The 112,107-nt window shown below is 72.4% G+C and carries 102 protein-coding genes, 2 tRNA genes, 5 pseudogenes and 1 riboswitch; of the genes and pseudogenes, 56 read left to right on the plus strand and 53 right to left on the minus strand.

Features of this window, described 5'->3' with window-relative positions:
• The coding region (locus tag ACFF45_RS03525; RefSeq protein ID WP_381341710.1) for a ThiF family adenylyltransferase at positions 1-589 on the minus strand (589 nt) is incomplete at its 3' end.
• Positions 590-831: 242 nt separating this feature from the next.
• Here ACFF45_RS03525 and ACFF45_RS03530 point away from each other — a divergent pair.
• The 4 genes from ACFF45_RS03530 (at position 832) to ACFF45_RS03545 (ending at position 4,733) form a co-directional block, all read left to right on the plus strand.
• Positions 832-1,428 (plus strand): M48 metallopeptidase family protein, encoded by a 597-nt coding sequence (locus ACFF45_RS03530; RefSeq protein ID WP_381341713.1) that lies wholly within the window; start codon positions 832-834, stop codon positions 1,426-1,428.
• 141 nt (positions 1,429-1,569) lie between these two features.
• Positions 1,570-3,267 carry a TerD family protein gene (locus ACFF45_RS03535; protein ID WP_381341716.1) on the plus strand — a complete coding sequence of 566 codons (1,698 nt, stop codon included), beginning with the start codon at positions 1,570-1,572 and terminating at the stop codon, positions 3,265-3,267.
• 13 nt (positions 3,268-3,280) lie between these two features.
• Entirely contained in the window at positions 3,281-3,961 is a 681-nt protein-coding gene (locus tag ACFF45_RS03540) for an AIM24 family protein (RefSeq protein WP_381341717.1), read from the plus strand.
• Between the two features lie 16 nt (positions 3,962-3,977).
• Entirely contained in the window at positions 3,978-4,733 is a 756-nt protein-coding gene (locus tag ACFF45_RS03545) for an AIM24 family protein (RefSeq protein ID WP_381341719.1), read from the plus strand.
• A gap of 97 nt (positions 4,734-4,830) precedes the next feature.
• Here ACFF45_RS03545 and ACFF45_RS03550 read toward each other — a convergent pair whose 3' ends face one another.
• Together ACFF45_RS03550 and ACFF45_RS03555 are read right to left on the minus strand one after the other, a co-directional pair.
• On the minus strand, positions 4,831-5,346 hold the full coding sequence (locus ACFF45_RS03550) for an NUDIX hydrolase (RefSeq protein WP_381341722.1): 516 nt from the start codon (positions 5,344-5,346) through the stop codon (positions 4,831-4,833).
• On the minus strand, positions 5,343-6,806 hold the full coding sequence (locus ACFF45_RS03555; RefSeq protein WP_381341725.1) for a zinc-dependent metalloprotease: 1,464 nt from the start codon (positions 6,804-6,806) through the stop codon (positions 5,343-5,345). The genes ACFF45_RS03550 and ACFF45_RS03555 overlap by 4 nt, the downstream gene beginning before the upstream one ends.
• Before the next feature lie 192 nt (positions 6,807-6,998).
• Between ACFF45_RS03555 and ACFF45_RS03560 the strand changes: the two genes are divergently transcribed.
• The 4 genes from ACFF45_RS03560 to ACFF45_RS03575 all read left to right on the plus strand — a co-directional run bounded on the left by ACFF45_RS03560 (position 6,999) and on the right by ACFF45_RS03575 (position 10,192).
• On the plus strand, positions 6,999-8,111 hold the full coding sequence (locus ACFF45_RS03560) for an SDR family oxidoreductase (RefSeq protein ID WP_381341728.1): 1,113 nt from the start codon (positions 6,999-7,001) through the stop codon (positions 8,109-8,111).
• Between the two features lie 145 nt (positions 8,112-8,256).
• Entirely contained in the window at positions 8,257-8,718 is a 462-nt protein-coding gene (locus ACFF45_RS03565; protein WP_381341729.1) for a molybdenum cofactor biosynthesis protein MoaE, read from the plus strand.
• A gap of 83 nt (positions 8,719-8,801) precedes the next feature.
• On the plus strand, positions 8,802-8,996 hold the full coding sequence (locus ACFF45_RS03570) for a hypothetical protein (protein ID WP_381342079.1): 195 nt from the start codon (positions 8,802-8,804) through the stop codon (positions 8,994-8,996).
• Positions 8,997-9,094: 98 nt separating this feature from the next.
• Positions 9,095-10,192 carry a YlbL family protein gene (locus ACFF45_RS03575; RefSeq protein ID WP_381341732.1) on the plus strand — a complete coding sequence of 366 codons (1,098 nt, stop codon included), beginning with the start codon at positions 9,095-9,097 and terminating at the stop codon, positions 10,190-10,192.
• Positions 10,193-10,442: 250 nt separating this feature from the next.
• Here ACFF45_RS03575 and ACFF45_RS03580 read toward each other — a convergent pair whose 3' ends face one another.
• Entirely contained in the window at positions 10,443-10,985 is a 543-nt protein-coding gene (locus ACFF45_RS03580) for a PPA1309 family protein (RefSeq protein WP_381341734.1), read from the minus strand.
• Between the two features lie 162 nt (positions 10,986-11,147).
• On the opposite strand from ACFF45_RS03580, the gene ACFF45_RS03585 reads away from it, so the two are divergent.
• The 4 genes from ACFF45_RS03585 to ACFF45_RS03600 all read left to right on the plus strand — a co-directional run bounded on the left by ACFF45_RS03585 (position 11,148) and on the right by ACFF45_RS03600 (position 16,690).
• Positions 11,148-14,126: a UPF0182 family membrane protein gene (locus tag ACFF45_RS03585; protein WP_381342051.1), complete on the plus strand. Its 2,979-nt coding sequence runs from the start codon at positions 11,148-11,150 to the stop codon at positions 14,124-14,126.
• Between the two features lie 44 nt (positions 14,127-14,170).
• Positions 14,171-14,244, plus strand: a tRNA-Met gene (locus tag ACFF45_RS03590).
• A gap of 224 nt (positions 14,245-14,468) precedes the next feature.
• Positions 14,469-16,313 carry a tetratricopeptide repeat protein gene (locus ACFF45_RS03595; protein ID WP_381341737.1) on the plus strand — a complete coding sequence of 615 codons (1,845 nt, stop codon included), beginning with the start codon at positions 14,469-14,471 and terminating at the stop codon, positions 16,311-16,313.
• Between the two features lie 303 nt (positions 16,314-16,616).
• A tRNA-Met gene (locus ACFF45_RS03600) sits at positions 16,617-16,690 on the plus strand.
• Between the two features lie 148 nt (positions 16,691-16,838).
• Here ACFF45_RS03600 and ACFF45_RS03605 read toward each other — a convergent pair.
• Positions 16,839-17,255, minus strand: a complete 417-nt coding sequence (locus tag ACFF45_RS03605; RefSeq protein WP_381341739.1) for a Fur family transcriptional regulator — start codon at positions 17,253-17,255, stop codon at positions 16,839-16,841.
• Positions 17,256-17,418: 163 nt separating this feature from the next.
• Between ACFF45_RS03605 and ACFF45_RS03610 the strand changes: the two genes are divergently transcribed.
• On the plus strand, positions 17,419-18,870 hold the full coding sequence (locus tag ACFF45_RS03610; protein ID WP_381341742.1) for a catalase: 1,452 nt from the start codon (positions 17,419-17,421) through the stop codon (positions 18,868-18,870).
• 445 nt (positions 18,871-19,315) lie between these two features.
• Here ACFF45_RS03610 and hisN read toward each other — a convergent pair whose 3' ends face one another.
• Entirely contained in the window at positions 19,316-20,116 is an 801-nt protein-coding gene (gene hisN / locus ACFF45_RS03615; protein WP_381341744.1) for a histidinol-phosphatase, read from the minus strand.
• Between the two features lie 511 nt (positions 20,117-20,627).
• Here hisN and ACFF45_RS03620 point away from each other — a divergent pair.
• Positions 20,628-21,239: a TetR/AcrR family transcriptional regulator gene (locus ACFF45_RS03620; protein WP_381341746.1), complete on the plus strand. Its 612-nt coding sequence runs from the start codon at positions 20,628-20,630 to the stop codon at positions 21,237-21,239.
• Positions 21,240-21,261: 22 nt separating this feature from the next.
• Here the strand turns inward: ACFF45_RS03620 and ACFF45_RS03625 are convergent, their stop codons facing one another.
• From ACFF45_RS03625 to ACFF45_RS03640, 4 genes are all read right to left on the minus strand, one after another.
• Positions 21,262-21,585, minus strand: coding sequence for a DMT family transporter (locus ACFF45_RS03625; RefSeq protein ID WP_381341749.1), 324 nt, complete (start codon positions 21,583-21,585; stop codon positions 21,262-21,264).
• Between the two features lie 149 nt (positions 21,586-21,734).
• A complete protein-coding gene (rsgA, locus tag ACFF45_RS03630; RefSeq protein ID WP_381341753.1) occupies positions 21,735-22,745 on the minus strand; it encodes a ribosome small subunit-dependent GTPase A in 1,011 nt (336 codons plus the stop codon).
• A gap of 10 nt (positions 22,746-22,755) precedes the next feature.
• Positions 22,756-24,072, minus strand: a complete 1,317-nt coding sequence (gene aroA / locus ACFF45_RS03635) for a 3-phosphoshikimate 1-carboxyvinyltransferase (protein WP_381341756.1) — start codon at positions 24,070-24,072, stop codon at positions 22,756-22,758.
• An 86-nt stretch (positions 24,073-24,158) separates the two neighbouring features.
• Positions 24,159-24,872 (minus strand): M50 family metallopeptidase, encoded by a 714-nt coding sequence (locus ACFF45_RS03640; RefSeq protein ID WP_381341759.1) that lies wholly within the window; start codon positions 24,870-24,872, stop codon positions 24,159-24,161.
• 101 nt (positions 24,873-24,973) lie between these two features.
• Here ACFF45_RS03640 and ACFF45_RS03645 point away from each other — a divergent pair, with 101 nt between their 5' ends.
• The 10 genes from ACFF45_RS03645 to ACFF45_RS03690 all read left to right on the plus strand — a co-directional run bounded on the left by ACFF45_RS03645 (position 24,974) and on the right by ACFF45_RS03690 (position 35,148).
• Positions 24,974-25,789, plus strand: coding sequence for an SOS response-associated peptidase (locus ACFF45_RS03645; protein ID WP_381341762.1), 816 nt, complete (start codon positions 24,974-24,976; stop codon positions 25,787-25,789).
• Between the two features lie 146 nt (positions 25,790-25,935).
• Positions 25,936-26,583, plus strand: coding sequence for an alpha/beta hydrolase family protein (locus ACFF45_RS03650; RefSeq protein WP_381341764.1), 648 nt, complete (start codon positions 25,936-25,938; stop codon positions 26,581-26,583).
• A gap of 256 nt (positions 26,584-26,839) precedes the next feature.
• Positions 26,840-27,523, plus strand: coding sequence for an RNA polymerase sigma factor SigR (gene sigR / locus ACFF45_RS03655; protein WP_381342054.1), 684 nt, complete (start codon positions 26,840-26,842; stop codon positions 27,521-27,523).
• Complete coding sequence (gene rsrA, locus ACFF45_RS03660; protein ID WP_381341766.1) at positions 27,520-27,822, plus strand: mycothiol system anti-sigma-R factor; 303 nt, start codon at positions 27,520-27,522, stop codon at positions 27,820-27,822. The genes sigR and rsrA overlap by 4 nt, the downstream gene beginning before the upstream one ends.
• Positions 27,823-27,979: 157 nt before the next feature.
• Entirely contained in the window at positions 27,980-29,284 is a 1,305-nt protein-coding gene (locus ACFF45_RS03665; RefSeq protein WP_381341768.1) for an HD-GYP domain-containing protein, read from the plus strand.
• On the plus strand, positions 29,281-30,519 hold the full coding sequence (locus ACFF45_RS03670; protein WP_381341770.1) for an HD-GYP domain-containing protein: 1,239 nt from the start codon (positions 29,281-29,283) through the stop codon (positions 30,517-30,519). The genes ACFF45_RS03665 and ACFF45_RS03670 overlap by 4 nt, the downstream gene beginning before the upstream one ends.
• A 105-nt stretch (positions 30,520-30,624) precedes the next feature.
• Positions 30,625-31,605: a tetratricopeptide repeat protein gene (locus ACFF45_RS03675; RefSeq protein ID WP_381341773.1), complete on the plus strand. Its 981-nt coding sequence runs from the start codon at positions 30,625-30,627 to the stop codon at positions 31,603-31,605.
• 140 nt (positions 31,606-31,745) lie between these two features.
• Positions 31,746-32,396 carry a peptide deformylase gene (def, locus tag ACFF45_RS03680; RefSeq protein ID WP_381341776.1) on the plus strand — a complete coding sequence of 217 codons (651 nt, stop codon included), beginning with the start codon at positions 31,746-31,748 and terminating at the stop codon, positions 32,394-32,396.
• A 290-nt stretch (positions 32,397-32,686) separates the two neighbouring features.
• Positions 32,687-33,772 carry an epi-isozizaene synthase gene (gene cyc1, locus ACFF45_RS03685; protein ID WP_381341778.1) on the plus strand — a complete coding sequence of 362 codons (1,086 nt, stop codon included), beginning with the start codon at positions 32,687-32,689 and terminating at the stop codon, positions 33,770-33,772.
• Complete coding sequence (locus tag ACFF45_RS03690; RefSeq protein WP_381341781.1) at positions 33,769-35,148, plus strand: bifunctional albaflavenone monooxygenase/terpene synthase; 1,380 nt, start codon at positions 33,769-33,771, stop codon at positions 35,146-35,148. The genes cyc1 and ACFF45_RS03690 overlap by 4 nt, the downstream gene beginning before the upstream one ends.
• Positions 35,149-35,163: 15 nt before the next feature.
• On the opposite strand, the gene ACFF45_RS03695 is transcribed toward ACFF45_RS03690, so the two are convergent.
• Entirely contained in the window at positions 35,164-36,126 is a 963-nt protein-coding gene (locus ACFF45_RS03695) for a helix-turn-helix domain-containing protein (RefSeq protein WP_381341783.1), read from the minus strand.
• 93 nt (positions 36,127-36,219) lie between these two features.
• Between ACFF45_RS03695 and ACFF45_RS03700 the strand changes: the two genes are divergently transcribed.
• The gene (locus tag ACFF45_RS03700; RefSeq protein WP_381341785.1) at positions 36,220-36,462 is read left to right on the plus strand and encodes a hypothetical protein; all 243 of its coding nucleotides are present in this window, start codon (positions 36,220-36,222) and stop codon (positions 36,460-36,462) included.
• On the opposite strand, the pseudogene ACFF45_RS03705 reads toward ACFF45_RS03700, so the two are convergent.
• From ACFF45_RS03705 to ACFF45_RS03720, 4 genes and pseudogenes are all read right to left on the minus strand, one after another.
• Positions 36,375-36,736: pseudogene (locus ACFF45_RS03705) on the minus strand (ribonucleotide-diphosphate reductase subunit beta); the annotation flags it as partial. The gene ACFF45_RS03700 and the pseudogene ACFF45_RS03705 overlap by 88 nt on opposite strands.
• 202 nt (positions 36,737-36,938) lie before the next feature.
• Complete coding sequence (gene mctP, locus ACFF45_RS03710; RefSeq protein ID WP_381341788.1) at positions 36,939-38,549, minus strand: monocarboxylate uptake permease MctP; 1,611 nt, start codon at positions 38,547-38,549, stop codon at positions 36,939-36,941.
• Positions 38,546-38,812, minus strand: a complete 267-nt coding sequence (locus ACFF45_RS03715) for a DUF3311 domain-containing protein (RefSeq protein WP_381341791.1) — start codon at positions 38,810-38,812, stop codon at positions 38,546-38,548. Before ACFF45_RS03715 ends, mctP begins: the two co-directional genes overlap by 4 nt.
• Before the next feature lie 331 nt (positions 38,813-39,143).
• Positions 39,144-39,908 (minus strand): GntR family transcriptional regulator, encoded by a 765-nt coding sequence (locus ACFF45_RS03720; protein WP_381341794.1) that lies wholly within the window; start codon positions 39,906-39,908, stop codon positions 39,144-39,146.
• Between the two features lie 394 nt (positions 39,909-40,302).
• Between ACFF45_RS03720 and ACFF45_RS03725 the strand changes: the two genes are divergently transcribed.
• The 5 genes from ACFF45_RS03725 (at position 40,303) to ACFF45_RS03745 (ending at position 45,667) form a co-directional block, all read left to right on the plus strand.
• Entirely contained in the window at positions 40,303-41,580 is a 1,278-nt protein-coding gene (locus tag ACFF45_RS03725; protein WP_381341797.1) for an extracellular solute-binding protein, read from the plus strand.
• Between the two features lie 83 nt (positions 41,581-41,663).
• Complete coding sequence (locus ACFF45_RS03730) at positions 41,664-42,650, plus strand: carbohydrate ABC transporter permease (protein ID WP_381341800.1); 987 nt, start codon at positions 41,664-41,666, stop codon at positions 42,648-42,650.
• Positions 42,647-43,477 carry a carbohydrate ABC transporter permease gene (locus tag ACFF45_RS03735; protein WP_381341803.1) on the plus strand — a complete coding sequence of 277 codons (831 nt, stop codon included), beginning with the start codon at positions 42,647-42,649 and terminating at the stop codon, positions 43,475-43,477. The genes ACFF45_RS03730 and ACFF45_RS03735 overlap by 4 nt, the downstream gene beginning before the upstream one ends.
• 8 nt (positions 43,478-43,485) lie before the next feature.
• Complete coding sequence (locus ACFF45_RS03740; protein WP_381341806.1) at positions 43,486-44,979, plus strand: glycoside hydrolase family 3 protein; 1,494 nt, start codon at positions 43,486-43,488, stop codon at positions 44,977-44,979.
• Between the two features lie 136 nt (positions 44,980-45,115).
• Positions 45,116-45,667, plus strand: a complete 552-nt coding sequence (locus tag ACFF45_RS03745) for a DoxX family protein (RefSeq protein WP_381341808.1) — start codon at positions 45,116-45,118, stop codon at positions 45,665-45,667.
• A 349-nt stretch (positions 45,668-46,016) separates the two neighbouring features.
• Here ACFF45_RS03745 and nagB read toward each other — a convergent pair whose 3' ends face one another.
• Entirely contained in the window at positions 46,017-46,802 is a 786-nt protein-coding gene (gene nagB, locus ACFF45_RS03750; protein WP_381341810.1) for a glucosamine-6-phosphate deaminase, read from the minus strand.
• 174 nt (positions 46,803-46,976) lie between these two features.
• Between nagB and ACFF45_RS03755 the strand changes: the two are divergent.
• Both ACFF45_RS03755 and ACFF45_RS03760 read left to right on the plus strand, forming a co-directional pair.
• A pseudogene (locus ACFF45_RS03755) lies at positions 46,977-47,755 on the plus strand (SIS domain-containing protein); the annotation flags it as partial.
• Between the two features lie 517 nt (positions 47,756-48,272).
• Complete coding sequence (locus tag ACFF45_RS03760; protein WP_381342057.1) at positions 48,273-49,739, plus strand: sensor histidine kinase; 1,467 nt, start codon at positions 48,273-48,275, stop codon at positions 49,737-49,739.
• A gap of 192 nt (positions 49,740-49,931) precedes the next feature.
• Here the strand turns inward: ACFF45_RS03760 and ACFF45_RS03765 are convergent, their stop codons facing one another.
• Together ACFF45_RS03765 and ACFF45_RS03770 are read right to left on the minus strand one after the other, a co-directional pair.
• Positions 49,932-50,189, minus strand: a complete 258-nt coding sequence (locus ACFF45_RS03765) for a WhiB family transcriptional regulator (RefSeq protein WP_003992873.1) — start codon at positions 50,187-50,189, stop codon at positions 49,932-49,934.
• 321 nt (positions 50,190-50,510) lie between these two features.
• Entirely contained in the window at positions 50,511-51,479 is a 969-nt protein-coding gene (locus ACFF45_RS03770) for a diacylglycerol/lipid kinase family protein (protein ID WP_381341813.1), read from the minus strand.
• A gap of 159 nt (positions 51,480-51,638) precedes the next feature.
• On the opposite strand from ACFF45_RS03770, the gene ACFF45_RS03775 reads away from it, so the two are divergent.
• Positions 51,639-52,091 (plus strand): hypothetical protein, encoded by a 453-nt coding sequence (locus tag ACFF45_RS03775; RefSeq protein ID WP_381341816.1) that lies wholly within the window; start codon positions 51,639-51,641, stop codon positions 52,089-52,091.
• A 126-nt stretch (positions 52,092-52,217) separates the two neighbouring features.
• Here ACFF45_RS03775 and ACFF45_RS03780 read toward each other — a convergent pair whose 3' ends face one another.
• From ACFF45_RS03780 to ACFF45_RS03790, 3 genes are all read right to left on the minus strand, one after another.
• Positions 52,218-53,441 carry an RNA polymerase sigma factor SigF gene (locus ACFF45_RS03780; RefSeq protein WP_381341818.1) on the minus strand — a complete coding sequence of 408 codons (1,224 nt, stop codon included), beginning with the start codon at positions 53,439-53,441 and terminating at the stop codon, positions 52,218-52,220.
• A gap of 17 nt (positions 53,442-53,458) precedes the next feature.
• Positions 53,459-53,872 carry an ATP-binding protein gene (locus tag ACFF45_RS03785; RefSeq protein WP_015657891.1) on the minus strand — a complete coding sequence of 138 codons (414 nt, stop codon included), beginning with the start codon at positions 53,870-53,872 and terminating at the stop codon, positions 53,459-53,461.
• 258 nt (positions 53,873-54,130) lie between these two features.
• Complete coding sequence (locus ACFF45_RS03790) at positions 54,131-54,391, minus strand: UBP-type zinc finger domain-containing protein (protein WP_381341821.1); 261 nt, start codon at positions 54,389-54,391, stop codon at positions 54,131-54,133.
• A gap of 61 nt (positions 54,392-54,452) precedes the next feature.
• Between ACFF45_RS03790 and ACFF45_RS03795 the strand changes: the two genes are divergently transcribed.
• Entirely contained in the window at positions 54,453-56,048 is a 1,596-nt protein-coding gene (locus ACFF45_RS03795; protein ID WP_381341824.1) for a Na+/H+ antiporter, read from the plus strand.
• Between the two features lie 10 nt (positions 56,049-56,058).
• Here the strand turns inward: ACFF45_RS03795 and ACFF45_RS03800 are convergent, their stop codons facing one another.
• Positions 56,059-56,961: a 1-aminocyclopropane-1-carboxylate deaminase/D-cysteine desulfhydrase gene (locus ACFF45_RS03800; protein WP_381341826.1), complete on the minus strand. Its 903-nt coding sequence runs from the start codon at positions 56,959-56,961 to the stop codon at positions 56,059-56,061.
• Positions 56,962-56,982: 21 nt separating this feature from the next.
• A complete protein-coding gene (locus ACFF45_RS03805; protein ID WP_381341829.1) occupies positions 56,983-57,573 on the minus strand; it encodes an N-acetylmuramoyl-L-alanine amidase in 591 nt (196 codons plus the stop codon).
• Between the two features lie 290 nt (positions 57,574-57,863).
• Here ACFF45_RS03805 and ACFF45_RS03810 point away from each other — a divergent pair, with 290 nt between their 5' ends.
• The 5 genes and pseudogenes from ACFF45_RS03810 (at position 57,864) to ACFF45_RS03830 (ending at position 61,850) form a co-directional block, all read left to right on the plus strand.
• Positions 57,864-59,270 carry a family 2B encapsulin nanocompartment shell protein gene (locus ACFF45_RS03810; RefSeq protein ID WP_381341831.1) on the plus strand — a complete coding sequence of 469 codons (1,407 nt, stop codon included), beginning with the start codon at positions 57,864-57,866 and terminating at the stop codon, positions 59,268-59,270.
• Between the two features lie 118 nt (positions 59,271-59,388).
• A complete protein-coding gene (locus ACFF45_RS03815; protein ID WP_381341833.1) occupies positions 59,389-60,537 on the plus strand; it encodes a family 2 encapsulin nanocompartment cargo protein polyprenyl transferase in 1,149 nt (382 codons plus the stop codon).
• Positions 60,538-60,723: 186 nt separating this feature from the next.
• Positions 60,724-61,139 (plus strand): annotated as a pseudogene (locus ACFF45_RS03820) (dihydrofolate reductase family protein); the annotation flags it as partial.
• Between the two features lie 29 nt (positions 61,140-61,168).
• Positions 61,169-61,456, plus strand: a complete 288-nt coding sequence (locus ACFF45_RS03825; RefSeq protein WP_381341836.1) for a hypothetical protein — start codon at positions 61,169-61,171, stop codon at positions 61,454-61,456.
• Between the two features lie 199 nt (positions 61,457-61,655).
• Positions 61,656-61,850 (plus strand): hypothetical protein, encoded by a 195-nt coding sequence (locus tag ACFF45_RS03830; protein WP_381341839.1) that lies wholly within the window; start codon positions 61,656-61,658, stop codon positions 61,848-61,850.
• On the opposite strand, the gene ACFF45_RS03835 is transcribed toward ACFF45_RS03830, so the two are convergent.
• Together ACFF45_RS03835 and sodN are read right to left on the minus strand one after the other, a co-directional pair.
• Positions 61,837-62,571: a VOC family protein gene (locus tag ACFF45_RS03835; RefSeq protein ID WP_381341841.1), complete on the minus strand. Its 735-nt coding sequence runs from the start codon at positions 62,569-62,571 to the stop codon at positions 61,837-61,839. The two genes, ACFF45_RS03830 and ACFF45_RS03835, sit on opposite strands and share 14 nt — an antisense overlap.
• A 182-nt stretch (positions 62,572-62,753) precedes the next feature.
• Positions 62,754-63,149, minus strand: coding sequence for a superoxide dismutase, Ni (sodN, locus tag ACFF45_RS03840; RefSeq protein WP_004983535.1), 396 nt, complete (start codon positions 63,147-63,149; stop codon positions 62,754-62,756).
• A 151-nt stretch (positions 63,150-63,300) separates the two neighbouring features.
• Between sodN and sodX the strand changes: the two genes are divergently transcribed.
• Positions 63,301-63,735, plus strand: a complete 435-nt coding sequence (sodX, locus tag ACFF45_RS03845) for a nickel-type superoxide dismutase maturation protease (RefSeq protein WP_381341844.1) — start codon at positions 63,301-63,303, stop codon at positions 63,733-63,735.
• Here sodX and ACFF45_RS03850 read toward each other — a convergent pair.
• Positions 63,639-64,268: a CGNR zinc finger domain-containing protein gene (locus tag ACFF45_RS03850; protein ID WP_381341846.1), complete on the minus strand. Its 630-nt coding sequence runs from the start codon at positions 64,266-64,268 to the stop codon at positions 63,639-63,641. The two genes, sodX and ACFF45_RS03850, sit on opposite strands and share 97 nt — an antisense overlap.
• A 100-nt stretch (positions 64,269-64,368) precedes the next feature.
• Here ACFF45_RS03850 and ACFF45_RS03855 point away from each other — a divergent pair, with 100 nt between their 5' ends.
• On the plus strand, positions 64,369-65,127 hold the full coding sequence (locus tag ACFF45_RS03855) for a class I SAM-dependent methyltransferase (RefSeq protein ID WP_381341849.1): 759 nt from the start codon (positions 64,369-64,371) through the stop codon (positions 65,125-65,127).
• Between the two features lie 58 nt (positions 65,128-65,185).
• Here ACFF45_RS03855 and ACFF45_RS03860 read toward each other — a convergent pair whose 3' ends face one another.
• From ACFF45_RS03860 to ACFF45_RS03870, 3 genes are all read right to left on the minus strand, one after another.
• Positions 65,186-65,938: an amino acid ABC transporter ATP-binding protein gene (locus ACFF45_RS03860; protein WP_381342060.1), complete on the minus strand. Its 753-nt coding sequence runs from the start codon at positions 65,936-65,938 to the stop codon at positions 65,186-65,188.
• Between the two features lie 227 nt (positions 65,939-66,165).
• Positions 66,166-67,107: an amino acid ABC transporter permease gene (locus ACFF45_RS03865; RefSeq protein ID WP_381341852.1), complete on the minus strand. Its 942-nt coding sequence runs from the start codon at positions 67,105-67,107 to the stop codon at positions 66,166-66,168.
• Between the two features lie 37 nt (positions 67,108-67,144).
• Positions 67,145-68,116 carry an ABC transporter substrate-binding protein gene (locus ACFF45_RS03870; protein ID WP_381341855.1) on the minus strand — a complete coding sequence of 324 codons (972 nt, stop codon included), beginning with the start codon at positions 68,114-68,116 and terminating at the stop codon, positions 67,145-67,147.
• Between the two features lie 551 nt (positions 68,117-68,667).
• Between ACFF45_RS03870 and ACFF45_RS03875 the strand changes: the two genes are divergently transcribed.
• Positions 68,668-69,891, plus strand: coding sequence for an NAD(P)-dependent malic enzyme (locus ACFF45_RS03875; RefSeq protein ID WP_381341858.1), 1,224 nt, complete (start codon positions 68,668-68,670; stop codon positions 69,889-69,891).
• Between the two features lie 207 nt (positions 69,892-70,098).
• Entirely contained in the window at positions 70,099-71,064 is a 966-nt protein-coding gene (locus tag ACFF45_RS03880; RefSeq protein ID WP_381341861.1) for a zinc-binding dehydrogenase, read from the plus strand.
• A gap of 94 nt (positions 71,065-71,158) precedes the next feature.
• Here the strand turns inward: ACFF45_RS03880 and ACFF45_RS03885 are convergent, their stop codons facing one another.
• From ACFF45_RS03885 to ACFF45_RS03915, 7 genes are all read right to left on the minus strand, one after another.
• On the minus strand, positions 71,159-72,202 hold the full coding sequence (locus tag ACFF45_RS03885; RefSeq protein ID WP_381341863.1) for a PadR family transcriptional regulator: 1,044 nt from the start codon (positions 72,200-72,202) through the stop codon (positions 71,159-71,161).
• 1 nt (position 72,203) lies between these two features.
• Positions 72,204-73,151, minus strand: a complete 948-nt coding sequence (locus ACFF45_RS03890) for a DUF4097 family beta strand repeat-containing protein (RefSeq protein WP_381341865.1) — start codon at positions 73,149-73,151, stop codon at positions 72,204-72,206.
• A gap of 394 nt (positions 73,152-73,545) precedes the next feature.
• Positions 73,546-73,725 (minus strand): DUF6104 family protein, encoded by a 180-nt coding sequence (locus ACFF45_RS03895; protein WP_003992906.1) that lies wholly within the window; start codon positions 73,723-73,725, stop codon positions 73,546-73,548.
• Between the two features lie 197 nt (positions 73,726-73,922).
• Positions 73,923-77,723: a multifunctional oxoglutarate decarboxylase/oxoglutarate dehydrogenase thiamine pyrophosphate-binding subunit/dihydrolipoyllysine-residue succinyltransferase subunit gene (locus ACFF45_RS03900; RefSeq protein WP_381341868.1), complete on the minus strand. Its 3,801-nt coding sequence runs from the start codon at positions 77,721-77,723 to the stop codon at positions 73,923-73,925.
• A gap of 281 nt (positions 77,724-78,004) precedes the next feature.
• Positions 78,005-79,114: a sensor histidine kinase gene (locus ACFF45_RS03905; RefSeq protein WP_381341871.1), complete on the minus strand. Its 1,110-nt coding sequence runs from the start codon at positions 79,112-79,114 to the stop codon at positions 78,005-78,007.
• On the minus strand, positions 79,111-79,851 hold the full coding sequence (locus ACFF45_RS03910; protein ID WP_381341873.1) for a response regulator transcription factor: 741 nt from the start codon (positions 79,849-79,851) through the stop codon (positions 79,111-79,113). The genes ACFF45_RS03905 and ACFF45_RS03910 overlap by 4 nt, the downstream gene beginning before the upstream one ends.
• A gap of 113 nt (positions 79,852-79,964) precedes the next feature.
• A complete protein-coding gene (locus ACFF45_RS03915) occupies positions 79,965-80,642 on the minus strand; it encodes a spermidine synthase family protein (protein ID WP_381341876.1) in 678 nt (225 codons plus the stop codon).
• Between the two features lie 321 nt (positions 80,643-80,963).
• Here ACFF45_RS03915 and lon point away from each other — a divergent pair, with 321 nt between their 5' ends.
• Positions 80,964-83,378 carry an endopeptidase La gene (gene lon, locus ACFF45_RS03920; protein ID WP_381341879.1) on the plus strand — a complete coding sequence of 805 codons (2,415 nt, stop codon included), beginning with the start codon at positions 80,964-80,966 and terminating at the stop codon, positions 83,376-83,378.
• 585 nt (positions 83,379-83,963) lie between these two features.
• Here lon and ACFF45_RS03925 read toward each other — a convergent pair.
• Together ACFF45_RS03925 and ACFF45_RS03930 are read right to left on the minus strand one after the other, a co-directional pair.
• Entirely contained in the window at positions 83,964-84,629 is a 666-nt protein-coding gene (locus ACFF45_RS03925) for a TetR-like C-terminal domain-containing protein (protein WP_381341881.1), read from the minus strand.
• A complete protein-coding gene (locus tag ACFF45_RS03930; protein ID WP_381341884.1) occupies positions 84,626-85,813 on the minus strand; it encodes an amidohydrolase family protein in 1,188 nt (395 codons plus the stop codon). Before ACFF45_RS03930 ends, ACFF45_RS03925 begins: the two co-directional genes overlap by 4 nt.
• 513 nt (positions 85,814-86,326) lie before the next feature.
• On the opposite strand from ACFF45_RS03930, the pseudogene ACFF45_RS03935 reads away from it, so the two are divergent.
• The 5 genes and pseudogenes from ACFF45_RS03935 to ACFF45_RS03955 form a co-directional block, all read left to right on the plus strand.
• Positions 86,327-86,443 (plus strand): annotated as a pseudogene (locus ACFF45_RS03935) (helix-turn-helix domain-containing protein); the annotation flags it as partial.
• Between the two features lie 180 nt (positions 86,444-86,623).
• Entirely contained in the window at positions 86,624-87,409 is a 786-nt protein-coding gene (locus tag ACFF45_RS03940; protein ID WP_381341887.1) for a hypothetical protein, read from the plus strand.
• A gap of 74 nt (positions 87,410-87,483) precedes the next feature.
• The gene (locus tag ACFF45_RS03945; protein WP_381341890.1) at positions 87,484-87,939 is read left to right on the plus strand and encodes a hypothetical protein; all 456 of its coding nucleotides are present in this window, start codon (positions 87,484-87,486) and stop codon (positions 87,937-87,939) included.
• A gap of 5 nt (positions 87,940-87,944) precedes the next feature.
• Positions 87,945-88,709 (plus strand): hypothetical protein, encoded by a 765-nt coding sequence (locus ACFF45_RS03950; RefSeq protein ID WP_381341891.1) that lies wholly within the window; start codon positions 87,945-87,947, stop codon positions 88,707-88,709.
• A 242-nt stretch (positions 88,710-88,951) separates the two neighbouring features.
• A complete protein-coding gene (locus tag ACFF45_RS03955) occupies positions 88,952-89,443 on the plus strand; it encodes a MarR family winged helix-turn-helix transcriptional regulator (protein WP_381342063.1) in 492 nt (163 codons plus the stop codon).
• 11 nt (positions 89,444-89,454) lie between these two features.
• On the opposite strand, the gene ACFF45_RS03960 is transcribed toward ACFF45_RS03955, so the two are convergent.
• Positions 89,455-90,243 (minus strand): hypothetical protein, encoded by a 789-nt coding sequence (locus ACFF45_RS03960; protein ID WP_381341893.1) that lies wholly within the window; start codon positions 90,241-90,243, stop codon positions 89,455-89,457.
• 375 nt (positions 90,244-90,618) lie between these two features.
• Here ACFF45_RS03960 and ACFF45_RS03965 point away from each other — a divergent pair, with 375 nt between their 5' ends.
• From ACFF45_RS03965 to ACFF45_RS03985, 5 genes are read left to right on the plus strand one after another with little or no spacing between them, the layout of a single operon-like run.
• A complete protein-coding gene (locus tag ACFF45_RS03965) occupies positions 90,619-93,660 on the plus strand; it encodes a sensor histidine kinase (protein ID WP_417801360.1) in 3,042 nt (1,013 codons plus the stop codon).
• Positions 93,657-94,160: a roadblock/LC7 domain-containing protein gene (locus ACFF45_RS03970; RefSeq protein WP_381341899.1), complete on the plus strand. Its 504-nt coding sequence runs from the start codon at positions 93,657-93,659 to the stop codon at positions 94,158-94,160. The genes ACFF45_RS03965 and ACFF45_RS03970 overlap by 4 nt, the downstream gene beginning before the upstream one ends.
• The gene (locus ACFF45_RS03975; RefSeq protein WP_381341901.1) at positions 94,157-94,576 is read left to right on the plus strand and encodes a DUF742 domain-containing protein; all 420 of its coding nucleotides are present in this window, start codon (positions 94,157-94,159) and stop codon (positions 94,574-94,576) included. The genes ACFF45_RS03970 and ACFF45_RS03975 overlap by 4 nt, the downstream gene beginning before the upstream one ends.
• Positions 94,557-95,195, plus strand: a complete 639-nt coding sequence (locus tag ACFF45_RS03980; protein WP_381341904.1) for a GTP-binding protein — start codon at positions 94,557-94,559, stop codon at positions 95,193-95,195. The genes ACFF45_RS03975 and ACFF45_RS03980 overlap by 20 nt, the downstream gene beginning before the upstream one ends.
• 15 nt (positions 95,196-95,210) lie before the next feature.
• Positions 95,211-96,458: a styrene monooxygenase/indole monooxygenase family protein gene (locus ACFF45_RS03985; RefSeq protein WP_381341907.1), complete on the plus strand. Its 1,248-nt coding sequence runs from the start codon at positions 95,211-95,213 to the stop codon at positions 96,456-96,458.
• 171 nt (positions 96,459-96,629) lie between these two features.
• Here ACFF45_RS03985 and ACFF45_RS03990 read toward each other — a convergent pair whose 3' ends face one another.
• The 9 genes and pseudogenes from ACFF45_RS03990 to ACFF45_RS04030 form a co-directional block, all read right to left on the minus strand.
• Positions 96,630-97,685, minus strand: a complete 1,056-nt coding sequence (locus tag ACFF45_RS03990) for a C40 family peptidase (RefSeq protein WP_381341910.1) — start codon at positions 97,683-97,685, stop codon at positions 96,630-96,632.
• A 105-nt stretch (positions 97,686-97,790) separates the two neighbouring features.
• Complete coding sequence (locus ACFF45_RS03995) at positions 97,791-98,087, minus strand: DUF8847 domain-containing protein (RefSeq protein WP_381342066.1); 297 nt, start codon at positions 98,085-98,087, stop codon at positions 97,791-97,793.
• A gap of 10 nt (positions 98,088-98,097) precedes the next feature.
• Entirely contained in the window at positions 98,098-98,754 is a 657-nt protein-coding gene (locus ACFF45_RS04000; protein ID WP_381341912.1) for a TetR/AcrR family transcriptional regulator, read from the minus strand.
• Positions 98,755-98,838: 84 nt separating this feature from the next.
• Positions 98,839-99,777, minus strand: a complete 939-nt coding sequence (locus ACFF45_RS04005; protein ID WP_381341915.1) for an AurF N-oxygenase family protein — start codon at positions 99,775-99,777, stop codon at positions 98,839-98,841.
• A 353-nt stretch (positions 99,778-100,130) separates the two neighbouring features.
• Complete coding sequence (locus ACFF45_RS04010) at positions 100,131-101,588, minus strand: peptidoglycan D,D-transpeptidase FtsI family protein (RefSeq protein ID WP_381341918.1); 1,458 nt, start codon at positions 101,586-101,588, stop codon at positions 100,131-100,133.
• A complete protein-coding gene (locus ACFF45_RS04015; protein WP_381341921.1) occupies positions 101,585-102,949 on the minus strand; it encodes an FtsW/RodA/SpoVE family cell cycle protein in 1,365 nt (454 codons plus the stop codon). The genes ACFF45_RS04010 and ACFF45_RS04015 overlap by 4 nt, the downstream gene beginning before the upstream one ends.
• 43 nt (positions 102,950-102,992) lie before the next feature.
• Positions 102,993-104,078 (minus strand): SH3 domain-containing protein, encoded by a 1,086-nt coding sequence (locus tag ACFF45_RS04020; protein ID WP_381341924.1) that lies wholly within the window; start codon positions 104,076-104,078, stop codon positions 102,993-102,995.
• A 98-nt stretch (positions 104,079-104,176) separates the two neighbouring features.
• Positions 104,177-104,617 (minus strand): annotated as a pseudogene (locus tag ACFF45_RS04025) (ATP-binding protein); the annotation flags it as partial.
• 70 nt (positions 104,618-104,687) lie between these two features.
• Complete coding sequence (locus tag ACFF45_RS04030) at positions 104,688-105,152, minus strand: protein-tyrosine phosphatase family protein (protein ID WP_381341927.1); 465 nt, start codon at positions 105,150-105,152, stop codon at positions 104,688-104,690.
• 152 nt (positions 105,153-105,304) lie between these two features.
• On the opposite strand from ACFF45_RS04030, the gene ACFF45_RS04035 reads away from it, so the two are divergent.
• Positions 105,305-106,111 (plus strand): nuclease-related domain-containing protein, encoded by an 807-nt coding sequence (locus tag ACFF45_RS04035; protein WP_381341929.1) that lies wholly within the window; start codon positions 105,305-105,307, stop codon positions 106,109-106,111.
• A gap of 70 nt (positions 106,112-106,181) precedes the next feature.
• On the opposite strand, the gene ligD is transcribed toward ACFF45_RS04035, so the two are convergent.
• Positions 106,182-107,063: a non-homologous end-joining DNA ligase gene (ligD, locus tag ACFF45_RS04040; RefSeq protein ID WP_381341932.1), complete on the minus strand. Its 882-nt coding sequence runs from the start codon at positions 107,061-107,063 to the stop codon at positions 106,182-106,184.
• Between the two features lie 71 nt (positions 107,064-107,134).
• Between ligD and ku the strand changes: the two genes are divergently transcribed.
• The gene (ku, locus tag ACFF45_RS04045) at positions 107,135-108,166 is read left to right on the plus strand and encodes a non-homologous end joining protein Ku (RefSeq protein WP_446697127.1); all 1,032 of its coding nucleotides are present in this window, start codon (positions 107,135-107,137) and stop codon (positions 108,164-108,166) included.
• Between the two features lie 89 nt (positions 108,167-108,255).
• On the opposite strand, the gene ACFF45_RS04050 is transcribed toward ku, so the two are convergent.
• Genes ACFF45_RS04050 through ACFF45_RS04065 form a run of 4 tightly spaced genes read right to left on the minus strand, consistent with a single transcriptional unit; the run spans position 108,256 to position 111,087 of the window.
• A complete protein-coding gene (locus ACFF45_RS04050; protein ID WP_381341935.1) occupies positions 108,256-109,119 on the minus strand; it encodes an energy-coupling factor ABC transporter ATP-binding protein in 864 nt (287 codons plus the stop codon).
• On the minus strand, positions 109,116-109,865 hold the full coding sequence (gene cbiQ / locus ACFF45_RS04055) for a cobalt ECF transporter T component CbiQ (protein ID WP_381341938.1): 750 nt from the start codon (positions 109,863-109,865) through the stop codon (positions 109,116-109,118). Before cbiQ ends, ACFF45_RS04050 begins: the two co-directional genes overlap by 4 nt.
• 5 nt (positions 109,866-109,870) lie before the next feature.
• Complete coding sequence (locus tag ACFF45_RS04060; protein WP_381341941.1) at positions 109,871-110,299, minus strand: energy-coupling factor ABC transporter substrate-binding protein; 429 nt, start codon at positions 110,297-110,299, stop codon at positions 109,871-109,873.
• The gene (locus ACFF45_RS04065) at positions 110,296-111,087 is read right to left on the minus strand and encodes an energy-coupling factor ABC transporter permease (protein WP_381341944.1); all 792 of its coding nucleotides are present in this window, start codon (positions 111,085-111,087) and stop codon (positions 110,296-110,298) included. Before ACFF45_RS04065 ends, ACFF45_RS04060 begins: the two co-directional genes overlap by 4 nt.
• A 34-nt stretch (positions 111,088-111,121) precedes the next feature.
• A riboswitch (cobalamin riboswitch) is annotated at positions 111,122-111,304 on the minus strand.
• Positions 111,305-112,107 lie beyond the last annotated feature (803 nt).

Consider the following 112,107-nt stretch of genomic DNA (forward strand, 5'->3'; position numbering starts at 1 on the left):
GCCCGGCCCGGCGGGCGGCCCGCCGGGCGGCCTCGGCGCGGCACTCGCCGACGGCCTCGGCGGGCAGCCCGCCCGGCGCCACGTCCCAGGGCTCCACGCAGCCGCCGTCGAGCACGTCGACCTCGCCGACGCCCGCGGCCGACAGCAGCGCGGCCACCGTGGCGCCCACCCGGCCCGCGCCCCGTACCTGCACGCGCAGGGAGCGGCGGGCGGCGAGGCGGTCGATCGCGTCACCCGGTTCGGCGGTGGTCAGGGACAGCGTGGCCAGGTCCGGGCGGAGCCGGTCGTGAACGGCTTGCTTGCCGCGCAGGGCGTCCGCGGCCGGGCCGCCGCCCTTGGCGTCGTCGAGGAGTCCGCACCGCGCCAGCCGCCGGACCAGTTCGTCGACGTGGCCGTCGGGCAGGTCCATCCGGCGGCCCTCCTCGCGCAGCAGCGGCAGACCGCGGGTGCCGTTGAGCAGCTCCAGGAAGCTTCCCGTCGCGGTGTCCATCGGACCCAGCGTCATGGCGTGCGCCGGTGTCATGCCGAACTGCACGGTGTGGAGGTCGCGCCAGCCGCGCCGCAGCGCGGGTTTCACCATCGGATGCATGACAGCCCCCGTCGTCAGCAATGCCCCTGAATGTCACTGTTCGTCGGCTGGACGGCCGGGCTGGTCCGACCCGGGCGTGGTCGCGCCGACGAGTGCCAGCATGCCCGGCCCGGCGGTGCGGCGCCGAAAGTTGTCCACAGGCGGGGGAGGTTTGTCGTACATATCAGACGCCCGGTGGCGGATCGGCATCGAACCGTCCCGGACCCGGGACTTCCCGCGTGCGCAGCGGGTAACGTCGGGGCGTGTCCGCCGACCCACTGCACCGCGCCGGAGCGCCGCAGCGCAGCACGACGAGCCCGCCGCCGAGCGGCTCGGGGGCGAGCGCGATCGAGGTGCGCCGCAGTGCCCGTCGACGCCGGACGGTATCCGCGTACCGCGAGGGCGATCGCACCGTCGTACTCATCCCCGCCCGGATGTCCGAGGCGGAGGAGCGGCGCTGGGTGACCGTCATGCTCGACAAACTGGCCGCCCAGGAGAGCAAGCGGGTGCTGGGCGACGCCGAACTGACCGAGCGCGCCGAGCGGCTGTCCGCGCAGTACTTCGACGGCCGCGCACGGCCCGCCTCGGTGCGCTGGGTCACCAACCAGAACACGCGCTGGGGGTCGTGCACGCCGGCCGAGGGCAGCATCCGCCTGTCGCACCGGCTCCAGGGCATGCCCGAGTACGTGGTCGACTACGTGCTGGTCCACGAGCTGGCGCATCTGCTGGTGCCCGGGCACGGGCCGCGCTTCTGGCGGCTGCTGGAGGCGTATCCGCGCACCGAGCGGGCCCGGGGATACCTGGAGGGTGTGGTCGCCGCCGACCGGCTGCCGCACCTGCCCGCCGCGCGCGGGGAGTGACCCCCGCGCGGAGCCTGTGCTGGGGGGATGGCTGAGAAAGAGGTTGTGTACCGGGTCTGTACCGACTTCGTCCAGTGTCCGAGTTTGCCGTTAGCCTGGCGCGACGCACTCGCACTTCGGGATGGGGGACGGTCGTTACGCATGGCCAGGGAATTCCAACGCGGCCACAAGGCCAGGATCAGTGACCTCACCGCGGGCACGGATCTGTACGTAGGCGTGCAGATCTCGGCCCCGGGACTGACCTTCGACATCAGCTGCTTCGGCCTGGACGCCGACGAACGGCTTTCGGACGACCGGTACTTCGTCTTCTTCAACCAGCCCAAGTCCCCCGAGGAGTCCATCCAGCTGCTGGGTGCCCAGGCGGGCGACACGGAGTCCTTCCGGGTCACGCTGGACAGGATCCCGCCGCAGATCCAGAAGCTGTCCTTCACGGCGACCATCGACGGTGCCGGGCAGATGTCGCAGATCGATCCCGGGTACATCCGTATCGTCGCGGGTGGTCAGGAGGTGGCCCGGTACGCGTTCGACGGCTCGGAGTTCACCACCGAACGAGCCGTGATGCTGGGCGACTTCTACCTCAAGGACGTGTGGCGGTTCGCGGCCGTCGGACAGGGCTTCGACGGCGGCCTGGAGGCGCTGCTGAGGAACTTCGGCGGCGAGGTGCTCGAAGAGGAGGCGCCGGCCGAGCCGGAGCCCCGGACCGGCGCCGCTCCCGGCTTCGCCCCGCCCGCCCAGGCCTCCGCGCCCCCCGCGTTCGGCGTCCCGACCGGACCCGCCCCGACGCCTGCCCCGGCCCCCACGCCCGCCGCGCAAAGCTTCGCGCCGCCCGCCGGCGCCACCCCGCCCCCGGCCCTCGCGCCGACGCCCCAGGTGCACAGCGCGCCCACCGTCGTCGCGCCCATGACCCCGCCCGCCGGCTCCCCGGTACCGCCGCCCGCCCCGGCCCCCGCGCCGCCCCACGGCGGCCAGCAGCAGCCCCCGTACGGTCAGCCGGCCCCGCAGCAGCCGCCGTACGGACAGCAGGCCCCCTACGGCCAGACCGCTCCGCTGACCCCGGGCTACGCCCAGCCGCCCGCCCCGCAGGCGCCCACGCCGCCTCCCGGGTACGGGCAGCCGACCCCGCCCCCGGGCCACGGCCAGCAGGCCCCCTACGGCGCGCCGCAGGGCGCGCCCCAGGTGCCCGGTGTCGCCGGCGCGTTGCAGCAGTTCAAGGAGACGCCCACCGGTCAGCGCTGGACGCAGCAGAACAAGAAGCTGGTCCGCGTGGACCTCGGCGTCGGCGGTCAGCCCGTGCTGGCCCGGCAGGGCAGCATGGTGCTCTACCAGGGCAAGGTCGACTTCAGCTACAAGGGCGCCGGGTTCACCGGCCGGATCGTGGGCAACGCGACCGGCCAGGAGATGCAGCTGATGCGCTGCACGGGCCAGGGGCAGGTCTTCCTCGCCGAGAACTCCACGATGCTGCACCCCATCGAACTCCAGGGCGACGGCATCTGCGTCTCCGCCGAGAACGTCCTCGCCTTCGACGAGAGCCTCCAGTACGAGGTCCGCCGGATCGAGGGCCACGGCATCCCCGGTGGCGCGCTGTTCACCATGCAGTTCACCGGCACCGGCACCATCGTCGTCAAGACGCACGGCACTCCCGTGGTGCTGCCGGTCACGCCGACGACGTTCGCCGACTGCAACGCAGTGGTCGCCTGGTCCGCCGCCTCCCAGGTGGTGGTCTCCAGCCAGGTGCGGATGCGCCGCAACGCCTACCCGGGCGACACCGGGGAGAGCGTCAACCTGCAGTTCCGCGGCGCGCCCGGCAACTTCGTCGTCGTCCAGCCGTACGAGATCTGAGGGAGAGCCCGTCATGAACCAGCCGCTCGCGGGCTACGCCCCCGCACCCGTCTCCGCCCGGATGGAGAACCACGGCAACCACATGCTGAAGGTCGCCCTGCAGACCGGGCACGACCTCCTCGCGCGCGTGGGGTCGATGGTCGCCTACGAGGGCTTCATCCAGTACGAGCCCAACCCGCCGGCCGTGCGCCAGGTCGCCCGCGACTGGGTGACCGGCGAGGGCGCGCCCCTGATGAAGTGCTCCGGCGACGGCCTGCTCTACCTCGCCGACTACGGCGCCAACGTCGTCGTCATCAACCTCAACGGCGACGGCATCTCCGTCAACGCCACCAACCTGCTGGCCTTCGACGCCCACCTCACCTGGGGCGTCGAGCGGGTCAAGGGGCTGGCGAAGTTCGCCGGCCAGGGCCTGTGGAACACCCGGATCTCCGGGCAGGGCTGGGTCGCGCTGACCTCCCGGGGCAAGCCGATCGTCGTCGACTGCGGTGGCGGTGAGAACGAGACCTACGTCGACCCGGACGCGCTGGTCGCCTGGTCCCCGAACCTCAAGGTGAAGGGCAAGCGCAGCTTCAAGGCGCAGTCGCTGATCGGCCGGGGCAGCGGCGAGGTCTACCAGATGGCCTTCTCCGGCGAGGGCATCGTCGTCGTCCAGCCCAGCGAGGACAGCACCGACCGACTCCGGGTCCGGGGCTGAGGGGGAGCACCACACCATGCAGAGTCCGCTTTTCGCCTACAACGACCAGCAGACCCAGGAGCGCTGGAGCCTGCAGAACAAGCAGATGCTGCGCGTCGCCCTGGAGGGCCACGACGACATCCTGGCCCGCAAGGGCACCATGGTCGCCTACCAGGGACTGGTCGAGTTCGACGCCGAGTACCAGGGCAACAGCCAGTCGCGCTCGCGGGCGCGCACCGGTGAGGGCCTGGACCTGATGCGCTGCCACGGGCAGGGCACCGTCTACCTCGCCAACCTCAAGCAGCACGTCCACCTCATGGACGTGGACCAGGACGGCCTCACCGTCGACAGCAGCTACGTCCTGGCCATGGACTCCTCGCTGCACCACGAGGTCATCGCCGTCGACAGCCTCTACGGCATCTCCGGCTCCGGCAAGTACCAGCTCAACATCACCGGCCGCGGCCGGGTCGCCCTGATGACCTCGGGCATGCCGCTGCTGATGCAGGTGACGCCGGACAAGTACGTCAACTGCGACGCCGACGCGATCGTCGCCTGGTCCACCGCGCTGCGCGTGCAGATGCAGGCCCAGACGCACTCCTCGGGGGTGTGGCGACGCCGCGGCAACACCGGCGAGGGCTGGGAGCTCAGCTTCATGGGCACCGGCTACGTGCTGGTCCAGCCCAGCGAGCTGCTGCCGCCGCAGAACGCCGTCATCGGGCAGGGCGCCGCCGCGCAGTTCGGCATGGGCCAGCAGGGGGCGCGCGGACAGAACCAGGGCAACGCCTGGAACTGACCGTCCGGAAAGCAAACGTAAGGGGCGGCCGCCCATGCGGCCGCCCCTTACCCGTGGCCGAGCGCCCGGCCGACGGCCACAGCCGCCCGGCCGGAGGTCACAGCCGCGCGCGGGCCGCCTCCAGCAGCCGTACCACCGACTCGTCGGCCACCTTCGCGACCTCGTCGTACCCGAACCAGCGCAGGTCAAGCGACTCGTCGCTGATCGCCGTGACGGCTCCGGCCGGGGCCAGCGCCGCGTACTGGACGTCCAGGTGCCAGGCGCACGGCGTGAGATGCCGGTCCAGCCGCACCGGGCCGCCGGGCAGCAGGGACAGTCCCGTGATCCCCGACTCCTCGGTGCCCTCGCGCAGGGCGGCGGCCGCCAGGCCGGCGTCCCCCGGCTCGCAGTGGCCGCCCATCTGCAGCCACATGCGCAGCTTGCGGTGCAGGGTCAGCAGGACACGGCCGTGTTCCGGGTCGATCACCAGGGCGCTCGCCGTGATGTGACCGTCCGCGCAGGCCTTCCACATGCCGTCCGGATGCGCCGACAGGTGCTCCAGAAAGGTCTGCCGCAGCTCCTGCTGGTCTTCGTAGCCCTTGAGTACGAGGACCGCGTCGTCGTGCAGGCTCACTCCGCGCCGTCGCCCTTGGCCTCGCCGGTGTCCCCGCCCTCGTCGCCCTGGTCGCCCTGGTCCTTCTTCCTGAGGTCCGGCTTGTCCGCGGCCTCGCCGAGCATCCTGTCCAGCTCGGAGAAGTCCAGCTGCTCGCGGTGCACGAAGCCGTCCGGGTCGTCCAGGTCGTGCGCGGTCGGCAGCATGTCCGGGTGGGCCCACAGGCCGTCCCGGCCGTCGACACCACGCGCGTCCGTGAGGGACGCCCACAGGCGGGAGGCGTCGCGCAGCCGGCGCGGACGCAGCTCCAGACCGATGAGCGTGGCGAACGTCTGCTCGGCCGGGCCGCCCGTGGCACGGCGCCGGCGCAGGGTCTCGCGCAGCGCGTCGGCGGACGACAGACGCGGCTTGGCGGCCGCGTGCACCACGGCGTCCACCCAGCCCTCCACGAGCGCCAGGGCCGTCTCCAGACGGGCCAGCGCCGCCTTCTGCTCCGGTGTGTCCTCCGGCTGGAACATGCCCTGCTGCAGCGCGTCCTGCAACTGCTCGGGGTTCTGCGGGTCGAACTGGCCGACCACGTCCTCCAGCTTGGCCGTGTCGACCTTGATCCCGCGCGCGTACCCGTCGACCGCGCCGAACAGGTGCGAGCGCAGCCACGGCACGTGGGCGAACAGGCGCTGGTGGGCGGCCTCGCGCAGGGCGAGATACAGCCGCACCTCCTCCTTGGGCACGCCCAGGTCCTTGCCGAACGCCTCCACGTTCACCGGCAGCAGCGCGGCCTTGCCGGCCGGGCCGAGCGGCAGGCCGATGTCGGTGGAGCCGACGACCTCGCCCGCGAGCACGCCCACGGCCTGCCCGATCTGCGTGCCGAACATCGCGCCGCCCATCGAGCGCATCATGCCGATCAGCGGGCCGGCCATGGCCTGCATCTCCTCCGGCAGGACGTCGCCCATGGCGGCGCCGACGCGCTCGGCGACCGGATCGACGAGCTCCTGCCAGGCGGGCAGGGTCGCCTCGACCCACTCCGCGCGGCTCCAGGCCACCGCGGAGGCCGCGCCGGACGGCAGGGACGTGGCGTCGTCCAGCCACAGGTCGGCCAGGCGGACGGCCTCCTGGACGGTGCTGCGCTCGGCGGGGCCGACGCTCGCGTCCTTCGTGCCGTCCGAGGTGCCCTGGGAGACCGTCTGGCGGGCGATCTGCTTGGCCATGTCCCAGTTCACCGGGCCGCCCTCGTAGGAGAGCATCTGGCCCAGCTGCTGGAACGCGGCGCCCAGGTCGGTGGGGTTCAGCGAACCGAACATGGCAGCGAGCGGATTGTCCGCACCGGGGCCACCAAAGCCTCCGGCACCGGGCAGCCCGCCGAATCCGAACGGGTTGGCCGGTCCCTGACCACCACCGCTCTGCTGGTCCTTCTTCTTGCCCTCGTCGCCGTCTTCCGGCTCCTCCGGCGGAAGGCCGAATCCGAATGGGGTGTCACTCACGGGATTCCTCGGCTGGTAAGGCCGCCGGTTCTCCCGACGGCGCGACTGCCCGACAACACCACCCAGCCTAGACACCCGGAACGGTTAGGGCCTCGGTGCTTCGCCGACTCGCGGGCTGCGGCAGGATGGATGCCACCTGGTACGTACGCGTCACTCGCGCTCGTATGTGAAGACAACCGCTGGAGACACCCGGTGAGTTCCCCAGATCCGCAGGTTCGCGCAGCGCGAAACCTCTCAGCCACTCCCGCCCTGCGCGGGCCCGTCGTCGCGGTCACCGGCGCAGCCTCCGGCGTGGGCGCCCTGCTCACCGCCCGGCTGGCCGCGTCCGAGGAGATCAAGCAGGTCATCGCCATCGACGAGCGGCGCGGCGAGTGCGCACAGGCGCGGTGGCACATCCTCGACGTGCGGGACCCGGCGATCGCCGAGAAGCTGCGCGGCGCGGACGTGGTCGTGCACCTGGCGCTCGACCTGGACCTGGAGACGGACGCCGCCGCCCGGACGGCGTACAACGTCCGGGGGACGCAGACCGTGCTGACCGCCGCCGCGGCGGCCGGGGTGCACCGGGTGGTGCTGTGCACGTCCGCGATGGTCTACGGGGCGCTGCCGGACAACGAGCTGCCGCTGTCGGAGGACGCCGAGCTGCGGGCGACGGCGGAGGCCACCGGGGTCGGTGACCTGCTGGAGATCGAGCGGCTGGCGCGGCGGGCGCCGCGCGCGCATCCGGGGCTCAACGTCACCGTGGTGCGCCCCGCCGTCCTGGTGGGCGGCACGGACACCGCGCTGACCAGGTACTTCGAGTCCCCTCGGCTGCTGGTCGTCGCCGGGTCGCGGCCGGCCTGGCAGTTCTGCCACGTCGAGGACCTGTGCAGCGCGCTGGAGTACGCCGCCCTGGAGAAGGTCGACGGGGAGCTCGCGGTGGGCTGCGAGGGGTGGCTGGAGCAGGAGGAGGTCGAGGAGCTGAGCGGCATCCGGCGGATGGAGCTGCCGTCGGCGGTGGCCCTGGGGGCGGCGGCCCGGCTGCACCGGATCGGGCTGACGCCGTCCCCGGCGGGGGACCTGGCGTACACGATGTACCCCTGGGTGATCAGCGGAAGCCGGCTGCACGACGCCGGGTGGCGGGCGCGGTGGACCAACGAGGAGGTGCTCGCCGAGCTGCTGGAGGAGGTCTCCGGGCGGCACACGGTGGCCGGGCGGCGGCTGGGCCGCAAGGACGCGACGGCCGCGGGCGCCGCGGGCGCGACGGTCGCGCTGCTGGGTGCGGCGGCCGTGGTGCGGCGGGCCCGCAAGGCCCGGCGCCGGCTGTGAGGCCCGGGGCCGGTCCGGCGCCGGACCGGCAGGCACGCCGGCCTTCTGGTCCGGCAGCCCGCTGCAGGGGACTTAGGCGCCCCCGCGCGCGTGCCGGGCGACAGCGCTGTTCCGCGTCCTGACGCGCGTGCGGCACGATGGACCCATGGCAGCCAGCAACGAGCACCCCGGTGAGCAGGGCGCACAGGAGCCCATCAAACTGATCGGCATCCGCGACACGCCGCTCTCCCTCGACGAGGTGTTCCGGGCGGTCGGGGACGCCGCCGCCGGAGGGACCGCCCTGTTCGTGGGGACCGTGCGGAACCACGACGGGGGTGCCGACGTCGACGAGCTCGGGTACTCCTGTCACCCGAGCGCCGAGGCCGAGATGCGGCGCGTCGCCGAGAAGGTCGTCGCCGAGTACCCGGTGCGCGCACTGGCCGCCGTCCACCGTGTGGGGGACCTGAGGGTCGGGGACCTCGCCGTCGTGGTCGGTGTGTCGTGCCCGCACCGCGGAGAGGCCTTCGAAGCCTGCCGGAAGCTGATCGACGACCTCAAGCACGAGGTGCCGATCTGGAAGCACCAGAGGTTCTCCGACGGCACCGAGGAGTGGGTGGGCGCCTGCTGACCCGCCGGCCGGGCGACTCCGGTTGCGTAACCGCACCCCTGCGATGAGCGTTGTCACTGCGGACGGTTAATCTGCTGATCAGTTTGCGGACGCTCTTGGGGTTGGAGGTCGGCATGGCGGCGCTCGCCTGGTTGCTGATTCCGCTTGTGGCTGCTGTCGGCGCGGGACTGTGGGGCAGTTGGGCCAACAGGACCCGCAGGGCCCGAAGCGACGGCCCCGAGCTGGACGGCTACGCACGCTTCTGCGCGGCGATGGAGAAGTCCCACACCGGTCCGTGACCCGCCGGTTCGCGGCACCATCCGTGGCACCACCGGTCCGTGGCCCCGTGCGGCCGCCCTGACGGTGCGCTGACGGAGGCGTCCCGTAGTGTCGTGACATGCCACGCCGCACCGCGACGATGCTCGCCTCCACCCTGATGCTGATCGCGCTCCTGTGCGCGGGAGTGCTCATCCGCGTGCCGTACGCGGAGATGTCCCCGGGGCCGACGGTGAACACGCTGGGGGACCACGACGGCGAGCCGGTGCTGCAGGTCGCCGGGCACAGGACCTACCCGACGGACGGCCACCTCAACATGACCACCGTCCGGGTCACCAGCGCCGACTACCGGATGAACCTGGTCGAGGCGGTCTACGGCTGGCTGGCCCACGACAACAAGGTCGTCCCGCACGAGACCCTGTACCCGGACGGCAAGACGGAGGAGGAGTCCACCCAGGAGAACGCCGAGGAGTTCTCCCAGTCCCAGGAGAGCGCCAAGGTCGCCGCCCTGAAGGAGCTCGGCATCGAGGTGGAGTCCTGGGTGATCGTCTCCACCGTCGTCAAGGACTCCCCGGCCCAGGGCCGGCTGCACGCCGGTGACGTGATCAAGGCCGTCGACGGCGCGGCGGTGAAGGCCCCCGCGGACGTGGCCGAGCTGGTGACCCGGCACGAGCCGGGCGAGGACGTCGTCTTCACGGTCGTGCCCGCCAAGGAGCAGGCCGCCGCCGAGAAGGAGAACCGGCAGCCGTTGAAGACGGAGAAGGTCACGATCACCACCGCCGCCTCCGACGACGCCGGCGCCAAGCGCGCCGTGGTCGGGATCTCGGCCGGCACCGACCACACCTTCCCGTTCACCGTCGACATCAAGCTCGCCGACGTGGGCGGCCCGAGCGCCGGCCTGATGTTCGCGCTCGGCATCTACGACAAGCTCACGCCGGGGTCCCTCACCGGCGGCGCGTTCGTCGCCGGCACCGGCACGATCGACGACGACGGCACGGTCGGCCCGATCGGCGGCGTCGAGATGAAGACCGTCGGCGCACGCGGCAAGGGCGCCCAGTACTTCCTGACGCCCGCCGACAACTGCGCGGCCGCCGCCAAGGACATCCCCGAGGGCCTCACCCTGGTCGAGGTCGGCACCATCGACGACGCCCTCGGCGCCCTGCGGGACATCCGCGACGGCGACACCGCCGACCTGCCGAAGTGCACCACGGGCGGCTGACCCCGAGCCGCGGCCGCATGCCGAACAGTGAGCGGCCCGGTGACCGTCGCGCCACCTTGCCGTGCACCGGAACACGCGGGTGCGCGCCCACTGCCGTGCACCGGAACACGCGGGCACGCGCCCATTGCCGTGTACCGGACACGCGGGCACGCGCCCATTGCTGTGTACCGGGCCGGGCCCGCCCTCCTGCTGTGTACCGGGCCCCCGGGGCGCGCCCCCACTGCCGCAGCGGAAGCCGCAGCGCAGCGCCTCAGTCCGCGAAGGTGGCCGCCAGCGCCTCCGCCAGGCCCGGCACCAGCGCGGAGCCGGTGAGGACCTCCGTCGGGGAATCCTTCTCCCGCAGCCGCAGGGCCGACTCGCGCGCGCCGTCGCGCAGCACCGCGACCGTCATGCGGACCTCCTGGCGCTCCGGATGCCGGGCGACCCACTGGGCGAGCGCGGCCTCGTCCAGATCGTCGGGGACCTGGGCCTCGGCGGACGGCGGCAGCATCAGCCGCTCCACCGTGAGCGCGCAGCCGGCCACCGCCTCGGGCCAGGCGATGGTGCCGAGGAACTCGTCGAGCGGCTTGTCCGTTGGAATCTCGTCCTGCTCGATCGGGGTGAGACCGGCGGCGTCCGGCTCGTCACCCAGGCCGAGCTGCGCCGCCAGCGCGGGTTCCTGGGCCCGCAGCTGTGCGGTGTCTACGAGGGCGAAGAGGCGTGCGGGCTGGTCCCAGCCGAGGCCGGAGGCGTACTCGTCGATCTCGAGCACGGCCCGGGTGAGCGGGCTCGCCGCCATGGGTGTGTTGGACATGGTCACAATCCTGCCTCGTTCCCGCCCGGAATCGGGAACCGAGTAAAGCGTGAGTAAGTTGCATAGGTGAGGGCCTACGATCACGGGGCCCAAGGACGGCCCGCGAAAACGGGGGCCTGACAGACCAACAGCGATTTTCGAGGTGCCACCTTGGCTTTCCAGATGCCGGACCGCGGCGGAGGCCCGACGGGGCCACGGATCAGAGTGGGCCGCCCGTCCCGGCGTGTCCGGACCCTGCTCATGACGCTCGGCGTCCTCGCCGTGCTCGCCATGGCGTTCACCATGTTCGCGGGTTTCTGGACGGACTGGCTCTGGTACCGGTCGGTGAAGTACTCGTCCGTCTTCACCACCACCCTGTGGACCAAGATCGGGCTCTTCTTCGTCTTCGGCCTGCTCATGGCCGTCGCCGTCGGGTTCAACATCTGGCTGGCGCACCGGCTGCGTCCCCCGCTGAGCGCGATGTCGATGGAGCAGCAGAGCCTCGACCGGTACCGGATGGGCATCGCGCCGTACAAGAAGTGGCTGCTGCTCGGGATCACCGCCCTGGTGGGCCTGATCGCCGGCGCGTCCGCGTCCGGGCAGTGGCGGACCTGGCTGATGTGGGTCAACGGCGTGCCGTTCGGCCAGGAGGACCCGCAGTTCAAGCTGGACGTCGCGTTCTACGCCTTCGACCTGCCCTGGTACCGCTTCCTGCTCGGCTTCGGCTTCGCCGCCGCGATCCTCTCCCTGATCGCCGCCGCGCTCACCCACTACCTGTACGGCGGGCTGCGCGTCACCAGCCCGGGGGCGCGCGCCACGGCCGCAGCGACCGGCCACCTGTCGGTGCTCATCGGCATCTTCGTCGCCCTGAAGGCGGTCGCCTACTGGCTCGACCGGTACGGCCTGGCGGTGAAGTCCAGCGACTTCAAGGCCACGGACAACTGGACGGGCCTGCGGTACGTCGACGCCAACGCCTACCTGCCGGCCAAGACGATCCTGTTCTGCATCGCCGTCATCTGCGCCCTGCTGTTCTTCTCCACGATCTGGCGGCGCACCTGGCAGCTGCCGCTGATCGGCTTCGGCCTGATGGTGCTCTCGGCGATCCTGATCGGCGGGCTGTACCCGGCGATCGTGCAGAAGTTCCAGGTCCAGCCGAACGAGCAGGCCAAGGAGGCCCCGTACGTCGAGAAGAACCTCGCGGCGACGCGTGAGGCGTACGGCATCGACGGCACGCAGGTCACCGAGTACTCGGGCACGGCGGCCACCGAGGACGCCGGCCAGCTGCGGGACGACGTCGCCTCCACGGCGAGCATCCGCATCATGGACCCGAACATCATCTCGCCGACCTTCCAGCAGCTCCAGCAGATGCGGAAGTACTACGCGTTCCCGACCAACCTGGACGTCGACCGCTACAGCGCGGACGGCAGGGAGCAGGACACGGTCATCGGTCTGCGCGAGCTGAACTACGCGGGCATCGACAAGAAGAACTGGATCAACAACCACTTCCGCTACACCCACGGCTACGGCGCGGTCGCCGCGGAGGGCACCTCCGTGGACTCCGAGGGCCGCCCGGTCTTCACCGAGTCCGACCTGCCGTCCAAGGGCCAGCTCGGCACGTACGAGCAGCGGATCTACTACGGCGAGAAGACCAACACGTACTCCATCGTCGGCGGTCCCCAGAACGAGATCGACTACTCCGACGACAGCGGTGAGAAGACCTACAGCTACGAGGGCAAGAGCGGTGTCAACCTCGACAACCCGATGAACCGGGCCGCCTACGCCGTGGCGCTCAACGAGCCGCAGATCCTCTACTCGGGCGCGATCGGCGAGGGTTCGCGGATCCTGTACAACCGCACGCCCAAGGAGCGCGTCGAGGCGGTCGCCCCCTGGCTGACCATCGACGGCGACGCCTACCCGGCGGTCGTGAACCACCGGATCCAGTGGATCGTCGACGCGTACACGACCACGAACGGGTACCCGTACGCCTCGCGGACGACCCTGGGCGACACCACCGCGGACTCGCTGACCGCGACCAACGACCAGCGCGCGGTGGTGGCCCAGCAGAACCAGGTCAACTACATCCGCAACTCGGTGAAGGCGACCGTCGACGCCTACACCGGTGAGGTCAGGCTCTACCAGTGGGACACCCAGGACCCGGTCCTGAAGACCTGGATGAAGGCGTTCCCGGACACCGTCCAGCCCAAGAGCGCGATCTCGGCCGACCTGATGGCCCATCTGCGGTACCCGCAGGACCTGTTCAAGGTCCAGCGCGAGCTGCTGACCCGCTACCACGTGAAGGACGCCGACACCTTCCTGAGCGGCAGCGAGGTGTGGCAGGTGCCGGACGACCCGACCAACAAGTCGGGTGACGCGGTGCCGCCGTACTACCTCAGCATGAAGATGCCCGACCAGCAGGAGCAGGCGTTCTCGCTGACGACGACCTTCACGCCGAACGGCCGGGACAACCTCAGCGCGTTCATGGCGGTCGACGCCGAGGCGGGCAAGAGCGACTACGGCAAGATCAGAATCCTGAAACTGCCGACCAGCACCACGGTCAACGGGCCCAAGCAGGTGCAGAGCCAGTTCAACTCCGAACAGGACATCGCCGAGTCCATCAGGCTGCTGAGAGGCGGCGACTCCGAGGTGGAGTACGGCAACCTCCTGACGGTGCCCCTGGACGGCGGTCTGCTCTACGTGGAGCCGGTCTACGTCCGTGGCGGCGGGCTCCAGTACCCGCTGCTGCGCAAGGTGCTGGTCAGCTACGGCGGCAACACCGCGTTCGAGGACACCCTCGACGAGGCCCTCAACAAGGTGTTCGGGGCGGAGGGTTCGACCCCGCCGCCGGACGAGGACACCGGTGAGGACGACGGCGACACCACGACCCCGCCGCCGACGAGTGACAACCCGACCGTCCAGGAGGCGCTCAACGACGCCCAGAAGGCCTTCGAGTCCGGCCAGGAGGCGTTGAAGAACGGCGACTGGGAGGCGTACGGGAAGGCGCAGGCGGACCTGGAGGCGGCGCTGCGGCGGGCCGAGGAGGCGCAGTCGCGGGCCGGCGGCTCCGGCGGTACGGGCAACGGTGCGACCAGCAGCCCGAGTCCTGCGGGCAGCCCCAGTCCCACCGGCAGCGCCAGTCCCGGCAGCACCCCGCAGAGCGGCTGATCGAACAGCTCCTCCCGCGTCGTGGTACGGTTGCCGAACAACGACGCGGGGTGGAGCAGCTCGGTAGCTCGCTGGGCTCATAACCCAGAGGTCGCAGGTTCAAATCCTGTCCCCGCTACGGAAGCCGATGTGACGTCGGCAAGGCGAAGGCCCGGATCCTCCAAGGATCCGGGCCTTCGTGGTGTGCGAACGCATGTGCCGGCACGGCGTATCGCCGTGCCGCCGTGGGGAGTTGGGCAATCTGTGTTTGACTTGTCTCTCTGTGGGCATGTCGACAAAACGCTGAAGTGACCTCACTGGCTGCGGTATACCAGGTGTACCCAGGTTGCAGGTGGTGCGACGATGGACGTTATGGGGGACAAGGCAACTCTGTTCGAGACAGGGCGATTTGTGCAGCCTGCCGGTCAGGAGGAGACCCAGGACGAGGCGGGCGAGGCGGCCGAGGAGGCACGTCAGCGGCTCGCCGCCGAGGCCGGTGAGGTCGAGGCGATGAGCGTCCTCGGGGCCATGCTGCTGCGCCGCGGCGATCTCGACGGAGCCGAACCCCATCTGCGCGCCGCGACCGCCGCGGGCGACCGCGCCGCCGCGAACAACCTGGGTGTGCTGCTGCACCAGCGGGGATACGCCGACGAGGCCGCCGGCTGGTGGCGGATCGCCGCCGTCGCCGGCAGCGCCGCCGCCGCGCACGCGCTCGGGCGGCACCACCGGGAGCGGGGCGACGAGCCGGCCGCCGAGTACTGGCTGCGGCAGTCCGCCGAGCAGGGGCACGCCCTGGGGGCGTACGCGCTGGCCGATCTGCTGGAGCACCGGGGCGGCGACGACGCCCAGCAGTGGATGCGGGTCGCCGCCGAGCGGGGGCACCGGGAGGCGGCGTACCGGCTGGCGCGGACGCTCGATCGCAGAGCGGCGCGCGAGGCCGGGGTCCGGGGCGACAACGGTGTCGGGGTGGCGGGGGGAGCCGCCGCGGCGGGTGTCCCTCCGGGGCAGGAGGCCGAGCAGTGGTACCGGCAGGCCGCCGCGCGGGGGCACCGGCGGGCCGCGCTGCACCTCGGCGCGATCCTGGAGAAGCGCGGCGAGCTGAAGGAGGCCGGGCGCTGGTACCTGACCTCCGCCAAGGACGGGGAGCCGCGGGCCGCCTGCGCGCTCGGGTTCCTGCTGCGGGACGCGGGGGACGAGGAGAGCGCCGCCGTGTGGTGGCTGAGGGCCGCGCAGGAGGGCGACGGCAACGCCGCGAACGCGCTGGGCGCGCTGCACGCCGAGCGCGGGCAGACGCAGACGGCCGAGCGGTGGTACCGGGCGGCCATGGACGCCGGGGACGTCAACGGGGCGTACAACCTCGGGCTGCTCTGCGCCGAGCAGGGGCGGACCGGGCCGGCCGAGCAGTGGTACCGGCGTGCCGCGTACGCCGGGCACCGGGAGGCGGCGAACGCGCTGGCGATCCTGCTGCTCCAGGGGGGCGACGAGACCGGCGCGGAGCCGTGGTTCTCCAAGGCGGCGGAGGCGGGGAGCGTCGATGCCGCCTTCAACCTGGGCATCCTCCACGCCAAGCGGGGCGAGGACGCGGCCGCGCTGCGCTGGTACGAGCGGGCGGCGGCCGCCGGACACACCGAGGCGGCGCTGCAGGTCGGCATCGCGCGGCTGCGGGACGGGGACGAGCCGGCGGCCGAGCGGCACCTGCGGTGCGCGGCGGGGGGCGGCAGCGCGGAGGCGGCGTACCGGCTGGCGGCCGTGCTCGACGCCCGGCGGCCGCCGGTGTCGCCGCACGAACTGGGCGAGCCCTCGCACGAGAAGTCCGAGTGCGAGGAGTGGTACGAGCGGGCGGCCACGCAGGGGCATCGGCGGGCGCAGGTGCGGGTGGGGATGCTCGCGGCCGCGCGCGGGGACGTCGTCGAAGCGGCTCGGTGGTACCGCGCGGCCGCCGAGGCGGGGTCGCGGAACGGCGCGTTCAACCTGGGGCTGCTGCTGGCCCGCGAGGGCAGCGAGCCGGAGGCGGCGGTGTGGTGGACGCGCGCCGCCGACGCGGGGCACGGACGGGCCGCGCTGCGGCTCGCCCTCGTCTACACGCGTCGCGGCGAGCTGGCCGAGGGACAGCGCTGGGCGGACCGGGCGGTGTCCCTGGGACCGCGCGAGGTGGCGGAGCGGGCGGCACGGCTGCGGGACGCGCTGCGCGAGGAACTGTCGGCATGACGCCGGTGCCCGGGGTACCTCCGGGCGGGTGCGGGGCGGGGTCACTTCCGAGCGGATGTCCCGGGTGGAGCCGCGTCCGGGCGGGGGCCCGGGTAAGGATGCTTCCGGCGGGTACCGCTCGCTACGGCTACGGCTACGGCTACGGCTACGGCCACGGCCACCGCGCCGCAGCCCCGCGCCCGCTATTGTCCGCGCCGAGGGCACCGGGCGGAGTGAGCAGGGCCTCGGTGCGGTGGGCGAGGGCCCGGTTCCTCCAGTGATTTGCTTCTGTGCGCGTCCTTGACGTAACGTTGCATTCACCGACGCGGGGTGGAGCAGCTCGGTAGCTCGCTGGGCTCATAACCCAGAGGTCGCAGGTTCAAATCCTGTCCCCGCTACTGAAGGCCGAGGGCCGGAATCCAGTCACTGGATTCCGGCCCTCGGCTTGTGTGCGGTTCGGGTTCGGGTGCCGCCCGGCAACGGACGAAGCCCCCGGCGACCTCACCTGTCGGTGCCGGGGGCTTTCGGGAGCGCGGGAGAGTCAGATCACGCCGACGCGCAGTTCGGGCACACCCCGCGGTACGTCATCTCGACGTCCGAGACCGTGAAGCCGAAGCGCTCCGAGTCGGGGAGGTCGGCCAGCGGGTTGCCCGTCGGGTGGACGTCGCGGATCGCGCCGCACTGGGCGCAGACCAGGTGGTGGTGCGGGCGGTGCGCGTTCGGGTCGTACCGCTTGGCGCGCTTGTCGGTGCTGACCTCCAGCACCTCGCCGAGGGAGACCAGCTCACCCAGGGTGTTGTAGACGGTCGCCCGGGAGATCTCGGGCAGCTTGGCGACCGCACGGGCGTGCACCTCGTCGGCCGTCAGGTGGACGTGGTCGCCGTCGAGGACCTCGGCCACCACACGCCGCTGCGCGGTCATCCGCCATCCGCGTCCGCGCAGCCGTTCCAGAAGGTCACTCATGAGGGCCAGCCTATCAGCAAGGGGAACAAAGTCCGAACAGGTGTGAGTTTGGAAGGTGCCTTGACTTAGACAAAGTCTATTGTAGGATCGAGTGCGGCTCTGGCCACGGGACAGGAGTCCGGCCGAGGAGCAGCATCAGTAGGGACTGACGCAGGAGGCGCACGTGACCCAGGGACCGCTCACGACGGAGGCCGGTGCTCCGGTCGCCGACAACCAGCACAGCGAGACCGCGGGCGTCGGTGGCCCGGTCCTCGTTCAGGACCAGCTCCTGCTGGAGAAGCTGGCCCACTTCAACCGCGAGCGCATCCCGGAGCGTGTCGTGCACGCCCGTGGCGCGGGCGCCTACGGCACCTTCACGGTGACCGCCGACGTGACGCCGTACACGAGGGCCAGGTTCCTCTCCGGGATCGGCAAGCAGACCGAGGTCTTCCTGCGGTTCTCGACGGTGGCCGGCAATCTGGGCGCGGCGGACGCCGTCCGCGACCCGCGCGGCTTCGCGCTGAAGTTCTACACCGAGGAGGGCAACTACGACCTCGTCGGCAACAACACCCCGGTGTTCTTCATCAAGGACGCCATCAAGTTCCCCGACTTCATCCACACCCAGAAGCGCGACCCGTACACCGGCTCGACCGAGGCGGACAACGTCTGGGACTTCTGGAGCCTGTCCCCCGAGTCCACCCACCAGGTGACCTGGCTCTTCGGCGACCGCGGCATCCCCGCCTCGTACCGCCACATGGACGGCTTCGGTTCGCACACCTTCCAGTGGAACAACGAGGCCGGCGAGGCCTTCTGGGTCAAGTACCACTTCAAGACCGACCAGGGGATCAAGAATCTCACCGCCGGGGAGGCGGAGGCCCTCGCGGGCAAGGACCCCGACTCGCACCAGCGCGACCTGCGTGAGGCGATCGAGCGGGGCGAGTACCCGACCTGGACCGTGGGCGTGCAGATCATGCCGGTGGCCGAGGCGGCGGCCTACCGCTTCAACCCGTTCGACCTGACCAAGGTGTGGCCGCACGCGGACTACCCGGTCGTGGAGATCGGCAAGCTGGAGCTCAACCGCAACCCGCGGAACATCTTCGCCGAGGTCGAGCAGTCGGTGTTCTCGCCCGCGCACTTCGTGCCCGGCATCGGCCCGTCCCCGGACAAGATGCTGCAGGGCCGCCTCTTCGCGTACGGCGACGCGCACCGCTACCGGGTCGGCGTCAACGCCGACCACCTGCCGGTGAACCGTCCGCACGCCACCGAGGCGCGTACCAACTCCCGCGACGGCTTCCTCTACGACGGCCGCCACGGCGGTGCGAAGAACTACGAGCCGAACAGCTTCGGCGGCCCGTTCCAGACGAACCGCCCGCTGTGGCAGCCGGTGCCCGTCACCGGCGGCACGGGCAACCACGAGGCTCCGGTGCACGCCGAGGACAACGACTTCGTCCAGGCGGGCAACCTCTACCGGCTGATGGCGGAGGAGGAGAAGGAGCGCCTGGTCGGCAACCTGGCGGGTTCCCTCTCCCAGGTCTCGCGCGCGGACATCGTCGAGCGCGCGGTCGGCAACTTCCGCCAGGCGGACCCGGACTTCGGCAAGCGGCTGGAGGCCGCGGTCCAGGCCCTGCGCGGCTGACACACCCCAGCATGGGACCGCTTGCCGAGCGGACGGGCCGGATCTCCCCCTGCGGGGGGCCGGCCCGTCCGTGTGTTCCCGGGCGGGTGCGGACCCCGTGTCTCAGGCCGGCACCCGCTGTCGTGCGGGCACCCGGCAGCGGAGGGTGTCGCGGACCGAGACGATGCCGGCGGGCTCGCCGCCGTCAGCACGACGAGGCGCCGGAGGCCGCCGTGCCTCATGGCGGGGCCGACGGTGAGGACGACCGTGCCCCTGGCGTCACGTACGAGCACGGATGGAGCCGCCTCCCGGAGTGTCTCCCCACCGGGTCTTCCGCTCGTGCGCTTGTCCGGTAGTGCGGCCTGCGTGGCCTGCGTGGCCTGTGAGGCTTGTTCGCCGTTTCGCAAGATCACAAACGGGGGCGTCCTCAGGGTGCCAGGTGTAGCGGGGGTCAACAAGCAGGCGTTCAGTAACGCTGGTTGAGGTAGCCGAGCAGTTCGTCGTGGAGCAGGCCGTTGGACGCGGCCGCGTTGCCGCTGTGCGGGCCGGGGCGGCCGTCGAGGCCGGTGAAGGCGCCGCCGGCCTCCGTGACGATGATGGCGTTCGCGGCCATGTCCCAGAGCGACAGCTCGGGCTCCGCGCACAGGTCGACCGAGCCCTCGGCGACCATCATGTACGGCCAGAAGTCGCCGTACGCGCGCGTGCGCCACACCTCGCGGCCGAGGTCCAGGAAGCCGTTGAGCCGGCCCTGCTCCTCCCAGCCGGACAGGGAGGAGTACGCGAAGGAGGCGTCCGACAGCTCGGCGACGCGGGAGACGTGCAGCCGGCTCGCGGAGGTGAGGCTGCGGCCGCTGAAGGCGCCGTGGCCCTTCGCGGCCCACCAGCGGCGCCCCAGGGCGGGGGCGGAGACGACGCCGACGACGGGCTCGTAGCCGCCTTCCGCCGCCTCCATCAGGGAGATCAGGGTCGCCCACACGGGTACGCCGCGCACGTAGTTCTTGGTGCCGTCGATGGGGTCGACGACCCAGCGGCGCGGACCGGTTCCCTCGATGCCGTACTCCTCGCCGAGGACCGCGTCCCGCGGGCGGGCGCGCTGGAGGTGGCCCCGGATGAGTTCCTCGGCGGCCCGGTCGGCCTCGGAGACGGGCGTCATGTCGGGCTTGGTCTCGACCTTCAGGTCGAGAGCCTTGAAGCGGTCCGTCGTCGCGGCGTCGGCGGCGTCCGCGAGGACGTGGGCCAGGCGCAGGTCGTCGAGATAGTCGGGCATGTGAGGAACCGTATCGGCCGTGGTCGGTACGGGGCCACCGGGGGCGCCGGTGGCGCGGTGCGCGAGGCGGAACCGGGTGGGGTGGAAGCGCGCCAGGAGGCCTCGCACATACCTCCGCCCGCGCCGCTGACCGTGTGCGCCCGCGTTCCCGTCCTGTGCCGCTGACCGTGTGCGCCCGCGTTCCCGTCCTGTGCCGTTGACCGTGTGCGCCCGCGATCCCGTTCCGCGCCCCTCACCGTGCGCCCCCGCATCCCGGCCCCCGCCCCTCACCGGGCACATCCGCGTCTCCGCCCGCCCCCTCACCGGGCGCGCCCGGTGACCGGCCCGCCCTCGTCGCGGGGTCGCGCCCGCGCCCCCGCCGTCCCTTCTTACGGTGGCGCACCCGCACCCGCCCCCGGCGCCCCGACGAGCCGCCCCCCCCGCATGCGCCCGGACGCACTGCGCGCACCCTTGACAGTGCTCTCGGAGCCGTCAAACCTGGGCGCAAAGTCCGTCCCCCAGGGAGGCGACGATGCCTGCTGCCCGGGAGTCCCTGCTGGACGCCGCCTTCGCGGCGCTCGCGCGGCGGCCGTGGGCCGCGGTGCGGATGGTGGAGGTGGCCGCGGCGGCGGGGGTCTCCCGGCAGACGCTCTACAACGAGTTCGGCAGCAAGGAAGGGCTGGCCCGGGCCCTGGTGCGCCGGGAGGCCGACGGCTACCTCGCCGGCGTCGACCGGGCGCTCACCGTGCCCGGCGACCCGCACGACCCCCGCGAACGGCTGCTGGCGACCGCCGAGTGGATCACCGTGGCCGCCCGGGACAACGCGCTGGTGCGCGCCATGCTCACCGGCTGCTGGAGCGAGCGCCTGCCCTCGCCCACGCTGTCGCCGGTGCCGTCCTCCTCCGCCGTCCCCGCGCAGCGCCGCGCCGACGGCCCGCTGCCCTCGCCCGGCGACTTCGTGGCCCTGGTCCGCGACCGGGCCGTCGCGGTGCTGGCCCAACCCGGCACGTCCCTGGCGGACACCGCCGACCTGACCCGCTCCTGCGAACTGGCCGTCCGACTCGCGCTGTCCTGCGTCGCGGCCCCCGCCGAGCGCGGCGTCACCGACCTGGTGCGCGGCGCCCTGGACCCGCAGCCGGCGTGAGCCCGCGGACGCCTCGGCGGGCTCAGTGCGCGGAGCCGGACAGCTGGAGTCCGATGACGCCGATGATGACCAGGCTGATCGAGACGATCTTCAGCGTGGAGACGACGTCACCGAGGAAGACCATGCCGTAGATGGCGGTGCCGGCCGCGCCGATGCCGGTCCACACCGCGTACGCCGGACCCACGTCGAGCTTCTTCAGGGACAGCGTCAGCAGACCGAAGCTGCCGAGCGCGAAGACGCAGAACGCGAGGGTCGGCCAGAGCCTGGTGAAGCCGTGCGACAGCTTCAGACAGACGGCGAAGCCGGTTTCGAGCAACCCGGCCACGATGACCAGCAGCCACGCCATGTGCTGTCCTCCCCGTTTCTCCACGAACCGTGCCGCTTGTCAGGCGCTTGTCAGGATGGGGTCCGGCTGTCGCGATTATGCCCTTACCGAACCCGCCGGGAGGCAAACCCCGCAAGAGGACGACGCGGCGCCAGAGGGCCTCAGCCCCCTTAGTCCCCTTCCGTCCGCTCCCGCGTCGCCAGCAGCCGCCGCAGCGAGTACAGCCGCGCGGAGCCGGCGTGCCCGCCGGCCACCCACGCGTCGAGCGCGCAGTCCGGCTCGTCGTGGCCGCACGCGCGCGGACACCCCTCCGTGCCCGGCTCCAGGTCGGGGAAGGCGTGGATGACCCGGGACGGGTCGATGTGCGCGAGCCCGAACGACCGTACGCCCGGCGTGTCGATCACCCAGCCGTCCGTGCCGGTCAGCGGCAGGGCCAGCGCGGAGGTGGTGGTGTGCCGGCCGCGTCCGGTCACCGCGTTGACATGTCCCGTCAGCCGCCGCCGGTCCTCCGGCACCAGCGCGTTGACCAGCGTCGTCTTGCCGACGCCGGAGTGGCCGACGAACGCCGTGACCTTGCCGTCCAGCTGCTCGAACACCCGCTCCGCCGCCGCGCCGGTCTCCAGCTCCTCGCGGCTGGTGACGACGTACGGGATGTCCAGGTCGCCGTAGAGCTCCAGCAGCTTGCCGGGCGGGGCGAGGTCCGACTTGGTCAGCACCAGCAGCGGGTCCAGGCCGCCGTCGTACGCCGCCACCAGGCAGCGGTCGATCAGGCGCGGGCGCGGCTCGGGGTCGGCGAGGGCGGTGACGACGGCGAGCTGGTCGGCGTTGGCGACGACCACGCGCTCGTACGGGTCGTCGTCGTCGGCGGTGCGGCGCAGCACCGAGGTGCGCTCCGCGATCCGCACGATCCGCGCGAGCGTGTCCTTCCCGCCGGACAGGTCGCCGACCAGGGCCACCCGGTCGCCGACCACGGCGGCCTTGCGGCCCAGTTCGCGTGCCTTCATGGCCGTGACCACGCGGTCCTCGACCAGGCAGGTCAGGCGGCCCCGGTCGACGGTGAGGACCATGCCCTCGGCGGCGTCCTCGTGTTTGGGCCGGATGTGCGTCCGCGGCCGGTTGCCCTTGCGGTTGGGGCGGGAGCGGATGTCGTCCTCGTCGGTGTGCTTGCCGTAGCGGCGCATGGCGTGATCCCTACGACCCGAGCATCCCGGTCCACAGCTCGGGGAAGTCCGGCAGGGTCTTCGCCGTCGTGGCCACGTTCTCGATGCGCACGTCCTTGACCGCCAGTCCGATGACGGCGCCCGCGGTGGCCATGCGATGGTCCTCGTACGTGTGGAAGACCCCGCCGTGCAGCGGGCGCGGGCGGATGTGCAGGCCGTCGGCGGTCTCGGTGACGTCACCGCCGAGTTCGTTGATCTCCTTGGTGAGCGCGGCCAGGCGGTCCGTCTCGTGCAGCCGCAGATGGGCCACGCCGCGCAGCGTGGAGGGGGAGTCGGCGAGGGCGGCCGCCGCGGCGATGCCGGGGGTCAGCTCGCCGACGTCGCCGAGGTCCACGTCGATGCCGTGGATCGCACCCGATCCGGTGAACACCAGACCCTGGTCGGTCAGTGCGCAGGAACCGCCCATTTCGGTGAAGATCTCCCGCAGCCGGTCGCCGGGCTGGGTGGTGCGGGACGGCCAGTCCGGGATCAGCACCTTGCCGCCGGTGACCAGGGCCGCCGCCAGGAACGGCTGGGCGTTGGACAGGTCCGGCTCGATGGTCAGGTCCCGGCCGAGCAGGGCGCCCGGCGTGACCCGCCAGACGTTGGGCTCGCCGCCCGACTCGGGGGTGTCGACCTGCGCGCCGACCGCGCGCAGCATGTCGACGGTCATCCGGATGTGCGGCACGGACGGCAGCGTGGCGCCGGTGTGCCGGACCTCCACGCCCTGGTTGAAGCGCGGTCCGGACAGCAGCAGGGCGCTGACGAACTGGGACGACGACGAGGCGTCGACCTCGACCGGGCCGCCGTCCAGCGCGCCTCCGCCGTGCACGGTCAGCGGCAGCGCGCCGCGGCCGTCGTCGTCGATCCGGGCACCGAGCACGCGCAGGGCGTCGATGACGCCGTTCAGGGGACGCTCGTACGACCTGGGGTCGCCGTCGAAGCGGACCGGGCCGTCGGCGAGCGCGGCGACCGGCGGCAGGAAGCGCATCACGGTGCCGGCGTTGCCGACGTCGACCGTGGCCGGGCCGCGCAGGCCCGCCGGGAGCACGCGCCACGCCTCGCCGGTGCCGTCCGGGCCCACGCCCTCCTCGATGCCGACGCCCATCGCCCGCAGCGCACCGGCCATCAGCAGGGTGTCCCGGGAGCGCAGCGGGCGGCGCAGCCAGCCGGGCTCGGAGGCGAGGGCGGCGAGCACCAGGGCGCGGTTGGTGACCGACTTGGACCCGGGCACGTGGACCGTCGCGTCGACGGCTCCGTGCGCGTGCGGGGCGGGCCAGAGGGCGGGGTCTGCAAGGTTCTGCGCCATGGGCCCCACTCTAGTGGGCGGCGGTGGTTCGGGTGCGGGTGCGTTGTGGCTGGTCGGGCAGTCAGCGGTGCGCCGTCGCGGGACGCTCACACCTCCAGCAGCCAGCGCCCCCCGCCGATCAGCGAGCTCAGCGACACCGCGTGGAACAGGAACAGCCACACCCCCGCCGGCGCGTGCGTCAGCCGGGCCAGCTGGTCCGCGTCCGAGTCGCCCGCCCCGCCCCGGCGCCGCTTCGCCTGGAGCTCGAACGCCGGGCGTACCCCGCCGAGCAGCAGGAACCACACCACCAGGTACGCGAACACCGCCTGCACCTGGGGCCCGGCCAGCCAGGAGACCAGCAGGAACGCGCCGCCGGCCAGGAAGACGGTCAGCACGCCGTACGCGTTGCGGATCATCACCAGCATGGCCAGCAGCAGGGCCGTCGCCACCCACAGCAGCAGCGTGATGTGCCCGGTGGCGAGCAGCGCGGCGCCGCCCAGGCCCAGCAGCGGGGGAGCGGTGTAGCCGGCGGCCGCGGTGAGGATCATGCCGATGCCGTACGGCTTGCCCCGGCTGACCGTGAGGCCGCTGGTGTCGGAGTGCAGGCGTATGCCGGTCAGGGTGCGGCCGGTGAGCAGCGCGATCAGGCCGTGGCCGCCCTCGTGGGCGATGGTGACGGCGTTGCGGGCGAGGCGCCACAGCCCGTGCGGGACGACCACGGCGAGGGCGGCGGCCAGGGTGGCGAGGACGACCCACAGGTCGGGGTCGGGCTGCGTGCCGACGAGTTCGTCCCACAGAGTCGTGGCTGTCGTGCTGTCCATGTTTCCGGGGCGCTCCCTGTGCTCGTCGGAAAGGGCCGGCGCGGGGCGCCGTGTCGAGGGGTGGTGGTCGGGCGACGGGTGGGCCTGGCAGTGTGGCACGTATGTGCGGACGGTATGCAGCGAGTCGTAGGCCCGAGGATCTCGCAGGAATCTTTGAGATCGAGAAGTGGGAGCCCGAGGAGACCCTGGAGCCCGACTTCAACGTGGCGCCCACCAAGGAGGTCTACGCGGTCCTGGACCGTCCTGTGAAGGACGCCGGCGACCCGCGGCCGGTTCGGCAGCTGCGCAGGCTCCGGTGGGGACTCGTCCCGTCCTGGGCCAGGACGCCCGAGGGCGGCGCCCGGATGATCAACGCCCGGGCCGAGACCGTCCACGAGAAGCCCGCCTACCGCCGGGCCTTCGCCGCCCGGCGCTGCATCCTGCCCGCCGACGGCTACTACGAGTGGGTCACCGGCAGGCAGGAGCGGGACCTGGAGGTGGAGGGCAAGAAGAAGCGGCCGCGCAAGCAGCCGTACTTCGTGCTGCCGGCCGACGGCTCGGTCTTCGCGATGGCCGGGCTGTACGAGTTCTGGCGGGACCGGACGCTGCCCGACGACCACCCGCAGGCCTGGTGGGTCACCTGCTCGGTCCTCACCACCGAGGCCGAGAGCGGCCCGCTGGCGGTGGCGCCCGCCGAGGGCCCGTACGCGCTCGCCGACATCCACCCCCGGATGCCGCTGATGCTCACCCCCGACCGCTGGGACGCCTGGCTCGACCCGTCCCGCACCGACCCCGACGACCTGCGCGAACTGCTCGCCCCGCCGCCGGCCGGCCTGATGCGCGCCTACCCGGTGACCACCGCCGTCTCCAACGTCCGCAACAACGGCCCGGAGCTGCTGAAGGAGCTGGAGGGGCCGGTGGAGGGCACACTCTTCTGACGTGAGCCGAGACGTGCTGATGTGCCTGATGTGCCAGAGGTGTCTGGGGTGTCTGAGGTGTCTCAACGTTTCCGAGGTGGTGTCTGAGGTGTCTGAAGGCTTCCGAGGTGGTGTCTGAGGTGTCTGAGGTTTCGAAGGTGACCGACGTGACAGGTGCGACCTCCTCGACCGCAGAGACGGTCGAGACCGAGGCGGGCACCGCCCGCGTCACCTGGCACCGGGCGGACCGGCCCAGGCTGGTCCTGGCCCTCGGCCATGGCGCCGGCGGCGGCATCGAGGCCCGCGACCTCGTGGCGCTCGCGGACGTCCTGCCCCGGCACGGCGTCACCGTCGCCCGGGTGGAACAGCCCTGGCGCGTCGCCGGGAAGAAGGTGACACCGGCGCCCAGGACGCTGGACGCCGGCTGGCGCGGGATCTGGCCCGCGCTGGCCGCACCGGGGCTCCCGGTGGTCTCGGGCGGGCGCAGCGCGGGCGCCCGGGTGGCCTGCCGTACGGCGGCCGAGCTGGGCGCGGCGGCCGTCCTCGCCCTCGGCTTCCCGCTGCACCCGCCGGGGAAGCCGGAGAAGTCCCGCGCGGGGGAGCTGCTCGGCGCGGGGGTGCCCGCCCTGGTCGTCCAGGGGGGAAACGACCCGTTCGGGAAGCCGGAGGAGTTCCCGGACGGACCGTACGAGCTGGTCGAGGTGGCCTGTGCCGATCATGGCTTCGCCGTGCCGAAACGGGCGGCGACCGGCCGCCGGGAAGCTGTCGCGATCATCACGGACGCGGTGGTGAGGTGGACCGCGACCCTGGGGTGACGTTCCGGGAATGCGGGGGCCGCGGGCGCTGTTGAGGCGGACGTATGTGCTGATGACCAGCACCGACGCCGTAGGAGAGGAAGTCCGCCGCATGGGTTCGACCTTCTGCCCGGGCCGCAGCAGCCGTACTGACCTGGACTGGACGGTGCTGCACGCGGCCACGACCGCCCCTGTTCGGGCGGCGGCGGGCATGGATCGTCGTCTATCCTCCGATTCTGGTGGGACCGGGTTCGGTCCTGCCCGGATTGCTGAGGAGGTGGGTCCGGTCACCGGTAACGACGCAGGGACCGACAACGGCCAGGCGGAGCTGCCCGAGGGCCGGGGCAACGGCGCGGAGTCGACCGCGGAGCGCAGCGCGCGCTTCGAACGGGACGCGCTCGAATTCCTCGACCAGATGTACTCGGCCGCGCTGCGCATGACGCGCAATCCGGCCGATGCCGAGGACCTGGTGCAGGAGACGTACGCCAAGGCGTACGCGTCCTTCCACCAGTTCCGCGAGGGCACCAACCTCAAGGCGTGGCTGTATCGGATCCTCACCAACACCTTCATCAACTCGTACCGCAAGAAGCAGCGCGAACCCCAGCGCAGCGCGGCCGAGGAGATCGAGGACTGGCAGCTCGCCCGCGCCGAGTCGCACATGTCGACCGGTCTGCGCTCCGCGGAGTCGCAGGCGCTCGACCACCTGCCCGACTCGGACGTGAAGGAGGCGCTGCAGGCGATCCCCGAGGAGTTCCGCATCGCCGTCTATCTGGCGGACGTCGAGGGCTTTGCCTACAAGGAGATCGCGGACATCATGGGGACACCCATCGGTACGGTGATGTCCCGGCTGCACCGGGGCCGCCGTCAACTGCGCGGCATGCTCGAGGACTACGCCCGTGAGCGCGGGCTGGTCCCGGCCGGCGCCGGAGAGTCGAACGAAGCGAAAGGCTCGGGCTCATGAGCTGCGGAGAGCCGCACGAGACGGACTGCAGTGAGGTCCTCGACCATCTGTACGAGTTCCTCGACAGTGAGATGCCGGACCTCGACCGTGCGAAGTTCCAGCAGCACTTCGAGGAGTGCTCGCCGTGCCTGGAGAAGTACGGCCTGGAGCAGGCCGTGAAGAAGCTGGTCAAGCGGTGCTGCGGCCATGACGACGTGCCGACCGACCTGCGGGCGAAGGTGATGGGGCGGATCGACCTGATCCGCTCCGGGCAGACCGTGCCCGAACACGACGTGACGGCCACCGCCCAGGAGTCCTGACGCGGTCCCGTTCGTCCCGCGCATCCCTCGCGCGTTCCGGGCGCGAGGCACTCTTCACCCGAACGCGTCAATCGGCCGACCATCGGCCCGCACTCCCTGCCCGCCGCCCTAGGCTCCGGAGCCTGGACAGGCACGGGACGGGCGGAGGGCGTCGTTCATGGAAGCGGTTCCGGCACGGGCACGCGCGTACGTGGCCTGTGTCGTCCTCGGCGCGCTGGCGTGCCTGCTGCCGCCGCCGGCGCCCCGGACGCCCTGGTGGGCGATGACGCTGCTCGCCGTCCTCTACGCCGGCGGCGAGTGGCTCGCCCGCAGGCGGTTCCCCGGCACCTTCTACCCCGTCCTGCTCGCCGGGGTGTTCCTGCTGCCCCCGCCCGCCGCCGCGCTGGTCGCGCTGCCGGGTGCGCTGCTGTCACCGGCCGGGCGGCGCCCGGCCCGGCTGCGCCGGATCTGGCGGGCGGCCGAGCTGGTGATCGCCGTGTGGGCGGCCGGGCGGGCGTTTCGGGCGCTGGGCGGGCGGGACGCCGTGGCGGCCTGCGACGTCCCGCACGCGCTCGGGCCGGCGGCGGGCGCGGTGGTGGTCTTCTGCGCGGTGTTGACCGTGCTCGACGGCGGGATCCTCGTGGCCGCCGAGCGGCGGCCGGCCCGGCGGGCCTGGCGCGGCCTGTTCCTGCGGTCGCTGGCGCCGGTCGGCGTGCACGGGCTCGCCGGACTGATGATGGCGGTGCTCTGGCGCAGCCCGTACGGGCCCGTGGCCGCGCTGCTCGTGCTGCTGCCGATGGGCGTGTCCTGGTGGGCGTTCGCCCAGTACCACCGGGAGCGCGGCGCCCATCAGGCGACCATCCGGGCGCTGGTGCAGGCCGTCGACATCAAGGACGGATACACGCGCGGGCACAGCGAACGGGTCGGGCAGGCCTCGATGATGATCGCGCGCGAGCTGGGCATGGACGACGAGCGGGTCGAGGTGCTGCGCTTCGCCGGGATCCTGCACGACGTGGGGAAGCTCGGGGTGCCCACGCGGCTGCTGCGCAAGGACGGGCCGCTGACGCCCGAGGAGCGGCGGGTGATCGAACTGCACCCGGAGTACGGGCACGAGATGGTGCGGGGGATCTCCTTCCTCGGCGAGGCCCGGGCCGCCGTGCTCCACCATCACGAGCGGCTGGACGGCAGCGGGTATCCGTACGGGCTGGTGGGGCGGCAGATCCCCGAGCCGGCGCGGGTGGTCGCGGTGGCCGACGCGTTCGACGCGATGACGTCCACCCGGTCCTACAGCAGGGCCCGGCCGGTTCCGGTGGCCCTGGAGGAGCTGGAGCGGTGCGCCGGGCGGCAGTTCGACCCGGTCATGGTCGCCGCCCTGGTGCGGGCGGTACGGCGCGCCGGGTGGGACCCCGTGGTCACCGCCGACGGCGTGCGCCCCCCGCGGGTTCCCCGGCCCGTCACCGGGCGGACGGGAGCGGACCGTTGAGACGCGGCCGGGCCCTGCGCCTGATCCACGGCTCCGCCGCGCTCCTCGCCCTGGTCTGTCTCGGCACCACCCTGCGGACCGGCGTCGAGCAGCGCGGCACCGCGCTCGCCTTCGGGGCGCTCGTCGCCCTCGGCGAGCTCTCCCGCTGGACCGGACCCCGGGGCGGACAGGCCGCGCCGCTCGGGGCCGCCGGGGCGCTGGCGTACGCCCTGCTCGGGGAGGACGCCGGGCGGGCCACCACCCACGGGGCCGCCCAGGTGGTGAGCGTGGTGCTGGCCGCCTCGCTCGCCGGATGCGTGCCGCACGTCGCGCGGGGGCGCGGCCCGGCCGTCGACCACCTGGCCCGGCGGGTGCTCACCGTCGGGTTCGCCGCCGTGTGCTTCCAGCCCCTGTTCAACCGCGGCACGTTCGCGGACTGGAGCGGCCCCGCCTACGCGCTGCTGCTCGTCGCGCTGCTCGCGCTCACCGCGCTGTGCGACGCCGTACTCGCCGCCGCGCTGGCGCACTCGCGCACCGGCTGGCCGTTCGGGCCGCTGCTGCGGGACGCGTTGCGGTGTGTGATCGGGATCGGGTCGGCGGTGTGCGCGACCGGCGCGGTGATCGCCCTGGCGGTCGCGGTCGTCGGGCTGTGGGCGCTGCCCGTGTTCTGCCTGCCGCTGCTGCTCGCGCAGGTGTCCCTGCGCCGGTACGCCGCCGTGCGCAGGACGTACCGGCAGACCATCGCCTCGCTCGCCCGGGCCACCGAGGTCGCCGGGTACACCCCGGCCGGGCACGCGCGCCGGGTCGCCGAGCTCAGCCGGGCCGTCGGGCGGGACCTCGGGCTGAGCGAGCCGGAGCTCACCGTGCTGGAGTACGCGGCGCTGATGCACGACATCGGCCAGCTCAGCCTGGTCGACCCGGTCCCGGCCGGCGCCACGGCCGGGCTGCCCGGCGCCGAACAGCGGCGTATCGCGCTGCTGGGCGGGGCGGTCGTGCGGCAGACCGGGGTGGACGCCGAGGTCGCCGTGGTGGTGGAGCGGCAGGCGGATCCGTACCCTGAGCAGCCACCGGCCGCGCGGATCGTGCGGGCGGTGAACGCTTACGAGGAGAAGGTGCGCGACGCGGGCCCCGGCGGCCCCCTGCGCGCACTGGAGGAGCTGCGGCTGGGGACCGCGGGGGACTACGCTCCCGAGGTCGTGGAGGCGCTGGCCCGGGTGCTGTCGAGAGAGGGTCTGACCTTGCCCTCGGCTGGGTAACCCATGGGTAATGAGCGCCCCTCCAGCCGCACGTGGTTGGATGCGAAGGAGAGGGTGTCCGGGGGCACAGGCCAGCCCACTCCACGGAACTGGCAGGCGGGAATCGTGAGGATCTTCGGCAAGGGACGGCACCGGCCCTCCGCTTCGTGGCGGCAGGCCACCGACCGGGCGTTCACGCTCATCGGGGACGGCCGGTACGAGGACGCGGGCGCGCTGCTGACGCGGGCCGCCGATCTGGAGCCCTGGCTGTCGGAGTCCTGGTTCAACCTCGCGCTGCTGCACAAGTTCCGGCACGACTGGGAGCAGGCCCGGGCCGCCGGGCTGCGGGCCGTCGCCCTGCTCGACCGGGAGACCGGCGCACCCGACTGGTGGAACGTCGGCATCGCCGCGACCGCCCTGCAGGACTGGCCGCTGGCCCGGCGCGCCTGGCAGGCCTACGGGCTGCACGTGCCGGGCGGGGCCACGGACTCCGGGGAGCCGCTCGGCATGGACCTGGGCAGCGCGGCCGTACGGCTGTCGCCCGAGGGCGAGGCCGAGGTGGTGTGGGGGCGGCGGCTGGATCCGGCGCGCATCGAGGTGCTGTCCATCCCGCTGCCGTCGTCGGGACGGCGCTGGGGCGAGGTCGTGCTGCACGACGGGGTGCCGCACGGGGAGCGGACCACCGCCGCCGGGCACTCCTATCCGGTCTTCGACGAGATCGAGCTGTGGGCGCCCTCGCCGGTGCCCACCTGGGTGGTGCTCCTGGAGGCCGCCACCGAGGCGGACCGGGACGCCCTGGAGCAGCTCGCCGCCGACGCCGGGTTCGCCGCGGAGGACTGGTCCTCGTCCGTGCGGCTGCTGTGCCGGCTGTGCTCGGAGTCGCGGATGCCGGCCGACGAGGGCGACGGGGAGCACCTCGACCCGCACGACCACAGCGAGCCCGGGCATCCGGGGCCGCTCGGGCATCGCACGGACGGGCAGCTGTGGGTGCCGGAGCGCGAGTGCGGGGTGGCCGCACCGGCGTCACTGGTCCGGGGACTGCTGGACGGGTGGGTCGCGGACAGCCCCGACTCCCGGGACTGGCGGGACCTGGAAGAGGTCTGCTGAGGCCGGTCCGCCGGTCAGGCGTGCCCCGCGGCCGCCTGGCGCCCGCAGGACGGACACGGTCCCGCCCCCCGAGGAGCGCGTTCCCCGTACCCTGTATCAGCATCACACCCCCCGTTCTTCCAGGAAGGCGTACGTCGGTCATGGCGCAGCAGGACACCGATCAGCAGCACGCGGGCGTGCTCCCCGTGGACGACGAGGGATTCGTCGTCGACACCGAGGAGTGCGAGGAGCGCGAGGCGGCCTGGCGTGAGCGGGGCACCTCGCGGCCGATCACCGTGGTCGGGAACCCGGTGCTGCACAAGGAGTGCAAGGACGTCACCGACTTCGGCGAGGAGTTCCAGCAACTGGTCGCCGACATGTTCGCCAGCCAGCGCACCGCCGAGGGCGTGGGCCTGGCCGCCAACCAGATCGGCGTCGACCTGAAGGTGTTCGTCTACGACTGCCCGGACGACGAGGGCGTCCGGCACGTCGGTGTGGTCTGCAACCCCGAGCTCGTCGAACTGCCCGCCGACAGGCGCCGGCTGGACGACAGCAACGAGGGCTGCCTGTCGGTGCCGACGGCGTACATGCCGCTGGCCCGCCCGGACTACGCCGAGGTGACCGGGCAGGACGAGCGGGGCAACCCGGTCAAGGTCCGCGGCACCGGTTACTTCGCCCGGTGTCTGCAGCACGAGACCGACCACCTCTACGGCTACCTCTACATCGACCGGCTCTCCAAGCGGGAACGCAAGGACGCGCTGCGGCAGATGGCCGAGAACGAGCCCCGCTACCCCGTGGTCGCGAACGACTGAGACCTCACCCCGCGCCCTCCTACGGCGTCTGCTCAGGCAATTGCCCCTGAGCGGGCGCCGTTTCGTCTGTCCTCCGGCTGCCCTTCGTACGTTCGATCGGGCGCATGTCGCCAGTGATCCAGAACCAGTCAGGCAACGGATGATCCCGGCACTTTCGAGTAGCGAATGCAGCAAATCCGTTCCCAGACGGGTCGGTTGTAGTGCTGAATGGAAGTGCGGGGTCACGCAACGGCGCACGCCCGGCACAGCGGGAGGGGTGTGCCCGACTGGCGGCTGAGAGGGGTTCGTCCGTGCCTGCTTTCCCACACAGCACCACCGCGACCGCAACGGCGATCGCGGTCCCACCCTCGCTGTCTCTTCCCGTGATCGAGGCGGCGTTTCCCAGGCAATCGCACCCGTATCGGCCCAGGCTCCGGGAGAAGACCCGTACCTGGCTCCTGGAAAAGCGGCTCATGCCGGCGGACAAGGTAGCGGAATATGCCGACGGCCTGTGCTACACCGATCTCATGGCGGGGTACTACCTGGGTGCCCCGGACGACGTGCTCCAGGCGATAGCGGACTACAGCGCGTGGTTCTTCGCCTGGGACGACCGGCACGACCGGGACGTCGTCCACCGCCGTCCGGCCGCTTGGGGCCGGCTGCGGGCACGGCTGCACGAGGCGCTCGACTCCCCCCTGGGCCACCTGCGTCACGGCGACCCGCTGGTGGCGGGGTTCGCGGACAGCGTGCTGCGGCTGTACGCGTTCCTGCCGCGCACCTGGAACGAGCGGTTCGCCCGGCATTTCCACTCGGTGATCGAGGCGTACGACCGGGAATTCCTCAACCGTACGCACGGCATCGTGCCGAGGGCCGAGGAATACCTGGCACTGCGCCGGCTCACCTTCGCCCACTGGATATGGACCGACCTGCTGGAGCTGAGCGCCGGACGGGAACTCCCGGACGCGGTGCGGAAACACCCGGCATATCGCAGGGCGGCGCTGCTGAGCCAGGAATTCGCCGCCTGGTACAACGACCTCTGCTCGCTGCCCAAGGAAATCGCGGGCGACGAGGTGCACAATCTCGGAATCAGTCTCATCACCCATGAAGGACTGACGCTCGAAGAGGCGGTCGCGGAAGTCCGGCGGCGCGTCGAGAGCTGTGTGCCCGACTTCCTCGTCGCCGAGCGGGAGGCTTCGCACTTTGCGGACGCTCTCGCCGACGGCACGGTACGCGGAAAGGAACTGAGCGCTGCCGTGAGCGCCTGCCTCGGGAACATGCGGAACTGGTTCAGTTCCGTCTACTGGTTCCACCACGAGTCCGGCCGTTACCGGATCGACAGCTGGGACGACCGGTCCACACCCCCGTACGTCAGCAACGAAACGGCAGGTGAGAAATGACCGTCGGATCCGTGCGGCCCGGGGCCCCGCAACAGCGGCCGGCACCGGAGCTGCGGGAACCCCCGTACGCGGGCGGCGGCGTCCCGCTCCTCGGCCACGGCTGGAAGCTGGCCCGCGACCCCCTGGCCTTCATGTCCCGGCTGCGCGACCACGGCGAGGTGGTCCGGCTGCGGCTCGGCCCCAGGACGGTGTACGCCGTCACCACCCCGGCGCTCACCGGAGCCCTGGCCCTCAGCCCCGGCTACACGATCGACGGCCCGCTGTGGGAGTCCCTGGAGGGGCTGCTCGGCGAGGAGGGCGTGGCCACCGCCAACGGCCCCCGCCACCGGCGGCAGCGCCGCACGATCCAGCCCGCGTTCCGGCTCGACGCGATCCCGGCCTACGGGCCGGTCATGGAGGAGGAGGCACACGGGCTCACCACCCGCTGGCGGCCCGGCGAGACCGTCGACTGCACCTCCGAGTCCTTCCGGGTCGCGGTGCGCATCGCGGCCCGCTGCCTGCTGCGCGGCCCGTCCATGGACGAGCGCGCCGAGCGGCTGTGCCGCGCCCTCGCCACCGTGTTCCGCGGCATGTACCAGCGCATGGTGATCCCGCTCGGGCCGCTGTACCGGCTGCCGCTGCCCGCCAACCGGCGATTCAACCGGGCGTTGGCCGATCTGCATCTCCTGGTCGACGAGATCGTGGCCGAGCGCCGCGCGTCCGGTCGGAAGCCGAACGATCTGCTGACGGCATTGCTGGCGGCGAAGGACGAGAACGGCGATCCCATCGGGGAACAGGAGATCCACGACCAGGTGGTCGCGATACTCACCCCGGGGAGCGAAACCGTCGCCTCCACGATCATGTGGCTGCTCCAGGCGCTCGCCGGGCATCCGGAACACGCGGACCGTATCCGGGACGAGGTCCGATCGGTGACCGGCGGCCGGCCGGTCGCATTCGCGGACGTCCGGAAGCTCACGCACACGAACCATGTCGTGGTCGAGGCGATGCGTTTGCGTCCCGCCGTATGGATACTGACCCGGCGGGCGGTCGCCGACACCGAACTCGGCGGCTATCGCATTCCCGCCGGAGCGGACATCGTGTACAGCCCGTACGCGATACAGCGCGATCCGCGATCGTACGCGGACCACCTGAAGTTCGACCCCGACCGGTGGCTGCCGGAGCGGGCGAAGGACGTGCCGAAATATGCCATGAGTCCGTTCAGCGTGGGTAATCGCAAGTGCCCGAGCGACCACTTCTCGATGGCCCAGCTGACGCTGATCACGGCGGCGGTCGCCACCAAGTACCGACTGGCGCAGGTGCCCGGGTCCGACGACGCCACCCGCGTCGGCATCACGCTCCGCCCGCAGCGGCTGCTGCTCAGGCCCGCGGAGCGGTGAGCGGCGCCGCCGCGTTCAGGCGGCCGCCGGGCCCCTGAACGTGCGGCGGTAGGCCTGGGGCGTGGTGCCCAGCGCCCGGACGAACTGGTGGCGCAGGGCGGCCGCGTTGCCGAACCCGGTCCGCCCGGCGATGGCGTCCACCGTCTCGTCCGTCGCCTCCAGCAACCGCTGGGCCAGCAGCACCCGCTGGCGCAGGATCCAGCGGTACGGAGTCGTCCCCGTCTCCTGCTGGAAGCGGCGGGCGAAGGTGCGCGGGGACATCAGGGCGCGGGCGGCCAGCTGCTCGACGGTCACCTCCTGGTCGAGGTGGCGCTCCATCCACACCAGCACCTCGGCGACGGCGTCCCCCTCGCAGCGGGGCAGCGGGCGCTCGATGTACTGGGCCTGGCCGCCGTCCCGGTGCGGCGGCACCACCATCCGCCGGGCGATCTTGTTGGCGACCTCCGGGCCCTGCTCCTTGCGGACGACGTGCAGGCAGGCGTCGATCCCCGCGGCCGTACCGGCCGAGGTGATCACCGGGCCCGCGTCGACGTAGAGCACGTCCGGTTCGACCACCGCGCGCGGATACCGCCGCTCCAGCTCGTCGGCGTGCCGCCAGTGCACCGCGCACCGCCGCCCGTCCAGCAGCCCCGCGGCGCCCAGCACGAACACGCCGGAGCACACGCTGAGCACCCGCGCGCCCCGCTCGACGCCCCGGCGCAGGGCGTCGAGCAGCTCGGGCGGGAAGGTCCGCGACTCGTAACGCGAGCCCGCCGGCACGGCGATCAGGTCGGCGCTCTCCAGGCGCTCCAGCCCGTGCTCGACACGCATCGAGAAGCCGGCGTTCGCCCGCAGCGCCGGCCCTTCGGCGGAGGCGACCGCGAAGTCGTACACCGGCAGTCCGTCGTCGCTCCGGTCGATGCCGAAGACCTCGCAGATCACGCCGAGCTCGAAGGGGTTCACCCCGTCGACGAGGACGGCGGCCACGTTCTGAAGCATGCCTCCAGTGTGCCCCGGAGGTGGCAGGAAATCGAGGGCATACGGCAGTCCTGCCACTGTCGGTAAGGAGTGTGCGGCGCGACAGTGGTGTCCATGAACACGAACCAGATCGAAGCACTCGTCGGCATGCTGGTGGTCGCCGGACTCTTCGCGATCATGGTCCTCCCCTCGCTGGTCGGTGCCGTGCGCGAACGGCGCATCGACCGGCAGCTCAGGGAGGCCCAGGACCGCGACCGGCGCGCGGAGGATCAGAAGTCCTCGTCCAGGTCGACCGTGCCCTCCACGGCGACCAGGTACGCCGAGGGCCGCCGCTCGAAGAAGTTGGTCAGCTCCTGAACCCCCTGGAGCTCCATGAAGGAGAAGGGGTTCTCGGAGCCGTACACCGGGGCGAAGCCGAGGCGCGTCAGGCACTGGTCGGCGACGCGCTCCAGGTACTGCCGCACGGAGTCGGTGCTCATGCCCGGGAGGCCGTCATCGCACAGGCCGCGCGCGAACTGCACAGCTCGGCCTCGACGGCCTCCCGCAGCATGTCGGTGACCTGCTTCCGGAGCCGGTCGTCGCAGAGGTCCGGCTCCTCCGTGCGGACGGTGTCGACCACGTCGAACGCGAAGCGACAGCGGGCCGCAGAGGTGTCCCACCTCGGCGGCCCGCCGCGGATCGGGTGTGGCGGGCGCGGAGTCCCCCGCGCCCCGGGCGTCGCCCTCGCGTGTGCCGCGGCAGGCGACGTTTGCCCGTGGAGGAGCGGCGTCCCGTGCGGTGAGAGTGCGTGCCGGACGTCGCGACGGGGCGAACGTTGCCTGCCGCGGCCCTAGCTAGTGGCCGGCTCCCGCGGTCGCCGGGGGCAGCTCGACCTGGACGCCCGGGTCGCCGGCGTCCGCCGTGTAGTCCTCGGGCCTGGTCTCGTCGATGCCCTCGGGGGCCTTCGCCGCCCTGAGCACGAACGTCAGGACCACGGTGACCAGCAGGTTGAGCACGAACGCGGTGAGGCCGAGGTAGCCGATCTCGCCGATGCCGGGGATCTCCGCCGACGAGCCGCCGAAGTGCTTCTGGGTCGGCGAGGCCACCCCGTACGCCGCGACCGTGCCGTAGACCATGCCGACGGCCCAGCCGGCCAGCAGGGCCCAGCGGTGGAACCAGCGGGTGAACAGGCCGCCGACCAGGGCGGGCATGGTCTGCAGGATCCAGATGCCGCCCAGCAGCTGGAAGTTGATCGCGACCGTCTTGTCCATGCCGAGGACGAAGACCAGGGCGCCGACCTTCACCAGCAGGGACACCAGCTTGGAGACCTTGGTCTCCTGCTCGGGGGTGGCGTCCGGCTTGAGGAAGTCCTTGTAGATGTTGCGGGTGAACAGGTTGGCCGCCGCGATGGACATGATGGCCGCCGGGACCAGCGCGCCGATGCCGATCGCCGCGAAGGCGACGCCGGTGAACCAGTCCGGGAACATGTTCTCGAACAGCTGCGGGATCGCCAGCTGGCCGTTCTCCACCTCGATGCCGGCCGCGATCGCCATGAAGCCGAGCAGGCCGAGCAGGCCGAGCATCAGCGAGTACAGCGGCAGGATCGTGGAGTTGCGGCGGATCACGTCCCGGCTGCGGCTGGACAGCACGGCCGTCACGCTGTGCGGGTACATGAACAGCGCGAGCGCCGAGCCCAGCGCCAGCGTGGCGTACGTCCACTGGGAGGCGGCGTTGGGGACCAGCCCGCCGGCGCCGGCCGCCGTGTACTTCTCGCTCGCCGCGCTGAAGACGTCGTCGAAGCCGCCCAGCTTGACGGGGATGTAGATGATGGCGACGGCGATCACGATGTAGATCAGCGCGTCCTTGACGAACGCGATCAGGGCCGGGGCCCGCAGACCCGACGAGTACGTGTACGCGGCCAGCACACCGAAGGCGATCAGCAACGGCAGGTCCTTGATGAACCAGTTGGTGTCCTCGCCGCCGCCGATGCCCATCACGTCCAGCACGGCCTGGATGCCGACCAGCTGGAGCGCGATGTACGGCATGGTGGCGAGGATGCCGGTGAGCGCCACCGCCAGGGACAGGCCCTTGGAGCCGAAGCGGCCGCGGACGAAGTCCGAGGTGGTGACGTATCCGTGCGTGTGGGAGACCGACCACAGCCGCGGCAGGAAGACGAACATCATCGGGTAGATGAGGATCGTGTACGGCACCGCGAAGAAGCCGGCCGCGCCCGCCGCGTAGATCGCCGCCGGTACGGCGACGAAGGTGTACGCCGTGTAGAGGTCGCCGCCGAGCAGGAACCAGGTGATCCAGGTGCCGAACGACCGGCCGCCCAGGCCCCATTCGTCGAGGCTGTGCTCGTTCTCGGCCCGGCGCCAGCGCGCTGCCAGGAAGCCCATCACCGTGACGGCGAGGAAGAAGAGGATGAAGACGGCGAGTGCGACGCCGTTCACGCCGTCCTTCACGCTCCGGCACCCCCCTGCGTCCTGCGGGCGCGCTGGTCGCGCTGCCACAGCCGGTACGCGAGCATGGTCAGCCCGGTGGAGATCACGACCCAGGCCATCTGGTACCAGTAGAAGAACGGGATGCCGATGAACGTCGGATCCAGCTTCGCGTACGAGCCCACCCAGAGCATGGCCACGAAGGGCGCTATCAGGCAGAGGGCGATGACGACGCGCACGGGCGTCACCACCGGCCCCGCTCTGTTCACATCTGGGGCATCTGACATCTGACGGCTCCGTCCCCTCGTTGATTACCTGGTGTAACGCGCAGGCAATCTAGGTCACGGTGTCCCGCCATCGGAACCCCTTGCTCACATACCGGTATCTCAGCTGCGGCGAAAGCCCTGCCGCCGGTCCTTTTCCTGGCGGTCCGTCCGCATGCGCTGGAACTCCCGCCGGGACGGCACCCCCGCCCCCGGGAGGACGGCAGGGCAGGCGGTGCGGCGCGCGCGCCGCACCGCGGACAGGGTCAGGCCTGGGGCCGCTTCAGTCGCGCCGCGCTGTGCCGTCCCAGGGGAACGCCCGGACTCCCGGCCGGTCGGGGCTCGCCGTGGCCCGTCAGGCCTGGGGCCGCTTCAGTCGCGCCACGAACTTGTAGCGGTCACCGCGGTACACCGAGCGGACCCACTCCACCGGCTTGCCCTCGCGGTCCAGTGAGTGCCGGGACAGCATCAGCATCGGCAGGCCCACGTCGGTGCCGAGGAGCCCGGCCTCCCGGGGCGTGGCCAGCGAGGTCTCGATGGTCTCCTCGGCCTCGGCGAGATGCACGTCGTAGACCTCGGCGAGGGCGGTGTAGAGGGACGTGTACTTGACCAGGCTGCGGCGCAGCGCCGGGAAGCGCTTGGCGCTCAGGTGGGTGGTCTCGATGGCCATCGGCTCGGCGTTGGCCATGCGCAGCCGCTCGATGCGCAGCACCCGCCCGCCGGCGGTGATGTCGAGCAGCTCGGCGAGCCGGTCGTCGGCGGTGATGTAGCCGATGTCCAGCAGCTGGGAGGTGGGCTCCAGGCCCTGCGCGCGCATGTCCTCGGTGTACGAGGTGAGCTGCAGTGCCTGCGAGACCTTCGGCTTGGCCACGAACGTGCCCTTGCCCTGGATCCGCTCCAGCCGCCCCTCGACGACCAGCTCCTGAAGGGCCTGCCGCACGGTCGTGCGCGAGGTGTCGAACTCCGCGGCCAGTGTGCGCTCGGGCGGGACCGGGGTGCCGGGCGGCAGGGTCTCCGTCATGTCGAGCAGGTGCTTCTTCAGGCGGTAGTACTTGGGCACGCGCGCGGTACGGACGGCCGTCCCGTTCTCGTTCTCCGCACTGCTGACCTCAGTACTCATGCTCCGCCTTCCCGGCTCGCGTACCGGCCGGTCCGGCGAGGCGCCGGCCCGGCTCACATCGTGGCACGACCGCGCGCGAGAGGGCCCCGCACGCTCCGTGATCCCCCCTGTATACCGTCGCGGCCCTCGATGGTCTAGTCCAGGGCGCCCGTGTGGTCTACCTGCGAAGGGTCGCCGCGGCCCCGGTTTTCGCGGGGTTCTTACTTAAAGGTTCCTGCATATGTAGGTCCCGTAACGGCTGGTGGGGGCGTACGCGAGACCCTTGACACGCCCTATGGTCTGGGCCAAGCTCCCCGGTACTGGTCTACACCATTGGTCCAGGTCCCGGCCCCAGGGCGGTACGTCAGTCACCGCGGGGACGAGGGGGGTTTGTGGCATCCCTGAGGAGGGTGGCGTGAAGCGCAAGCTGATATCCGCGATCGGTGTCGCGGGCATGCTGGTGTCCATCGCGGCGTGCGGCAGTGAGGACGGCGGCAGCGAGGGCAAGGCGGGGGCGGAGGGCTACGCCGGCCAGACGCTCACGGTGTGGGTGATGGACGGTTCCTCGCCGGACCAGTGGCAGAAGGACGTCGCCGCCGCCTTCGAGGCGAAGACCAAGGCGAAGGTCACGTTCGAGATCCAGCAGTGGAACGGCATCCAGCAGAAGCTGACCACCGCCCTGTCCGAGGAGAACCCGCCGGACGTCTTCGAGATCGGCAACACCCAGACCCCGGCCTATGCCAAGACCGGCGGCCTCGCCGACCTGGCCGACCTCAAGTCCGAGATCGGTGCCGACTGGACCGAGTCGCTCAACGACTCCTCGGTCTTCGAGGGCACGCAGTACGCGGCGCCCTGGTACTTCGCCAACCGCGTCGTCGTCTACAACAAGAAGGTCTGGGCCGACGCCGGCATCAAGGGGACGCCCAAGACCCGCGACGAGTTCTACGACGCCCTGAGGACGATCGGCGAGAAGACCGACGCCGAGCCGATCTACCTGCCCGGCCAGAACTGGTACCACTTCGTCGGCCTGGTGGTCGGCGAGGGCGGCGAACTGGTCAAGAAGGACGGCGACACGTACGTCTCCAACCTCGCCGACCCCAAGGTCGCCGCCGCCATGGAGACCTACAAGAAGTTCCAGGCCCTCTCCAAGGCCCCCAAGGACAAGGACGAGGCCACCCCGCAGCAGGGTGAGGTCTTCGGCAAGGGCGACGTCGGCGCGTTCATCGGCATGGGCTGGGAAGCCGGCATCGCCGTCGAGGCCAACCCGGAGATCGAGAAGGAGATCGGTTACTTCACCATCCCGGGTGCCACGGCCGACAAGCCCGAGGGCGTCTTCCTCGGCGGCTCGAACCTCGCGGTCGCCGCGGGCAGCCAGAAGCAGGAGCTGGCCAAGGAGTTCCTGAAGATCGCCCTCAGCGACGAGTACGAGGGACAACTGGCCAAGCTCAACGGCGTCATCCCGAACAAGGAGTCGCTGCAGGGCAACGTCAAGGGCAACCTGGCCGCCGAGGCCATGGCGCCGGCCGCCGCCGGCGGTGGCACCACCCCGCTGATCCCGGAGTGGGCCGCGGTCGAGAACGCGCCCAACCCGATCAAGACCTACATGACCGCCGTGCTGAACGGCAAGACCCCGGCCGAGGCCGCCGAGCAGGTCGAGGACGAGTTCAACAAGCGCCTGTCCCAGGAGAGCTGAGCGCATCAGCGGGGCCGGGGCCGCGCGTGCACCGTACGGCCCCCGCCCCCGGGTTCACGTAGGCCGAGAGAGAGATCGCGAGCATGACCGTGCAGACCGAACGGCCGCCCTCCGGCCCGGTGGAGGTGCACCAACCCGGCGGCTCGGGGGCCGGCGGGCCCAGGCCGCGCGCCACGGCACGCCTCGGGGCGTCCACCCCGTACCTGTTGCTGCTGCCGGCCTGTGCCGCCACCGTGCTGCTGCTCGGCTGGCCGCTGCTGAAGGACATCCTGCTGTCCTTCCAGAACCTCAACATGGCGCAGCTGATCCAGCACGTCACCGAGTGGAACGGCGTCGAGAACTACCAGGAGGTCCTCACCGGCGAGGACTTCTGGCGGGTCACCCTGCGCTCGATCCTGTTCACGGCGGTCAACGTCGCCCTGACCATGGTCCTGGGCACGCTGGTCGGCCTGCTGCTCGCCCGGCTCGGCAAGCGGATGCGGCTGACGCTGCTGCTCGGCCTGGTGCTGGCCTGGGCCATGCCGGTCGTCGCGGCGAGCACCGTCTACCAGTGGCTGTTCGCCCAGCGGTTCGGCGTCGTCAACTGGGTGCTGGACAAGCTCGGCTGGCACTCGATGGCCGACTACAGCTGGACCAGCAGCCAGATGTCGACCTTCTTCGTCGTCACCCTGCTGATCGTGTGGATGTCGATCCCGTTCGTCGCGATCAACCTCTACGCGGCGACCACCACCATCCCCAAGGAGCTGTACGAGGCCGCCTCCCTGGACGGCGCCGGCGCCTGGCGCAGCTTCACCACGGTCACCGTGCCGTTCCTGCGGCCCTTCCTCTACGCGACGACGTTCCTGGAGATCATCTGGATCTTCAAGGCGTTCGTGCAGGTCTTCACCATCAACGGCGGCGGCCCCGACCGGCTCACCGAGATCCTGCCGGTCTACGCCTACGTCGAGGGCGTCGGCAACCAGCACTACGGGATGGGCGCCGCGATCGCCGTCCTGACCATCCTGATCCTGCTCGGCCTGACCGCGTACTACCTCAGGATCGTGCTCAAGCAAGAGGAGGACGAGCTGTGAAGCGCTCACTCTTCGGCCGCCTGTGGCCCAACGTCACGGCCCTCGTGCTGTTCGCCGGCTTCGTCTTCCCCGTCTACTGGATGTTCGCCACGGCCTTCAAGCCGACCGGCGACATCATCGCCGAGGACCCGGTGTGGTTCCCGACGGACGTCACCCTGGACCACTTCAGGACCGCGGTCGCCGCCGACCACTTCTGGACGTTCGTCACCAACTCCCTGACCGTCACCGTCCTGGCCGTGGTCTTCTCGCTGATCATCGCGCTGGCCGGCTCCTTCGCCCTGGCCCGGATGCGCTTCAGGGGGCGGCGCGGCTTCGTCATCGGCTTCATGGTCGCGCAGATGGCGCCCTGGGAAGTCATGATCATCGCGATGTACATGATCGTACGGGACGCCTCGATGCTGAACAGCCTCGTGCCGCTGACGGCCTTCTACATGATGATGATCCTGCCGTTCACCATCCTCACGCTGCGCGGCTTCGTCGCCGCCGTGCCCGTGGAGCTGGAGGAGGCGGCGATGGTCGACGGCTGCACCCGGATGCAGGCCTTCCGCCGGGTCATCCTGCCGCTCCTCGCGCCCGGCCTGATGGCCACCTCGATGTTCGGCTTCATCACCGCCTGGAACGAACTGCCGCTGGTCCTGGTGCTGAACAAGGACGCCGAGGCCCAGACGCTGCCGCTGTGGCTGACCAGTTTCCAGAGCGTCTTCGGCGACGACTGGGGCGCGACCATGGCGGCGTCCTCGCTGTTCGCGATCCCGATCCTCGTCCTCTTCGTCTTCCTGCAGCGCAGGGCCGTCAGTGGTCTGACCGCCGGCGCGGTGAAGGGATAACCCCCTCGATGACCACATTCGCCAGCGACACCGACACCCTGACCCGGGACGCGCTGACGGTCCTCCAGCCCGGCTTCACCGGCACCGCGGCCCCCGACTGGCTGCTGCGCCGCCTCGGCGAGGGCCTCGCCTCGGTCGGGCTGTTCGGCCGCAACATCTCCTCACCCGAGCAGCTCGCCGCCCTCACCGCCCAGCTGCGCGCGGAGCGGGACGACGTGCTGGTCGCCATCGACGAGGAGGGCGGTGACGTGACGCGCCTGGAGGTGCGCACCGGCTCCTCCTTCCCCGGCAACCACGCCCTCGGCGCGGTGGACGACACCGAGCTCACCAGCGAGGTCGCCGCGGAGCTGGGCCGCCGGCTCGCCGCGTGCGGGGTGAACCTCAACTGGGCCCCGTCGGCGGACGTGAACTCCGACCCGGACAACCCGGTCATCGGCGTACGGTCCTTCGGCGCCGACCCGGCCCTGGTCGCCCGGCACACCGCGGCCTACGTCACCGGCCTGCAGTCGGCCGGCGTCGCGGCCTGCACCAAGCACTTCCCCGGCCACGGCGACACGAACGTCGACTCGCACCACGCCATGCCCCGCGTCGACGCGGACGCGTCCGTGCTCGGGGAGCGCGAACTGGCCCCCTTCCGCGCGGCGATCACCGCGGGCACCCGGGCGGTGATGAGCGCCCACATCCTGGTCCCGGCCCTGGACCCGGACCGCCCGGCGACGCTGTCCCGCCACATCCTGACCGACCTGCTGCGCCGCGACCTCGGCTACGACGGACTGATCGTCACCGACGGCATGGAGATGCGGGCCGTCGCGGCCGCCTACGGCATCGAACGCGGCAGCGTCCTGGCCGTCGCGGCGGGCGCCGACGCGATCTGCGTGGGCGGCGGCCTGGCCGACGACGAGACGGTACGGCGGCTGCGTGACTCCCTCGTGGCGGCGGTGCGCTCCGGTGAGCTCGCCGAGGAGCGGCTGGCGGACGCGGCGGAACGGGTCCGCGCACTGGCGGCCTGGACCGCGGAGGCGGCGCGCGCCCGAGCCGTGGGGCGGCCCGCACCGGACGGCGAGGTGGGGCTGCGGGCCGCCCGGAGGGCGCTGCGGGTCACCGGCGCGGCAGGCTTCACACCGCTCACCGCGGCACCCTACGTCGCGGCCCTCACCCCCGTCGCCAACATCGCCGTCGGCGAGGAGACCCCCTGGGGCGTGGCGGCGGAGCTGGCCGCCCTGCTCCCCGGCACCGGGGCGGGCACGTTCGCCGGCGACGTCGCGGGCGGCGCGGTCCTGGCAGCGGCGGGGGAGCGCCGGATCGTGGCGGTCGTCCGCGACGAGCACCGGCACGCGTGGATGGCGACCGCCCTCGACACGCTGCTCCGGGCCCGCCCCGACACGATCGTGGTCGAGATGGGCGTGCCCCAGGCCCCGCCCCGGGGCGCCCTGCACATCGCCACGTACGGCGCGGCCCGGGTGTGCGGGCGGGCGGCGGCGGAGGTCGTCGCCGGGATGTGAGCGACGGCGGGGGCGCGGGGGCCGCGGACCGCGCCGCTCCTCCTTTGGACGTCCTCTCCCCGGAGGAGGAGGATCGAAAAGGGGGGACCGGACGTAGGGAACCGCACCGAGGGCCGTGCCCGGAGGTGATGCCGCGATGACAGCCCCCACTCGAGGTCCCAACCGCTTCACCGGTGCCTTCGGCAGGAGACCGGCGGCGCGCGCGCTGGGCGCCGGCGACGTGGGCGTGCTCCTGCTGCGCCTGGCGGTGGGACTGCTCCTGGCGGGTTACGGGGCGCAGAAGCTGTTCGGCATGTTCGGCGGGGCGGGGCTCGACGCCACGGGCCGGGCCCTCGCCCAGCAGGGGTACGAACCGGGCACCTTCTTCGCCGCCCTGGCGGGAGCCTCGGAGATCGTCGGCGGTCTGGGCCTGGCGGCCGGGCTGCTCACCCCGCTGGCCGCCGCGGCCGTGATCGGGGTGATGGTCAACGCCATGGCGGTGGCGCCCCAGTACACCCTGTGGCCGGCCGGGCCCCCGGCGTTCGCGTACCCCATGGTGCTCTGTGTCGCCGCACTCACCATCGCCGCGGTGGGCCCCGGCCGCGTGTCGCTCGACACCTTCTTCCCCTGGCGGGACGGCGGCTGGATCCCGTTCGCCGTCGCCCTGGGCCTGGGCGTGCTGGGAGGCGTGCTGGTCCTGGTGCTGTGAGGGGGAAACGCCGGGAGCGGGAGCCCGGAAGGGAGGGGACCCGGAAGCGGCGGGGCCCGGGAAGGGGCGGGGACCTGGTAAGGACGACGGGGCCCGGGAAGGGGCGGGGACCTGGCAAGGACGGGGCCCGGGAAGGGGGCCCGCCAGGAGTACGCCGCCTGGACCGCCGCCGGCCAGCCCGGCGCCTGACCCGCTCACGCCCCCAGCTCCCACTCCCGGGCGGTGAACACCGTCCGGCCGCCGGGTGCCGGGCTCTACGATCACCGCATGCCAGACAGGGCATTTGGCAAGGACGGTGCCCCGGGAAAGGCCGGGACCCGCCCCGCCGGCGGCCGTCACGCCCGGCCGGTCAGATCCCTTGCCACGCCGGCTTGCCGGCGTAGGTGTGCCGGAAGTAGTCCGCCAGCTTCAGCTCGGACGCGGCGGCCTCGTCGACCACCACGGTGGCGTGCGGGTGCAACTGGAGCGCCGAGGCCGGGCAGACCGCCGCGACCGGCCCCTCCACCGTCGCCGCGACCGCCTCGGCCTTCCCCTCACCCGTCGCCAGCAGCACCAGGTGCCGCGCCTCCAGGATCGTCCCGATGCCCTGCGTGATGACGTGGTGCGGGACCTGGCCGATGTCGCCGTCGAAGAACCGCGCGTTGTCGATCCGGGTCTGCTCGGTCAGCGTCTTGATCCGGGTCCGCGAGGCCAGCGAGGAACACGGCTCGTTGAACCCGATGTGCCCGTCGGTCCCGATGCCCAGCAGTTGCAGGTCCACCCCGCCGGCCTCGGTCAGCGCCCTGTCGTACGCCGCGCACGCCGCGGGGATGTCCTCGGCCGTCCCGTCCGGGCCCATGAACGCGTCCATCCCCAGCCCGAGCGGCTCCAGCACCTCACGGCGCAGCACCGACCGGTACGACTCCGGATGCTCGGCCGGCAGCCCCACGTACTCGTCGAGCTGGGCTATCCGCGCCCGTGAGGCGTCCACGGCGCCGGACCGCACCCTGGCCGCCAGCGCCTGGTAGACGGGCAGCGGCGTCGAGCCGGTGGCCACGCCGAGCAGGGCGTCGGGCTTGCGCCCGAGCAGCTCCGCCATGGCCTCGGCGATCAGCTCGCCGCCCGCCTTGGCGTCGGGAACGATGACAACTTCCACGCTGGGCCTGCCGATCTGGAGAGAGGACTCGAAGGGCACCCGGAAGGGGCCATGTGGTTTAGACCAATCTAACAGAGAGGGTGCCTCCGCCTCAGGTGAAGACGGGCCGTCGGACGGGCGCTCGCGGAGGCGTGAGCGGGGGCGGGGGAGTGCAATGGCGCTGCCGCGACCGCGCTCACCGACGTCCTGGTCGTCACCGTCAGCCAGTCCGGTGGCTCCCCGGACCTGGTCGCCGCCACCCGGGCCGCCCGCGAGGCCGGCGCGATCACCCTCGCCGTGACCAACAACCCGGACTCCGCGTCGGCCGGCGTCGCCGAGCACCACCTCGACATCCTGGCCGGACCGGAGAAGGCGCTCCCCGCGACCAAGGCCTGCACGGCCTCCCCGCTCGCGCTCCATCTCTTCGTCGAGGGCCTGCGCGGCGGCGACGGCGCCCCGGCCGGGGCACTGCCCGGCCGGGGCGAACAACTGCTCGCCCGGCACGACGAGGTCCGCTCCCTCGCCGCCCGCTACCGCTTCGCCGAGCGCATGGTGATCACCTCACGCGGCCACGGCTGCCCCACCGCCGAGGAGGCCGCCCTGAAGCTGATGGAGACCAGCTGCATCCCGGCCCTCGCCTGCTGCGGCGCCGACCTCCTGCTCGGCCCGCCCGCCCTGGTCGACAACGTCTCCCCGGTCATCGCGGTCATCACCGACGGCAAGGGGGCGAGGCACTCCGGCCCGTCCTCGGCCGGCTCCGCGGCCGGGGCGCCGACCCGGTCGTCATCGGCCCCCGCGGCCAGGTGGAAGGCGCCTCGGCCGGTTTCGTCCTGCCCACCGAGGACGTGGCCGAGGAGGTCCAGCCCATCCTGGCGATCGTCCCGCTCCAGCTGCTGGCCCACGAGGTCGCCATCGCCCGCGGCCAGGACCCGCACGCGCCCCGCGCGCCGGCGAAGGTGACGGAGACGCGCTGAGCGACGGGTGCCCGTCCGCGCGCGGCCGCCGCCCTCGCCCGGTGCACCGGCGCGCTGGTCCGGGGCGTGTCCCCACGGGCGCGCGACGGCGCGAGCCGCGAGGAACGGAGGCTCTCGCCGAAATTGCCCCGGCACATCCGGCCCCGTACGTGGGCCAGTCGGGTTAGGCTGCCAACCGCCAACACCGCACAGTTCTCCACAACAATCCGCTCCGACGCATGGACACGGATAATGGTCTAGTCCACAATGCGTGGGGCGACGTAGAAACCAAGAGCCTCCGTCTTCCCCGCACAGGAAGGCGGACCGAGGAACCGGTGCTCTCTGCCCTGACTGCCCCGGCTCCTCACCCTTCGGCCGACCGGGACCGCACACCCCACGGCCGATGCTGCTCCGGGCTGCGGTGCCGGGAGGGTTGAGGGTCCCTCCCAGGCGCCGCGGCCCGCGGGTGTTCCCGGCCCCGTCCAGACGGTTTTAGGCCCTGCACAGACCGCCGGGTACGCTCGCAGACGTGCCCTCCATGAACGAACTGGTCCGCCAGCACACCGCCCTCGACGACTCCGACCTCGAGTGGCTGCATCTGCTGGTCTCGGAGTGGCAGCTGCTCTCCGACCTCTCCTTCGCCGACCTGGTCCTGTGGGTCCCCACCCGTGACGGCACCCGTTACCTCTCCATCGCCCAGATGCGGCCCAACACCGGCCCCACCTCCTACCAGGACGACATGGTCGGCCACCTCGTCCCGCGCGGCCGGCGCCCCATGCTGGACGCGGCGCTGGACGAGGGCCGGATCGTGCGCGAGGGCGACCCCGAGTGGCGCGAGGAGGTCCCGGTCCGCGTCGAGTCGATCCCGGTACGGCGGGAAGGACGCGTCCTCGGTGTCATCGCCCGCAACACCAACCTGCTCACCGTGCGCACCCCGAGCCGGCTGGAGCTCACGTACCTGCAGAGCGCCTCGGACCTGGCGCAGATGATCGCGGCCGGCTCCTTCCCGTTCGCCAACCAGCAGCTCGACATGGACGCCTCGCCCCGCGTCGGCGACGGCCTGATCCGGCTGGACGCGGACGGCGTCGTCCAGTACGCCTCGCCGAACGCGCTGTCCGCCTACCACCGCATGGGCCTCGCCGCCGACCTCGTCGGCCACCACCTCGGCCGGACGACCGCCGAACTCGCCCCGACCCACGGCCCGGTGGACGAGGCGCTGGCCAAGGTGGCCAGCGGCTGGGCGCCGCGCGAGTTCGAGATCGAGGCCAACGACGGGGTCATCCAGTTCCGGGCCATTCCGCTCAAGCCCAAGGGCACCCGTATCGGTTCGCTCGTCCTGCTCCGCGACGTCACCGAACTGCGTCGCCGCGAGCGGGAGTTGATCACCAAGGACGCCACCATCCGGGAGATCCACCACCGGGTGAAGAACAACCTCCAGACGGTGGCGGCCCTGCTGCGGCTCCAGGCCCGGCGCATCGAGTCCGAGCGCGGCCGTGCGGCCCTCGACGAGGCGGTACGGCGGGTCGGCTCGATCGCGATCGTGCACGAGACGCTCTCCCAGAACCTGGACGAGCGGGTGGAGTTCGACGAGATCGCCGACCGGGTGCTGGCGATGGTCGCCGAGATCTCGCCCGGCAAGGTCGCGGGCCGGCGCACCGGCCGCTTCGGCATCCTCGACGCCGAGGTCGCCACCCCGCTGTCCATGGTGCTCACCGAGGTGCTGCAGAACGCCCTGGAGCACGGCTTCCGCGAAGGCGACACCGGCACCGTGGAGGTGTCGGCCGTGCGAGGCGGGACGAGCAAGGAGGCCCGCCTGCTGGTCACGGTGCAGGACGACGGGGTCGGCCTGCCCGCGGGCTTCGACCCGCGCACCTCCGGCAACCTCGGCCTGCAGATCGTACGGACGCTGGTGGAGGGCGAATTGGGCGGTACGTTCGACATGGTCCCGGCACCGGAACGCGGCACACGGGTCATCCTGGACATCCCGGTACGCGCCCAGAAGTGACACACCCGCACAGTCGGGCGCGGCGAGCGCCGGCTGCGGGGGAGGCGGGGGCGGAACAGCAAAGGACCCCGGACCGTCGGAACGGTCCGGGGCCAGTGCGCATCAGGGGTACTGCGCGCTGCGGCTCGGGGGCGGGAGATGCGTACTCGCTGTACGCGCCGCCAAGCTCAGGCTGTCAGCGGGGTGGGTGTGTCAGGCGGAGGCCTGACGGGCCCGGTTGCGGGCGGCGCGGCGCTTCATGGCGCGGCGCTCGTCCTCGCTGAGACCACCCCAGACGCCGGAGTCCTGGCCGGACTCAAGCGCCCACTGCAGACACTGCTCGATCACCGGGCAGCGACGGCAGACGGCCTTGGCTTCCTCGATCTGCAGCAGCGCAGGACCGGTGTTGCCGATGGGGAAGAAGAGCTCGGGGTCTTCCTCGCGGCAAACGGCGTTGTGACGCCAGTCCATGGCTGCTACCTCTCCTTGGTATTACCTGAAGATATGCTTGTGAATGTGAACGCTTTCACGAATCCCTCAACAAGTGAAGGGCCGACCACCGAGTCTTCCTCGGCGTGGTCCTGGGTTTGTAGAGGGGTTCCGGTGACCTGTGGAGGCCGGTGTTGCGGGCCGTCCCGATCGCCAAGTAGAGACTTGCAAACCTCGGCGGCGGATACAACCCCTTCCGGAAAGTTTTTTTTGATTCCTCGGTGTCGACTAGGTCACAGCCGTACTTCCATGGGGTGGACCCTGGCCTAAACGTTCGAGTGAAAGGACTTTAGCCCCTTCTGCTCACACAATCACACGCAGTGCACGGCGTACGCCTGTGAACGTCACGCTGGTACGCAGCCCGAGATGGTCACCGTCCATCTGAAGGGGCAGCGGTGCCTTCGAATGCAAGGTGAACTCACTCAGGTCGTGCAGGGACACGGCGTGCCTGCCGTGGGGCCCGCGCTCGGGGGACGAAGTGAGCAACTGGGTGCCATACCGGGCGACAGCGGGCGCCGACATCCGGGTCAGGCCGAACACATCGAGCCCCGTGTCGAACGAGGCCCTGGGCGAGGCGTACATCGGCCGGTTGCCGAGGAACGTCCAGGGGGCGGTGTTCGACGCTATGCACAGCAGCAGATCCGTCACCGGATCCTCACCTTCCCGCTCCAGGGTGATGGTGCCCTGGCGGCGGCTCGGCTCGCCGAGCAACTGGCGCAGCACCTGGCGGACGTAGAGCGCGTGCGTCGACTTCCTGCCGCGCTCGCGCTGCTGTTCGACCCGGCCGACCACGCCGGCGTCGAAACCGAGCCCCGCGTTGAAGGTGAACCAGCGTGACGGCACCGCCTCGTCCTCGGTGCCCGGGGTGCCGGAGGTCAGACCGAGCCCGACGGTCCGCTCGCTGCCCTCGCGCAGCGCGTCCAGCACGGCGCCGGTGGCCTCGACGGCGTCGTTGGGCAGCCCCAGCGCGCGGGCGAAGACATTGGTGGAGCCGCCGGGGACCACGGCGAGGCCGGGGACGTGACCGGGAGCGGGGCCGTGGTGCAGCAGGCCGTTGACCACCTCGTTGACCGTGCCGTCACCGCCGAGGGCGACCACCAGGTCGATGTCGTCGCTCTCCGCCGCCTGCCGGCCCAGATCGCGCGCGTGCCCGCGGTACTCGGTGGTGACCGCCTCCAGTTTCATCTCGCTGGCGAGGGCGTGGATGAGGACATCGCGCGTACGTGCGCTTGTGGTGGTTGCCGCCGGATTGACCACGAGAAGTGCACGCATGACTGGCAGGGTACCTACTGGGCGGTACCGGGCACAGGCCGGACCGTGATCCGGCGGAGGGTCACGGCGTGAGCCTGCACACGGGTTTCCGGGGCCGTGCCCTGGGCGCCGTCCCGGGGGCTTCCGGGGCGCCGGTGCGGTGCGGGCTACCCTTCAGGGGTGAGCTCTCAGCAGAACCCCACCCCCGCGACCGAGGCCGCCGCGGCGGCCGGTCCCCGTCCCGTCCGGCTGACCGTGGCGGCCGCGCTGACCGCGCTGGAGGGGCTCGCGCTGGTGGTCGGCGGCGTCTGGATCCTCGTCCTCGGACTGACCGGGCACCCGGACGACCGGCAGCAGGCCGTCACGGGAGGCGTCACGCTGGTCGTGCTCGCGCTGCTGCCGCTGCTCGCCGCGCGCGGGCTGCTCGGCCGGCGCGGCTGGAGCCGCGGCCCGGCCGTCATCACGCAGATCATCTCGCTGCCGGTGGCGTACAACCTGCTCCAGGCCGACAGCATGGCCATCCCCGGCGGCATCGCCCTGGCGGCCGTCGCGGTGGCGTCCCTGATCCTGCTCCTCAACCCCGAGACGACCCGGGCCCTGGGCATCCGGGGGCCGGGCGACGCGGAGAAGTGACCGAGGCGGACCGCACCACCGCCGACCCTCGCCGGGCGGGGTGGGCCACGAGGGCCGGCGCTCCCCGGGAGCGCCGGCCCTCGTCGTGCTGTCCCGTCTCCCGCCGGCGATTCCCCGCCGCCGGGACTACTCCTCCACCAGCAGCTTCTCCCGCAGCTGGGCCAGTGTCCGGGCCAGGAGCCGGGACACGTGCATCTGCGAGATGCCGACCTCCTGGGCGATCTGCGACTGGGTCATGTTGCCGAAGAAGCGCAGCAGCAGGATCCGCTTCTCGCGCGGCGGGAGGTCCTCCAGCAGCGGCTTGAGGGACTCCCGGTACTCCACGCCCTCCAGGGCCTCGTCCTCCGCGCCGAGGGTGTCGGCGACGGCCGGGGACTCGTCGTCGGTGTCGGGGACGTCCAGCGACAGCGTGGAGTAGGCGTTGGCCGACTCCAGGCCCTCCAGGACCTCCTCCTCCGAGATCGCCAGCTTCTCGGCGAGCTCGTGGACGGTGGGGGAGCGGCCGTGCAGCTGGGACAGCTCCGCGGTCGCCGTGGTCAGCGACAGGCGCAGCTCCTGCAGGCGCCGCGGCACCCGCACCGCCCAGCCCTTGTCGCGGAAGTGCCGCTTGATCTCGCCGACGACCGTCGGCGTCGCGTATGTCGAGAACTCGACACCGCGCTCCGGGTCGAAGCGGTCGACCGACTTGATCAGGCCGATGGTGGCGACCTGGGTGAGGTCGTCCAGCGGCTCGCCGCGGTTGCGGAAGCGGCGCGCCAGGTGCTCGACGAGCGGCAGATGCATCCGGACCAGCTGGTTGCGCAGCTCCGCGTACTCCGGGCTGCCCTCCTTCAGCCGGCGCAGCTCCACGAACAGGGCGCGGGCTCCGCTGCGGTCCTGCGGGTCGTGCTGTGCGGGCGGTGCGCCGCGCGTGACCGCCGGCTCGGGCACGTCGTGCGCGTCGTGCTGCGCGTCGGGCACGTCCTGCACGTCCTGCTCCGCGTATCGCTCGTGCTCGCTCATCGTCCCGCCCGTCGCCCTTCCCCGAGCCCTCGCCTCCTCCCCCACTCCCGACTTCGCTTGAGCGGGGGGACCCCCATGGACTGGGGAGATCCCGATCCGCCGTTCCACAGGCGCACTCTGCACGGCACCCTCCTGATCCCGCTGCCCGTCGTCCAGGAAGCCGGCCTCCGTCGCGGCGGGGTCGTCCTCCGGATGTGGCCGGGCCTGCTCGGGGATGCCGTCGACGGCGTCCGCCGTGCGCCGGACACCGACCGGACCGTCCGCCGGGCTCCCGGCCCCGCCCGAGCCGGGGACACCTCCGGGCACCCCCGTCGGCAGCTCCCGTGTGCCGCGCTCTTCGTCCCGCACCGGCCCGTCCCCGTCCCTCACGCCGGCCCGGGTCCCGCGCCGCGCTGTTTGTAGAGGCTGATCGAAACGGTCTTGTCGTCGTCCACGGCGGAGGAGACCTTGCCCGCGAGGGCGGACAGCACGGTCCAGGCGAAGGTGTCCCGCGAAGGGGCGTGACCGTCGGTCGTGGGCGCCGAGACGGTGACCTCCAGCGAGTCGTCGACGAGCCGGAAGACACAGCTGAGCACCGAGCCGGGCACGGCCTGCTGGAGCAGGATCGCGCAGGCCTCGTCCACCGCGATGCGCAGGTCCTCGATCTCGTCGAGGGTGAAGTCCAAACGGGCCGCGAGGCCGGCCGTGGCCGTCCGCAGCACCGACAGGTAGGCACCCGCAGCCGGCAGCCGGACTTCCACGAAGTCCTGGGTCGCGGGCTCGCCTGCGATCTGGGACACCCTCACCTCCAAGGTGGTACAAGCTCTACGGGGTCGAGGGTCGCCCCTCGGGGTAACGCGAAGCAGGTTCAGCGGTGACGCTACCGCGCTCGGAACCTGGCTGTCCCCGGGACCCCAACCCCTTGCTGTCACTCATAGTAAACACATGAACACGCACAGTGGCTAGAGGGTGGGCGCCCCCAATTGGGAGAAGCACGCGCCGGGTTGACGTACCCACACGTCAGACGCCCGAACCGTGCGCCGGAGGTCACGAGCCGGTCACACCAGGACGTGGTCCACGAAGCACCATCGCCAATTCTCCCCCGGTTCGAACGTGCGCATCACCGGATGACCGGACTCCTTGAAATGCTCCGTGGCGTGCCGGCCCGGCGAGGAGTCGCAGCAGCCGACATGACCGCAGGTGAGGCACAGCCGCAGCTGTACCGGATGCGAGCCGTCCGCCAGGCACTCCGGGCAGGTGTCGGCGAGGGCGCCGGGCTCCGGGTGCGGCAGTGCGTCGGCGTGCGTGCACTGTTTCATGATTGCCAGGTTACGACGGGCGCGCGGAAGGCCGCGCGGAAAAAGAGGGCGGGCGAGAACCATGGACGTGATGCCACTGCTGATACTGGTGGCGGGCAGTGCCGCGATCGCCGCGGCGGGCCGGCGCACCCCCGTGCCGGCACCGCTGCTGCTGGTGGCGGCCGGCCTGGCGGTGTCGTACGTCCCGGGCGTCCCGGACTACCACCTCGACCCGCACGTCGTGCTGCCGCTGATCCTGCCGCCGCTGCTGCACACCGCGGCCACCGACAGCTCCTACCTCGACCTGCGCGCGCAACTGCGGCCCGTCGCCCTGCTGTCGGTCGGCTACGTGCTCTTCGCGACCTTCGCCGTCGGCTGGGCCGCCTACGTGATCGTCCCGGGACTGCCGCTGACCGCGGCGCTGGTGCTGGGCGCGGTGGTGGCGCCGCCGGACGCGGTCGCGGCCACGGCGATCGCCCGCCGGGTCGGGCTGCCGTCCCGGATCACCACGATCCTCCAGGGCGAGTCCCTGGTGAACGACGCCACCGCGATCACCGCCTACCGCGTCGCCCTGGCGGCCGCCGTCGGCGAGGGCGCCACCTGGGCCGGCGGGATCGGCGAGTTCCTGCTCGCGGCGATCGGCGGCATAGGCGTCGGCCTGGTCCTCATGGTGCCGATCCACTGGCTGCGCACCCGCCTCAAGGAACCCCTCCTCCAGAACACCCTCTCCCTGCTGATCCCGTTCGTCGCGTACGCCGTCGCCGAGGAGGTGCACGCCTCCGGCGTCCTGGCGGTGGTCGTCGTCGCCCTCTTCCTCGGACACCGCGCGTGGGAGGTCGACTTCGCCACCCGCCTCCAGGAGGACGCGGTCTGGAAGATGGTCGCCTTCGTGCTGGAGTCGTCGGTGTTCGCCCTGATCGGCCTCCAACTGCCGGTGGTGCTGGAGGGACTGGGGGAGTACGAGGGCCTGGAGGCCGCCTGGTACGCGCTCGCCGTCTTCCTGGTCGTGGTCGCGGCCCGGTTCGTGTGGGTGTACCCGTCGGCCTTCCTGCCCCGGATGCTGTCGGCCCGGGTCCGGGAACGGTCCACGGGCCCCACCTGGAAGGGCGCGTTCATCATCTCCTGGGCCGGGATGCGCGGTGTGGTCTCGCTCGCCATCGCCTTCTCGATCCCGCCGGCGCTGGAGGGCGGCGAGCCGTTCCCCGGCCGGAACCTGATCCTGTTCCTGACCTTCACGACCGTCATCGGCACCCTCGTCGTCCAGGGCCTCACCCTGCCCCCGCTGATCCGGCTGCTCCGCCTGCCCGGCCGGGACGTCCGGGCCGAGACGCTCGCCGAGGCCAATGCGCAGGCCCAGGCGTCCCGCGCCGCCGAGCGGCGCCTGGACGAACTCCTCGCCGACGAGCGCAACGCCCTGCCCGAGCCGCTCGCCGCCCGGCTGCGCACGGTCCTGGAGCGCCGCCGCAACGCCGTCTGGGAGCGCCTCGGCCAGCCCAACCCCGTCACCGGCGAGACCGCCGACGACACCTACCGCCGCCTCGCCCGGGAGATGATCAGCGCCGAGCGCGACGTCTTCGTGAGGCTGCGCGACGGTCGCCACATCGACGACGAGATGCTGCGGACGCTGCTGCGCCGGCTGGACCTGGAAGAGGCGGCGGCGTACCGCGAGGCGACATGAGGGGGCCCGCTCAGGCGGACGGCCGGCCGGTGACGACGGCCGCCACCGTGCTCCCGCGCGCGAAGGCGCCCTCCTCGGCCAGGGCGACCAGTCCGTACAGCATTTTGGCGACATACAGACGCTCGACGGGCAGTCCGTGCCGGTCCTCGAAGTCCGCGGCGAAGGCGTCGAGTCCGGGGGTGGTGCGCGCGTAGCCGCCGCAGTGGAAGCGGTCGTCGAGGTGCCAGTGGCCGCGCGGCCCGCCGAAGGCCGCCTCCTGCAGCGACCGTATCGCGGAGGTCAGGAAGCCGCCCTTGAGGACGGGTATGCCGAGCGCGCGCTGCCCGGGGTCCAGTCCCGCCGCCAGTCCCGCCAGGGTGCCGCCCGTGCCGCAGGCGAGCGCGACGACGTCCGCCTGCCCGCGCAGTTCCTCGCCGAGTGCCCGGCAGCCGCGCACCGCCGGGGCGTTGCTGCCGCCTTCGGGGACCACGTACGCGTCCCCGGCGCCGCACGCGCGCAGCAGGGCGGCGAGGGTGTCCGGGTCGGACTTGCGGCGATAGGCCGACCTGTCGACGAAGTGCAGACGCATGCCGTCGGCCACGCACCGGGCGAGGGAGGGGTTGAGCGGCCGGTCGGCGAGCTCCTGGCCGCGGACCACTCCGACGGTGTCGAGGCCGAGGAGGCGGCCCGCGGCCGCGGTGGCGCGCAGGTGGTTGGAGTAGGCGCCGCCGAAGGTGACGACCGTGCGGCCGTGCGCCGCGGCGAGGTTGGGCGCGAGCTTGCGCCACTTGTTGCCGACGAGGTCGGGGTGGATCAGGTCGTCGCGCTTGAGCAGGAGCCGTACGCCGCGCCGCGCGAAGCGGTCGTCGTGCGCCTCGCGCACCGGGGACGGGAGCCGCGGGCGCAGGGCCGCGAGGGCGTCGGGGCTGGTCACCCGGCCATTGTCACCCGCCGGCTACTTCAGCCGCTCGGCGATCCGCGCCCGCATCGAGGTCATCGTGAAGCCGCGCGGATCCACCTTCCCCGGCTGCCACTCCAGGTGGCCGATGACCGAGCGGTGGGTCCAGCCGTGCTGCCGGCAGATCGCCGCGGCCGCCCGCTCGACGGCCTCCAGCTGCACCTCGGGCCAGGGGTCCTCGCCGTCGCCGAGGTTCTCGCACTCGAACCCGTAGAAGTGGCGGTTGCCGTCGGTGTTCTGCTCGTTGTCCGGGGGCAGCGCCTTCTCCGCGATCACCGCGCGCAGGACGTCGTCGTCGCCGCTGCCCGCGTGGTTGGTGCGGCCGTGGCCGACCAGGTGGACCCTGCCGTCCTTGGTGATCACGCCGTGACAGAGCGGGCCGGGCAGGCCCGCGTAGCCGTTGCGGCACAGCTGCACGGTGGCGGCGCTGCCCCGGCTCGCGGTGTGGTGGATCATCACGCCGTGCACCGGCCCCCACGGGCCGACGTGGTTGCGGTTGTGCTCTCTCCAGTCGCCCACCTGCACGACGGTGAGGCCTTCGTCGCGCAGGCAGTCGAGGAAACGGTTCGCGGACAGGGGTGAGGCCATGTGTGCCTCCTTCGTGCGGCGCGACGGCCGCCCGTCGCGGCCGCCCGTACACGCTGCTTGTACCGAAGCGGGAGGAAACGGAACCATGCGTTCGCACAGTGAGCGAGCCGTTTCGGCCAAGGGCGTCCCGGGCGCCGTTCGACGCGGCACCCCTCCCTGCCCGGCGTACGGTGATCCATTCCCGCTCTTTCGGGTAATAGCACGAACATCATGCGTGCTGAAAGGCTCTCTCGCGGAGATCGGTGCCCGGCAAAATCGCAGCCAGGGCATGACCGGGAGGGCAATTCCTTATGTCGGTAGGCGAAGAGGTCCGCACGGAGCAGGGCAGGCCGCAGCAGAGCCTCGGCACGACGGCCGCGCGGAACCTGGCCACCACCACCAAGTCCGTACCCCAGATGCAGGAGATCAGCTCGCGCTGGCTGCTGCGCATGCTGCCGTGGGTGGACGTGCAGGGCGGCACGTACCGGGTGAACCGGCGGCTGACCTACGCCGTGGGTGACGGGCGCGTCACCTTCGTGAAGACCGGCGACCGGGTCGAGGTCATCCCCGCCGAGCTGCGTGAGCTGCCGGCGCTGCGCTCGTACGAGGACGAGGAGGTGCTGGGCGAGCTGGCCCGGCGCTGCGAGCAGCGCGAGATCGCGGCGGGCGAGGTGATCGCCGACTTCGGCAACCAGACGGACGAGGTCTACCTGCTGGCGCACGGCAGGGTGGAGAAGATCGGTTCCGGCCCGTACGGCGACGACGAGAGCCTCGGCGTACTCGCCGACGGGTCCTACCTGGGCGAGCAGGCGCTGCTGGACCCGGACGCCATCTGGGAGTACACGGCCCGCGCGATCACCCCCTGCACGGTCCTCGTGCTGAGCCGCCAGGACCTCGACCAGCTCGCCGAGCGCGCGGACTCGCTGCGTGAGCACCTGGAGCGGCGGCGGTCGGTCCCGCAGCAGCGCACCAACAAGTACGGCGAGAAGGAGATCGACCTCGCGTCCGGTCACGAGGGCGAGCCGGACATCCCGCACACCTTCGTCGACTACGAGTCGCGGCCCCGCGAGTACGAACTGAGCATCGCCCAGACCGTGCTGCGCATCCACACGCGGGTGGCCGACCTGTACAACCAGCCGATGAACCAGACCGAGCAGCAACTGAGGCTGACCGTCGAGGCGCTGAAGGAGCGCCAGGAGCACGAACTGGTCAACAACCGGGACTTCGGTCTGCTGCACAACTGCGAGTACGACCAGCGGATCCAGCCGCACGACGGCGTGCCCGGCCCGGACGACATGGACGAGCTGCTGAGCCGCCGGCGCGGCACCAAGATGTTCCTCGCCCACCCGCGCGCCATCGCGGCGTTCGGCCGGGAGCTCAACCACCGCGGGCTGGTGCCGGAGACCATCGACGTCGCCGGCAACCGCATCCCGACCTGGCGCGGCGTCCCGATCTACCCGTGCAACAAGATCCCGGTCACCGACGCCCGGACCACCTCGATCATCGCGATGCGTCTCGGCGAGGCGGAGCAGGGCGTGATCGGCCTGCGCCAGTCGGGCATCCCGGACGAGATCGAGCCGAGCATGTCGGTGCGGTTCATGGGCATCAACGAGCAGGCCATCATCAAGTACCTCGTGACGGCCTACTACTCCGCGGCGGTCATGGTGCCGGACGCGCTCGGCGTGCTGGAGAACGTCGAGATCGGCCGCTGGCGGTGACCTTGCCGGCCCGTGTGCCGTGTCCCCGCCCGACCGGGCGGGTAGACCTCGGGGTATGCGCCCGGCCGGAGCGGAAGCGCCGCTGTCCGCAGACTCTCCCAGGGGGGACCTCGATCCCATGACCGAGTCCGTGACCGAGACGACGACCCAGTCCGGGCCCGGGGCCACCGCCCCGGCCCTGCCCGCCCAGCCCCTGGCCACCCCGTCAGGCGCCACCCGGGCGGACGGCGGGCCGGGGCCGCTCGACGGCCCCGAGGCGGCGGTGATCCTGGAGCAGGCGCGGGCGATGGTCGACCCGGAGCTGCGCTCGGCGGTGGACGCACTGCCCCGTGCGATGCGCCGGGTCGCGCGCTACCACTTCGGCTGGGAGCACGCCGACGGCACCCCCGCGGCCGGCAACGCCGGCAAGGCGATCCGGCCGGCGCTCGTCCTCGCCGCGGCGGCCGCGCTCGGCGGTCCCCGGGCGCAGGCGGGTGCCGTGCGGGCGGCCGCGGCGGTGGAGCTGGTGCACAACTTCACGCTGCTGCACGACGACGTGATGGACCGGGACACCACCCGCCGGCACCGGCCCACGGCGTGGACGGTGTTCGGCGACACCGACGCGATCCTCGCCGGGGACGCCCTTCAGGCGGTCGCCCTGCGGTTGCTCGCGGAGGACCCGCACCCGGCGTCCGCGGCCGCCGCCGCCCGGCTCGCGGCCTGCGTCGTGGAGCTGTGCGAGGGCCAGCAGGCCGACACCGCGCTGGAGCGGCGCGGCCCCTCGGAGGTCGGTCTGGACGAGGTGCTCGTCATGGCCGAGGCCAAGACCGGGGCGCTGCTCGGGTGCGCGTGCGCGCTCGGCGGGCTGTACGCGGGCGCGGCCGCGGCCGACGTCGAGGCGCTGGACGCGTTCGGCCGGGAGGCCGGGCTCGCCTTCCAGCTCATCGACGACGTCATCGGCATATGGGGCGACCCGAGCCGTACCGGCAAGCCGGCCGGGGCGGACCTCGCCGCCCGCAAGAAGTCCCTGCCGGTGGTCGCCGCGCTGACCTCCGGGACACCGGCGGCCGCCGAACTCGCCGCGCTGTACGCGGTGCCGTACGAGGGCGGGGACCTGGAGCCCACGGTGCTGGCCGTGGAGCGGGCGGGCGGCCGGGACTGGGCGCAGGTCCAGGCGTCCGAGCGGATGGCGCGGGCGATGCAGGAACTGTCCCGCGCGATCCCCGACCCGGAGGCGGCGGGCGGGCTGCTCTCCCTCGCCGAGTTCGTGACGCGGCGCAGCACCTGAGCGCCGCCGCACCACGGAGGAACGCCGGTGCCGGCCGGGCGTACGGTTCCTGACCCCGTACGCCCTCGGCCGGCACCGGCTCCGGCGGGTCCCGCGCATCCGCACAGGGCGCGGGGTCCGCCTCCGCCGTCGCCGGGACATGCGGAACCGCCTGTCTCACCTCCGCCGGGGCGGGACGGGACCACCGACGACCCGCCGAACCGGCGGTTCGACACGACCACCAGGGCCGCGCCGGCTGCGGCCTGGCCCCGAAGCGGGGCGTCACCAGCCCGTATCCCCATCTGCGCCGGTACGTCGCCTCGCGCGCCCTCAGCCCGGTCGCCCGACCCCGAGGTCGAGGTCGTCGGGGAGGACCCCGGCCGGCCGGGTCCGCGAGCCGAAGGCCGAGGACAGTGAGTTCGACGTGTATCTCCGCGGGGGTCCCGGCTCGCGGGCGAGCCGGTCGACGAGACCGACGAGCCGGTCGTCAGGACATACCCGATCGTGCCGGGCAGCGGCATGCCGATGTCCGGCTCCGGCTTCGCGGTCGGCGAGTTCGCCCCGGACTCCGTGCGCGCCTTCGGCAACGGCGTCCTCGTGCGGGGACGTACAGCAGGAAGCGCGGAGCCGCCGTCCGCTCTACGCTGGGGGCATGGACAGCGCACACCATGTCTGTCCCGAGTGCGGACAGCCCGTCGACACGGTCGTCCGGCGCCACAAGACGCTGGGCGCGTGGGTCCCGGTGTGGGTGGCCGGGCCCTGCCGCAACCCCAGGTGCAAGGCGTCCACCGCGGAGGGCGCCGGGTCCGGGGAACAGCGGCCCATGACGCCCGGTACGCAGCAGGACACGTCCGGTACGCAGCAGGACGAGACCGGGACTCACCGTGAGTCCGGGGCCGGCACGTCCGCCGGCAACGGGACCGTGGCGAAGAAGTCCTGAGAAGAGACCCCGGTGGCCGCCGGCGACCTCGGCCGGGCGGCACCGACGCGTCGCACCGACGGGGCCGGGGCCCTGCCGCGTACCCGAGGCGTCAGCGTGACCCCGAGCGGGCGGTGCGCGGAGAGGGGCGGGCGCGACGACGGAGGCAGGCCGGGGCGGGCGTCGCGGTGCACGGCGGTGGGCCATGGGGGTGTGGGCCGTGACGGTGGCCGTCGGGGGTGGGCTGACGCTGGTGCTTCAGGAGTCGGCCGAGCCGACGGGACCGAACCGCTGGGAGAGATCGACCCCGGCACCGCTGCTCCGGCCGGACGGGGACACCGCGTGCCTGCCGCCGACGCCGCTGCCCACCGAGGACGGCCTGCACGACCACGCCTGCATCGTCACGCGGGAGTAGGCAGCCCGCCCGTCCCCGGGTCCCGGCCGGTCAGGCAGTACGTGCCGCCCGCCGGGTCGCGCAGCACCGACCAGTGGGCGCCGTGCGAGACGACCGTGGCCCCCAGCCGCTCGTGCGCGGCCCGGGTCGCGGCGATGTCCGCGCAGGCCACGTCGAGGTGGGCGGTCAGCGGCTGCTCGGTGCCCAGGCGCTGGAGCAGCACCCGGACCGGCCCTCCGGGCGGCGGCTCGACCACGTGGAATTCCGGGAGCGAACCGGGCCGGGACGACCAGCCGGCCGGCAGCCCGCTCCAGAACGCGACTTCGGCGTCGTACGACGACGGCGGCACGTCGACGCACACCTGATCGAGCCGGCTGCCGCGGACGACGGGCGGCCGGACCGACTCGCCGTGCCAGGGCACCGCGCAGAACAGCTGGCCGGCGGGCGACCGCAGGACGGCCCACCCCTCGTGCCGGGCGACCGTCCGGGTCCCCGCCCGCCGCGCCGACGCGATGAACCCGTCCACGTCGTCCACGGCGAAGTCGAGATGCGCGCCACCGGGGCCGGAGCCGACGCCTTGGACCTTCACGCAGGGGTCCGCCCCGTCGGCGGGCAGCAGGGTGACGAACTCACCCCGGCGCGGGGAGAGCCGGGTGTCCGTGACGGCGGTCCAGAACTCCTCGGCGACCGGCGCGAGCCGGGCCGGGCGGTCGATGAAGGCGTACGTCCAGCGGATCGTCATGGCGTGATCGTAGGCCGCGCGCCGCAGCCGTGGACGCGCGCGGACCGGGCGGGACGGCGGGGCGGGCCGGGGAGGGCCGGCGTCTGCGGGAAACGCCGAAGAGGCCCGGCCGCCGACGCGGCCGGGCCCCTTCCTGCACGTGACTGGCGGTGGTGCACCGACCGCCGGCCGGGTGCGAGGCGTCAGGCCTTCTTGGTCTCCCAGAAGATCTTGTCGATCTGGGCGATGTAGTCCAGGGCCTTCTGGCCGGTGGCCGGGTCGGTGGACGCCTTGGCGGCCGAGAGGGCCTTCAGGGTGTCGTTGACCAGCTGGTGCAGCTCCGGGTACTTCTCGAAGTGCGGGGGCTTGAAGTAGTCGCTCCAGAGCACCGAGACGTGGTGCTTGGCCAGCTCGGCGCGCTGCTCCTTGATGACGGTGGCGCGAGCCTGGAAGTGCGGGTCGTCGTTGCCGGCCATCTTCTCCTGGACGGCCTTCACCGACTCCGCCTCGATGCGGGCCTGGGCCGGGTCGTACACGCCGCAGGGCAGGTCGCAGTGGGCGCTGACCTTGACCTTGGGGGCAAACAGGCGGGAAAGCATGAAGCGTTCCTTCCTCGTGATCGTCTTCTCAGGGGGGACATTACTCCCTGGCGGACGCGTTTTCGCGAGTGCCCCCATGGGCTTAGGACAAAAGTCCGGGGTGAGACTGGGACCGGGATGGGTGGAGGATCGGACCGGGGAGGTGCCGGGGATGCCGGAGCTGTCGCAGGAGACCGAGCGCGAACGGGGCGTCCCGCCCTTCGGGCTGGCCGAGGTGACCGGTCCGTCCATGGTGCCGACGCTGTACCACGGGGACCGGCTGCTGCTGCGCTACGGCGCCCGGGTCAGGCCGGGCGACGTCGTCGTCCTGCGCCACCCCTTCCAGCAGGACCTGCTCGTGGTGAAGCGGGCGGCCCAGCGCCGCGACGGCGGCTGGTGGGTGCTCGGCGACAACGCGTACGCCGGCGGGGACAGCACCGACTACGGGGTGGTCCCCGACGAGCTGATCCTCGGCCGGGTCCGGTTCCGCTACCGGCCGCGCAGGCCGGATCAGCGCTCGCCGCTGGCGCTGCTGCGCTGGGCGCTGTCGGCCGCCAGGCCGGTCTTCTGCGACCGGTCGGCCTCCAGGCGCTTGCGGGCCCGGTAGGCGGCCACGTTGGCGCGGGTGGCGCAGCGGTCGGAGCAGTAGCGCCGCGAGCGGTTGGTGGACGTGTCCACGTAGGCGTTGCGGCACGGCGACGCCTCGCACAGGCCCAGGCGGTCCACGCCGTACTCGGTGAGGTGGAAGGCCAGGCCCATCGCCGCGATGGCCGCGTAGCCCGCGGTCGCGTTCGACGGGTGGTCCGCGAGGTGCATGTGCCACAGGGGGCGGCCGTCGTCGTCCCGGACGTCGTGGCCGGAGATCTGGGGGCTGACCGGGAACTCCAGCAGCAGGGAGTTCAGCAGGTCCACGGCGAGCGTCTCGTCGCCGCCGTCGGCGGCCTCGAAGACCGCGCGCAGCCGGGCCCGGACCGAGCGGAACCGCGTCACGTCCGCGTCGGTCGCGCGGCGGGCCGCCGACTGGTTCGCGCCGAACAGCTCCCGGACGGCCTCGACCGAGGCCAGTGTGTCCTTGCCCCGGGCCGGCTCCTCGCTGTTGACGAGACGTACGGCATAGTCCGAGTAATAGGCCAGTTCCACTTGTAGTCCTTACGGATGGGCTCTATGGTCGTGTCCGCGGTCGCGTAACAGCCGATCGTGCTTCCAGGGTATTACGCGAGGGCGTACGAAGGGGGTTTCCATGGCCACGAGCACCGGCACCGACTGGAACGCCTGGCAGGAGAGCTGGGACCGGCAGCAGGAGTGGTACATGCCGGACCGCGAGGAGCGGTTCCGGGTCATGCTCGACATGGTCGAGGCGCTGGTCGGCCGCGCCCCCCGCGTCCTCGACCTCGCCTGCGGCACCGGCACCATCTCCGCGCGGCTCCTGGCCCGCTTCCCCGAGGCCACCAGCACCGGTGTCGACCTCGACCCGGCCCTGCTCGCCATCGCCGAGGGCACCTTCGCCGGCGACGACCGGGTCACCCTGGTCACGGCCGACCTCAAGGACCCCGACTGGCCGGCGGAGCTGCCGCACGACGCGTACGACGCCGTCCTGACCGCGACCGCCCTGCACTGGTTCCGCAGCGAACCCCTCGCCGCCCTCTACGGCCAGGTCGCGGGGCTGGTCCGGGACGGCGGTGTCTTCCTGAACGCGGACCACATGATCGACGACACCACGCCCCGGATCAACGCGGCCGAACGCGCCCGGCGGCACGCCCGCATGGACGAGGCCAAGGCCGGCGGCGCCCTCGACTGGGCCGAGTGGTGGCAGGTCGCCGCGCAGGACCCGGTGCTCGCCGAGCCGACCGCCCGGCGCTTCGAGATCTACGGCGAGCACGCCGACGGCGACATGCCCTCCGCCGCGTGGCACGCGCGTGTGCTGCGCGAGAAGGGCTTCGCCGAGGCCCGCCCGGTGTGGTGCTCGCCGTCGGACACGCTGCTGCTCGCGCTCAAGTAGGGCGCAGCACCGAGGGGCGGTACGGGACTCCCGTACCGCCCCTCGCCGCGTGCCGGCGCTACAGCACCTTGGACAGGAACGCCTGCGTCCGCTCGTGCCGCGGGTTCGTCAGCACCTCCCGCGGGTCGCCGGACTCGACGACCACACCGCCGTCCATGAAGACCAGGCTGTCGCCGACCTCGCGGGCGAAGCCCATCTCGTGGGTGACGACGACCATGGTCATGCCGGACTCGGCGAGGTCGCGCATGACGTCCAGCACGTCGCCGACCAGCTCCGGGTCGAGCGCCGAGGTCGGCTCGTCGAACAGCATCAGCTTCGGGTCCATGGCCAGCGCCCGGGCGATGGCCACGCGCTGCTGCTGGCCGCCGGAGAGCTGCGAGGGGTAGTTCCCGGCCTTGTCGGCCAGGCCCACGCGCTCCAGGAGTTGCATCGCGCGCTCCCTGGCCTGCGCCCGGCTCACGCCCTTGACCTGGACCGGGGCCTCCATGACGTTCTCGACGGCCGTCATGTGCGGGAACAGGTTGAAGCGCTGGAAGACCATGCCGATGTCCCGGCGCTTCAGCGCGACCTCGCTGTCCTTCAGCTCGTAGAGCTTGTCGCCCTTCTGGCGGTAGCCGACCAGCTCGCCGTCGACGTACAGCCGTCCGGCGTTGATCTTCTCCAGGTGGTTGATGCACCGCAGGAAGGTCGACTTGCCGGAGCCGGAGGGGCCGATGAGGCAGAAGACCTCGCCCTTCCTCACCTCCAGGTCGATGCCCTTGAGGACCTCGACGTGACCGAAGGACTTGTGCACGCCCTCGGCCTTGACCATCGGCACGTCGGCCGAGGTGGCCGGCTCGGCCGGGGTCTCGGCCTTCTCGGGCTGCGCGGCCGTGGTGGCCTTCTCCGGCGTCTCGGCCTTCGGCTCGGCGGCCTCGGGCCGTGCGGCCTTCGGCGTCTCCCCGTTCGGTTCGGCGGCCTTCGGTTCCTCCGCCTTCGGCGTCTGCGCCTTCGGTTCGGCGGCCTTCGGTTCCTCCGGCTGCTGCTGCGTCACGTCCGTCATGCCGTGACCTCCTTCGGGCGGCGAGCGGGCAGGACGGCTGCCTTGAGGCGCTGGAGCGGCGTGGGAGGCAGGGTGCGCGAGGATCCGCGCGCGTAGTACCGCTCGACGTAGTACTGGCCCACGCTGAGGACGGACGTCATGATCAGGTACCAGGCGGCGGCGAGGAAGTACATCTCCACCACCGAGCCGGCGTTCTGGCCGATGTCCTGGGCCGCCTTGAACAGGTCGAGGAACTGCACCGCCGAGACCAGCGACGTGGTCTTCAGCATGTTGATGACCTCGTTGCCCGTCGGCGGCACGATCACGCGCATGGCCTGCGGGATCACGATCCGGCGCAGGGTCTTGGCGTGGCTCATGCCCAGCGCGTGCGACGCCTCGGTCTGGCCCTCGTCGACGGAGAGCAGGCCGGCGCGGCAGATCTCCGCCATGTACGCGGCCTCGTTGAGGCCGAGGCCGAGCAGCGCCGTCAGCAGCGGCGTCATGAACGAGGACCAGTAGTCCTTGTAGATCGGGCCGAGGTTGATGTACTCGAAGACCAGGCCCAGGTTGAACCAGACGAAGAGCTGGACCAGGACCGGGGTGCCGCGGAAGAACCAGATGTAGAACCACGCGATCGAGGAGGTCACCGGGTTCTTCGACAGGCGCATGACCGCGAGCAGGATGCCGCCCACGATGCCGATCGCCATGGAGAGCACGGTGAGCAGCAGGGTGTTCACGACGCCGTCCATGATCCGGTCGTCGAAGAAGTACTCGGGGACGGCGCCCCAGTTGATCCTGCCTTGCGCGAAGGCGTAGACGACGGAGCCCAGCAGCGCGAGGGCGACGACCGCGGACACGTAGCGCCACGGGTGCCGGACCGGAACGGCCTGGATGGCCTCCGGTCCGGCGGCGGGCGCCGGGTCGGCGGGACCGTCCGTCTTGTTGACGTCAACAGTCACGGGTGGTGCCTTTCAGGGGAGTGGGGCCGCAAAGCGGTCAGGAACCGCCGCCGTTGATCCTGGCCTCGGTGATCGCGCCGTCCTCGACGCCCCACTTCTTCACGATCTCCTCGTACTCGCCGTTGTCGATGATCGCCTGGACGGCGGCCTGCAGGGCGTCCCGCAGCTGCGTGTTGTCCTTGGCCACGGCGATGCCGTACGGGCCGGCCTCGACCTGGTCGCCGACGATCTCGAAGTACGTGCCGCCGCCCGCGTTCTTCACCGAGTACGCGGCGATCGGGAAGTCGGCGGAGACGACGTCGGCGCCCTTGGAGCGCATGCGGGTCTCGGCCTCGGGGTTGGTGGCGAAGTCCTCGATCCTCAGGGTCTTCTTCCCGGCGTCCGTGCACTTCTTCGCCTGGTCCCTGGCGAGGTCGTGGGAGAAGGTGTTGCGCTGCACGGCCATCGTCCGGCCGCACAGGTCGTCCCAGGTCTTGATCCCCTTGGTGTCGCCCGCGTTGGTGTAGAGGGAGACACCCGCGGTGAAGTAGTCCACGAAGTCGACGCCGGCGCCGACCTTCTTGCCGGTCTCGCTGTCGATGCCTTCCTGGCGCGGCTTGGTGTCGGTCATCGCCGACATGGCGACGTCGTACCGCTTGGCGGCTATACCGCCGATGAGGGTGTCGAAGGTGGCGTTCTGGAACTCGAACTCCACCCCGAGCTGCTTGCCCATCGCCGCGGCGATGTCCGGGTCGATGCCCACGGTCCTGCCGGAGTCGTCCTTGTACTCGACCGGCGCGTACGCGATGTCCGAGCCGACCCGGATGACGCCCTTGTCGCGGATGGCCTGCGGGAGCCTGTCGGCGAGGGGGGCCGCGCCGGTGGCGGCGCTGGCCCCGCCCTCGGAGCCCTCGTCCTTCGTCTGGTCACCGCAGCCGGTGAGAAGCAGGGTGCCTGCGACCGCGATCGAGCCGACCGCGGCCAGCCGGGTGCGCTTGGCGGTCGTACGACGGGTGGTGCGTGCGGTCATGGTGGGTTCCTCCGGCGGATGGGTGGAGTTGCCGATGGGTCGACGAGAACACACGGCTTCGGGTGTCGCGACCTTGTGTGATTACGGCATCTTGCCATTCGGACTCGACCGTTCAGGCGACCCGTCATGTCAAAATCGGATAACGGGCGACCCCCGAAACGGACTACTCCGGGACATCGCGACCGCACCTCTTACGGGAATATGCCGTTCCGGCCGCAAGATCTGCGGTGCGTCTCAGGATGTGGATGCACGGAAGCCGGTGTGCGGCGTCCATTGCGGCTTTGTCAAGGGTTTGACGGGTTCTTGTCCCCATATTCGGTCATGAGTCGTCCCACTGGCATGTGATCTTCCCGTTATGGACTCGTCGGCGACGTCCTCCGTCCGGTAAGAAGGTTCTTTACACCCCTCATCCGGGGCTCAGGGCGCGTGTGCGGCGCGCCCGTCGCGTAGGTGCCCGAACGCCTCACTCCCCTGGGCCGTACGCGGTGCCCGCCCACTCCTCACCAGGAGTGGACCCACCCTCAAACCAGATCATTAAGGGGTCAGACAAAGTGGCAGCGGAGATCGTCAATCCTCGCAGCGACAGCCGTACGGATCAGGAGGGAGGGGCAGAGCCCCTCGAATCCTTCGATCCGGCGTTCGCGCTGCACCGCGGCGGCAAGATGGCCGTGCAGGCCACCGTGCCGGTCCGTGACAAGGACGACCTGTCCCTGGCGTACACGCCCGGCGTCGCGAAGGTGTGCACCGCGATCGCCGAGCAGCCGGAACTCGTCCACGACTACACGTGGAAATCGTCCGTCGTCGCCGTCGTGACCGACGGTACGGCGGTGCTCGGACTCGGGGACATCGGCCCCGAGGCCTCCCTCCCGGTGATGGAGGGCAAGGCGATCCTGTTCAAGCAGTTCGGCGGGGTGGACGCGGTGCCGATCGCGCTCGCCTGCACGGACGTGGACGAGATCGTGGAGACCGTGGTCCGCCTCGCGCCGTCCTTCGGCGGGGTGAACCTGGAGGACATCTCGGCGCCGCGGTGCTTCGAGATCGAGCGCCGGCTCCAGGAGCGGCTGGACATCCCGATCTTCCACGACGACCAGCACGGCACGGCGGTCGTGACGCTGGCGGCCCTGCGCAACGCCGCGCGGCTGACCGGCAGGACGCTCGCCGATCTGCGGGCGGTCATCTCGGGTGCGGGCGCGGCCGGTGTCGCGATCGCGAAGATGCTGGTCGAGGCCGGGATCGGGGACGTCGCGGTCGCCGACCGCAAGGGCGTCGTCTCCGCCGACCGGGAGGACCTGACGTCGGTCAAGCGGGACCTCGCCGGGTTCACCAACAAGGCCGGGCTCTCGGGGTCGCTGGAGGCGGCGCTGGCGGGCGCGGACGTCTTCATCGGCGTCTCCGGCGGTACGGTGCCGGAGGAGGCCGTCGCCTCCATGGCCGAGGGCGCGTTCGTCTTCGCCATGGCCAACCCGAACCCCGAGGTGCACCCCGAGGTGGCGCACAAGTACGCGGCGGTCGTCGCGACGGGCCGGTCGGACTTCCCCAACCAGATCAACAACGTGCTGGCGTTCCCGGGCATCTTCGCCGGCGCGCTGCAGGTGCGGGCGTCCCGGATCACCGAGGGCATGAAGATCGCGGCGGCCGAGGCGCTGGCGGGCGTGGTCGGTGACGCCCTCGCCGCGGACTACGTCATTCCGTCGCCGTTCGACGAGCGGGTGGCACCCGCGGTCACCGCAGCCGTCGCCGCGGCGGCGCGGGCGGAGGGCGTCGCCCGCCGCTGACGTTCGCCCGGATGGCCCCGTCCGTCTGGGCGGGGCCGTTCCCTCGGGGCCACGGGGGCGTGGCCCGGTGCCGGTTGGTCGTGGGCCGGTCGCGCGGTGCCCCGCGGCCCCTCGGAGGTTGCAGGCGGGTGTGTTCCCTGGCAAGAGGGTGTGTCTCACAGGCCCCCGGCGTTCCGCCGGCCCCTCCCGGAACCTATCGTCGGCTGCATGTTCGCTGTCTACGCCGCCCGAATCGACCGCGACGAGCCGCTCAGCGGCCTGGAGTCGGGGGAGCGCCCCGCCCCCGAGGCCAGGCCCGGCTGGAGTCTCGTCGACGTCAAGGCCGCCTCCCTCAACCATCACGACCTCTGGTCCCTGCGCGGGGTGGGCCTCGCCGAGGAGACCCTGCCGATGATCCTCGGCTGTGACGCCGCCGGGGTCGACGAGGACGGCAACGAGGTCGTCCTGCACTCCGTCATCGGCCAGACGGGGCACGGGGTCGGCCCCGAGGAACCCCGTTCCATCCTCACCGAGCGCTACCAGGGCACGTTCGCCGACCGGGTCGCCGTACCGACCTGGAACCTCCTGCCCAAGCCCAAGGAGCTCTCCTTCGAGGAGGCCGCCTGTCTGCCGACCGCCTGGCTGACGGCGTACCGCATGCTCTTCACCAACGCCGGCGTGCGTCCCGGTGACTCGGTGCTGGTGCAGGGGGCCGGCGGCGGTGTCGCCACGGCCGCGATCGTGCTCGGCAAGGCCGCCGGGCTGCGCGTCTTCGCGACCAGCCGGGACGAGGCCAAGCGCAGGCGCGCCGTGGAGCTGGGCGCGGTGGAGGCGGTGGAGCCGGGGGCGCGGTTGCCGCAGCGCGTCGACGCCGTCATCGAGACCGTCGGAGCCGCCACCTGGTCGCACTCGGTGAAGTCGCTGCGTCCCGGCGGCACGGTCGTGATCTCCGGCGCCACGAGCGGTGACCGGCCCTCCCACGCCGAACTGACCCGGATCTTCTTCCTGGAGCTGAAGGTCGTCGGTTCCACGATGGGCACCAAGGACGAGCTGGAGGACCTGCTGTCCTTCTGCGCCGCTGCCGGTGTGCGCCCCGTCATCGACGAGGTGCTGCCGATGGACCGGGCCCGGGAGGGCTTCGAACGGATGGCGTCGGGCGGGCAGTTCGGCAAGATCGTGCTCAGCAACGGCTGACGCGGCGCGTCGGTCCGTACGGCGGCGGCCGGTCCGCTCGCCCTGACCGCCCGCCCGGGTGGCTCGCTCCCCGGGCGGGCGGCGTTCCGCGTGTCTACGCCTTCGGAGTCCTCAGCAGCGCCCCGATGTGTGCCGCCGCCGTCGACAGATGGCGGCGGGCGTCCCGCAGCTGCTCGGGCGTCACCCCGTGGTCGCGGGCCGCGTCGCGGATGTCGTCGCGGAAGCGGTCGAGGAGACGGTCCAGGTCGCGGGCCGGGTCGCCGGTGGTGGAGTCGTCGTGGGACCAGCCCGGCTCGTACGCGGCCGGGAAGTCCTCCGCAGTGGCCGAGTGCTCCGGTGCCGGTGCCGGCCCGGTCGCTCCGCCGCGGCCGAAGCCGAAGTCCTTGCCGAACTCCTTGCCGAAGCCCTTCCCGAACTCGCCGAACTCCTTGGCCAGTTCCGTCAGTCCCTCGCGCAGCCCCGTCGGCCAGTCGCCCCGCGCGAAGTGGTCCTGCACCTGCTCCTGCACCCGCTGGGCGATGCGCTGCACCTCCTCCTGCGCCTGCGCCCGGGCCCGGTCCTGCGCCTCCTTGGCCTGGCGCCGCGCCCGCTGCGCCTCCTCGCGGGCCCGGCGGCTCTCGTCCTTGGCGCGCCTGGCCTGCTCCTTCCACTCCTGCTTGACCCGCCGCATCTCCTCCTTCGCGGCGCGCCACGCCTCCTGGTCGGCGTACTCGCCGAAGTCCCCGGCGTCGCCGTCGACCGGGCCCTCCTTGCGGGCCTCGGTCATCGCCGCCCGCATCTCGCGCCGCAGATCGCCCGCCGCGCCCCGGACGTCGGCCCGGATCTCCGCGGCCAGCTCCGCCACCGACTCGCGGATCTCCAGCTCCAGGTCGGCCAGCTCGCCGCTGCGGTCGGCCAGCTCGGCGCGTCCGGCGTCCGTGATGGCGTACACCTTGCGGCCGCCCTCGGTGGTGTGGGTGACCAGGCCTTCGGCCTCCAGCTTGGCCAGGCGCGGGTAGACGGTGCCCGCCGACGGCGCGTACAGCCCCTGGAAGCGCTCCTCCAGAAGGCGGATCACCTCGTAACCGTGTCGCGGGGCCTCGTCGAGCAGCTTGAGCAAGTAGAGGCGGAGGCGGCCGTGAGCGAAGACGGGGGGCATGTCAGAGCACCTTCTTGTCGGTCGTGCCACCGGCCGGGGCGCTGGTCGGCGTGGTGTCCTCGCCCCCCGGACCGGAATGCGCATGGTCCCCCGAGGTGTTCCGCGGCCCGTCCGCCGGGCCGGGCCGGGGCCCGTCGTCCTCGGCGGGCGGGCGGCGCAGCAGGGCGATCGAACCGGAGACGGTCGTGGCCTTCAGCCGGCCGTTGCCCGCGCCGAGCCGGCCGGTGATCCGCTTGGCGCCCCACTGGCCGGTGACGCGGAGGTCCTCGAACGCGTTGGAGACGGCACCGCTCGCGGTGTTGGCCTCCACCTCCGCGTCCGCCGGGTGCGGCAGCCGGATGGCGATCTCGCCCGAGACGCTGGTCAGGCCGACGTCGCTGGGCCCGCCGGTCGGGTCCAGGTCGACGATCATCGAGCCGCTGACCGAGTCGGCCCGGACCGAGGAGCCCGCGCCCTCGACCACGGTCAGGTCCCCGGAGACGGAGTGGAAGCGCAGGTCGCCGCCGAGTGCCTGGGCCTCCACGCTCCCCGAGACGGTGTCCGCGCGGACCGGGCCCGCGAGCCCGACGAGCGTGGTGTCCCCGGAGACGCCCCTGACCTCGGCGCGCCCTTCGATCCCGGAGACCACGGCGGCGGCGCTGACGACGCCCACCTCGACGTGCGTGTGCGCCGGGACCGCCAGGGACACCTCGGCGCTGCGGCGCCAGCCCTTGCGGTCGAGCCACTTCAGGAAGCCCTTCCAGGGCAGGTCCTCGTACGCCACCGTGAGTGTGCCGTCCCGCAGGGTGACGACGAGGGGCGGCCCCTCCAGCTCGCCGACCTCCAGGCGGGCGGAACCCTCGTCGGTGCCCACCACGTTCACCGTTCCGTTGACGATGCGTACCTGGAGCTCGCTCACGGGTTCGTCGAAGGTGAGCTTCCGCGGCTCGGCGACGGACCATTCGGGCATGGTACTGACCTCCTCGACCTGCCGGGCCGCGCACGGACCGGATGCACGGACCGGATGCACGGACCGGATGCACGGACCGTGACACGCGGAACCGCGACAGGCGGACCGCTACGCGCCATATCGCGTCTGACCTCATTCACGATATATCGTGGTGCTCCGAAGTCAAGACACTCTTTCCGGTGATTACGCCGACTTTCGCCCCTCCCAGAGGCGCGAAAGGGCCGCCGGAGGCGCGAAGGGGCCCCTGGAAAGGCGAAACGGCTCCAGGAGAGTCGAACAGGCCCCGGGGAACGCGGAAGGGCGCCCGAAGGCGCCCAGTCCCCACTCGCGGCGGACCGGCGGAGGAGACCTCCTGGTCCTGCTCGTCGTGCTCGTCCTGCCGGCCCCGCCGGGCCTACTCGTCGTCCTCGTCGTCCAGCCGCGCCAGCCACGTCGCCAGCCGCTCCACCGGCACCTCGAAGTCCGGGTTCAGGTCGACGAACGTCCGCAGCTGCTCGGCGAGCCACTCGAAGGTGACCTCTTCCTCGCCCCGCCGCTTTTCCAGCTCCTCGATGCCGCGGTCGGTGAAGTACATGGTGCTGCTCTCCTGCGTTCGTACGTGCCGGTGGTGTGCCGGTGGTGGGCCGGTGGTGGCGGAACAAGCCTACGTACTGGTGCGGGGTGCCGCGGAGGGCAGGCGCCGCACGGCCCGCGACGGTTCGGCACACGCCGAAGGCCCGGCCCCGGGAAACCGGGACCGGGCCTTCACGCAGCCGGCCGTCGCTCGGCGGCTCAGGCCTCGAAGACCTCCCGTACCAGCTGCTCCTGCTCCGCCTGGTGCCGCTTGGCGGAACCCACGGCCGGGGACGAGGAGTGCGGGCGCGAGATGCGGCGCAGGCGCTCACCGTGCGGGACGTCCGCGCCGACCGCCAGGTCGAGGTGGTCGATCAGGTTGAGGGCGATGAACGGCCAGGCACCCTGGTTCGCCGGCTCCTCCTGGGCCCACAGGTACTTCTCGGCGTTCGGGTACTTCTTGATCTCCGCCTGGAGCTCGGTACCCGGCAGCGGGTACAGCCGCTCGATGCGGATGATCGCCGTGTCCGTGACGCCGCGCTTGACCCGCTCGGCCTCCAGGTCGTAGTAGACCTTGCCCGCGCAGAAGACGACCTTGCGCACCGCCGCCGGGTCCACCGAGGCGTCGCCGATGACCGGGCGGAAGCCGCCCGTGGTGAACTCCTCCGCCTTCGACGCGGCCGCCTTCAGGCGCAGCATCGACTTCGGGGTGAAGACGACCAGCGGCTTGTGGTGCGGGTTGTGCACCTGCCACCGCAGGAGGTGGAAGTGATTCGACGGCGAGGTCGGCATGGCGACCGTCATGTTGTTCTGGGCGCAGAGCTGGAGGAACCGCTCCGGGCGCGCGGACGAGTGGTCCGGGCCCTGGCCCTCGTAGCCGTGCGGGAGGAGCAGGGTGACGCCGGAGGTCTGGCCCCACTTCTGCTCCGCCGACGAGATGAACTCGTCCACGACCGTCTGCGCGCCGTTGACGAAGTCGCCGAACTGCGCCTCCCACAGCACCAGCGCGTCCGGGCGGGCCAGCGAGTAGCCGTACTCGAAGCCCATCGCCGCGTACTCGGAGAGCAGGGAGTTGTAGACGTTCAGCCGCGCCTGGTCCTCGGAGAGGTACTGCAGCGGCGTGTACTCCTCGCCGGTGCTGCGGTCGATGATGACCGCGTGCCGCTGGCCGAAGGTGCCGCGCTGGGAGTCCTGGCCCGCGAGGCGGACCGGGACGCCCTCCAGGAGCAGCGAGCCGAAGGCGAGGGTCTCGCCCATGCCCCAGTCGATCGTGCCGTCCTCGACCATCGACGCCCGGCGCTGGAGCTGCGGCAGCAGACGCGGGTGGACGGTGATGTGGTCGGGGATGTTGACCTGGGACTCGGCGATCCGCTTGACGATCTCCGTGGACACGGCGGTGTTCACGGCGACCGGGAACTCGGGCTGCGCGTCCGGCGTCGCGACCGTCGCCGGCTGCGAGGTGGCCTCGCGGACCTCGGTGAAGACCTTCTCCAGCTGGCCCTGGTAGTCCTGGAGCGCCTGCTCGGCTTCTTCCAGGGTGATGTCGCCGCGACCGATCAGGGACTCGGTGTAGAGCTTGCGCACCGAGCGCTTCTTGTCGATCAGGTCGTACATCAGCGGCTGGGTGAAGGCCGGGTTGTCCGACTCGTTGTGACCGCGGCGGCGGTAGCAGATGAGGTCGATCACCACGTCCTTGTTGAACGCCTGGCGGAACTCGAAGGCGAGCCGCGCGACGCGGACCACGGCCTCCGGGTCGTCGCCGTTCACGTGGAAGATCGGGGCCTCGATCATCCGCGCCACGTCCGTCGCGTACATCGACGAACGGGAGGACTCGGGGGCGGCGGTGAAGCCGACCTGGTTGTTGATGACGATGTGGACCGTGCCGCCGGTGCGGTAGCCGCGCAGCTGCGACATGTTCAGGGTCTCGGCCACCACGCCCTGGCCCGCGAAGGCCGCGTCGCCGTGGATCGCCACCGGCAGGACGGTGAAGTCCGTGCCGCCCTTGTTGATGATGTCCTGCTTGGCGCGGGCGACGCCCTCCAGGACCGGGTCGACCGCCTCCAGGTGGGAGGGGTTCGCGACCAGGGCGACCTTGATCTGCTCGCCGTCCAGGCCGGTGAAGGTGCCCTCGGCGCCCAGGTGGTACTTCACGTCGCCGGAGCCGTGCATCGACTTCGGGTCGAGGTTGCCCTCGAACTCGCGGAAGATCTGCGCGTACGACTTGCCGACGATGTTGGCGAGGACGTTCAGGCGGCCGCGGTGGGCCATGCCGATGACGACCTCGTCCAGACGGGACTCGGCGGCCGAGTCCAGCACCGCGTCCAGCAGCGGGATGACGGACTCGCCGCCCTCCAGCGAGAAGCGCTTCTGGCCGACGTACTTCGTCTGCAGGAAGGTCTCGAAGGCCTCCGCCGCGTTCAGCCGGCGCAGGATGCGCAGCTGCTCCTCGCGCTCCGGCTTGGCGTGCGGGCGCTCCACGCGGTCCTGGATCCACTTGCGCTGCTTGGGATCCTGGATGTGCATGAACTCGATGCCGGTGGTGCGGCAGTACGAGTCGCGCAGCACGCCGAGGATGTCGCGCAGCTTCATCATCGACTTGCCGGCGAAGCCGCCGACGGCGAACTCGCGCTCCAGGTCCCACAGGGTGAGACCGTGCTCGGTGATGTCCAGGTCGGGGTGCTTGCGCTGCTGGTACTCCAGCGGGTCGGTGTCGGCCATGACGTGGCCGCGGACCCGGTAGGAGTGGATCAGCTCGAAGACCCGGGCGGCCTTGGTGACGTCGTCGTCGTGGGAGGCGTCGATGTCCTTGAGCCAGCGGACCGGCTCGTAGGGGATGCGCAGCGCCTCGAAGATGCCGTCGTAGAAGTCGTTCTCGCCGAGCAGCAGGTTGGCGACCTGGCGGAGGAACTCGCCGGAGGCGGCGCCCTGGATCACCCGGTGGTCGTAGGTCGACGTGAGCGTCATGACCTTCGAGACGCCGAGCTTGTTCAGGGTGTCCTGGGAGGTGCCCTGGAACTCCGCGGGGTAGTCCATGGAGCCGACGCCCATGATCACCGACTGGCCGGGCATCAGACGCGGCACGGAGTGGACCGTGCCGAGGCCGCCGGGGTTGGTCAGGGAGACCGTGACGCCGGTGAAGTCGTCCATCGTCAGCTTGCCGTCGCGGGCGCGGCGGACGATGTCCTCGTAGGCCTGCCAGAACTCGAAGAAGTTCAGCGTCTCGGCCTTCTTGATCGCCGCGACGACCAGCTGGCGGTCGCCGTTCGGCTTGACCAGGTCGATGGCGAGGCCGAGGTTGACGTGCGGCGGCTTGACCAGGGTCGGCTTGCCGTCCTTCTCGCCGAACGACCAGTTCATCGCCGGCATGGCCTTGATGGCCTGCACCATCGCGTAGCCGATGAGGTGCGTGAAGGAGATCTTCCCGCCCCGGGCCCGCTTGAGGTGGTTGTTGATGACGATGCGGTTGTCGAAGAGCAGCTTCACCGGGACCGCGCGGACCGAGGTGGCGGTCGGCAGTTCCAGCGAGGCGTTCATGTTCTTCGCGACGGCGGCGGCCGGGCCGCGCAGCGTGATCAGCTCCGGGCCCTGCGGGGCCTCGGCGGCCGGCTCGGCGGCGGCCTTCGGCTGCTGCTTCGGCTGCGGCTTGGCGGCGGCCGGGGCGGGAGCCGGGGCCTTGGCCGGGGCAGGAGCGGCCGCGGCGGGCTTCGGGGCCGCCGCGGCGGCCGGGGCCGCCTGGGCGGGAGCCGGAGCGGCCTGGGCGGGAGCCTGAGCCCTGCTGGTGGTCTCCGCGGCCCCCGCGGCCTCGGCAGCCGCCGGTGCCGGGGTGGCGGCCGCCCCCGGCTTGTAGTCGGCGAAGAAGTCCCACCAGGCGCGGTCTACCGAATTCGGGTCCTGGAGGTACTGCTGATAGATCTCGTCGACGAGCCACTCGTTCGGACCGAACGCGGCAGCGGGATTCTTGCCCGCTTGGTCTGCGTCGGTCGAGGCACTCGATGCGTTACTGGGGGACTGTGGCGACACGGCGGCAACCGCCCTCTTCCGCTTCACAAGGTTATGGACAGCGGGAATAAAGGCTACGCCTCCATGACCGAGAAGGTGAGGTCGGGCCCGTTCATCGTCGTGTAAGTCACATCGGAGGGCGCGTTTCGGGGCTTGAAATGGCGGGAAACAAGCGCGGTTGCACGGTTAAAGGGATGCGGCCAGCGCGACCCGGCGCGCACGCGACGCGGGCCTGTGGCTGATCACACGTGTCCGACTGCGCGGACGCCCGTGGATCTTGTGGCTCCGTCTCGAACTTTACGTCAACTTGGCGCAGAAGGTAGACCCGGAAGGGTGACAAGAATCCGGCAACCCCGCTCGGATTCGGCCACCCCGATCCTGCCGCCGTGCAGATCCACCGCCCAGCGGGCGATCGCCAGCCCGAGGCCGGTGCCGCCGTCGCTGCCGGGGCCGTGCGGACGGCTGACCGCACCCCGGTTGAACCGCTCGAAGACCCGGTGCCACTCCGAGCGCGGAATGCCCGGGCCCTCGTCCAGCACCTCCAGCTCCAGCGACTCCGCGCGCGCCCCGCGCCGCGCCCTGACCGTCACCCGGCCGTGCGGCGGGCTGTGCTTGACCGCGTTGTCGATCAGGTTCGCGACGACCTGGTGGATCCGCTCCGGGTCCGCGTGCGCGGTCAGTTCCGGCGGGGACACGTCGAGGTGCAGATGGACGTCCGCACGGGTGTGGCTGCCGGAGCCGGAGGCGATGTCCGCGCGCGCGGAGGCGACCATGTTGGCCTCCTTCAACACCCCGGACAGATACGGCCACACCTCGAACCGCCGCTGTTTCAGCGGGACGACGCCGTTGTCCAGCCGGGACAGGTCGAGCAGCGTCTCGACCAGCCGCCCCAGCCGCTCGGTCTGCTTCAGGGCCGTGCGCATGGTCTCGGGATCGGCCTCCGTGACGCCGTCCACGATGTTCTCCAGCACGGCGCGCAGCCCCGCGATGGGGGTGCGCAACTCGTGCGAGACGTTGGCGACCAGCTCCTTGCGCTGGCGGTCCTGGGCCTCCAGGTCGTCGGCCATGCGGTTGATGGTGACGGCCAGGTCGCCCAGTTCGTCCCAGCGGTTCTCGCGCACCCGGCGGGTGTAGTCGCCGTGCGAGATGGAGCGGGCCACCGCGTTCATCTCGTCCAGCGGGGCGGTGAGCGAGTGCGCCACGAACTGCGTTATCAGCAGGGTGGCGATCATCGAGAAGACCGTGATGAAGCGCAGCTCGGTCTCGGTGCGCATGGCGATCATCATCAGGCCGGTGGTGATCAGCACCGAGATGACGACCAGCGCGCCCAGCTTGGTCTTGATCGAGAACGGGCGTACGCCGCCCCAGGGCTCCCCGGGACTCCTCCGCGCGGCCGGCCGCCCCTCGCTCATGGCGTCGGCGTCTCCAGCGCGTAGCCCACGCCGTGCACGGTGCGGATCCGCTCGGCGCCGATCTTCCGGCGCAGCGCCTTGATGTGGCTGTCGACGGTCCGGGTGCCGGAGGCGTCCGCCCAGTCCCACACCTCGGCCAGCAGCTGCTCACGGGAGAGCACCGCGCGCGGGGTGTTCGCCAGGCACACCAGCAGGTCGAACTCGGTGGGCGTGAGGTGGACGTCCTCGCTGCGCACCCGGACCCGGCGCTGCGCGTGGTCGATCTCCAGCTCGCCGAGGCGCAGGATGCCGGTGCGCGGGGTGGCGGCCGCGATCGCGGCCCGCTCCACCCGGCGCAGCAGGACGTGCACGCGGGCGGCCAGCTCACGCATGGAGAAAGGCTTCGTCATGTAGTCGTCGGCGCCCACGCCGAGACCCACCAGCATGTCGGTCTCGTCGTCGCGCGCGGTGAGCATCAGTACCGGCACCGGCCGCTGGGCCTGTACCCGGCGGCAGACTTCCAGGCCGTCGAAGCCCGGCAGCATGATGTCGAGGATCAGCAGGTCGGGCTGCCAGGCCTCGGCGGTGTCGACGGCGGCCGGACCGTCACCGGCGGTCTGCACGAGGAACCCCTCGGCGCGCAGGCGGGCCGCGATGGCGTCGACGATCGTCGGGTCGTCCTCCACCACCAGGACCCGGCGCTGTGCGCCCGGGGTGGCCGCCGCCGTGCCGTTGTGGGAGGTGTGTGTCTGCTCCATCGCCCGCCCCTGAAGTGTGCTTTCCGGAATCCGTGGGGTGATCCCATGACTGCGATTGACGCTTGAATGATCGGCGTCAGGGGAGCAGCGTACGGGGAGTCACCGCAGCTCGGCTATTCAGGTCGGACGCCGAGGTGCACGACGTCGGGAACGCCCCGGGCAACGGGGATCTCTTCGGTACGCACATGCCGGAAACCGGCATTCCGCAAGGTTCCTTCAAATTCCGGGGAGGGTCTCGCCGACCACACGGCGAGCACCCCGCCCGGTCGCAACACCCGAGCGCAGCCTGCGAGTCCGTCCCCGGAGTACAGTCCCGCGTTGGCCTCCGTGACGGTCCAGCCGGGTCCGTTGTCGATGTCCAGGCACAGCGCGTCGAACATGGCGCACGTCTCTTTGACGTAATCGAGCAGATCCGCTTCGACGATCCGCGTCCGGGGATCCGCCAGCGCGCTGCCGGACACCTCGGACAGGGGTCCCGCGCGGTGCCAGTCGATGACCGCGCGCTCCCGCTCGACCACCGTGACCCGGCCCCAGCGGGGGTTGCCGCAGGCATGTGCGAGCGAGAATCCGACCCCGAGCCCGCCGATCAGGACCCGCGGGCCGGGGCGCCCGTCGAGGGCGTCCAGCGCCGCGTCGACCAGCAGCCGTTCCGAACGGCCGTCCGAAGTGTCCATCAGGAAGCAGCCGTTGGCGATGATCTGGAGCAGCGCCCCGTGCCGCCGCAGCACCACCTCGCCGTACGGGCCCTCGCGACGGTCCAGGACTTCGGGAATGTCGTAGACGGTGACCATCGGTCCATCCTGGCACTTCTCTGACGGATTGTTGACGGAATTACGGGCCCCGCGCCGCCGAAGGGGACGGCAGGGAGGGCGCCCCCACCCGTCCGGCGGGACGGCCGCCGGACGGGTGGGGCGCGGCTGCGGGTGTCTGACGGTGCCTGACGGGCGCGGTGCCGGACCGCCGCCCGGGCATGCGCCGGTCCGGCGCGGCGTTGTGCCCGGCGGGGTCCCTCCCTCGCCGTGATCGCTGACAGCGAACGCGCCCCGGGGAACAATGTGCTCCGCCCGAGCATTGAGTCGGCATAGCTCAACTTGACTGCCGAAGGGGAGATCATGGCTTCGACGTCCACACCGCTCACCCTGCCCGTGCTGCCGCTCGACGGCGAGGTCGTCCTGCCCGGGATGGTGGTTCCGCTGGACCTGAGCGACGCAGATGTCCGGGCGGCGGTGGAGGCCGCGCAGGCCGCCGCCCGGTCCACGGCCGGGAAGCCCAAGGTGCTGCTGGTGCCCCGGGTCGACGGCACGTACGCGAGCACGGGTGTTCTGGGCACCGTCGAGCAGGTCGGCCGGCTCGCCGACGGTGACCCGGGTGCCCTGATCCGGGGCCGGGGACGGGTGCGGATCGGTGCCGGGACCACCGGGCCGGGCGCCGCGCTGTGGGTCGAGGGGACCAGCCTCGACGAGAGCGTCCCGGACCCGGTGCCCGGGCACGTCGCCGAACTGGTCAAGGAGTACAAGGCGCTTGCCACCGCCTGGCTGAAGAAGCGCGGTGCCTGGCAGGTCGTCGACCGGGTGCAGGCCATCGACGACGTGTCCGCGCTCGCCGACAACTCGGGCTACTCGCCGTTCCTGACCCTCGACCAGAAGGTCGAGCTGCTGGAGACCGCCGACCCGGTCGCCCGCCTGAAGCTCGCCACCCAGCAGCTGCGCGACCACCTCGCCGAGCAGGACGTCGCCGAGACCATCGCCAAGGACGTCCAGGAGGGCGTCGACAAGCAGCAGCGGGAGTTCCTGCTGCGGCGGCAGCTGGAGGCCGTCCGCAAGGAGCTGCGCGAGCTGAACGGCGAGCAGGAGGGCGAGGAGTCGGACGACTACCGCGCCCGCGTCGAGGCCGCCGACCTGCCCGAGAAGGTGCGCGAGGCCGCGCTCAAGGAGGTCGACAAGCTGGAGCGGGCCTCCGACCAGTCGCCCGAGGGCTCATGGATCCGCACCTGGCTCGACACGGTGCTCGAACTGCCGTGGAACGAGCGGACCGAGGACGCCTACGACATCCAGGGCGCGAAGGCCGTGCTGGACGCCGAGCACGCCGGTCTGGAGGACGTGAAGGAGCGGATCACCGAGTATTTGGCGGTGCGCAAGCGGCGTGCCGAGCGCGGCCTCGGCGTCGTCGGCGGGCGGCGCGGCGGTGCCGTGCTCGCCCTGGTCGGACCGCCCGGCGTCGGCAAGACCAGCCTCGGTGAGTCCGTGGCGCACGCCATGGGGCGGAAGTTCGTCCGGGTCGCCCTGGGCGGCGTGCGCGACGAGGCCGAGATCCGCGGCCACCGGCGGACCTACGTCGGCGCCCTGCCCGGCCGGATCGTCCGCGCCGTCAAGGAGGCCGGGTCGATGAACCCGGTCGTGCTGCTCGACGAGATCGACAAGGTGGGGTCCGACTTCCGGGGCGACCCGGCCGCGGCCCTGCTGGAGGTCCTGGACCCGGCGCAGAACCACACCTTCCGCGACCACTACCTGGAAGTCGAACTCGACCTGTCCGACGTGGTCTTCCTCGCCACCGCCAACGTGCTGGAGGCCATCCCGGAAGCGCTGCTCGACCGGATGGAGCTGGTCCGCCTCGACGGCTACACCGAGGACGAGAAGGTCGTCATCGCCCGGGACCACCTGGTGCCGCGTCAGCTGGAGCGCGCCGGGCTGGACCGGGACGAGGTGACCCTCGACGAGAGCGCGCTGCGCAAGCTGGCCGGCGAGTACACGCGCGAGGCGGGCGTGCGCAACCTGGAGCGGTCCGTCGCCCGGCTGCTGCGCAAGGTGGCCGCCCAGCACGAACTGGGCCGGCGGGAGCTGCCGTTCACCGTCACCGATGAGCACCTGCGGGACCTGATCGGCCGGCCGCACCACGTCCCCGAGTCCGCCCAGGACCCGGCGGAGCGGCGCACCTCGGTGCCGGGTGTGGCCACCGGCCTCGCGGTCACGGGGGCGGGCGGTGACGTGCTGTACGTCGAGGCGTCGCTGGCCGACCCCGAGACGGGCGCGGCGGGCCTGACGCTGACGGGCCAGCTGGGCGACGTGATGAAGGAGAGCGCGCAGATCGCGCTGTCCTTCCTGCGCAGCCACGGCGCCGAGCTGGAGCTGCCGGTCGCCGACCTGAAGGACCGGGGCGTGCACATCCACTTCCCGGCGGGCGCGGTGCCGAAGGACGGCCCGAGCGCGGGCATCACCATGACGACCGCGCTGGCCTCGCTGCTCTCCGGGCGCCTGGTCCGCACGGACGTGGCGATGACCGGCGAGGTGTCGCTGACCGGCCGGGTGCTGCCCATCGGCGGGGTGAAGCAGAAGCTGCTCGCCGCGCACCGGGCGGGCGTCACCACCGTGATCATCCCCAAGCGCAACGAGCCCGACCTGGACGACGTCCCGGCCGAGGTGCTGGACAAGCTCGACGTCCGCACCGTCACCGACGTCCGCCAGGTCCTGGAGCTGGCGCTCGCGCCGGCCACGCACGGCGCGGTGCCGGAGGTCCCGGTCGCGGCGTGAGGCGCACCCGCGGTGTGGAGCCGGGGGCGGACGTGACCGGAGTGGAAGGCAAGGCCCGGGTCCCGTGGAGCCTCCGTTCTGGTGGTCGTCGCAACGTCCCGGTTCGGGGGATGCGATGGACGTCAAGACCCGGGAGCTGCGGACAGTAGTTCAGGGGTGGCGAGCACTTGGTGCGTGAGCGGGAGGCATACTCCCGGCTCACGCATCGGGGCCTGGCCTGAGCAACGAGGAGGCATGCCGCATCGTCGGCATCAACGAGAGGACCGGCCGGCGATGGCGTAACGGCCGCAGCGCCGACCGCAGGCAGAGGGCGGTACCACCGGTCGACACGGTGGTACCGCCTCCTGGTCTGTCCAGACAGCTGCGCGGGGATGACCGGATCCGCATCGCCGACCGGTTGCGGGATGAGCCGAAGCTCAGAAGTCGTCACCAGCAGGACCGGCTGAGCTGGTCAACAGGGACGGCCGAGGCAGCCTGGTTGTCATCAACGAGGCATCCGACTTGTCACAGGCGCTCATCCGGCAGTCTTTCTGTCACCAGAATCGAAGAGTCGCTGAACGGCCGGGATCTCCGCGCCCGGTATGTCTACGTCCGGTCGGATTCGCCTGTGGTGAGTGCCAGCGGTATCCGGGCGGCTGCGGGGAGGATCATCTCGTCGACGATTGCGGTGATCTCGGATTCGGTGACGCGGCCGGCGGCGATGTGCTGGCCGAGGACGAGTTGGGGACCGCTGCTCACCAGAAGGGGCGTGATCACCCGGTGGTCGATCTCGCCCCGGTCGGACGCAGCGCGGAACACGTCGGCGATCACTTCCTCGCCCGGTTGCACGAAGAGGGCCAGTACCTTCGCGTGGAGGTCGGGATGGCGTTCCGGCTGTGTCAGGAGCGACCGGAAGGCGCGTCCGGCTGTGGTGTCCAAAATGGCGACCAGACCGGTGAGTATCTCTATCAGGTCGGCTCGGAGTTCGCCGTTGTCGAGGCGCTGATGGATCACCGCGGCGGCGTCGAGGGAGGCCAGGGCGGCGAGGACGAGTTCGGTGGTGTTGGCCCAGCGGCGGTAGAGGGAGGCGTTTCCCGCCCCGGCGCGGGCCGCGACCTTCTCGAGGGAGAGGTCCGCGAAGCTCGTCTCCGCGATCTCCGCGAACGCCGCTGCGAATATCGCCTCTTCCAGGTCGCGGCCACGCCGTCGTGGCCGCTTGGGGGGCGCGGGTTCCGTGGACGGGTCGATCGGCTGGGGGTTCACGGCGCTCACCGGGTCATTTTGGCACGCTTCCCGGCGATCCAGACGGCCTCCACCTGGCGGGTGGCGGTGATGTCGGTGGTCGGGTCACCCTTCACCAGCAGCAGGTCGGCGCGCAAGCCGGGGGAGACGGTCCCGCGGTCGGTCAGACGCAGTGCCGTGGCAGCCTTGTTCGTCGCCGCTTGCAGCGCCTCGGTGCAGCTCAGGCCCGCTGAGACCAGGAGCGCGAGTTCCTCGTGCAGGGCGGTGCCGTGGGCCACGTGGAAGGGCATTCCGACGAACGGGTTCGCGTCGGTCCCGGCGATGATCGGTACCCCGGCGTCGTGCAACTGGCCCACCACGTCGCAGGCGACAGTGAACTGCGGGTCCGGTGCGGGCTGGCCGGCGGCGGGGATGGAGTCTTCGGCCGCAGCGGCCGTGCCGTCGTGCCGATCGGCGCCGAGGGCCTTGCTGGGGTCACCGCCGGCGTTGGCGGTGACCCCCCGCATCATGACCAGCGTCGGCGACACCATGGTTCCCTGCTGCAGCATGAGGGCCACCACATCGGGGTCGAGCAGGCGGTCCAGGGGGGTGTGGGTGATGACGTCCACTCCGGCGGTGACCGCACGGCGGAAGGCGTCAGCAGTGGTGGCGTGGGCAACGGTCAGCAGCCCGAGCTCGTGTGCGCCGGTCACCAGCGCGCTGATCGACTCGACGGGGAGCGCGGCGGGGACCTTGGCCGGGTCCTCGACGATGATCTTGATGAGGTCCGCGCCTTCGGCCACGCGGACCGACAGGTACCGGGCGGCGTCCTCGGGCGAGGTCACTACGCTGTCCGCCGGGAAGCCCATGACGGTGGACTGCCCACTGCCCGGTGCGGACGCCGCGCTTCCGGCACTGCGCAGGTCGGTGAGGGCAGGCAGTCCGCGCAGCTCGTCGACGAGGGAGGCCGGGTGGGTCCCCAGGTCGAAGGCGGTGGTGACACCGGCCGCGGCCATCGCCTCCAACTCGCTGAGGCCGGACAGGTGGATGTGGGTGTCGATGAGTCCCGGCAGCAGCACCTTGCCGTGTCCGTCCACCGTGTCGGCGTCGGTTCGATTCGCCGCGTCGGTGGAAGCAGGAGCTATCGCGCCGATCGCAGCTCCCTCGACGGTGACGTCCCTGGGCTCGGACAGCCCGCTCTCGGTCAGTACCCGCACGCCGGTGATCATGGTCATGATCAGCACCCCGCCTCTCATAGTGAAGAACTTTTTTCACTATAAACGAACGTTCTCGACTTGCTCGACGGTGGCCGTGAACACGTAGGCACCGCCGCGGTACCTGCCGAGGTCTTGCGGCGCAGCTGTGGAGCACGGGCGGCGGCGAACAACTGCGCACCCTCGCGACCCGTCAGGCTTTTCACTTCGCTGCCCGGCGCTGGGCCGGCTCGCCGCCTGATGGGCTGAACATGCTGGATGGAGGGCCACTGCTCGGCGAGCCGGACTGCGCTGGCACCTCGCCGCTGGAGGCAGCCCTGGAGCCGCTCGGGGGCGAGCCTGCCGGAACTGCCCAGATCGTTCGGAAAAAACCCCCGAGCCGCCGCCTTCTCAAACGACCCGGCATCCCACAGGCCAACGGCCACTCTGACAGGTGCGCTGCGACAGGACGCGGCGATCCACCCCGCACGCCGCCCGGCGGCCTCGGTGACAACTCGTTTGCCTTGCTGACAACTACCGTGCTGCGGCGCACGGGAGAAGGCCACGGTCCGGGCGGCAACCGCCGAGCTCGGCCGCAGCCCGTCCACCATCAGCCGCGAGCTCCGCCGCAACCGGCGTCAGGGCACAGGCCAGTACCGGCCCGCCGCCCAGGCCCGGGCCTTTGCCGTACTGGCAAGGGCGGCCGGGCGTTTTTAACCGGCATTCCGCACCACGTCAAGCCCCGAGTCCTCGGAACATGACCCGGATGGGCCGTTCCCGCCTACTGGAAGTGCGGGCCACACCGGAAACACCGGAAAACGAAAAGGCCCCCTCGGAAAGTAGGAGAGAACCATGACTCGCACGAACGAAAACAAGCAGGGCGCCCGTCAGAACCGCGGAAACCGTGTCGCGACATTCGTGGCCTCGGCGGTGGTGGCCGCCGGAGGGGTGATCGTCCCGGCGACCGCGGCCTCGGCGTCACCGATGCCCGACTCGACGGTCGTGAGCACGGTCACGGGCAAGGCCGAACACAACAAGCACAAGCACTGCAAGTGGCACAAGCACCACAAGAACGGTAAGTGGCACAAGCACTGCTGGGAGAAGCACGACCACCACAACCACGACCACAAGAACGAGCACCACAAGCACGACCACAAGAACGACCACCACAACCACGACCACAAGAAGGACGACCACAAGAAGGACGACCACAAGAAGGACGACCACAAGAAGGACGACGGCAAGGGCAAGGGCGGTGACGGCGGGGACGGCGGTCCCGGCGGTGTCCTCGGCGGCGACGGCGGCAAGGGCGGCAAGGGCAAGGACACCGGTGGCGACGGCGGTGACGGTGGCCCCGGCGGCGTCCAGGGCGGTGACGGCGGTGCCGGCGGGGAGGGCGGCGAGACCGGTGGGGACGGCGGTGACGGTGGCCCCGGCGGTGTTGCGGGCGGTGACGGCGGTGCCGGCGGGGACGGCGGCGAGACCGGCGGTGACGGCGGTGACGGCGGTGCCGGTGGGCTCGCGGGCGGTGACGGCGGCGACGGCGGCAACGGCGCGGACACGGGCGGTGACGGCGGCAACGGCGGTGCCGGCGGGCTCGTAGGCGGCGACGGCGGCGACGGCGGCGACGCTGAGTGACGCGGACGGCGGGGTGAGGGCCGGTTCGGCTCTCACCCCCGCCGCCGCGCCCCCCACCACCGAGGAGGAACCTCATGTCACGCAAGCTCGCGCGACGCCCGCTCGCCTGGACGGCGGCCGGTCTGGCCGTCGCCGCGGTCGTCATGGGCGCCCCGCGCTTCCTGCCGGACGCCGGGCCCGACGCCCGGCCCGCCGTCTCCGGGGCCGCTTCCGTCCCGGCCGGCTCCGCGGAATGCGGTGCGGGCGGTGACGGCGGCAGGGGAGGGGACGGCGGTTCGGACGGCCGCCCCGGGGAGCCCGGTGAACCCGGCCGGCCCGGCACCCGCGCATGCACCCGCTTCAGCGACCTGCCGGACAGACCGAAGGCGGAACTCACCGTGGCGGACAAGGTCCGGGTCGTTCTGGTCCTGCAGAACGGCGGCGCGACCGAGGCTCAGGTGGCCGGGAAATACGACATGCCGAAGAGCGAGGTCGCGTCCTGGCGAAAGGCGTACCTCGAAGGCGACTGGTCAGTACTGACAGGGAAGTAGCGCTCATGGAAAACACGGCCCGCACGAACACGCTGGTTGCGACAGCCGCCTCGATTCTCCTCGCCGTCGGCGGCGTACTGGTACCGGCGGGCGCGGCGTCCGCCGCTCCCGCCACGCATGGCCGGTTCCAGTCGGCGGCATTCGGTGACCACGAGAAGAAGAGCGGCGACAAGAAAGAACACAAGAAGAACCATCTGGAGAAAAAGCACCATAAGAAAAAGCACCATGAGAAGGAGCGCCAAAAGAAGAAGCGCCACGGGCACGACGACTACTGCCGCCCCGGCGACGGGGGGAACGGCGGCAACGGCGGCGACGGCACGGGCACCACCCCGCCCGTCTGCACCGAGCCGGGTCAGAGCGGCACCGGCGGCTCCGGTGGCCGCGGCGGCCGGGGCAAGTGCGGCGGCCGGGCCGGCCAGGGCGGCCGGGACGGCAACGGCGGCGGTGGCGGCGGCAACCACTGCCCCGACGGAGGCACCTACGGCGGGTCGGGAGACCCGGACCACAGGCCGGACCAGTCGGCACCCGAGAAGCCCGAGAAGCCCGAGAAGCCGGAGAGGCCCGAGTACCCGGAGCACCCGGAGCACCCGGAGTACCCCGGGACCGGCGACCACGCCGAGACCTCCCACGCCTCCGAGACCTCCCACACCTTCGACATCTCCGACACCTCCGACACCGCGGACACGTCGGACTCCACCGACACCCAGCCCGCACCCGAACCGGGCCCGCAGCCGCAGACCTCCGACGACGACTCCGTGATCGTCGACTGAATCCGACCCGACCCGACCCGACCCGACCCGATCCGACCCTCCCCGCCGGTCCCTCCCCGCCCCGCCGGTCCCTCCCGGCGGGGCGGCGGCGTGGCCCCCCGCCCCCCGAGCAGGGCCCTCGTCCCGGCCGCGGGGGTCCGGAGGCTGCCGTTGATCCACGCCTGCGAAATACTGACCGAGCCCCGGCGATCACGTCGGCGGCGACACATTTCACGACCAGGCAGATGGATCAGGGTGCTGACGTGCACGAGGGCGGAAACGACGACAGACGTCGGGGCGGAGCGGACGCGACGCGTGCGGGCGAGGACCAGGAGTTCCTGGCACTGGAGCGGGAGCTGACGGTGTTGCTGCGGCGGGCCCGCGCGAACCAGGGCGAGATGGCCCGCGAGGTCCACCCCGACCTGGAGCCGGCGGCGTACGGACTGCTGGTCCGCCTGGACGAGTGCGGCCGGCAGCGGGCCACCGAGCTGGCCGCCTACATCGGGGTCGGCAAGGCCACCGTGTCCCGCCAGCTACGGGCCCTGGAGGACCTGGGCCTGGTCGCCCGCGAACCCGACCCGGCGGACGGCCGCGCCTGGCTGGTGCACCTCACCGAGGAGGGGCGCACGCGGGTGCAACGGGTCCGGGAGGCCCGCCGCGCCCGGTACGTCAGCAAGCTCGCCCACTGGGACCGACGCGAGGTGGCCGAACTGGCCCGGCTGCTGCACCAGCTCAACTCCGAGATGGAGAAGTAGCGCGGGCCGGGTCACAGGTGCGCGTACACGGCCGTGGCGTCGTCGTGCGTCTTGCCCCGGCCCAGGTACGTCCGCTCCTCGCGATCGGCGGCCTCCAGCTCCCGTACCCGGTCGACCAGGGCCTGGGCGCCGTTCTTGCGGACGAAGGTGAACAGGTCCGTCCAGTCGCCCTCACGGAAGGTCTCCGTCCACCGGGTCGCGCCGTCCGTCAGGGCGGCCAGGGCCCGCACCCGGTCGCGCGGCAGCACCCCGGTCACCGCCCGCTCCGCCACCGAGGGGTCGGCGGCGGCGGTGAAGAAGCCGCCCTCCTTGTTCCGCACGGCGGCGTCGATCAGGGCGTCGGTGGCCAGGGTCGCCCGGGGCAGCCGGGCCAGGCGGTCGTCCAGCACGGGGGTGACCAGTCCGTCGGGGGCTTCCAGCAGCAGGGCCGAGTCGGAGAGGACCAGGTACTCGACGGTCTCCCGTGACCAGCGGGCGAGGGCCACGGTTGCCTGCGGAGTTCTCGGGTGAGAAAGGTCACAGGTTCCCGCATGGGTCTCGGCGGTACGCGCGATGGCGCGGGCCAGGGCGTCGGACAGGGGAACATCCGGGAGCGAAACGGTCAGTTCGGCCAGGGCACCCCCCAGGCGGGCGGTGAACCAGTGAACGGAATGCAGACAGCCGGTGCCATCTCTCGGCGGGGTCACTCCGTCCAGCACGACGAGGGAACCGCCCTGTCCGCAGGCGGGCAGTCCCACGCTGGCGAAGTCCTCGTTGGGACGGGCCGGGTCGCCCGGCCGGGAGACAAGTTCCGTGTGCATGCGGCCAGTCTGCACGAGCCCTTCACAGGGTCCTCGAAAGGGGGGCAACGGTCGCCGAATCACCGTACCGCCGCAGGTCAGGCGCCGGATTTGAGGGGGAATGGCGGACTCCGGGAAGGCGTGGCGGCGAATACTGCCAAAGCCCGCCGCCCACGTCCAACCGGCCCGCCGCGAGGGGCCGTCGCAATCGCCGCTGGAACTTGCCCGCCAACTCCCCTCCGGGGTTCACTCCTTCGGGTGACGGGTCGGGTGATGTGCGATGACTGACCACCGGCACTGGGAGGGTCGGGGACCGTACGTACCGGGTGGTGTGCACACCAGTTGACGGAACGTCACCCGGGCCCATGGGTACACGAGTCAGGAATGCGAGCACCGGTGCAGAAGACGCGGCCTCGGCGCACAGGCAAGAAGACGGCCTCCGAGGGGGGCGCGGAGCGCACCCCGGTCGGCAAGGGACGCCCGACCCACGTGCGCAACCGGCTCATCGTGGCCGTGGCGGTCGTGGCCGCCGCCATCGCCGGCGCGGGCACCCCCTCCGTGATCGCCGCCTCCGGGCAGCTGAGCGACAGCCAGGAACTGGTGACGCTGAGCGGGCGGACGCAGAACGCGCTGACGCTCGCCCACTCCCTGGCGGACGAGCGGGACGAGGTCACCTCCTACATCGCGGCCGGACGGCCCGAGTCCAAGGCGCCCTCCGAGCAGCGCGGCGCGCGCGTCGACCGGCAGGTCGAGGAGCTGCGCACCGACACCGGCACGCCGGCCGGGCTGCGCGCGGACCTGGAGGGCATCGCGACCGTGCGCCGGGCGGCGCTCACCGGGCAGAGCACCGCCCTCGAAGCGCACGAGGCCTACTCCGCCGCCATCGCCGACCTGCACCGGCTCGCCGAGGAGCTGGCCGAACAGCTTCCGCCCCGCGCGGGCTCCGGCGCCTACGCGCTCGCCGAACTCGACACCGCCGTCCAGCAGGCCGCCGCCACCCGGGGCCTGCTGCTGGCCGCGCTCAGCGTGCCCAGCAGCACCCAGACCGTCTACGACCCCGTCACCGGCCTGCCCACCGAGACCAGTGTCTCCTCCGAGGCCGACGGCCAGCAGCGCGACGCCCTCACCGCCGCCGCCCAGACGGCCCGGCTGCGCTCCGAGTCCGCGCTCGCCGACTTCCACGACACGGCCACCCAGGCCGCCCGCGGCACCTACGACTCCACGGTCACCGGCCCCGAGGTCAACTCCGCCGACGAGTACCTCGCCGCCCTCACCGACCAGCCCACCCTCTCCGACGAGGACCTCGGCACCGGCGCCGAGCGGCTGAACGCCGCCCTGACCGCCCGGATCGACCTGATGCGCGGCGTCGAGGCCTCCCTCTACGAGCGCCGCACCACCGCCCTGGAGCAGCTGCGCGACGACGACGTCACCGCGCTGGAGATCCAAATCGCGATCCTCGGCGCCCTGATGCTGCTCGCCGTCGGCGTCGCCACCGGCATGGCCCGCAGCCTCACCCGCCCGCTCGCCGTGCTGCGCCTCGGCTCCGCCCGGCTGGCCGCCGCGGAGAACCCGGCCGCCGAGGAACCGGTCAAGTTCACCGGCCGCAACGACGAGTTCGCCCAGGTCGTCCGCTCCGTCAACGCCCTGCACGCGCACGCCGCCGCCCTGCACGAGCGGATCACCACCCTGGAGTCCGACCGCAAGCACCTGGTCGGCCAGCGGCAGAAGATGGCCGACGCCCGCGAGGAGCTGCGCACCGAACTCGCCGACTCCGCCGCCCAGCTGGAGCGGCTGCGCGACAGCATCGGCGGCACCTTCGTCAACCTCGCGCTGCGCACGCTCGGCCTGGTCGAACGGCAGCTCGGCGTGATCGAGGGCCTGGAGGAGCGCGAGCAGGACCCCGAGCGGCTCGCCACCCTCTTCAAGCTCGACCACTTCGCCACCGTCATGCGCCGGCACAGCGAGAACCTGCTCGTGCTGGCCGGCACCGAGCACGTCCAGCAGCACGCGGGCTCGGTCCCGGTGGTCGACGTCGTACGGGCCGCGGTCAGCGAGATCGAGCGGTACGAGCGGGTGCGGATCACCGCGCTGCCGCCGCACGCGCACCTCGCCGGGTTCGCCGCGGACGACCTCTCCCACCTGCTCGCCGAACTCCTGGAGAACGCCACCTCGTTCTCCCCGCCCGACCTGCCCGTCGAGGTCTCCGGCTGGCTGCTGGAGAGCGGCGAGGTCATGCTCTCCGTCCAGGACGGGGGCATCGGGATGACCGACGAGCGGATGACCCGGCTCAACGCCCGGCTCACCGACTTCGACCCCGAGTCGCCGTACGACCAGGAGGGCGAGCACGGTCTCGGGCTCGGCCTGTACGTCGTCGCCCGGCTCGCCCACCGGCACGGGGTGCGCGTGCAGCTGCGCGAGCAGAAGCAGGGCGGCGTCGCGGCGGTCGTGGTGCTGCCCCAGTCGCTGCTCGCCGAGGCGCCGCAGACCGCCGTCCCGTCCCCGGCGCCCGCGTCGCTCGCCGACGGGCCGCAGTCCTTCTCGCTGCCCGGCGCGAACGCGGAGGCCAACTCCAACGTGCTGCCCGGCCGCTCCGACCAGGGCGACCCGCTGGTGGCGCTGGCGGAGCGGGCGGTCCGGGCACAGGAGTCGGCGGCCGCGCGGAACACCCCGGAGTCCCCGGCCGAGACCACCATGGAGCTGCTGCTCCCGGAGCAGCCGGACGACACCGACGGCGGCCACGCCACCGACCCGGCCGGCCGGCACCCGCACGGGCAGCACCCGGAGCCGCGGGCCGAGGAGCAGGGGGACCAGGGCTCCGGGACGCGGGCCGAGCCGGGCACGGCGACCGGGCGGGCCGAGACGCGCCCGGCCGCGGAGCCGGGTGCCGGGTCGGGTGCCACGACGGAGCGGGACCGGGAGCAGCCCGCCGGGCAGGGCGGCGCGGCGTCCACCGAGCCGGGCACGGCGACCGGGCCGGGCGCGGAGCCGTGGGCCGAGCCGGCCCCGACGCCGGCCGCGCCCCCCGTCCAGCACTCCGCCACCACCGCCCCCGACCCCTACGCCATCGGCCCCGACGCCCACGAGCGCACCCCCGACGAGGGGGCCGGGCCCGAGCCCGTCACCGACAAGGGGCTGCCCAAGCGCACGCCGAAGATCAACGCGCCCGCGGCGGCGCCCCGGCCGCGCACCGGATCCGTCGACGCCGAGGCCCTGCGCCGTCGTCTGGGCGGCTTCCGCCGGGGGGCGGAGGCCGGCCGGCGGGACGTCGAGTCGGAGATCGCCGAGCGGACGGGCGAGACGACGACCCCGTCCGCCCCGGCGCCGGACACGGCGGCCCGCGACCGGACGGCGCCCGGCGCCGTCGCCGCGCAGACCGCCCGCACACACGCACATGCCGAAGAATCCACGGGGGGCACCGTCGAGGAGGCAAGCAGTTGACCGCGCCCAGTACCTTCGGACTGAGCAGTGAGGCCCGCAACCTGCACTGGCTGCTGACGAACCTCGTCGAGGAGGTGCCCGGCATCCTCTCCGTCGCGGTGGTCTCCTCCGACGGACTGCTGCTGCTCTCGTCCGACCCCGGCCGCAACGCCCAGGCCCGTGAGACCGGCACCGGCCGGCCCAGCGGCCCGCGCGGCTCCTCCGCCGACCTCGCCACGCTCGTCTCCGGCATCGGCAGCCTCACCATCGGCGCCGCCAAGCTGCTGGCGTTCGGCGGGGTCAAGCACACCATGGTGGCGATGGACGAGGGCAGCCTGTTCGTGATGTCGATCAGCGACGGCTCGCTGCTCGGCGTGCACGGCTCCGCGGACTGCGACATGAGCGTGGTGGCCTACCACATGGCGCTCTTCGTGGGCCGTGCCGGCCACGTCCTGACCCCCCAACTCCGCAGCGAGCTGCGCAAGTCCCTGGAGTCCGAACCGACGGGGAGTGCCCGATGAGCAGTACGCCCGGTACGCCGCAGAAGCTCCCGGTACGCGGCGGCGAGCGCAAGCCCGCGCGCGTCCGCCCCTACTCGCTCACCGGTGGCCGTACCCGCTTCGGTCACGTGCTGCTGGTGGAGACGTTCGTGGCGGCGCTGGAGGCGCCCGAGGAGCGCAGGGAGCTGACGAACGGTTCCCTCAGGTCCACGGTCATGCCGGAGATGCGGGCCATCGTCGAACTGTGCCGCCGGATGCGCACGGTGGCCGAGATCGCCGCGCTGCTGAAGATGCCGCTCGGTGTGGTCCGCGTGCTGCTCAGCGACCTCGCGGACCAGGGAAAGATCCGTGTGTACGGAACGGGAACCGGTCATGGCACGGGCCGGCCGGACCGCGTTCTGCTGGAAAGGGTGCTGAGTGGACTCCGTCGTCTCTGACGCCGCCCCGGGCGTCTTCCCGCTCGTCGATCCCGACGAGAACCCCAGGTCCTGGCAGACGGACCGCACCCGTGCCCCCGTCGCGACCAAGATCGTGGTGGCGGGCGGCTTCGGCGTCGGCAAGACCACGCTGGTCACGTCCGTCTCGGAGATCACGCCGTTGCAGACCGAGGCGCTGATGACCGAGGCGAGCGAGGAGACCGACGACCTCACCGGGACGCCGGACAAGCGGACCACCACGGTGGCCATGGACTTCGGCCGCATCACGCTCGACGACGACCTGGTGCTCTACCTGTTCGGCACACCGGGCCAGCAGCGGTTCTGGTTCATGTGGGACGACCTGGTGCGCGGCGCGATCGGTGCCGTCGTGATGGCCGACACCCGCCGCCTGAAGGACTGTTTCCCCGCGCTCGACTACTTCGAGAGCTGCGGGCTGCCCTACGTCGTGGCCGTGAACCACTTCGACGGCAGCGAGCGCTTCGAACCCGATGACGTGCGGGAGGCGTTGACGATCCCGCGGCACATACCTGTAATGATCATGGATGCGCGCCGCCGGATCTCGGTCATCGAGACCCTTCTGTCCCTCGTGGGTCACGCGCTGGACGAAACACCCGAGTAGGAGTCGAAGCCCCGCATGCGGAAGATACTCGTCGTCGGAGCCGGCCAGTCCGGGCTCCAGCTCGCCCTCGGACTGCAGTCGCACGGGTACGAGGTCACCCTGATGTCGAACCGGACGGCGGACGAGATCCGCTCCGGCCGGGTCATGTCGACGCAGTGCATGTTCCACACGGCACTGCAGCACGAGCGTGACCTGCAGCTGAACTTCTGGGAGTCCCAGGCCCCGAGGATCGAGGGACTCGGCGTCTCGGTGGCGGCCCCCGGCTCGTTCGACCCGGGCCCCTCGCAGCGGGCGATCGACTGGGTGGGCAAGCTGGACGGGTACGCCCAGTCGGTGGACCAGCGGGTGAAGATGGCCGGCTGGATGGATGCCTTCGCGCAGCGCGGCGGCCAGCTGGTCGTCCACGGCGCTGCGGTCGGCGACCTCGACTACTTCTCCCGCGCCTACGACCTGGTGCTGGTCTCGGCGGGCAAGGGCGAGCTGGTGCAGATGTTCGCCCGCGACCCGGAGCGCTCCCCGTACGGCGAACCGCAGCGCGCCCTCGCCGTCGCCTACGTGCACGGCCTCGGCCCGCGCCCTGAGCACCCGGAGTTCGACGCGGTCCGCTGCAACCTGGTGCCCGGCGTCGGCGAGCTGTTCGTGATGCCGACGTTCACCACGTCCGGCCGCGCCGACATCCTGTTCTGGGAGGGCGTGCCCGGCGGCCCGCTGGACGTCTTCAACGGCGTCAAGGACCCCGCGGAGCACCTCTCCCTGACCCTGGACCTCATGGAGAAGTTCCTCCCGTGGGAGTACGCGCGGGCCACCGGGGTCGAACTGACCGACGCGGGTGGCACGCTCGCCGGCCGCTACGCCCCGACCGTCCGCAAGCCCGTCGGCCGGCTGCCCGGCGGCGGCCTGGTGCTCGGCGTCGCCGACGTGGTCGTCGCCAACGACCCGATCACCGGCCAGGGCTCCAACTCGGCCGCCAAGTGCGCCGCCGCCTACCTCGCCGCCATCCTGGAGCACGGCGACAAGCCGTTCGACGAGGCCTGGATGCAGCAGACGTTCGACCGCTACTGGGCCACCGCCCAGCACGTCACCAAGTGGACCAACGCCATGCTGGCCCCGCCGCCCGAGCACGTCCTCAACCTGATCGGTGCCGCCGGCCAGCTCCAGCCGGTCGCCGACCGCTTCGCCAACGGCTTCGACGACCCGTCCGACTTCGAGAACTTCTTCTACGAGCCGGAGAAGACCGGGGCGTATCTCGCCTCCGTGGCCTAGCGGGCGGCACTGATGCCGCGGCAGGCGACGTTCGCCCCGTCGCGACGCCCGGCACGCACGCTCGCCGCCGGCCGGAAGCCCGAGTACGTCCCGTACGAGGGCTTGCGCCGGCACGCCGAGAGCACGCACCGGACGCCGCTCCGCCACGGGCGAACGTTGCCTGCCGCGGCCCTAGGGAGCGGTCGGGCGCTCGTCCGGGCGTACGGCTCCCAGGACCGGGTTGGCCGCGAGGGGGGCGACCGTGATCTTCTCGCCGGTCCTGGGGGCGTGCACCACCTTGCCGTCACCCGCGTAGAGCGCCACGTGCGTGGCCTCGGGGAAGTAGACCACCAGGTCGCCGGGGCGCAGCTCGCTCAGCGGGATGCGGCGGAGCCGGGCCCACTGCTCCTGGCTGGTGCGGGGGATCGCGGCCCCGGCGTGGGCCCAGGCCCGGGAGGTCAGCCCGGAGCAGTCGTAGCGCTGCGGGCCCTCCGCGCCCCACTGGTAGGGCTTGCCCACCTGCCGCAGGGCGTAGCGCACCGCCCGGCTGCCCCGCGAGGACGGTTCGGCGTCGTCACCGAGCGCGCCGGAGGCGACCAGGTTTTGCTGCGCCCGGTCGACGCCGGCCCGCTCGAACCGCGCGAGCGCCGTCAGCTGCTCGGCGCTGAGCGAGGCGAGCAGTTCCTCGACCGCGTCGAGCCGTGCGCGCACCCTGTCCCGGTCCTTCCTGCGCCGCTCGGTGAGGACCTGCTGCCGGTCCAGCGCGGCCCGTGCCGCGCGAGCCAGCTCGCCGGCCCTGCGCTCGCTGCCCGTCAGCTGCCGCACCGTACTGGCCCGTTCCCGCGCGAGCCGGCCGATGACATGGCCCTGTTCGAGGGCGTGCTGCGGATCGCGGGCGAGCAGCAGCCGCAGGTACGGCGAGAGGTCGCTGCGGGCCTGGTACTGCTGGCGGGCGAGCCGGCCGGCCGCGCCCCGGCTGTCGTGCAGGGCGAGCCGGGCCCGGGCCAGCTCGGCGTCCAGCCGCCGGACGCCGGCGCGCTGCCGCCGCAGCCGCTCCTCGGTGGCGTTGTAGGCCTCGGTGGCCTTCTCGGCCTCCCGGTACAGCCGCTGGAGATCCGTCAGCAGCCCGGCGATCCGCCGCCCGGCGGGTGCGCCCGGCTCCGGTACGGCCGCCGCGGGCACGGCTGCGAGAACGGCATGGGCCGCCACGGTCGCCGTACACACCAGGCGCAGTAGCCTTCCTGACACGTCATCACCTCCGACGCGGGGCGGCGGGTCCGCTCCACTCGGCAGAAGATGTGACCGGCCCGCGCGCTCCCGCGCGCCGTTCGTCGGCGGGATGGCGCAACGAGGTCACCCGTCCGCGTCGTCCGGCTTGCCGTGCGGCGTGGCGTCCGGGCGGCGCCACGGCCACCCCGGCCGGCCGCCGCGCCGCTCGCCCGCGGGGTCGTGGACGTACTTCCAGCGCCGGGTGAGCCGGCCCTGGCCGCGGGAGACCCGGCGGTAGACGAGGACCGTCGGCGCACCGCCGTGCGGGTCCGGGACCGGGATGCGGTACGTCTTCGGCGGGTGGCCGGTCAGCCCGAGGAGCACGGGCAGGACGCGGCCGTCCATGGGCCCGCCCTCGAAGGGGGTGTCTTCGCTCTTCACCGCATCAGTCTCAGCCATCCGCCGAGGCCAGCGCCGCCACCACGGACGCGGTCTGCGGGTCGCGGGCGGCGGTGACCGACAGCACGGCGACGAACTGCTCCACCAGCCAGTCCCGCAGCTCGCCGAAGGGCGGCTGCTTGTCCTCGTCGAGCCAGATGAGGGAGGCCGCCTCGACCGCGGTGATCCACGTCCGGACGGTCATCCGCAGCCGGGGGCCCGGGTCGCCGACGCCGAGGTGGCGCATGATGTGCACGGCCGCGGCCCGCCGCACCCCGTCCACCATGGCGGTCGTGCGGGAGGTCTCGACCACGCTGCCGCCCTGGAGCAGGGCGCTGAAGCCGGCGTCGTGCTGGTCGACGAAGGTGAGGTAGCGGTCCAGCGCGCGGGAGAGCCGGGGCCGCAGCGGGCCCTCGTGCGGCTCGTCGAAGCAGAGCCGCAGCTCCTCGGCGGCGGAGCGGAGGGCGGCCTCGTACAGCTGCTGCTTGCCGCCCGGGAAGTACCGGTACACCAGGGGGCGCGAGACCCCGGCCGCCTCCGCCACGTCGTCCAGGGAGACGTCCTCGGGCGCGCGGTGGGCGAAGAGACCGAGTGCGGCGTCCAGCAGCTGGCTGCGGCGTTCCTCCACGCTGAGGCGGCGGTAGGCGGGGGTGGGCGCGGCGGGGGTCATGGGGGGCAGCGTAGTCGGCCGGACGCGGGTCGTACGGGGCAACCGGCCACGACGGAACCGCACTCGGGACGGCGCACCGTGCCCCTACGCCAGCAACCCGGAGGACTTCCAGAGCCGCCGTCCCGCGCCCCGCAGCACCCCGATGTCGTCCAGGAAGTCCGTCAGGCGCCTCGCGCCGGTCTGCATGACCTCCCGGCGGTGGGCGCTGGCCTTCACCTGGGCCATCGCCGCGCGCTTGTCCAGACCCACGTTGGTGTAGACCTCGGGGTTGACGAAGGCGACCGAGAAGACGCGGGCGAACTCCCCGGAGGTGACCCGCGTGAACTCCTGCGACCACTTCGGCGCGGTGGCCATCTGGCGGCGCAGCTCCTCACGGGCGTACCGCACGTGGCGGGCCTCCTCCACGACGTGGATGCGCGTGACCCCCCGGATCAGCGGCTGCACCCGCTCGTCGGGGAACGTCAGGCGCTGCATCCAGTCGAGCACCTCCTCGCCGAGCAGGGTGGCGGTGAAGGAGCCGGGCGTCGTCGAGACGGTCTTGAACAGGCGCCCGAGGTGCTGGTGGGTGCGGCTCACCGGGTACCAGGGGGTGTCGCCGCGGGATATCAGGCGGGCGAACATCTTCGAGTGCCGGCACTCGTCCTCGATCTCGGTCAGCGCGTAGCGCACGTGCGCGCTCGTCGCCGCCTTGTCGTAGACGTGCCGCACCAGCAGCTGGATCAGGATCAGCTCGAACCAGATGCCCAGCGAGGCGAGCGCCGCCAGCTCGTGCCGGGAGAGCAGGATCCGCTGCTCCTCGCTCATCCGCCGCCACATCGGCGTGTCGTACAGCGACACCAGCTCCGGGGGCCAGAACCACTTGCCGTCCTCGAAGGGCGCGTCCCAGTCCAGTTCCTGGTCCGGGTCGAAGGAGTGCCTGGCGGAGGAGGCCAGCAGGCGCTCGGCCACCTGCTCGCGGTCCTTGAGCAGGCCGAGCGCGTCGCGCAGCCCGTCCAGGGCTTCGGAGTCGGTGAGGGTCGTCATGCCCTTATAAGACTGCTTGTCAGCAAGCTCGTCAATCCCTGGCGCGCCACTTGTTGACTGCGCGTCTACTACGTGTGGGTCCGCGGACGCGTCCGGCCGGCAGCCCCCTGCCGTGAACGGCCGGCCGGGTATCGCGGTGGGACACGCGGAGCTCCGTGCGGCGCGGTCCTGAACAGCTCCGCCCCAGCGGAGGCCTTCGCCGTGATCAAGTCCCGCCGGCGGTGACAGCGCTCGTGATCAACGCGGCCGGACCGTGCTGGAGACGGGCGACGACCTGGGCGGGGTGGTGCGCGGGCGCGGTTTCCGTCATGACCGAACCGTAGTCGGCACCCGTGCGCGCGGTACCCCCCGTCTCACGACCTGAGCACGGCCCGCATCACCGCCCGGGCGATCGGTGCCGCCATGCCGCCCCCGCTGATGTCACGGCGGTGCGCCGCGGCGTCCTCCACCACCACCGCGACCGCGACCTTCGGCTCCAGGTCGTGATCGCCCTGCGCCCAGGAGACGAACCAGGCGTACGGCGTGCCCAGGTTGTCGACGCCGTGCTGGGCGGTGCCGGTCTTGCCGCCGACCGTCGCGCCGGGGATCGCGGCGTTGGTGCCGGTGCCGTGCTCGACCACGTTGCGCATCAGCTCCCGCAGCCGTGTGGCGGTCAAGGGGTGCATGGCCTGGCTGAGCGGGCGGGCACCGGCCGTGAAGACCGTGCCGCCGCGACTGGTGGTGATCCGCTCCACCAGGTACGGCTGGCGCAGCTGGCCGCCGTTGGCGACCGCCGCCGACACCATCGCCATCTGCAGCGGCGTGGCCCGGGTGTTGTACTGCCCGATCGAGGACAGGGCCAGCTGCGCCCGGTCGACCGAGGTGTCGAAGGTGCTGTGCGCCACCGGGAACGGGACGCGCAGCCGGGTGTCGTTGAAACCGAACGCGTGGGCCGTGGCCGCCATCGCCGTCACCCCGACGTCCACGCCCAGCTTGGCGAAGACCGTGTTGCAGGACCGCTCGAAGGCCTGCCGCAGCGAGGCGTTCCGGCAGCCCGCGGACTCGTTGCGCAGGGCCGTGACGGTGCCGGGCAGGGTGTACGGGTCGGGAGAACGGGTCGGCTCGTCCAGGTCCGTGATCACCCCGGCGTCCAGCGCGGCCGCCGCGGTGACCACCTTGAACGTCGAACCCGGCGGATACGTCTGCCGCACCGCCCGGTTCAGCATCGGCTTGTCCGGGTCCTCGTTCAGCCCGAGCCAGGACCGCAGCACCGCCGGCCCGTTCCCCGACAGCGCCTCCGGGTCGTACGACGGGGTGGAGACCAGCGCCAGGATCCGTCCGGTCGCCGGTTCGATCGCCGCGACCGCGCCCTTGCGGTGGCCCAGCCCGCGGAACGCCGCCTGCTGCGCGGCCGCGTCGAGGGTGGTGACGACGTCGCCGCCCGGGGTGCGGGCCCGGGTGACGTCGTGCCACAGGGGCAACGGCGAGAGCGCCGGGTCGGTGCCGGACAGCACGCCGTCCTCGGCGTGCTCCAGGAACGTGGTGCCGTACACCTGCGACGCGAAGCCGGTCACCGGGGCGTACAACGGGCCGTGCCGGTAGGTGCGTTCGTAGCGCAGGTGCTCGCCGGTGTCCTTGGAACCGGTGACCGGCCGGCCGCCGACCAGGATGTCGCCGCGCGGCTGGGCGTAACGGGTGATGTCCGGGCGGCGGTTGGCCGGGTTGCCGTCGTAGGCGCGGGCCTGCACGATCTGGATGCGGGCCGCGTTGACCAGGAGCGCGGCCAGCAGCAGGGCGCAGAAGGCGGCGGCGCAGCGGATGTGGCGGGTCACGGGGCGACCTGCCCGTCGTACTCCCTGCGGGCCGAGTGGCTGACCCGGATCAGCAGGGCCACGATGGCCCAGTTGGTGACCACCGAGGAGCCGCCCTGCGCCAGGAACGGCATCGCCATGCCGGTCAGCGGGATCAGGCCGGTCACCCCGCCCGCGATGACGAAGACCTGCAAGGCCACGATCGTGGCGAGGCCCACCGCGAGCAGCCGGCCGAACGGGTCGCGCAGGGCGAGGCCCGCCCGGTAGCCGCGTTCGACCAGCAGTCCGTAGAGCAGGAAGATCGCGGAGAGGCCGGCCAGGCCCAGTTCCTCGCCCGCGGTGGCCAGGATGAAGTCCGACCTGGTGGCGAAGCCGATCAGGGTGGAGTGGCCGAGGCCCAGACCGGTGCCGAGGACGCCGCCCGCCGCGAACGCGAACAGCGACTGCGCGAGCTGGTTGGCGCCCCGGCCCGCCTCGATGGAGGCGAACGGGTGCAGCCAGTCCTGGATCCGGGCGGCCACGTGCGGCTCCGTCCGGCCGACGGCGACCGCGCCGAGCGTCGCCAGCAGCAGGCCGACGGCGATCCAGCCGGTGCGGCCGGTGGCGACGTACAGCATGACGACGAACAGGCCGAAGAACAGCAGCGAGGTGCCGAGGTCGCGCTCCAGCACCAGGACGCCCACGCTGACCAGCCAGATGGCGACGATCGGGCCGAGCACCCGGCCGGTGGGCAGCTGGAGCCGCCAGACGCGGCGGCCGGCGTGGGCCAGCGCGCCGCGGTTCGCGGCCAGGTAGGCGGCGAAGAACACCGCCAGCAGCACCTTCGCGAACTCGCCCGGCTGGATGGAGAACCCGGCGATCCGGATCCAGATCCGGGCGCCGTTCACGGCCGGGAAGAAGATCGGCAGGGTGAGCAGCACCAGCGCGGCGGCGACGCACACGTAGGCGTACCGCTGGAGCACGCGGTGGTCGCGCAGGGCGGCGACGACGTACGCGAACAGGGTGACGCCCAGCGCCGACCAGACCAGCTGGGCGGGGGCCGCCCGGTCGCCCGGCGTCTCCAGGTCCAGCCGGTAGATCAGCACCAGGCCCAGGCCGTTGAGCAGCACACCGATGGGCAGCAGCAGCGGATCGGCGTACGGCGCGCGCAGCCGGACCGCGAGGTGCGCGAGCAGCGCGAGGACGCCGAGCCCGGCGCCGTAGCCCGCGGCGCCGGGCGGGACCGCGCCGGTGCGGGCGAGGCCGACAGCGCAGTAGCCGTACACCGGGAGGAGTACGGCTACGACGGTGAGGGCCAGTCCGACGCCGCCGCGCCGGGGGAGACGGACCGCGGGGGCGGGCGGGTCCGCCGTCACGGTGGTTCCGGTTGCGGCCTTCGTCATGTCCGGAACCTACCGAAAGGGTGCGGCTTGCGTGCCGTGGGCCTCAGCACCAGCGTGGCGCGGGCCCGACGTTGTCGATGTAGCGGGCCGGGCCCCAGGCCCAGGTGCGGCCCCTGACCAGGTACCACAGGGGGTTGCCCTGCACCCGCTGCCCCGGCGTCTTGCAGAAGATCCGCAGGATGTCGCCCCGCTCGACCCGGCCGATGGCCCGGCTGCGCTGGGTGGGGGAGGAGCGCAGGGCCAGGGTGCGGGCGGTCACGACGCCTTCGTAGCGGGCGCCCTGGCCCTCGCCGACGAAGTCGTCGTTGACGCCGTCGTCGATGCCGTCCTCGAAGTCGCCGTCCTCGAAGTCGTCGTCGACGTCGTCTTCGGGGTACCAGTCGTCGCCGTTCCCGCCGCCTTCGTTGTCGTCGTCGTCACCGTCGCCGCCGAAGTCGCCCCAGCCGCCGTTGCCGTTCCCGCCGTTGCCGTTGCCGTTTCCGCCGCCGTTTCCGCCGCCGTTTCCGCCGTTGCCGTTTCCGCCGAAGCCGTTCCCGCCGTTGCCGTTGCCGTTTCCGCCGAAGCCGTTGCCATTGCCGCCGTGGCCGTTTCCGCCGTTTCCGCCGAAGCCGTTCCCGCCGCCGTTGCCGAAGCCGTTGTGGCCCCCGTGGCCGTTCCCCCCGGCGAAGACGTCGACGCCGTCGCCCGCGAACACGTCGACGCGGCCGTCGCCGCCGAAGCCGTTGCCGCCCCGGTTGCCGTTGCCCGCGTGGACGTCGACGCGCCCGTTGCCCGCGTAGACGTCGACGCGGCCGTTGCCGCCGAAGCTGGGGTGGGGTGCGTAGCCGAAGCCGGGCACGATGCCGAAGCCGGGGGAGAGGCCGAAACCCGGGGCGACGCCGAAACCCGGGGCGACGCCGAAACCCGGGGCGACGCCGACGCCCGGGACGGGCACGGGCACCGGCGCGGGGGGGACGGCGCCGGTGCCGGCCTCGCCGCCGGGCGCGGGGACGGTGCCGGTACCGGAGCCGGCGTCGGTGGTGCCGCCCCAGAGGCCGCCGGCGCAGGCCGGGGAGATCGCCACCGCGGCGGCCAGGGCACCTGCGGCCGCCGTCACGACGAGACGGGTGCGGGGTGTGCGCAGGGACATGGGGAGAACCTCCCGTGAGGGGCGGGGCGAAGCTGACTAATCGCCACATTAGGAGCGGCCTGCGCGAGGCGCCCGTCACAGTGCGCCATCGGGGAGGGTCACTCCCCGTCCGCGGTGCGACCGTCCCGCGGGGCCTGAGGCACGGTCAGGCGTGCCACCGCCCCGCCGCCCGGCGCGTTGCCGAACTCCAGCCGGGCGCCCGGTACCTCCGCCTGGCCCGGCGCGATGGCCAGCCCCGGGCGTGGCCCGTCGCCCCGGCGCGATGGTCAGCCCCTGGCCGTGGCCCGTCGCCCCGCCCTCGGTGCGGAACCGCCGCGGCCCGTGCCGCACCAGGTACTCCGGACAGCCCGCCCCGTGGTCCCGCACGGTCACCACCGGCCCGTCCACCGTCGGACGACGAGGGGCCGCCCGTGCTCGTGCGCGTTGGCGACGAGGTTGCCGAGCACCCGCTCCAGCCGCCGCCGGCCGGTCTCCCCCCGCGCGTCTGGGACGACCCGCTCCGCCGTGTTCGTGCCGGACGCCCGGACGGCCCGCGTCGCCGTGTTCGTGCCGGAGGCCGGACGGCCCGCTGCGGGGGCCGGTGGGGGCGGCCGCCCGGTGCCGGACGGCTCACTCCGCGAGCTCCTCCAGGATCCGCGCGGTGGGCAGCCCCGTGCGCAGGTACTCCACGAACAGCTGGTTGTGCAGCGCCCACGGTGAGCGGCGGGCGCGGATCAGCCGGATCGCCGCTTCGGCGGTGCGGCCCCGGCGGACGAGGGCGTGCGCGACGACCAGCCCCGAGCGGTTGTAGCCGTGGTAGCAGCGGACCAGCACCCGGCGGCCGCCCTCCAGCGCCTCGCAGGCGGCCTCGGCCAGCCGGATCACCCCGGCCAGCTGGGTGCCGTCGAGCGGGCCGTCCGGGATCGGCCAGACCTGGTGGTCGACGCCCGGGTCGGGGCCGTGACCGGGCAGCCGCAGCAGCGTCTGGACGAGATCGAACTCGTCCCGCACGACGGCGGGCTCCAGACGCCCCGGACGGCCCGCGAACTCGTGCCCGCCCATCCACAGACCGGGCACGATCTCGTTCCAGGGCATGTCCGGGGCCGGTACATCGGGTCGTCTCCCGTGGGTACGCACCGGCGCCTCCCCGGCCGCCGCGCGGCGGCCCGTCCCCACCGCTCTCCACGGTAGCCGGGTTCTTGCCCCCGGAGCACCCCGCCTGTTCCCATGGTCAGGAGGTGATGTGCATGAGCGGACTGCGCGTCGTCCCGGCCTGGCGACACGGCCGGGAACGGCTCTACGTCTGCCTCACGGACGGCAGGAACATCGCCTGGTACGACCGTGAGGCGGCCCGGGTCAACCTGCTGGGCGAGGACCGCGGGGACGAGGTCCTGGAAGCCCTCCGCCCCTTCCTCACCGGCCCCGTCACGGTCGGCCCGCCCCCGGTCCCGACCCCCGCGGAGCTCGCCCGGCTGAGCCTGCACCCCGACGACGACCTGGCCCCCAACCGTCCCGGCGAGGCCCTCCTGGTCGCCCTGGACCGGGACCCGGGCGGACCGCTGCCCCGGCTCCGCGCCGATCCCCGGCGCCACGCGCTGGAGGCCGAGCAGACGGTGGGGGAGGCGCTGGACCGGATGGACGGCGCGGGCTGGCACACCCTGCACTCGGTGCCGCTGCCCGGCGGCGACCGGGTCCACCACCTGCTGATCGGCCCCGGCGGCCTGTTCGCCGTGCACGCCCTGTACGCCCGCAGGCAGCGCGTCGTGATCGCCGACCCGGTGGTCGCGCTGGGACGGCGGGAGGGACGCCCGCTGCTGCGCCGGATCCGCGCGGACGCCGACCGCGCCTCGTACGCCCTGACCGCCGAGGTGCGGCCGGTCCTCGCCCTGGTCGGCCCGTCCCGGATCTCGGTCCCCGGCCCGGTCCCCGAGGTCCGGGTGCTCCAGGACACCGACCTCGGCGGCCTGGTCCGGCTCGGCGGCGTCCTCAAACCGGCGGACGTGGCGGCCCTGCACGCCGCGGCACGGGACCGGAACACCTGGGCCAGGGTCTAGTCTCCGGTGCCGCGGCAGGCGGGGCTCGCGACGCCTGGCACCGCGCCTCGCCGCGCCGCGGGCCGGTCCCTCACGGCACCGGGCCGGCCCGCCCCTCGTCGAGCAGCGGTGCCAGCACGTCGCCGTAGTCCTGCACGCGGGGGGCGATGTCAGCCGCCCGGAACACGAGCTGGCCGGCGTCCCGGCAGGCCTCGACCTCCGCCCAGGTCACCGGGGCCGACACGGTCGGTGCCGGCCGTGCCCGCAGGGTGTACGGGGCCGCCGTCGTCTTGCGCGCGGCGTTCTGGCTCCAGTCGACGAACACCTTGCCGGGGCGCAGGCTGCGCGTCATCCGGTGGACGACCAGCCGGGGCAGCACCCGCTCCGCCTCCACCGCCAGCCCCTTGGCGTACTCCGTCACCCGCTCGGAGGGCGTGGGCGCGACCGCCGCCAGCAGGTGCAGCCCCTTGGAGCCGGAGGTCTTCGGGTACGCCTCGATCCCGTCCGCCGCCAGCCGCTCGCGCAGCCACAGCGCGACCTCGCAGCAGTGCACGACGGTCGCCGGCGCTCCCGGGTCGAGATCGAGGACCATCCGGTCCGCGACCTCCGGCGCGGAGACCACCCATTGGTGGGTGTGGAACTCGGCCACCTGGTTCGCCGCCCACATCAGACTGGCCAGGTCCTGCACCAGCACCATCCGGGCCGGCCCCTCGGACCGGGGCACCTCGGCGGTGGTGACCCAGCCGGGCGTGCCCGGTGGCACGTTCTTGGTGAAGAACAGCTGGCCGTCCGGGCCGTCCGGATAGCGCAGAAAGGACACCGGCCGGTCCCGCAGATGGGGCAGCAGCACGTCGGCGGTCGTCGCGTAGTAGTGCAGCAACTCGCCCTTGGTGAAGCCGGTCGCCGGATGCAGCACCTTCTCCAGGTTGCTGAGCGCGACCCGCCGCCCCTCCACCTCTGTGATCGGCGTCATACGATGAGAATCACACGAAAACCGTGAAAATCGTATGAAGCATGCTGATGCTGTCTCGAAAGGTGCTGAATGTGCGATCCATCTGGAACGGCGCCATCTCGTTCGGCCTGGTCAGCATCCCGATCAAGCTGGTGAACGCCACCGAGAGCCACTCGATCTCGTTCCGCCAGATCCACACCGAGGACGGCGGCCGGATCCGCTACCGCAAGTTCTGCGAGCTGGAGGACCGCGAGGTCACCGGGACGGAGATCGGCAAGGGGTACGAGGACGCGGACGGCTCGATCATCCCGATCAGCGACGAGGACCTGGCCCAGCTGCCGATCCCGACCGCCCGGACGATCGAGATCGTGGCCTTCGTGCCGGGCGACCGGATCGATCCGCTCCAGATGGACGCGGCGTACTACCTCGCGGCGAGCGGTGCCCCCGCCGCCAAGCCGTACACCCTGCTGCGCGAGGCGCTCAAGCGCAGCAACAAGGTCGCCATCGCCAAGTTCGCGCTGCGCGGCCGGGAGCGGCTGGGGATGCTGCGGGTGGTCGGTGACGCCATCGCCATGCACGGGCTGCTCTGGCCGGACGAGGTCCGCGCGCCCGAGGGCGTCGCACCCGACACCCACGTCACCGTCCGCGACAAGGAACTCGATCTCGCGGACGCCCTGATGGACACCCTCGGCGAGGTCGACCTCCAGGACCTTCACGACGAGTACCGCGAGGCCGTCGAGGAGGTCATCGCCGCCAAGGCGGCCGGCGAGGCGCTCCCCGAGGCCCCCGCGCCCGCGACGGGCGGCAAGGTGCTCGACCTGATGGCGGCCCTGGAGGGCAGCGTGCGCGCGGCCCGGGAGTCCCGCGGCGAGGCCCCGGCCGAGGAGGCCCGGGTCAGCCCGCTCGCCCAGCGCGCGGCCGGCCGCGCCACGCCCAAGGAACCGGCCGGCAAGAAGTCCACCGCGAAGAAGGCGGCCGCCAAGAAGACCACCGCGTCCACGTCCGCGTCCGCGAAGAAGACGGCGTCCAAGTCCGCGCAGGGGACGAAGAAGGCGGCGGCCTCCAAGAGCACGGCGAAGAAGACGCCCACGAAGAAGGCGGCATCCCGCAAGCGCTCGGCCTGAACGCGCTCGGCCGGGCCGGCCCCGAACGGTGCCGACGCGCCGGGTTCCCGTACCGGCAGCGGTCCTGCCGCCGCGGGCGGTCGCGGGGCTCAGCCCCGTCGTTCCGTCGGTGCCTCGCGGGGGGCCGTCAGCGCGGCCAGTTCCTCCGCCGTGCGCGGGCCGGGGGGCGGGCCGGCCGGCAGGCCGTGGACGCGCAGCAGTTCCGCCGCCGCGACGCCCCACGGCAGGCGCAGCCCCGCCTCCCGCAGCAGTTCCGTACGGGCCAGCTGCCCGGACGCGGGGCCGGTGCGGACACCGGACGGGGTGAGCAGCGCCGCGTCGTCGGCCCAGCGCAGCGCCAGGTCGACGTCGTGCGTGGCCATCACCACCGTCGTGCCGCTCGCGCGCAGCCCGTCCAGGGTGGCCAGCAGCCGTTCCTGGCCGTCGGGGTCCAGCCCGGCGGTCGGCTCGTCGAGGATCAGCACCCGCGGCCGCATGGCGACGGCACCCGCGATGGCGGTCCGCTTGCGCTGCCCGTACGACAGCAGGTGCGTGGGCCGGTCGGCCAGCCGGGCGATGTCCAGCGCGGTCAGCGCCTCCTCGACCCGGGCCCGCACCTCGCCGTCCGCCAGCCCGAGGTTCAGCGGCCCGAACGACACGTCCTGCGCCACCGAGGCGGCGAACAGCTGGTCGTCCGGGTCCTGCACCACCAGCTGGACGGTGGTCCGCAACCGGGTCAGCCCCTTCCGGTCGTACGACACCGGCGCGCCCTCCACCGTCACCCGCCCGGCGCCCGGCCGAAGCCCCCCGCTGAGCAGCCGCATCAACGTGGTCTTGCCGCTGCCGTTGCGGCCGAGCAGCGCCAGCGCACGCCCCTCGCGCACCTCGAAGTCGAGGCCGGTGAGCACGGCCGGGCCGTCCTCGTAGGCGAAGGACACGCCCCGCAGGGCGACCAGGGCGGCGGCGTCGCTCATGACAGCGGCCTTTCGAGGACGTGGGTGAGGACGGCCAGCGCCGCGAGCAGCGCGACACTCACCGCCGTGAACGGCACCGAGACACGGGCCTCGGGCACCAGGACGCGCAAGGTGCCGTCGTAACCGCGCCCGGCGAGCCCGGCCTGGAGCCGCGCCGCCCGGTCGAAGGCCCGTACGAAGGCGGTGGCGCCGAGCCCGGCCAGCGACCGCCACCGGGCGGCCCGCGTGGTGTGTCCGAGCCGGGCCGCCTGGGCGTCGTGGATCCGGCGCACCGCGTCCAGGAGCAGGAAGCTCATGCGGTACGTCACCAGGGCCACGTCGACCACCGGCGCGGGCACGCCGGCCCGCACCAGACGGGGCAGCAGGTCGGACACGGGCGTGGTGAACGCGAAGAGCAGCACGCCCAGGGAGGCGGCCGAGGTGCGCAGCAGCAGCTCCCCGGCGCGCCCCGCCCCGCCGTCCGCGAGCCCGACGAACCCGTCCGGGCCGCCGACCCGCACCAGCAGCGGCAGCGCGCCGGTGACGCAGAAGCCCAGCGGCACCCGGTAGGCCCGCCACAGCCGGCGCCCCGGCACACCCGCCGGACCCAGCAGCAGGGCCAGCGTCGTCACCAGCACCAGCGCGGCCCCCGGCCAGGGCGGCAACGAGATAGCCAGCACGGTCAGCCCCAGGGCGAGCACGGCCTTGTCCACGGGGTGGCGGCGGCGCCAGCGACTGCTGTGCGCCGCCGCGTCGATCGGCAGCACGAGGCTCAGGCCCCCTCGGCCCCGTCGCGCCCCGGCTCCCGCACGGCACCCTGCCGTTCCTGGGCCGGGGCCGACCCCCGCTGTTCTTGTTCTTGTTCCTGTTCCTGTTCTGGTTGCTGTGCCTGTGCCTGTGCCAGCGCCGCGCCCTGGCGGCGTCCGCGGCGCACCCCGAAGTAGTAGGCGAGCGCGCCCGCGCCCACCGCCGCCTGGAGGGCGAACAGACCGGACTCGATCTCCCCGGAGGGCGGCTCGTACAGCGGCGAGAACCACGGCTCGTAGTCCGGGTCCAGTTCGGTGATCGCCGTCTCCGCCTCGGTGTCGGAGCCGGTGAACGGCTTCTCCTTGTGGTCGCCGAGCCCCAGCACCAGCGGCAGCACGGCCAGGGCGGCGACGGCGGACACCAGCAGCAGGTTGATCTTCGTGCCGCGCTTCATCGGGCCACCGCCTCGGTGCCGGTTCCGTCCGTGCCGGTGCCCTCGGTGCCCTCGGTGCCGGTTCCGTCCGTGCCGGTTCCGTCCGTGCCCGGTCCCCCCGTGCCGGTGCCCTCCGGGTCGGGCTTCCGGCCGGGCAGTACGCCCAGCCGGCTCAGCTCACCCTTGCTGGACTGCACGAGCAGCCGCATCACCAGCACCGTGAGCAGCCCCTCGCTCACCGCGAGCGGGATCTGCGTGACCGCGAAGACGGCGCCGAACGTGCCGAGCGCGCCGAGGAATCCGCTGCCGGGGTCGGGGAAGGCGAGCGCCAGCTGGACGCTGGTGACGCAGTAGGTGGACAGGTCGGCGACGAACGCGCCGCAGAACACGGCGACCATCAGCGGCACGTCGAACCGCCGCAGCAGCCGGTAGGTCCCGTACCCGGCCCAGGGGCCGGCGATCGCCATCGAGAAGACGTTGGCGCCCAGGGTGGTCAGCCCGCCGTGGGCCAGCAGCAGCGCCTGGAACAGCAGGGTGATGGTGCCCAGCACCGCCATCACCGGCGGCCGGAACAGGATGGCGCCCAGGCCCGTGCCGGTGGGATGCGAGCAGCTCCCGGTCACGGACGGCAGCTTCAGCGCCGACAGGACGAAGGTGAAGGCGCCCGAGGCGCCGAGGAGCAGGGTGCTCTCGGGATGCTCCCTGACCTCACGGGTGAGGGACCGTACTCCGTGGACGACGAACGGCGCGGACGCGGCACCCCAGGCGATCGCGTGCGCCGGAGGCAGAAAACCCTCGGCTATGTGCATGGCTCGAACAGACCCTCTCCAGCACCTCGTGGATGGTGTACATCGCGCCTCGGCCGGTCTCCTGGCTGACGGGTGACACCGCCCGTGCTCCGCCTTCCCGGGTCCGAGGACCCAGTGGCTGCCCGTGAGGGCCGGAGCCGGACTTCCCGATCACAGTGGCGAGGGCCGCACCGGCATCACACCGGATTTCCCGTTCACCAAGGCGTGGTGACAGTAGTGCGCCCGCGGGGGTGGTGACAAGCGGCGCATCGGGGCGCGAACGCGCTGGTCACACGGCGCACCCGGCGGACGCCCCGTGTTTCCGGGCCCCGCAGCGGCGGCCCTCCACCGGCCCACGGCGGCGAAGTCGCTCCCGCCGGGCCGCCGCCGGGCCGCCGCGGTCCCCCACTCGGTGCACATCGGTTCGTACAGGGGGAGTGAAGGATGGACCACCCGACGTACACCCACCCGTGCCGTCGCGACCGCCCGGCCCGCCGCCCCGCCTCCGGCGCCGCGACCCGCCGGCCGTCGCCCTCGGCAACGCCTCCCTGCTGGGCGTCGGCCACCTGCTGACCGGGCGCCGCGGACTCGCCGCCACCGCGGCGCCGGGTACGGCCGTACCCGCCTGGGCGCTCGCCTCCACCGCCTGGTGGGGCCGCGAGACGGCCGCCCTGGTCCGGTGGGCGGCGGTGGTCGCCCACGGCTGGTTCGTGGCGAGCCGCGGCACTGCCCGCGCCGCCTCGCGCGGGCGGCGCCCGGTGGCGCTCGGCGTCACCCGGCCGGTGCTGCCGGCGGCCGGGCTGCCGCGGTACGACGCCGCGCGCATCGCGGAGAGCGTCGGCGAGGCCCGCGACCGGGGCGACTGCGCCGGGTTGTGCGACGCGCAGGACGGGGTCCGGGCCGGGCATCGCCTGGCCGACGCCCCGTCGGGCGCCCGGGGCGACGAGGCGGTCGAGGACGGCCGGCGGCTGGAGACGGCCGGCGTCCTGCTGGACAGCGGACCGCGCGGCGACACCGAGGCGTCGGAGAAGGGCTTCGGCA

Source organism: Streptomyces cinereospinus (genome assembly GCF_042430725.1).
Lineage (GTDB): Bacteria > Actinomycetota > Actinomycetes > Streptomycetales > Streptomycetaceae > Streptomyces > Streptomyces cinereospinus.

Excerpts from the sequence above, each read along its gene's own strand:
- ACFF45_RS03585 (WP_381342051.1), top strand. The coding sequence starts at position 11,148 with ATGCCGGACCGCGGCGGAGGCCCGACGGGGCCACGGATCAGAGTGGGC.
- ACFF45_RS03870 (WP_381341855.1), bottom strand. The coding sequence starts at position 68,116 with ATGACCGCACGCACCACCCGTCGTACGACCGCCAAGCGCACCCGGCTG.
- ACFF45_RS03930 (WP_381341884.1), bottom strand. The coding sequence starts at position 85,813 with ATGACCATGATCACCGGCGTGCGGGTACTGACCGAGAGCGGGCTGTCC.
- ACFF45_RS03620 (WP_381341746.1), top strand. The coding sequence starts at position 20,628 with ATGCCTGCTGCCCGGGAGTCCCTGCTGGACGCCGCCTTCGCGGCGCTC.
- ACFF45_RS03535 (WP_381341716.1), top strand. The coding sequence starts at position 1,570 with ATGGCCAGGGAATTCCAACGCGGCCACAAGGCCAGGATCAGTGACCTC.
- ACFF45_RS03855 (WP_381341849.1), top strand. The coding sequence starts at position 64,369 with ATGGCCACGAGCACCGGCACCGACTGGAACGCCTGGCAGGAGAGCTGG.
- rsgA (WP_381341753.1), bottom strand. The coding sequence starts at position 22,745 with ATGCGCCGCTACGGCAAGCACACCGACGAGGACGACATCCGCTCCCGC.
- ACFF45_RS04030 (WP_381341927.1), bottom strand. The coding sequence starts at position 105,152 with ATGCCCTGGAACGAGATCGTGCCCGGTCTGTGGATGGGCGGGCACGAG.
- ACFF45_RS04050 (WP_381341935.1), bottom strand. The coding sequence starts at position 109,119 with ATGAGCGACGCCGCCGCCCTGGTCGCCCTGCGGGGCGTGTCCTTCGCC.
- sodN (WP_004983535.1), bottom strand. The coding sequence starts at position 63,149 with ATGCTTTCCCGCCTGTTTGCCCCCAAGGTCAAGGTCAGCGCCCACTGC.
- ACFF45_RS03945 (WP_381341890.1), top strand. The coding sequence starts at position 87,484 with ATGTCACGCAAGCTCGCGCGACGCCCGCTCGCCTGGACGGCGGCCGGT.
- ACFF45_RS03640 (WP_381341759.1), bottom strand. The coding sequence starts at position 24,872 with ATGGACAGCACGACAGCCACGACTCTGTGGGACGAACTCGTCGGCACG.
- ACFF45_RS03760 (WP_381342057.1), top strand. The coding sequence starts at position 48,273 with ATGAACGAACTGGTCCGCCAGCACACCGCCCTCGACGACTCCGACCTC.
- ACFF45_RS03580 (WP_381341734.1), bottom strand. The coding sequence starts at position 10,985 with ATGTCCAACACACCCATGGCGGCGAGCCCGCTCACCCGGGCCGTGCTC.
- ACFF45_RS03730 (WP_381341800.1), top strand. The coding sequence starts at position 41,664 with ATGACCGTGCAGACCGAACGGCCGCCCTCCGGCCCGGTGGAGGTGCAC.
- ACFF45_RS03860 (WP_381342060.1), bottom strand. The coding sequence starts at position 65,938 with ATGGTCAAGGCCGAGGGCGTGCACAAGTCCTTCGGTCACGTCGAGGTC.
- ACFF45_RS03795 (WP_381341824.1), top strand. The coding sequence starts at position 54,453 with ATGGACGTGATGCCACTGCTGATACTGGTGGCGGGCAGTGCCGCGATC.
- ACFF45_RS03950 (WP_381341891.1), top strand. The coding sequence starts at position 87,945 with ATGGAAAACACGGCCCGCACGAACACGCTGGTTGCGACAGCCGCCTCG.
- ACFF45_RS03835 (WP_381341841.1), bottom strand. The coding sequence starts at position 62,571 with ATGACGATCCGCTGGACGTACGCCTTCATCGACCGCCCGGCCCGGCTC.
- ACFF45_RS03605 (WP_381341739.1), bottom strand. The coding sequence starts at position 17,255 with ATGAGTGACCTTCTGGAACGGCTGCGCGGACGCGGATGGCGGATGACC.
- def (WP_381341776.1), top strand. The coding sequence starts at position 31,746 with ATGGCGCAGCAGGACACCGATCAGCAGCACGCGGGCGTGCTCCCCGTG.
- ACFF45_RS04060 (WP_381341941.1), bottom strand. The coding sequence starts at position 110,299 with ATGAAGCGCGGCACGAAGATCAACCTGCTGCTGGTGTCCGCCGTCGCC.
- hisN (WP_381341744.1), bottom strand. The coding sequence starts at position 20,116 with ATGCCCGACTATCTCGACGACCTGCGCCTGGCCCACGTCCTCGCGGAC.
- ACFF45_RS03910 (WP_381341873.1), bottom strand. The coding sequence starts at position 79,851 with ATGGAGCAGACACACACCTCCCACAACGGCACGGCGGCGGCCACCCCG.
- rsrA (WP_381341766.1), top strand. The coding sequence starts at position 27,520 with ATGAGCTGCGGAGAGCCGCACGAGACGGACTGCAGTGAGGTCCTCGAC.
- lon (WP_381341879.1), top strand. The coding sequence starts at position 80,964 with ATGGCTTCGACGTCCACACCGCTCACCCTGCCCGTGCTGCCGCTCGAC.
- ACFF45_RS03960 (WP_381341893.1), bottom strand. The coding sequence starts at position 90,243 with ATGCACACGGAACTTGTCTCCCGGCCGGGCGACCCGGCCCGTCCCAAC.
- ACFF45_RS03690 (WP_381341781.1), top strand. The coding sequence starts at position 33,769 with ATGACCGTCGGATCCGTGCGGCCCGGGGCCCCGCAACAGCGGCCGGCA.
- ACFF45_RS03665 (WP_381341768.1), top strand. The coding sequence starts at position 27,980 with ATGGAAGCGGTTCCGGCACGGGCACGCGCGTACGTGGCCTGTGTCGTC.
- ACFF45_RS03740 (WP_381341806.1), top strand. The coding sequence starts at position 43,486 with ATGACCACATTCGCCAGCGACACCGACACCCTGACCCGGGACGCGCTG.
- ACFF45_RS03905 (WP_381341871.1), bottom strand. The coding sequence starts at position 79,114 with ATGAGCGAGGGGCGGCCGGCCGCGCGGAGGAGTCCCGGGGAGCCCTGG.
- aroA (WP_381341756.1), bottom strand. The coding sequence starts at position 24,072 with ATGGCGCAGAACCTTGCAGACCCCGCCCTCTGGCCCGCCCCGCACGCG.
- ACFF45_RS04065 (WP_381341944.1), bottom strand. The coding sequence starts at position 111,087 with ATGCACATAGCCGAGGGTTTTCTGCCTCCGGCGCACGCGATCGCCTGG.
- ACFF45_RS04020 (WP_381341924.1), bottom strand. The coding sequence starts at position 104,078 with ATGTCCCTGCGCACACCCCGCACCCGTCTCGTCGTGACGGCGGCCGCA.
- ACFF45_RS03700 (WP_381341785.1), top strand. The coding sequence starts at position 36,220 with ATGAACACGAACCAGATCGAAGCACTCGTCGGCATGCTGGTGGTCGCC.
- ACFF45_RS03565 (WP_381341729.1), top strand. The coding sequence starts at position 8,257 with ATGGCAGCCAGCAACGAGCACCCCGGTGAGCAGGGCGCACAGGAGCCC.
- sodX (WP_381341844.1), top strand. The coding sequence starts at position 63,301 with ATGCCGGAGCTGTCGCAGGAGACCGAGCGCGAACGGGGCGTCCCGCCC.
- ACFF45_RS03985 (WP_381341907.1), top strand. The coding sequence starts at position 95,211 with ATGCGGAAGATACTCGTCGTCGGAGCCGGCCAGTCCGGGCTCCAGCTC.
- ACFF45_RS03915 (WP_381341876.1), bottom strand. The coding sequence starts at position 80,642 with ATGGTCACCGTCTACGACATTCCCGAAGTCCTGGACCGTCGCGAGGGC.
- ACFF45_RS03695 (WP_381341783.1), bottom strand. The coding sequence starts at position 36,126 with ATGCTTCAGAACGTGGCCGCCGTCCTCGTCGACGGGGTGAACCCCTTC.
- ACFF45_RS03625 (WP_381341749.1), bottom strand. The coding sequence starts at position 21,585 with ATGGCGTGGCTGCTGGTCATCGTGGCCGGGTTGCTCGAAACCGGCTTC.
- ACFF45_RS03645 (WP_381341762.1), top strand. The coding sequence starts at position 24,974 with ATGTGCGGACGGTATGCAGCGAGTCGTAGGCCCGAGGATCTCGCAGGA.
- ACFF45_RS03595 (WP_381341737.1), top strand. The coding sequence starts at position 14,469 with ATGGACGTTATGGGGGACAAGGCAACTCTGTTCGAGACAGGGCGATTT.
- ACFF45_RS03825 (WP_381341836.1), top strand. The coding sequence starts at position 61,169 with ATGGACAGCGCACACCATGTCTGTCCCGAGTGCGGACAGCCCGTCGAC.
- ACFF45_RS03575 (WP_381341732.1), top strand. The coding sequence starts at position 9,095 with ATGCCACGCCGCACCGCGACGATGCTCGCCTCCACCCTGATGCTGATC.
- ACFF45_RS03895 (WP_003992906.1), bottom strand. The coding sequence starts at position 73,725 with ATGTACTTCACCGACCGCGGCATCGAGGAGCTGGAAAAGCGGCGGGGC.
- ACFF45_RS03940 (WP_381341887.1), top strand. The coding sequence starts at position 86,624 with ATGACTCGCACGAACGAAAACAAGCAGGGCGCCCGTCAGAACCGCGGA.
- ACFF45_RS04035 (WP_381341929.1), top strand. The coding sequence starts at position 105,305 with ATGAGCGGACTGCGCGTCGTCCCGGCCTGGCGACACGGCCGGGAACGG.
- ACFF45_RS03880 (WP_381341861.1), top strand. The coding sequence starts at position 70,099 with ATGTTCGCTGTCTACGCCGCCCGAATCGACCGCGACGAGCCGCTCAGC.
- ACFF45_RS03805 (WP_381341829.1), bottom strand. The coding sequence starts at position 57,573 with ATGGCCTCACCCCTGTCCGCGAACCGTTTCCTCGACTGCCTGCGCGAC.
- ACFF45_RS04000 (WP_381341912.1), bottom strand. The coding sequence starts at position 98,754 with ATGACCCCCGCCGCGCCCACCCCCGCCTACCGCCGCCTCAGCGTGGAG.
- ACFF45_RS03790 (WP_381341821.1), bottom strand. The coding sequence starts at position 54,391 with ATGAAACAGTGCACGCACGCCGACGCACTGCCGCACCCGGAGCCCGGC.
- ACFF45_RS03975 (WP_381341901.1), top strand. The coding sequence starts at position 94,157 with ATGAGCAGTACGCCCGGTACGCCGCAGAAGCTCCCGGTACGCGGCGGC.
- ACFF45_RS03540 (WP_381341717.1), top strand. The coding sequence starts at position 3,281 with ATGAACCAGCCGCTCGCGGGCTACGCCCCCGCACCCGTCTCCGCCCGG.
- ACFF45_RS03545 (WP_381341719.1), top strand. The coding sequence starts at position 3,978 with ATGCAGAGTCCGCTTTTCGCCTACAACGACCAGCAGACCCAGGAGCGC.
- ACFF45_RS04015 (WP_381341921.1), bottom strand. The coding sequence starts at position 102,949 with ATGACGAAGGCCGCAACCGGAACCACCGTGACGGCGGACCCGCCCGCC.
- ACFF45_RS03770 (WP_381341813.1), bottom strand. The coding sequence starts at position 51,479 with ATGCGTGCACTTCTCGTGGTCAATCCGGCGGCAACCACCACAAGCGCA.
- ACFF45_RS03815 (WP_381341833.1), top strand. The coding sequence starts at position 59,389 with ATGACCGAGTCCGTGACCGAGACGACGACCCAGTCCGGGCCCGGGGCC.
- ACFF45_RS04005 (WP_381341915.1), bottom strand. The coding sequence starts at position 99,777 with ATGACGACCCTCACCGACTCCGAAGCCCTGGACGGGCTGCGCGACGCG.
- ACFF45_RS03715 (WP_381341791.1), bottom strand. The coding sequence starts at position 38,812 with ATGTCAGATGCCCCAGATGTGAACAGAGCGGGGCCGGTGGTGACGCCC.
- ACFF45_RS03720 (WP_381341794.1), bottom strand. The coding sequence starts at position 39,908 with ATGAGTACTGAGGTCAGCAGTGCGGAGAACGAGAACGGGACGGCCGTC.
- ligD (WP_381341932.1), bottom strand. The coding sequence starts at position 107,063 with ATGACGCCGATCACAGAGGTGGAGGGGCGGCGGGTCGCGCTCAGCAAC.
- ACFF45_RS03885 (WP_381341863.1), bottom strand. The coding sequence starts at position 72,202 with ATGCCCCCCGTCTTCGCTCACGGCCGCCTCCGCCTCTACTTGCTCAAG.
- ACFF45_RS03890 (WP_381341865.1), bottom strand. The coding sequence starts at position 73,151 with ATGCCCGAATGGTCCGTCGCCGAGCCGCGGAAGCTCACCTTCGACGAA.
- ACFF45_RS03765 (WP_003992873.1), bottom strand. The coding sequence starts at position 50,189 with ATGGACTGGCGTCACAACGCCGTTTGCCGCGAGGAAGACCCCGAGCTC.
- ACFF45_RS03810 (WP_381341831.1), top strand. The coding sequence starts at position 57,864 with ATGTCGGTAGGCGAAGAGGTCCGCACGGAGCAGGGCAGGCCGCAGCAG.
- ACFF45_RS03745 (WP_381341808.1), top strand. The coding sequence starts at position 45,116 with ATGACAGCCCCCACTCGAGGTCCCAACCGCTTCACCGGTGCCTTCGGC.